This is a genomic window from Clostridium sp. (assembly GCF_050717535.1).
In the GTDB taxonomy this organism is placed as follows: domain Bacteria; phylum Bacillota; class Clostridia; order Clostridiales; family Clostridiaceae; genus Clostridium_AD.
On sequence record NZ_JBOITM010000068.1, the window covers coordinates 1 to 115,343 of the forward strand.

Annotated in this window: 122 protein-coding genes, 2 pseudogenes and 3 riboswitches (1 of these 127 running past the window's edge); of the genes and pseudogenes, 17 read left to right on the forward strand and 107 right to left on the reverse strand. The window is 31.6% G+C overall.

What is annotated here, in order from left to right:
* Positions 1–265 precede the first annotated feature (265 nt).
* The 3 genes from ACREVU_RS10495 to ACREVU_RS10505 all read right to left on the reverse strand — a co-directional run bounded on the left by ACREVU_RS10495 (position 266) and on the right by ACREVU_RS10505 (position 4,089).
* Positions 266–1,429 carry an SNIPE associated domain-containing protein gene (locus ACREVU_RS10495; protein WP_431551551.1) on the reverse strand — a complete coding sequence of 388 codons (1,164 nt, stop codon included), beginning with the start codon at positions 1,427–1,429 and terminating at the stop codon, positions 266–268.
* 81 nt (positions 1,430–1,510) lie between these two features.
* The gene (locus ACREVU_RS10500; RefSeq protein WP_431551552.1) at positions 1,511–2,539 is read right to left on the reverse strand and encodes a threonine aldolase family protein; all 1,029 of its coding nucleotides are present in this window, start codon (positions 2,537–2,539) and stop codon (positions 1,511–1,513) included.
* Positions 2,540–2,886: 347 nt separating this feature from the next.
* Entirely contained in the window at positions 2,887–4,089 is a 1,203-nt protein-coding gene (locus tag ACREVU_RS10505) for a dicarboxylate/amino acid:cation symporter (RefSeq protein WP_431551553.1), read from the reverse strand.
* A 297-nt stretch (positions 4,090–4,386) separates the two neighbouring features.
* On the opposite strand from ACREVU_RS10505, the gene ACREVU_RS10510 reads away from it, so the two are divergent.
* Positions 4,387–4,818 carry a DUF1413 domain-containing protein gene (locus ACREVU_RS10510; RefSeq protein WP_431551554.1) on the forward strand — a complete coding sequence of 144 codons (432 nt, stop codon included), beginning with the start codon at positions 4,387–4,389 and terminating at the stop codon, positions 4,816–4,818.
* Positions 4,819–4,875: 57 nt separating this feature from the next.
* Here ACREVU_RS10510 and ACREVU_RS10515 read toward each other — a convergent pair whose 3' ends face one another.
* The 6 genes from ACREVU_RS10515 to ACREVU_RS10540 all read right to left on the reverse strand — a co-directional run bounded on the left by ACREVU_RS10515 (position 4,876) and on the right by ACREVU_RS10540 (position 11,197).
* Positions 4,876–5,592: an ABC transporter ATP-binding protein gene (locus tag ACREVU_RS10515; RefSeq protein ID WP_431551694.1), complete on the reverse strand. Its 717-nt coding sequence runs from the start codon at positions 5,590–5,592 to the stop codon at positions 4,876–4,878.
* Positions 5,585–6,382, reverse strand: a complete 798-nt coding sequence (locus ACREVU_RS10520) for an ABC transporter ATP-binding protein (protein ID WP_431551555.1) — start codon at positions 6,380–6,382, stop codon at positions 5,585–5,587. Before ACREVU_RS10520 ends, ACREVU_RS10515 begins: the two co-directional genes overlap by 8 nt.
* A complete protein-coding gene (locus ACREVU_RS10525; RefSeq protein ID WP_431551556.1) occupies positions 6,382–7,434 on the reverse strand; it encodes a branched-chain amino acid ABC transporter permease in 1,053 nt (350 codons plus the stop codon). The genes ACREVU_RS10520 and ACREVU_RS10525 overlap by 1 nt, the downstream gene beginning before the upstream one ends.
* 3 nt (positions 7,435–7,437) lie before the next feature.
* Positions 7,438–8,331: a branched-chain amino acid ABC transporter permease gene (locus ACREVU_RS10530; protein WP_431551557.1), complete on the reverse strand. Its 894-nt coding sequence runs from the start codon at positions 8,329–8,331 to the stop codon at positions 7,438–7,440.
* A 78-nt stretch (positions 8,332–8,409) separates the two neighbouring features.
* Positions 8,410–9,579 (reverse strand): ABC transporter substrate-binding protein, encoded by a 1,170-nt coding sequence (locus ACREVU_RS10535; protein WP_431551558.1) that lies wholly within the window; start codon positions 9,577–9,579, stop codon positions 8,410–8,412.
* Between the two features lie 601 nt (positions 9,580–10,180).
* Positions 10,181–11,197, reverse strand: a complete 1,017-nt coding sequence (locus tag ACREVU_RS10540) for an SDR family oxidoreductase (RefSeq protein ID WP_431551559.1) — start codon at positions 11,195–11,197, stop codon at positions 10,181–10,183.
* A gap of 426 nt (positions 11,198–11,623) precedes the next feature.
* On the opposite strand from ACREVU_RS10540, the gene ACREVU_RS10545 reads away from it, so the two are divergent.
* Positions 11,624–12,340, forward strand: a complete 717-nt coding sequence (locus ACREVU_RS10545) for an SGNH/GDSL hydrolase family protein (protein WP_431551560.1) — start codon at positions 11,624–11,626, stop codon at positions 12,338–12,340.
* 90 nt (positions 12,341–12,430) lie between these two features.
* On the opposite strand, the gene ACREVU_RS10550 is transcribed toward ACREVU_RS10545, so the two are convergent.
* The 39 genes from ACREVU_RS10550 to ACREVU_RS10740 form a co-directional block, all read right to left on the reverse strand.
* Positions 12,431–13,369: an ABC transporter permease gene (locus tag ACREVU_RS10550; RefSeq protein WP_431551561.1), complete on the reverse strand. Its 939-nt coding sequence runs from the start codon at positions 13,367–13,369 to the stop codon at positions 12,431–12,433.
* Complete coding sequence (locus ACREVU_RS10555; protein WP_431551562.1) at positions 13,366–14,424, reverse strand: ABC transporter permease; 1,059 nt, start codon at positions 14,422–14,424, stop codon at positions 13,366–13,368. Before ACREVU_RS10555 ends, ACREVU_RS10550 begins: the two co-directional genes overlap by 4 nt.
* 12 nt (positions 14,425–14,436) lie before the next feature.
* Positions 14,437–15,933 (reverse strand): ABC transporter ATP-binding protein, encoded by a 1,497-nt coding sequence (locus tag ACREVU_RS10560; protein ID WP_431551563.1) that lies wholly within the window; start codon positions 15,931–15,933, stop codon positions 14,437–14,439.
* A gap of 78 nt (positions 15,934–16,011) precedes the next feature.
* Positions 16,012–17,133: a BMP family ABC transporter substrate-binding protein gene (locus tag ACREVU_RS10565; protein WP_431551564.1), complete on the reverse strand. Its 1,122-nt coding sequence runs from the start codon at positions 17,131–17,133 to the stop codon at positions 16,012–16,014.
* 169 nt (positions 17,134–17,302) lie between these two features.
* Positions 17,303–17,404, reverse strand: a riboswitch (purine riboswitch).
* A 78-nt stretch (positions 17,405–17,482) separates the two neighbouring features.
* Positions 17,483–18,133, reverse strand: coding sequence for a precorrin-2 dehydrogenase/sirohydrochlorin ferrochelatase family protein (locus tag ACREVU_RS10570; RefSeq protein WP_431551565.1), 651 nt, complete (start codon positions 18,131–18,133; stop codon positions 17,483–17,485).
* A gap of 116 nt (positions 18,134–18,249) precedes the next feature.
* Positions 18,250–19,218, reverse strand: coding sequence for a porphobilinogen synthase (gene hemB, locus ACREVU_RS10575; RefSeq protein WP_431551566.1), 969 nt, complete (start codon positions 19,216–19,218; stop codon positions 18,250–18,252).
* Complete coding sequence (gene cobA, locus ACREVU_RS10580; RefSeq protein ID WP_431551567.1) at positions 19,211–20,686, reverse strand: uroporphyrinogen-III C-methyltransferase; 1,476 nt, start codon at positions 20,684–20,686, stop codon at positions 19,211–19,213. Before cobA ends, hemB begins: the two co-directional genes overlap by 8 nt.
* Positions 20,687–20,700: 14 nt before the next feature.
* Complete coding sequence (hemC, locus tag ACREVU_RS10585) at positions 20,701–21,573, reverse strand: hydroxymethylbilane synthase (protein WP_431551568.1); 873 nt, start codon at positions 21,571–21,573, stop codon at positions 20,701–20,703.
* A 50-nt stretch (positions 21,574–21,623) separates the two neighbouring features.
* Positions 21,624–22,349 carry a precorrin-6A reductase gene (cobK, locus tag ACREVU_RS10590; protein WP_431551569.1) on the reverse strand — a complete coding sequence of 242 codons (726 nt, stop codon included), beginning with the start codon at positions 22,347–22,349 and terminating at the stop codon, positions 21,624–21,626.
* Positions 22,346–23,065 (reverse strand): precorrin-3B C(17)-methyltransferase, encoded by a 720-nt coding sequence (cobJ, locus tag ACREVU_RS10595; RefSeq protein WP_431551570.1) that lies wholly within the window; start codon positions 23,063–23,065, stop codon positions 22,346–22,348. Before cobJ ends, cobK begins: the two co-directional genes overlap by 4 nt.
* Positions 23,065–24,030 carry a cobalt-precorrin 5A hydrolase gene (cbiG, locus tag ACREVU_RS10600; RefSeq protein WP_431551571.1) on the reverse strand — a complete coding sequence of 322 codons (966 nt, stop codon included), beginning with the start codon at positions 24,028–24,030 and terminating at the stop codon, positions 23,065–23,067. Before cbiG ends, cobJ begins: the two co-directional genes overlap by 1 nt.
* Positions 24,027–24,788, reverse strand: coding sequence for a precorrin-4 C(11)-methyltransferase (cobM, locus tag ACREVU_RS10605; protein WP_431551572.1), 762 nt, complete (start codon positions 24,786–24,788; stop codon positions 24,027–24,029). The genes cbiG and cobM overlap by 4 nt, the downstream gene beginning before the upstream one ends.
* Entirely contained in the window at positions 24,785–25,447 is a 663-nt protein-coding gene (gene cobI, locus ACREVU_RS10610; RefSeq protein WP_431551573.1) for a precorrin-2 C(20)-methyltransferase, read from the reverse strand. The genes cobM and cobI overlap by 4 nt, the downstream gene beginning before the upstream one ends.
* On the reverse strand, positions 25,444–25,995 hold the full coding sequence (gene cbiT / locus ACREVU_RS10615; protein ID WP_431551574.1) for a precorrin-6Y C5,15-methyltransferase (decarboxylating) subunit CbiT: 552 nt from the start codon (positions 25,993–25,995) through the stop codon (positions 25,444–25,446). Before cbiT ends, cobI begins: the two co-directional genes overlap by 4 nt.
* A complete protein-coding gene (cbiE, locus tag ACREVU_RS10620) occupies positions 25,982–26,578 on the reverse strand; it encodes a precorrin-6y C5,15-methyltransferase (decarboxylating) subunit CbiE (RefSeq protein WP_431551575.1) in 597 nt (198 codons plus the stop codon). Before cbiE ends, cbiT begins: the two co-directional genes overlap by 14 nt.
* Complete coding sequence (gene cbiD, locus ACREVU_RS10625; protein WP_431551576.1) at positions 26,575–27,657, reverse strand: cobalt-precorrin-5B (C(1))-methyltransferase CbiD; 1,083 nt, start codon at positions 27,655–27,657, stop codon at positions 26,575–26,577. The genes cbiE and cbiD overlap by 4 nt, the downstream gene beginning before the upstream one ends.
* On the reverse strand, positions 27,650–28,282 hold the full coding sequence (locus ACREVU_RS10630) for a precorrin-8X methylmutase (RefSeq protein WP_431551577.1): 633 nt from the start codon (positions 28,280–28,282) through the stop codon (positions 27,650–27,652). Before ACREVU_RS10630 ends, cbiD begins: the two co-directional genes overlap by 8 nt.
* Positions 28,273–28,641: a sirohydrochlorin chelatase gene (locus ACREVU_RS10635; RefSeq protein ID WP_431551578.1), complete on the reverse strand. Its 369-nt coding sequence runs from the start codon at positions 28,639–28,641 to the stop codon at positions 28,273–28,275. Before ACREVU_RS10635 ends, ACREVU_RS10630 begins: the two co-directional genes overlap by 10 nt.
* A gap of 93 nt (positions 28,642–28,734) precedes the next feature.
* Positions 28,735–29,058 carry an energy-coupling factor ABC transporter substrate-binding protein gene (locus ACREVU_RS10640; protein ID WP_431551579.1) on the reverse strand — a complete coding sequence of 108 codons (324 nt, stop codon included), beginning with the start codon at positions 29,056–29,058 and terminating at the stop codon, positions 28,735–28,737.
* Positions 29,058–29,810 (reverse strand): energy-coupling factor ABC transporter permease, encoded by a 753-nt coding sequence (locus tag ACREVU_RS10645; protein ID WP_431551580.1) that lies wholly within the window; start codon positions 29,808–29,810, stop codon positions 29,058–29,060. The genes ACREVU_RS10640 and ACREVU_RS10645 overlap by 1 nt, the downstream gene beginning before the upstream one ends.
* 64 nt (positions 29,811–29,874) lie before the next feature.
* Positions 29,875–30,702, reverse strand: coding sequence for an energy-coupling factor ABC transporter ATP-binding protein (locus ACREVU_RS10650; RefSeq protein ID WP_431551581.1), 828 nt, complete (start codon positions 30,700–30,702; stop codon positions 29,875–29,877).
* A gap of 12 nt (positions 30,703–30,714) precedes the next feature.
* Entirely contained in the window at positions 30,715–31,581 is an 867-nt protein-coding gene (gene cbiQ, locus ACREVU_RS10655; RefSeq protein WP_431551582.1) for a cobalt ECF transporter T component CbiQ, read from the reverse strand.
* A gap of 228 nt (positions 31,582–31,809) precedes the next feature.
* Positions 31,810–31,982: riboswitch (cobalamin riboswitch) on the reverse strand.
* Between the two features lie 85 nt (positions 31,983–32,067).
* On the reverse strand, positions 32,068–32,607 hold the full coding sequence (locus ACREVU_RS10660; protein ID WP_431551583.1) for a cob(I)yrinic acid a,c-diamide adenosyltransferase: 540 nt from the start codon (positions 32,605–32,607) through the stop codon (positions 32,068–32,070).
* A 57-nt stretch (positions 32,608–32,664) separates the two neighbouring features.
* Positions 32,665–33,444, reverse strand: coding sequence for a nitrilase-related carbon-nitrogen hydrolase (locus ACREVU_RS10665; RefSeq protein WP_431551584.1), 780 nt, complete (start codon positions 33,442–33,444; stop codon positions 32,665–32,667).
* A gap of 1 nt (position 33,445) precedes the next feature.
* A complete protein-coding gene (locus ACREVU_RS10670) occupies positions 33,446–34,408 on the reverse strand; it encodes an ABC transporter substrate-binding protein (protein ID WP_431551585.1) in 963 nt (320 codons plus the stop codon).
* Between the two features lie 16 nt (positions 34,409–34,424).
* Positions 34,425–35,162, reverse strand: a complete 738-nt coding sequence (locus ACREVU_RS10675; RefSeq protein ID WP_431551586.1) for an ABC transporter ATP-binding protein — start codon at positions 35,160–35,162, stop codon at positions 34,425–34,427.
* A 4-nt stretch (positions 35,163–35,166) separates the two neighbouring features.
* Positions 35,167–36,117: a FecCD family ABC transporter permease gene (locus ACREVU_RS10680; RefSeq protein WP_431551587.1), complete on the reverse strand. Its 951-nt coding sequence runs from the start codon at positions 36,115–36,117 to the stop codon at positions 35,167–35,169.
* 173 nt (positions 36,118–36,290) lie between these two features.
* Positions 36,291–36,470, reverse strand: a riboswitch (cobalamin riboswitch).
* A 140-nt stretch (positions 36,471–36,610) separates the two neighbouring features.
* Entirely contained in the window at positions 36,611–37,504 is an 894-nt protein-coding gene (locus ACREVU_RS10685) for a BadF/BadG/BcrA/BcrD ATPase family protein (protein ID WP_431551588.1), read from the reverse strand.
* A 43-nt stretch (positions 37,505–37,547) separates the two neighbouring features.
* Positions 37,548–38,714, reverse strand: coding sequence for an anhydro-N-acetylmuramic acid kinase AnmK (gene anmK / locus ACREVU_RS10690; RefSeq protein WP_431551589.1), 1,167 nt, complete (start codon positions 38,712–38,714; stop codon positions 37,548–37,550).
* Between the two features lie 18 nt (positions 38,715–38,732).
* Positions 38,733–40,307 carry a glycoside hydrolase family 3 protein gene (locus ACREVU_RS10695; protein ID WP_431551590.1) on the reverse strand — a complete coding sequence of 525 codons (1,575 nt, stop codon included), beginning with the start codon at positions 40,305–40,307 and terminating at the stop codon, positions 38,733–38,735.
* Positions 40,308–40,377: 70 nt separating this feature from the next.
* Positions 40,378–41,526 (reverse strand): exo-beta-N-acetylmuramidase NamZ family protein, encoded by a 1,149-nt coding sequence (locus ACREVU_RS10700; RefSeq protein ID WP_431551591.1) that lies wholly within the window; start codon positions 41,524–41,526, stop codon positions 40,378–40,380.
* Positions 41,527–41,540: 14 nt separating this feature from the next.
* Complete coding sequence (locus ACREVU_RS10705; RefSeq protein WP_431551592.1) at positions 41,541–42,248, reverse strand: PIG-L deacetylase family protein; 708 nt, start codon at positions 42,246–42,248, stop codon at positions 41,541–41,543.
* The gene (locus tag ACREVU_RS10710) at positions 42,232–43,212 is read right to left on the reverse strand and encodes a GNAT family N-acetyltransferase (protein WP_216161437.1); all 981 of its coding nucleotides are present in this window, start codon (positions 43,210–43,212) and stop codon (positions 42,232–42,234) included. The genes ACREVU_RS10705 and ACREVU_RS10710 overlap by 17 nt, the downstream gene beginning before the upstream one ends.
* 21 nt (positions 43,213–43,233) lie before the next feature.
* On the reverse strand, positions 43,234–43,698 hold the full coding sequence (locus tag ACREVU_RS10715; protein WP_216161432.1) for a GNAT family N-acetyltransferase: 465 nt from the start codon (positions 43,696–43,698) through the stop codon (positions 43,234–43,236).
* Between the two features lie 70 nt (positions 43,699–43,768).
* Positions 43,769–44,629: a carbohydrate ABC transporter permease gene (locus ACREVU_RS10720; RefSeq protein ID WP_216161429.1), complete on the reverse strand. Its 861-nt coding sequence runs from the start codon at positions 44,627–44,629 to the stop codon at positions 43,769–43,771.
* A gap of 23 nt (positions 44,630–44,652) precedes the next feature.
* On the reverse strand, positions 44,653–45,570 hold the full coding sequence (locus tag ACREVU_RS10725; RefSeq protein WP_216161426.1) for a carbohydrate ABC transporter permease: 918 nt from the start codon (positions 45,568–45,570) through the stop codon (positions 44,653–44,655).
* 119 nt (positions 45,571–45,689) lie between these two features.
* Positions 45,690–47,111: an ABC transporter substrate-binding protein gene (locus tag ACREVU_RS10730; protein ID WP_431551593.1), complete on the reverse strand. Its 1,422-nt coding sequence runs from the start codon at positions 47,109–47,111 to the stop codon at positions 45,690–45,692.
* A 94-nt stretch (positions 47,112–47,205) separates the two neighbouring features.
* Complete coding sequence (gene murQ / locus ACREVU_RS10735; protein WP_431551594.1) at positions 47,206–48,114, reverse strand: N-acetylmuramic acid 6-phosphate etherase; 909 nt, start codon at positions 48,112–48,114, stop codon at positions 47,206–47,208.
* Positions 48,115–48,245: 131 nt separating this feature from the next.
* Complete coding sequence (locus tag ACREVU_RS10740; RefSeq protein WP_216161415.1) at positions 48,246–49,109, reverse strand: MurR/RpiR family transcriptional regulator; 864 nt, start codon at positions 49,107–49,109, stop codon at positions 48,246–48,248.
* 326 nt (positions 49,110–49,435) lie between these two features.
* Here ACREVU_RS10740 and ACREVU_RS10745 point away from each other — a divergent pair, with 326 nt between their 5' ends.
* The 4 genes from ACREVU_RS10745 to ACREVU_RS10760 all read left to right on the forward strand — a co-directional run bounded on the left by ACREVU_RS10745 (position 49,436) and on the right by ACREVU_RS10760 (position 53,342).
* A complete protein-coding gene (locus tag ACREVU_RS10745) occupies positions 49,436–50,797 on the forward strand; it encodes an MATE family efflux transporter (protein WP_431551595.1) in 1,362 nt (453 codons plus the stop codon).
* Entirely contained in the window at positions 50,794–52,101 is a 1,308-nt protein-coding gene (locus ACREVU_RS10750) for a GNAT family N-acetyltransferase (RefSeq protein ID WP_431551596.1), read from the forward strand. Before ACREVU_RS10745 ends, ACREVU_RS10750 begins: the two co-directional genes overlap by 4 nt.
* A 45-nt stretch (positions 52,102–52,146) precedes the next feature.
* Positions 52,147–52,482, forward strand: coding sequence for a hypothetical protein (locus ACREVU_RS10755; RefSeq protein WP_431551597.1), 336 nt, complete (start codon positions 52,147–52,149; stop codon positions 52,480–52,482).
* 242 nt (positions 52,483–52,724) lie between these two features.
* Positions 52,725–53,342 carry a HutD family protein gene (locus ACREVU_RS10760; RefSeq protein WP_431551598.1) on the forward strand — a complete coding sequence of 206 codons (618 nt, stop codon included), beginning with the start codon at positions 52,725–52,727 and terminating at the stop codon, positions 53,340–53,342.
* 351 nt (positions 53,343–53,693) lie between these two features.
* On the opposite strand, the gene ACREVU_RS10765 is transcribed toward ACREVU_RS10760, so the two are convergent.
* The 20 genes and pseudogenes from ACREVU_RS10765 to ACREVU_RS10860 all read right to left on the reverse strand — a co-directional run bounded on the left by ACREVU_RS10765 (position 53,694) and on the right by ACREVU_RS10860 (position 65,374).
* The gene (locus tag ACREVU_RS10765; RefSeq protein ID WP_431551599.1) at positions 53,694–54,077 is read right to left on the reverse strand and encodes a hypothetical protein; all 384 of its coding nucleotides are present in this window, start codon (positions 54,075–54,077) and stop codon (positions 53,694–53,696) included.
* Between the two features lie 245 nt (positions 54,078–54,322).
* Entirely contained in the window at positions 54,323–55,315 is a 993-nt protein-coding gene (locus ACREVU_RS10770) for a sigma factor regulator N-terminal domain-containing protein (protein ID WP_431551600.1), read from the reverse strand.
* Entirely contained in the window at positions 55,312–55,809 is a 498-nt protein-coding gene (locus ACREVU_RS10775; RefSeq protein ID WP_431551601.1) for an RNA polymerase sigma factor, read from the reverse strand. The genes ACREVU_RS10770 and ACREVU_RS10775 overlap by 4 nt, the downstream gene beginning before the upstream one ends.
* A 203-nt stretch (positions 55,810–56,012) precedes the next feature.
* Entirely contained in the window at positions 56,013–56,810 is a 798-nt protein-coding gene (locus tag ACREVU_RS10780; RefSeq protein ID WP_431551602.1) for a GNAT family N-acetyltransferase, read from the reverse strand.
* A 71-nt stretch (positions 56,811–56,881) separates the two neighbouring features.
* Positions 56,882–57,430 carry a GNAT family N-acetyltransferase gene (locus ACREVU_RS10785; protein ID WP_431551603.1) on the reverse strand — a complete coding sequence of 183 codons (549 nt, stop codon included), beginning with the start codon at positions 57,428–57,430 and terminating at the stop codon, positions 56,882–56,884.
* A gap of 285 nt (positions 57,431–57,715) precedes the next feature.
* Entirely contained in the window at positions 57,716–58,003 is a 288-nt protein-coding gene (locus ACREVU_RS10790) for a GNAT family N-acetyltransferase (protein WP_431551604.1), read from the reverse strand.
* 32 nt (positions 58,004–58,035) lie between these two features.
* Positions 58,036–58,242, reverse strand: a complete 207-nt coding sequence (locus ACREVU_RS10795; protein ID WP_431551605.1) for a hypothetical protein — start codon at positions 58,240–58,242, stop codon at positions 58,036–58,038.
* Positions 58,243–58,593: 351 nt separating this feature from the next.
* The gene (locus tag ACREVU_RS10800; RefSeq protein ID WP_431551606.1) at positions 58,594–58,977 is read right to left on the reverse strand and encodes a DUF5412 family protein; all 384 of its coding nucleotides are present in this window, start codon (positions 58,975–58,977) and stop codon (positions 58,594–58,596) included.
* 296 nt (positions 58,978–59,273) lie between these two features.
* The gene (locus tag ACREVU_RS10805; RefSeq protein ID WP_431551607.1) at positions 59,274–59,465 is read right to left on the reverse strand and encodes a hypothetical protein; all 192 of its coding nucleotides are present in this window, start codon (positions 59,463–59,465) and stop codon (positions 59,274–59,276) included.
* Positions 59,425–59,736: pseudogene (locus ACREVU_RS10810) on the reverse strand (GNAT family N-acetyltransferase); the annotation flags it as partial. The gene ACREVU_RS10805 and the pseudogene ACREVU_RS10810, both read right to left, overlap by 41 nt.
* 168 nt (positions 59,737–59,904) lie before the next feature.
* Positions 59,905–60,156 carry a hypothetical protein gene (locus ACREVU_RS10815; RefSeq protein WP_431551608.1) on the reverse strand — a complete coding sequence of 84 codons (252 nt, stop codon included), beginning with the start codon at positions 60,154–60,156 and terminating at the stop codon, positions 59,905–59,907.
* A 103-nt stretch (positions 60,157–60,259) separates the two neighbouring features.
* On the reverse strand, positions 60,260–60,556 hold the full coding sequence (locus ACREVU_RS10820) for a hypothetical protein (RefSeq protein ID WP_431551609.1): 297 nt from the start codon (positions 60,554–60,556) through the stop codon (positions 60,260–60,262).
* 150 nt (positions 60,557–60,706) lie between these two features.
* The gene (locus ACREVU_RS10825) at positions 60,707–61,195 is read right to left on the reverse strand and encodes a cysteine hydrolase family protein (RefSeq protein ID WP_431551610.1); all 489 of its coding nucleotides are present in this window, start codon (positions 61,193–61,195) and stop codon (positions 60,707–60,709) included.
* A gap of 419 nt (positions 61,196–61,614) precedes the next feature.
* Positions 61,615–62,034 (reverse strand): bis(5'-nucleosyl)-tetraphosphatase, encoded by a 420-nt coding sequence (locus ACREVU_RS10830; RefSeq protein ID WP_431551611.1) that lies wholly within the window; start codon positions 62,032–62,034, stop codon positions 61,615–61,617.
* Between the two features lie 227 nt (positions 62,035–62,261).
* On the reverse strand, positions 62,262–62,459 hold the full coding sequence (locus ACREVU_RS10835; RefSeq protein ID WP_431551612.1) for a hypothetical protein: 198 nt from the start codon (positions 62,457–62,459) through the stop codon (positions 62,262–62,264).
* 107 nt (positions 62,460–62,566) lie between these two features.
* Positions 62,567–63,361, reverse strand: coding sequence for a class I SAM-dependent methyltransferase (locus ACREVU_RS10840; RefSeq protein WP_431551613.1), 795 nt, complete (start codon positions 63,359–63,361; stop codon positions 62,567–62,569).
* 41 nt (positions 63,362–63,402) lie between these two features.
* Positions 63,403–63,549 (reverse strand): GNAT family N-acetyltransferase, encoded by a 147-nt coding sequence (locus ACREVU_RS10845; RefSeq protein ID WP_431551614.1) that lies wholly within the window; start codon positions 63,547–63,549, stop codon positions 63,403–63,405.
* A gap of 10 nt (positions 63,550–63,559) precedes the next feature.
* Positions 63,560–63,952: a hypothetical protein gene (locus ACREVU_RS10850; protein WP_431551615.1), complete on the reverse strand. Its 393-nt coding sequence runs from the start codon at positions 63,950–63,952 to the stop codon at positions 63,560–63,562.
* A 149-nt stretch (positions 63,953–64,101) separates the two neighbouring features.
* A complete protein-coding gene (locus ACREVU_RS10855; RefSeq protein WP_431551616.1) occupies positions 64,102–64,572 on the reverse strand; it encodes an NUDIX hydrolase in 471 nt (156 codons plus the stop codon).
* A 613-nt stretch (positions 64,573–65,185) separates the two neighbouring features.
* A complete protein-coding gene (locus ACREVU_RS10860) occupies positions 65,186–65,374 on the reverse strand; it encodes a hypothetical protein (protein WP_431551617.1) in 189 nt (62 codons plus the stop codon).
* 648 nt (positions 65,375–66,022) lie between these two features.
* Here ACREVU_RS10860 and ACREVU_RS10865 point away from each other — a divergent pair.
* Positions 66,023–66,199, forward strand: coding sequence for a hypothetical protein (locus ACREVU_RS10865; protein ID WP_431551618.1), 177 nt, complete (start codon positions 66,023–66,025; stop codon positions 66,197–66,199).
* A gap of 89 nt (positions 66,200–66,288) precedes the next feature.
* Here ACREVU_RS10865 and ACREVU_RS10870 read toward each other — a convergent pair whose 3' ends face one another.
* The 7 genes and pseudogenes from ACREVU_RS10870 to ACREVU_RS10900 form a co-directional block, all read right to left on the reverse strand.
* Positions 66,289–66,831, reverse strand: a complete 543-nt coding sequence (locus tag ACREVU_RS10870) for a class I SAM-dependent methyltransferase (protein WP_431551619.1) — start codon at positions 66,829–66,831, stop codon at positions 66,289–66,291.
* A gap of 10 nt (positions 66,832–66,841) precedes the next feature.
* The gene (locus tag ACREVU_RS10875) at positions 66,842–67,156 is read right to left on the reverse strand and encodes a hypothetical protein (protein WP_431551620.1); all 315 of its coding nucleotides are present in this window, start codon (positions 67,154–67,156) and stop codon (positions 66,842–66,844) included.
* Between the two features lie 81 nt (positions 67,157–67,237).
* Positions 67,238–68,344 carry an alkaline phosphatase family protein gene (locus ACREVU_RS10880; protein ID WP_431551621.1) on the reverse strand — a complete coding sequence of 369 codons (1,107 nt, stop codon included), beginning with the start codon at positions 68,342–68,344 and terminating at the stop codon, positions 67,238–67,240.
* A 601-nt stretch (positions 68,345–68,945) separates the two neighbouring features.
* The gene (gad, locus tag ACREVU_RS10885; protein WP_431551622.1) at positions 68,946–70,325 is read right to left on the reverse strand and encodes a glutamate decarboxylase; all 1,380 of its coding nucleotides are present in this window, start codon (positions 70,323–70,325) and stop codon (positions 68,946–68,948) included.
* A gap of 38 nt (positions 70,326–70,363) precedes the next feature.
* A pseudogene (locus ACREVU_RS10890) lies at positions 70,364–70,465 on the reverse strand (hypothetical protein); the annotation flags it as partial.
* Between the two features lie 135 nt (positions 70,466–70,600).
* Complete coding sequence (locus ACREVU_RS10895) at positions 70,601–71,596, reverse strand: sigma-54 interaction domain-containing protein (RefSeq protein ID WP_431551623.1); 996 nt, start codon at positions 71,594–71,596, stop codon at positions 70,601–70,603.
* A 39-nt stretch (positions 71,597–71,635) separates the two neighbouring features.
* Entirely contained in the window at positions 71,636–73,252 is a 1,617-nt protein-coding gene (locus tag ACREVU_RS10900; RefSeq protein WP_431551624.1) for an N-acyl-D-amino-acid deacylase family protein, read from the reverse strand.
* A 407-nt stretch (positions 73,253–73,659) separates the two neighbouring features.
* Between ACREVU_RS10900 and ACREVU_RS10905 the strand changes: the two genes are divergently transcribed.
* Together ACREVU_RS10905 and ACREVU_RS10910 are read left to right on the forward strand one after the other, a co-directional pair.
* Positions 73,660–75,138: a YfcC family protein gene (locus ACREVU_RS10905; protein ID WP_431551625.1), complete on the forward strand. Its 1,479-nt coding sequence runs from the start codon at positions 73,660–73,662 to the stop codon at positions 75,136–75,138.
* Between the two features lie 23 nt (positions 75,139–75,161).
* Positions 75,162–76,115, forward strand: a complete 954-nt coding sequence (locus ACREVU_RS10910; protein WP_431551626.1) for a dipeptidase — start codon at positions 75,162–75,164, stop codon at positions 76,113–76,115.
* Positions 76,116–76,213: 98 nt separating this feature from the next.
* On the opposite strand, the gene ACREVU_RS10915 is transcribed toward ACREVU_RS10910, so the two are convergent.
* From ACREVU_RS10915 to ACREVU_RS10935, 5 genes are all read right to left on the reverse strand, one after another.
* The gene (locus tag ACREVU_RS10915) at positions 76,214–77,914 is read right to left on the reverse strand and encodes an ABC-ATPase domain-containing protein (protein ID WP_431551627.1); all 1,701 of its coding nucleotides are present in this window, start codon (positions 77,912–77,914) and stop codon (positions 76,214–76,216) included.
* Between the two features lie 107 nt (positions 77,915–78,021).
* Positions 78,022–79,665, reverse strand: coding sequence for a hypothetical protein (locus tag ACREVU_RS10920; protein WP_431551628.1), 1,644 nt, complete (start codon positions 79,663–79,665; stop codon positions 78,022–78,024).
* A 231-nt stretch (positions 79,666–79,896) separates the two neighbouring features.
* Positions 79,897–80,445 carry a ParB N-terminal domain-containing protein gene (locus ACREVU_RS10925; RefSeq protein ID WP_431551629.1) on the reverse strand — a complete coding sequence of 183 codons (549 nt, stop codon included), beginning with the start codon at positions 80,443–80,445 and terminating at the stop codon, positions 79,897–79,899.
* A 358-nt stretch (positions 80,446–80,803) separates the two neighbouring features.
* On the reverse strand, positions 80,804–81,676 hold the full coding sequence (locus tag ACREVU_RS10930; protein WP_431551630.1) for a chemotaxis protein CheX: 873 nt from the start codon (positions 81,674–81,676) through the stop codon (positions 80,804–80,806).
* Between the two features lie 17 nt (positions 81,677–81,693).
* Complete coding sequence (locus ACREVU_RS10935; RefSeq protein WP_431551631.1) at positions 81,694–82,062, reverse strand: response regulator; 369 nt, start codon at positions 82,060–82,062, stop codon at positions 81,694–81,696.
* Between the two features lie 226 nt (positions 82,063–82,288).
* Here ACREVU_RS10935 and ACREVU_RS10940 point away from each other — a divergent pair, with 226 nt between their 5' ends.
* On the forward strand, positions 82,289–82,798 hold the full coding sequence (locus tag ACREVU_RS10940; RefSeq protein WP_431551632.1) for a DUF2179 domain-containing protein: 510 nt from the start codon (positions 82,289–82,291) through the stop codon (positions 82,796–82,798).
* Positions 82,799–82,862: 64 nt separating this feature from the next.
* On the opposite strand, the gene ACREVU_RS10945 is transcribed toward ACREVU_RS10940, so the two are convergent.
* Positions 82,863–84,509, reverse strand: coding sequence for a tetratricopeptide repeat-containing diguanylate cyclase (locus ACREVU_RS10945; protein WP_431551633.1), 1,647 nt, complete (start codon positions 84,507–84,509; stop codon positions 82,863–82,865).
* 56 nt (positions 84,510–84,565) lie between these two features.
* Positions 84,566–85,198, reverse strand: coding sequence for a hypothetical protein (locus ACREVU_RS10950; protein WP_431551634.1), 633 nt, complete (start codon positions 85,196–85,198; stop codon positions 84,566–84,568).
* Positions 85,199–85,383: 185 nt separating this feature from the next.
* On the opposite strand from ACREVU_RS10950, the gene ACREVU_RS10955 reads away from it, so the two are divergent.
* Positions 85,384–86,502, forward strand: coding sequence for an NADH-dependent flavin oxidoreductase (locus tag ACREVU_RS10955; protein ID WP_431551635.1), 1,119 nt, complete (start codon positions 85,384–85,386; stop codon positions 86,500–86,502).
* Positions 86,503–86,627: 125 nt separating this feature from the next.
* Here ACREVU_RS10955 and ACREVU_RS10960 read toward each other — a convergent pair whose 3' ends face one another.
* From ACREVU_RS10960 to ACREVU_RS10985, 6 genes are all read right to left on the reverse strand, one after another.
* Positions 86,628–86,933 carry a LiaI-LiaF-like domain-containing protein gene (locus ACREVU_RS10960; protein WP_431551636.1) on the reverse strand — a complete coding sequence of 102 codons (306 nt, stop codon included), beginning with the start codon at positions 86,931–86,933 and terminating at the stop codon, positions 86,628–86,630.
* Entirely contained in the window at positions 86,926–87,450 is a 525-nt protein-coding gene (locus ACREVU_RS10965; RefSeq protein WP_431551637.1) for a hypothetical protein, read from the reverse strand. The genes ACREVU_RS10960 and ACREVU_RS10965 overlap by 8 nt, the downstream gene beginning before the upstream one ends.
* Positions 87,431–87,889: a hypothetical protein gene (locus ACREVU_RS10970; RefSeq protein ID WP_431551638.1), complete on the reverse strand. Its 459-nt coding sequence runs from the start codon at positions 87,887–87,889 to the stop codon at positions 87,431–87,433. Before ACREVU_RS10970 ends, ACREVU_RS10965 begins: the two co-directional genes overlap by 20 nt.
* Positions 87,886–88,398 carry an RNA polymerase sigma factor gene (locus ACREVU_RS10975; protein ID WP_431551639.1) on the reverse strand — a complete coding sequence of 171 codons (513 nt, stop codon included), beginning with the start codon at positions 88,396–88,398 and terminating at the stop codon, positions 87,886–87,888. Before ACREVU_RS10975 ends, ACREVU_RS10970 begins: the two co-directional genes overlap by 4 nt.
* Positions 88,399–88,572: 174 nt before the next feature.
* Positions 88,573–89,067: a DUF6106 family protein gene (locus tag ACREVU_RS10980; protein ID WP_431551640.1), complete on the reverse strand. Its 495-nt coding sequence runs from the start codon at positions 89,065–89,067 to the stop codon at positions 88,573–88,575.
* 166 nt (positions 89,068–89,233) lie between these two features.
* Positions 89,234–90,607: an MATE family efflux transporter gene (locus ACREVU_RS10985; RefSeq protein WP_431551641.1), complete on the reverse strand. Its 1,374-nt coding sequence runs from the start codon at positions 90,605–90,607 to the stop codon at positions 89,234–89,236.
* A 216-nt stretch (positions 90,608–90,823) separates the two neighbouring features.
* Here ACREVU_RS10985 and greA point away from each other — a divergent pair, with 216 nt between their 5' ends.
* Positions 90,824–91,288 carry a transcription elongation factor GreA gene (gene greA / locus ACREVU_RS10990; RefSeq protein ID WP_431551642.1) on the forward strand — a complete coding sequence of 155 codons (465 nt, stop codon included), beginning with the start codon at positions 90,824–90,826 and terminating at the stop codon, positions 91,286–91,288.
* A 64-nt stretch (positions 91,289–91,352) separates the two neighbouring features.
* Here greA and aspD read toward each other — a convergent pair whose 3' ends face one another.
* The 3 genes from aspD to speE all read right to left on the reverse strand — a co-directional run bounded on the left by aspD (position 91,353) and on the right by speE (position 94,362).
* Positions 91,353–92,987, reverse strand: a complete 1,635-nt coding sequence (aspD, locus tag ACREVU_RS10995; RefSeq protein ID WP_431551643.1) for an aspartate 4-decarboxylase — start codon at positions 92,985–92,987, stop codon at positions 91,353–91,355.
* Positions 92,988–93,154: 167 nt separating this feature from the next.
* Positions 93,155–93,352, reverse strand: coding sequence for a cold-shock protein (locus ACREVU_RS11000; protein WP_216161337.1), 198 nt, complete (start codon positions 93,350–93,352; stop codon positions 93,155–93,157).
* A 137-nt stretch (positions 93,353–93,489) separates the two neighbouring features.
* Positions 93,490–94,362, reverse strand: a complete 873-nt coding sequence (speE, locus tag ACREVU_RS11005; RefSeq protein ID WP_431551644.1) for a polyamine aminopropyltransferase — start codon at positions 94,360–94,362, stop codon at positions 93,490–93,492.
* A gap of 298 nt (positions 94,363–94,660) precedes the next feature.
* Here speE and ACREVU_RS11010 point away from each other — a divergent pair, with 298 nt between their 5' ends.
* Positions 94,661–95,113, forward strand: coding sequence for a hypothetical protein (locus ACREVU_RS11010; RefSeq protein WP_431551645.1), 453 nt, complete (start codon positions 94,661–94,663; stop codon positions 95,111–95,113).
* 42 nt (positions 95,114–95,155) lie between these two features.
* Positions 95,156–95,314, forward strand: a complete 159-nt coding sequence (locus ACREVU_RS11015) for a hypothetical protein (RefSeq protein WP_431551646.1) — start codon at positions 95,156–95,158, stop codon at positions 95,312–95,314.
* A gap of 55 nt (positions 95,315–95,369) precedes the next feature.
* Here ACREVU_RS11015 and ACREVU_RS11020 read toward each other — a convergent pair whose 3' ends face one another.
* Positions 95,370–95,810 (reverse strand): GatB/YqeY domain-containing protein, encoded by a 441-nt coding sequence (locus ACREVU_RS11020; RefSeq protein WP_431551647.1) that lies wholly within the window; start codon positions 95,808–95,810, stop codon positions 95,370–95,372.
* A gap of 153 nt (positions 95,811–95,963) precedes the next feature.
* Positions 95,964–96,392, reverse strand: a complete 429-nt coding sequence (locus ACREVU_RS11025; protein ID WP_431551648.1) for a hypothetical protein — start codon at positions 96,390–96,392, stop codon at positions 95,964–95,966.
* A 194-nt stretch (positions 96,393–96,586) separates the two neighbouring features.
* Here ACREVU_RS11025 and ACREVU_RS11030 point away from each other — a divergent pair, with 194 nt between their 5' ends.
* Both ACREVU_RS11030 and corA read left to right on the forward strand, forming a co-directional pair.
* Positions 96,587–96,805 (forward strand): MORN repeat-containing protein, encoded by a 219-nt coding sequence (locus tag ACREVU_RS11030; RefSeq protein WP_431551649.1) that lies wholly within the window; start codon positions 96,587–96,589, stop codon positions 96,803–96,805.
* A gap of 260 nt (positions 96,806–97,065) precedes the next feature.
* On the forward strand, positions 97,066–98,019 hold the full coding sequence (corA, locus tag ACREVU_RS11035) for a magnesium/cobalt transporter CorA (RefSeq protein ID WP_431551650.1): 954 nt from the start codon (positions 97,066–97,068) through the stop codon (positions 98,017–98,019).
* Between the two features lie 40 nt (positions 98,020–98,059).
* Here the strand turns inward: corA and ACREVU_RS11040 are convergent, their stop codons facing one another.
* From ACREVU_RS11040 to citD, 14 genes are all read right to left on the reverse strand, one after another.
* A complete protein-coding gene (locus ACREVU_RS11040) occupies positions 98,060–99,616 on the reverse strand; it encodes a methyl-accepting chemotaxis protein (RefSeq protein WP_431551651.1) in 1,557 nt (518 codons plus the stop codon).
* Between the two features lie 255 nt (positions 99,617–99,871).
* Positions 99,872–100,822: an AEC family transporter gene (locus ACREVU_RS11045; protein ID WP_431551652.1), complete on the reverse strand. Its 951-nt coding sequence runs from the start codon at positions 100,820–100,822 to the stop codon at positions 99,872–99,874.
* A gap of 18 nt (positions 100,823–100,840) precedes the next feature.
* A complete protein-coding gene (locus tag ACREVU_RS11050) occupies positions 100,841–101,623 on the reverse strand; it encodes a Na-translocating system protein MpsC family protein (RefSeq protein WP_431551653.1) in 783 nt (260 codons plus the stop codon).
* Positions 101,613–104,072 carry a PAS domain-containing sensor histidine kinase gene (locus tag ACREVU_RS11055; protein ID WP_431551654.1) on the reverse strand — a complete coding sequence of 820 codons (2,460 nt, stop codon included), beginning with the start codon at positions 104,070–104,072 and terminating at the stop codon, positions 101,613–101,615. Before ACREVU_RS11055 ends, ACREVU_RS11050 begins: the two co-directional genes overlap by 11 nt.
* A 251-nt stretch (positions 104,073–104,323) precedes the next feature.
* Positions 104,324–105,472 (reverse strand): sodium ion-translocating decarboxylase subunit beta, encoded by a 1,149-nt coding sequence (locus ACREVU_RS11060; RefSeq protein ID WP_431551655.1) that lies wholly within the window; start codon positions 105,470–105,472, stop codon positions 104,324–104,326.
* A 15-nt stretch (positions 105,473–105,487) separates the two neighbouring features.
* Positions 105,488–105,874 (reverse strand): biotin/lipoyl-containing protein, encoded by a 387-nt coding sequence (locus ACREVU_RS11065; protein ID WP_431551656.1) that lies wholly within the window; start codon positions 105,872–105,874, stop codon positions 105,488–105,490.
* A 35-nt stretch (positions 105,875–105,909) separates the two neighbouring features.
* Positions 105,910–106,230 (reverse strand): OadG family protein, encoded by a 321-nt coding sequence (locus ACREVU_RS11070; RefSeq protein ID WP_431551657.1) that lies wholly within the window; start codon positions 106,228–106,230, stop codon positions 105,910–105,912.
* Between the two features lie 12 nt (positions 106,231–106,242).
* Positions 106,243–107,619, reverse strand: a complete 1,377-nt coding sequence (locus tag ACREVU_RS11075) for an oxaloacetate decarboxylase subunit alpha (RefSeq protein WP_431551658.1) — start codon at positions 107,617–107,619, stop codon at positions 106,243–106,245.
* 72 nt (positions 107,620–107,691) lie between these two features.
* On the reverse strand, positions 107,692–109,197 hold the full coding sequence (locus tag ACREVU_RS11080) for a tripartite tricarboxylate transporter permease (RefSeq protein ID WP_431551659.1): 1,506 nt from the start codon (positions 109,195–109,197) through the stop codon (positions 107,692–107,694).
* Between the two features lie 14 nt (positions 109,198–109,211).
* Positions 109,212–109,733, reverse strand: a complete 522-nt coding sequence (locus ACREVU_RS11085) for a tripartite tricarboxylate transporter TctB family protein (RefSeq protein WP_431551660.1) — start codon at positions 109,731–109,733, stop codon at positions 109,212–109,214.
* A 74-nt stretch (positions 109,734–109,807) separates the two neighbouring features.
* A complete protein-coding gene (locus tag ACREVU_RS11090) occupies positions 109,808–110,824 on the reverse strand; it encodes a tripartite tricarboxylate transporter substrate-binding protein (protein WP_431551661.1) in 1,017 nt (338 codons plus the stop codon).
* Between the two features lie 378 nt (positions 110,825–111,202).
* On the reverse strand, positions 111,203–112,759 hold the full coding sequence (gene citF, locus ACREVU_RS11095; RefSeq protein WP_431551662.1) for a citrate lyase subunit alpha: 1,557 nt from the start codon (positions 112,757–112,759) through the stop codon (positions 111,203–111,205).
* A gap of 4 nt (positions 112,760–112,763) precedes the next feature.
* Positions 112,764–113,651, reverse strand: a complete 888-nt coding sequence (locus tag ACREVU_RS11100; RefSeq protein WP_431551663.1) for an HpcH/HpaI aldolase/citrate lyase family protein — start codon at positions 113,649–113,651, stop codon at positions 112,764–112,766.
* Complete coding sequence (citD, locus tag ACREVU_RS11105; RefSeq protein WP_431551664.1) at positions 113,651–113,914, reverse strand: citrate lyase acyl carrier protein; 264 nt, start codon at positions 113,912–113,914, stop codon at positions 113,651–113,653. The genes ACREVU_RS11100 and citD overlap by 1 nt, the downstream gene beginning before the upstream one ends.
* A gap of 414 nt (positions 113,915–114,328) precedes the next feature.
* Here citD and ACREVU_RS11110 point away from each other — a divergent pair, with 414 nt between their 5' ends.
* Positions 114,329–115,343, forward strand: the 5' portion of a protein-coding gene (locus ACREVU_RS11110) for a methyl-accepting chemotaxis protein (RefSeq protein ID WP_431551665.1). 698 nt of this gene lie beyond the right edge of the window; 1,015 of the gene's 1,713 nt are visible here — the first part of the coding sequence; it begins with the start codon at positions 114,329–114,331; its stop codon lies beyond the right edge, outside the window.

Consider the following 115,343-nt stretch of genomic DNA (forward strand, 5'->3'; position numbering starts at 1 on the left):
TTGCTATGCTCATTTTTATTAATTTACATTTTAAACAACAATAAATAAGCAATTCTAATGAACCTACGGTTTAAAACACTTTTTTTTAGGCTTTGTTAAATTAGCGATTAGTTTCCGAATTTACTCATTATAGCACTACAACCATCTAGTTTAAATAGAGGCTGAATTTACTTTAAAAGCCAATATATAATAGAAAAACAACCTTGTAATTTATTAAGTTACAAGGTTGTTTTTCTTTAAATAATAAATTATTCTGCGCATTCCACTATTCTAAAATTCGACTTTCTTCTTCTTCTTCTTGTTCCTTCAATTTGTATTCATAAGCAAGATAAAGTTCTTCTAATTTAGTGTTGAAATATTTAGGAATTATTTTAACTTGAGTTAGATTACCCAGCTTATTTAAATCTTCAAAAAACGATTTAATTCTGTTTTCTATTACTTCTATATTACTAAATTTCACCTTTTCAATAATAGAATCACACTCATCATTAAATATCCTCAGAACTAGTTTAATCATATCCTCAGTCATATCCTCCACCAGTTCATTGCCTTCTTTTATACTACCATTAACAATCCATTGCTTAAATTCTATAGCTTCTTTAGATTTAATCATGTCCTTTTGTTTCTCTCTTATATCCTGAAGCATTGTAGCACCTTTTACTGAATTCAATAAATTATATTGAGGCTTATAAATACCAAAATCTTGCATTGAAACCTCATCATCTATGTTTACTATTTGAGACTTTAAGTTTTCTATGCAATCTTTCAATTTATTATATTCTAAGTCAAGATTTTCAATGGATTTTGTTTTTGTTTGAATTATAATTTCATACTCATCCGATTTATCTTGAAATTCATCAGCATTCAGTCTAGTTTGATCCTCATATTCTTTGGTCTTGAGTTCAATAAAATCATCATATTCTATTTTTTTATCTTCAAGATCTTTTGCCTTTATTACTACTAAATTATCATACTCTTCAGTTTTGCTTTGAATTAATTCATCGTACTCTGCAGATTTATCTTCAAGATTTTTTCCTTTTAGTCCGATTAAATTATCATATTCACTACTTTTAATCTCAATTAATTCCTCAAATTCTCTTGATTTGTCATCAAGTTCTTTACCTTTTAGCCCTATTAAATTATCATATTCATTTGATTTCTCTTCAAATTCTCTAGTTTGATACTCAGCTTGCTCCTTATATTCTATGTTAAGTTCTTCTATTGCTTTCCGTTTTGTTTCAATTAGATTATCGTATCCTTCTAGCTCCACTTCAAGATCTTTAGTTTTAGCTAAAATTTGGCTAAGGGCCATCTGAGATGGAGTTAGTTTTATATGTTTTAATCTTTTATTTTCCTCAACTAACCTTTCAAAATCAAGTTTATATTGCTTCGCGTTTAAAACATCCTTAATAGATGTAAGTATTGCCATTGAAACCACTCCTCATAAATTTAATAGCTTACATTATACCATAAAATTTCAGATCATAAATATGGTAATGCCATCCAAAAACTAATTGCTAAACAATCTAAGATCATTGATAAATGATTCAACCGCCTCTTGCTTTGTAGCCCAGGATGTTACTAAACGAATAGAAGAATTATCCTCATCAATTTTTTGCCATATATAAAAAGCATACTTTTCTTGTAGCTTTTTAATTGTTTCATTAGGCAATATTGGGAATATTTGATTTGTTGGTGACAGGATCAAAAATTTGTATCCACATGCACTAATACCTTTAGTTAACTGCTGTGCCATATCGTTAGCATGTTTTGCCAATTCTAGAAATAGATTATCTTTGAAAAGCTCCAAAAACTGTATACCAATTAACCTTCCCTTTGCAAGTAATCCACCCTTCTGCTTAATAAGAAATCTGAAATCTTCCTTAAGCGAATCTTTACGAATAACAAGAGCTTCTCCTAATAATGCACCATTTTTAGTTCCACCAATATAAAAAGCATCAGTTAATTTTGTCAAGTCTGAAAGCTCAATATCATTATCTTTTGAGCATAGTGCAGATCCAAGTCTGGCACCATCCATATATAAAATAAGGTTATTTTTCTTGCAACATTCACTTAAATCTTCCAATTCTTGTTTTTTATAGACTGAGCCTATTTCTGTAGGATTTGAAATATAAACCATCTTAGGCTTTACCATATGCTCATCAGTATGCTCTTCTAATGCCATTTTTATATGAATAGGCTTAAGCTTCCCATCATCTACTTTAATTGAAATAATTTTATGACCAGTGGCTTCAATAGCTCCAGTTTCATGAACTAATACATGACCTGTATTTGCAGAAATAACCGCTTCATGTGGTCTTAAAAAGGCAGAAATGACGGTAAGATTTGTTTGAGTTCCACCACAAAACAAATGAATATCAACATCATTACAGTTTAATTTATCCTTCAACAATGCAATTGCAGCTAGACAATACGAATCTTCTCCATACCCATCTGTCTGCTCCATATTTGATTTCATTAATGCTTTTAATATATTAGGATGAGCTCCCTCGCTATAATCATTTTTAAAACTATACATTAGCTTTATGCTCCTTTCGTTATGTTAGCATTTATACTTCTCAAATTTTCTATAATAATCTTTTTCTATGTAGCTTACAATGTTATTATACAACTTTTAAACAATGAACAACATAAAAAGTACTATTCTCTTAACTGAACAGTACTTTTCATTCTATTACTTTATATAATTATAGCAATCGGCTATTATTTTTTATTCATTAATCCTGCAAATTTTTTAATATTCTCTTCATGTATACTTAAAACATCCGTATTAATATTAACTCTAACGGGCAAGATAGTTTTCGCATTTTTTATTTTTTTCATATTCATAATTTAAAATAATATATTAGGTTTTAAAAAGTACGTTTAAGCAACATTTTTTTTGTCCTTTGTAGTTTCATGTTGTTGTTCAAAAAGTTTATGTCCAGAAATCTTATTTATTAACACTGCAATTGCTCCATCACCAGTTATGTTACAAGCAGTACCAAAGCTATCTTGAGCTAGGTATAGAGCTATCATTAGGGATGTTAATTGCTCATTAAATCCAAGCATGCCTTGAAGTAGTCCAAGTGCTGCCATTACAGCTCCACCAGGAACACCCGGTGCAGCAACCATTGTAACTCCTAAGGCCAAAATAAATCCAAAGAAAGTTCCGAAACTATAATTCATTCCATTTAACATCATTATTGCAATGGAACAACTTACTATACTTATAGTACTGCCTGAAAGATGTATAGTTGCACAAAGTGGAACCACAAAGTCAGCCACTCCTTCACTCACTCCATTTTTTTTAGTTTGAGCAAGTGTAACTGGAATAGTTGCTGCAGAGGATTGAGTTCCTATAGCTGTTAAATATGCAGGAATCATTGTTTTAATTAATTTGAATGGATTAACACCAGCTATTGTTCCAGCAATTAAATACTGAAGAACAATTACTGTAAAGTGAAGTATAAGTACTAATACAAATACTTTTGAGAATACTTTTAATATAGAAGCAACTTGTCCAGCATAAGTCATATTAGCAAAAGTTCCCATAATATATATAGGAAGTAATGGAATTACTATACCAGTAATCAGTTTAGTAATAATATCTTGAAATTCTTTCATAACACCCTTTATTACAGTAGATTTTATCACAGCAATTCCTATACCTAATGTAAATGCAAGAACTAATGCTGTCATTACATCCATTATTGGCGGTATTTTAACATTAATAAATGCTTTAGCGAGCTCTCCTTTACCAAAACCTGCTCCTAGTGATCCAGGTTCTAAAAATATTGGAAGAATAGTATCATTAGCAAAAAATGCTAGTGTTCCGGCAAGTACACTAGATGCATATGCTATTCCAGCTGTTATAGCTAGAATCTTACCAGCTCCAGCACCAAGATCCCCTATACCAGGCGCCACAAATCCTATAATTATAAGTGGTATAGCAAATCCTAAAAATTGCCCGAATAATCCATTAAATGTTGCAAAAAGCCTTATCCCTGTTTCAGGAAGTATACTTCCTAAAATGATACCTAAGATAATAGCTATAATAAGTCTAGGAAGTAACCCTATTTTTTTCATTTTTATTCCTCCTTGTAAAATCTAGTTATAAGCTTTAATAAGAAACCATATATAAATATATCCAATAATTTCTTTACTTATCTTTTTTACCTGTGAAGACGTTTTCTATTACCCAAAAATAATATTCTTAAATGTTGCGTAACCTATAGTAACATTATATAACCCTTTGATGGTTTTATCAATGTTAATAAACACAACCAGTACTCATTAAGCTGATTCACCTTAATAATTCTCCATATATTTCATGGTTGCACTGGCTTTTAGAATAAACTATAATGTGAACAGAGGTGGTTCAAAATGCAGGAATTAAATGTACGTATACGTTTAGCAGAAAGTGAGCTAAAATTACTAGAACATCTTACAAAGATAAAGGGTTATTCGGGCATAAGTCAATTTTTAGCTGAAATTATTAGAAATGAAATTAAAACTATTAGTGAGGATGAAAAAAATATGATATTACAAAATAATCTTACTGAGGATGATATACTAAATTTAATTAAAGCAAACATAAATCATATTAGTGGTAATTTTCAATTTGCAGACCTTTTAACAGAGTTTTGGAGTAATGTATCTTTATCACAACGCAAGAAGATTGGTAGACTTTTTAGACGTATGGTAGATAATAACGAATTCTTAGGTGTTAAATTTTTAGGACCTAATTCTTCCGGTATTGCTCTATACAAGAAAGATAGTAATATAAAAAAAGAGCACCCTCTATCATTGTCCTAGAATAGAGTTGCTCTTTTTAATATTAAAATCATAGGAATCACTTCAATACCATTATACTTACACCTTAACACTTTCCCCTAAATAAGCCTTCTTTACATCCTCATTACACAATAGGTCTTTTCCACTTCCCTTAATAGTAATTCGCCCCGTTTCAATTACATACCCTATATCTGCAATTTTTAGAGCAGCATTGGCATTTTGTTCAATTAGAAGAATAGTTACACCTTGCTTATTAATCTCTTTAATAATATTAAAAACGTCCTTAATAATTAATGGCGCTAGCCCCAAAGAAGGTTCATCCATCATTAGTAACTTTGGCCTTGACATTAATGCTCTTCCTATTGCAAGCATTTGTTGTTCTCCACCTGATAGTGTCCCTCCTTGTTGCCAAATTCTTTCCTTTAATCTAGGGAAAAGAGTATATACCCATTCCATATCTTCTTTAATTTCCTTTTCATCTTTTCTTGAAAATGCGCCTAATTTTAGGTTCTCAAGTACTGTAAGATCTCCAAAAATTCTTCTTCCCTCTGGAACCAACGTAATTCCATGTCTTACTATATTTTGAGGTTTAATCAACATCAAATCACTATCTAAATATTGAATCTTTCCACTTTTAGGTTTAACTAATCCTACTATAGAACGAAGCATAGTGCTTTTTCCAGCGCCATTGGCACCTACTAAAGTTACAATTTTACCTTCTTCAACTTCAATACTTGATCCTCTTAAAGCTTGAATCCCACCATAAGAAACTACTAGATCATCAATTTTAAGCATCATCTTCACTCACCCCCAAATATGCTTGTATAACCCTTTCGTTATTTTGGATATCATAAGGAGTTCCTTCTGCTATAGTCACACCATAGTCAAGGACGTAGATTCTATCAGATATTCCCATTACAACCTGCATGTGATGTTCTATCATAAATATAGTTAAGTTAAACTCATCTCTAATCTGTTTAATAAAACGTGTTAAATCTTCCGTTTCTTTTGGATTCATACCTGCTGCTGGTTCATCTAGAAGCAAAACTTCTGGGCTGGTCGCCATTGCTCTAGCAATTTCTAATCTTCTTTGCTTTCCATAAGGAAGAGAGTGTGCCTTATCATCCTTTTGATCTAATAAGCCTACTTTTTCAAGCAAGTTAAGAGACTTTTCCATCATTGTCTTTTCTTCTCTCTTGTATTTTGGGAGTCTACCAATTGCTTCCATAAAATTCGATTTGATATTTAAATGATTTGCAATTAGAACATTGTCAAGCACCGTTAAATCTTTAAATAATCTTATATTTTGAAAAGTTCTAGCAATTCCTGTTTTAGTAATTAAATCTGGCCTCATTCCAGTAATATCTCTATTATTAAAATTAATTTTCCCTTCAGTTGGCTTGTACACACCAGTAACCATATTAAAAACTGTAGTTTTTCCAGCACCATTGGGGCCAATTAATGCCACAATTTCTCCTTTATTTAAAGTAAGGTTAAAATCTTTTACTGCAGTTACTCCTCCAAATTGCATCTTTACATCTTCTATTTTTAATACCGTGTTTAATCCTTCTTTTACTTCTGACATTATTTATCGCCTCCTTTTTCAGATGGCTTTCTGCTAAATATACCAATTATTTTGTCAAAGCTAAACTCTTTGGTACCCATAAGCCCATGCCTAAAAAAGATGACTACCAGCATCAAGAGTGCTGAAAATACTACCATTCTAAGACCAGGGATTCCTTGAATTGTTATAAATCCAAAATTCATGGACTCATCGAGAAATCTTAATGCCTCTCCTGCAATTGTTACAATGAAAGCAGCAATAATTGATCCTGTGATACTGCCCATACCACCAAGTACGATAATAAGAAGTATATTAAAGGTTAAGATGAACCTAAACATAAGTGGGTCTATTGTACCTAACAAATTTCCTAAAAGTCCACCACCTATGCCTGCAAAAAATGCACCAATTGTAAATGCCAATACCTTATGTTTAAACAAATTTATTCCCATACTTTCTGCTGCTATCTCATCTTCTCTTATTGCTTTTAGTGCTCTTCCATAGGAACTATTTATGAGAGAAGCGATGATTATAACCGTAACAGCAGCCGTTCCAAAAGTCCACCATATGTTTGTGGTGTTTGGAATTCCTTTGAGTCCTAAGGCTCCATTTGTTAATGTTTGTGTATTGGTAAACACAACCCTTATAATTTCTGAAAACCCTAAGGTTGCAATGGCCAAATAATCTCCTTTTAATCTAAGCACTGGTGTTGCAATCATGTATCCCACAAAAGCTGAAACAAATCCTGCAATAATCAATGCTGGGAAAAATGGCAGTGTTAAATTTGCTAGTGGTTTAATTATAGGTGCTAAGAAAAAATTTTGAGCCTTCATGTTTGCTGACATTGTGAGCAGTGCCGTAGTATATGCTCCCACTGCCATAAAACCAGCATGTCCTAGTGAAAAGAGTCCTGTAAAACCATTTACCAAATTCATACTTAGTGCAAGTATTACATAAATAGCACATAAATTTAATATTCTCGTATTATAAGCATCCAAATTTTTGTCTATAAAAAATAATACTACTATTAAAATCAGCATAGAAATTATAGTTAAAATAATATTTCTCTTTTTCATATTCTACACCTTCTCCGATATTTTTTCGCCCATAATACCTGTTGGCTTAAGTAGTAATATAACAATAAGCATTATAAAAGCAAAGGCATCTCTATATCCTGATAGATTTTGAAAAAATGCAACAAGCATAATTTCACCTATGCCTAGAATAAAGCCTCCAATAACAGCACCTTTAATGTTTCCTATTCCTCCAATAACTGCCGCTATAAAGCATTTTAATCCCGGCATAACACCCATAAGTGGAAGAAGAGATGGAAACTTAAGTGCCCACAATAATGCTCCCACCGATGCAAGCATAGATCCAATTCCAAAAGTAAATGAAATCGTTTTATTTACATCTATCCCCATAAGTCCAGCTGTTTCATAATCTTTTGAAACAGCTCTCATAGCCATTCCACTCTTTGTATGATTAATCAAATATAATAGTAAATATAATAAAACAAATGTAACTACAGGGATAACAAAAGTCAATCTTTGTACAGATACGTTTCCAATTTGAACCATTTTATCAAAAATATCTGGTGTTGGAAATGCTTTTGGTATTCCTCCAAACAAAACAATAGCTACATTTTCTAAAAGAAAAGAGGCTCCAATTGCAGAAATCATAATTGAAATTTTAGGTGCTCCTCTAAGAGGTCTGTATGCCGCTTTTTCAATTAACATCCCCAGTGCACCCGTCAAAATTATTGCTATTATAAAAGAAAAATACCAAGGTAACATAAAGGTAGTTACTCCATAAAAAGCAAAGTATGTTGCCATCATAAAAATATCACCATGGGCAAAATTGATAAGCCTTAATATTCCATAAACCATTGTATATCCAATTGCAATCAGTGCATACAAACTACCAAGAGAAATCCCGTTAGTTAGATGTTGCAAGAATGTATCTAAAGTCATATGTCCTCCCCCTTGTACTATTATTAAGAACAATACGCTTCACACCATTTTGATGGAAGCGTATTGTTTTCCGTGCTACTATTTAACAGGCTCTATAACTTCTTTAAATGTGAATTTTCCATCTTTAATTTCTTTAATTACAGCACTTTTTACTGCGTTTCTATTTTCATCAAAATTAATAACTCCAGCTGCTCCTTGGAAGTCTTTAGTTTTGGCAAGTTCATCTCTTAGTTTAACCGAATCTGCTGATCCAACTCTTTTAATTGCATCTAAAAGTATGATATATGCATCATACCCAAGAGCCGTTACTGCTGCAGGTTCTTTTCCGTTATAATCTTTTCTATACTCAGCTAGAAATTTTTCTGATTCTTTTGTAATTGGCTTTTCAGTAGCAAAAAAGGTTGAGAATGTGGCTCCTTCTACTGCTTCTTTTCCTGTTGTTATAAATGCTGGTGTTTCCCAAGTATCTCCTCCGATAAATGGTGTGGTTATTCCTAATTGTCTTGCCTGTCTTATTACTAAGGCAGATTCAGTAAAGTTACCAGGTGCAAAAATAGCATCGGGGTTTTTAGCTTTTAAGTTTGTAAGCTGCGCAGTGAAATCTTGATCTCCAGTATTGTAATTTGTTACTGCAACAATACAATCAGGATCTCCTGTTAATTTTTTAAAGGAATCTGTAAAATATTTTGCAAGTCCAATTGCATAATCATTAGATACTTCTTGAACAATAGCTACCTTTTTAGCTTTCAATGTGTTGAAAGCATAATTCGCCATAACAGTTCCTTGGAAAGGATCTATAAAACATACTCTAAAGTAATATTCATTGCCTAATGTCACAAGTGGATTTGTACAAGATGTTCCCATTGTAGGAATTTTCGCTTTTTTAACAACATCTCCTGCTGCCATGGAAAGGGAACTTCCCCAACTTCCAATTATCGCAGTAACATTTTCTTTATCAACCAATCTTGATGCTGCACTTGCTGCTTCCACTTTATCTGACTTATTATCTACGAGTACAAGTTCGACTTTCTTTCCTAACACTTCTGGATAAAGTTTGTTTGCCAGCTTTATGCCTTCAATTTCTAGTGCCCCGCCAGCTGCATTTGCTCCAGTCATAGGCTCAAAAACTCCTATTTTAATTACATCACTACTAGCTGTTCCAGTTTCTGGTGCTTTTTTTCCGCAACCACTTAACCCCATTGTAGATATCATGAGAGTCGCAAGCAAAATTGATACTTTCTTTTTCATTATTTTCCCCCCTACTTTTTATTTAAAAACAAAAATTATAAATACATAGAAAATAAATTAAAAGCTTGAATTTATTTTCCCTACTATTTTTTTATTATACTATATTTTTTTATCTACTACAATATTTTTATGAAATTTGTATTTATATTTTAGTCATATTTCAGAATATTATAACTGATAACATTTTCAATTTTACAAATCGCATTGCCTTAAGTAGCTATTTATAGCATTTAATGTTGAACTATGTAAATTGATATTTCTATAATTTTTGATTCTTATATATAATTTTATTGCAGTTTTAATGATTTTTGTCTAAATATAGGAGGTTTTATATCGACAATTTCATCATTACTTAAATACATATAATATTCTGATTAAAAATTCAACTTATGATACATATAATTTGTTGCTTAGCAGTATAAACTAAATACTAAAAACTATTTCAATTTATACTCTATTGCTCCTTATAATAAAATAAACAACTGCATATAAATAAATATATGAAAAATAGAACCAGCAGACCAATATATCCACTAACTCTATTTTTATATAATAATATAGATTTTCATTTATAATATAGTTCTATTCTACGATTAAAGTTTTACATATTTTTATAATATTTTAAAGCTTCCATCTCTGCATCAATTATTTTATCGCAAAAAATATCAAACTCCTCATCAACTATTTGTAATTCAGGATGAGATAATATATATTTAATAGATTGTTTGACCCCTTGATCAAATCTAACTGTAGCAACAAAACCAGGAACTAGTCTTTTTATTTTACTATTATCAAAAACTACACTATTAGCCTTATCGCCTATTAATCCCCCCTCATAATCAGCTTGACATTTCACTAAGAAATCCGTAGCAATATGTATCTTTTTAACTTCAATATTGAGTGCTTCTCCAATACAATCATATATGTTATTCCAAGTTATAGCTTCATCTGAGGTTATATGAATAGCTTCTCCTATTGCTGCATGATTCCCCATTATTCCCAAAAACGCCTTTGCAAAATCCGAATTATGAGTTACTGTCCAAAGGGAAGTGCCATCACCTTGAATTATAACTGGTTTTCCTTTTATTATTCTATCAATAACCTGCCATGGACCATTTTTACCTTGCACCGCTAGTGGTAGACTGCTCTCACCATAGGTATGACTTGGTCGAATTATGGTTACGGGAAAATTGTTTTTCCTATATTCCTCCATTAATCTTTCTTCACAAGCTATTTTATCACGAGAATACTGCCAATAAGGATTAGAAAGTGGTGTACTTTCAGTAATTTTATAATATGACAAAGGCTTCTGATAAGCAGAAGCCGAACTAATACAAATAAACTGTCTTGTTTTCCCACTAAAAAGTCTAATGTCCCTTTGAATCTGTGAGGGTTTAAACGCAATAAAATCAGTAACCACATCAAATTTCATATCTTTAATAAGTTGAGTAACCAAAAGTTCATCATTAATATCAGCAGTTAAAACTTTTGCCCCCTCTGGAACATTGCTAACATTATTTCCCCGATTTAATAAATAAAGTTCCCACCCCTTTTCAACTGCAAGTTTAGATATTGCAGTGCTAATAGTTCCCGTTCCACCAATAAATAAAGCTTTCATTAAATCCCTCCATTCTGAAATTATCTATTTTTGAGGCTAATATTTCTTAGGCTCTATCATAATATACCATAATTACTATGAATTACAAAAATATTTTTCAAACTTAAAATGTATTAATACAATGCCCAGATGGTATCAATAAAATTATTATGGGAATTATATATGTTTGAGGTATAAATTATAGTTGCAATAATAAAAAATAAGATTCAATCTCCATATTTTATGTTTAAACTCCTAAGATTAAGAATATTCATAATGCCAATGCTTATGTGAGATTTCAAATAATAAAAATAGATTTATTTAATACATAGTTTTGATAACTATGTATTGTATTGTTTATATTTGTGTGATATATTGTTAATATAGATTAAATGAATTATACATGAAAATTTGTGATATTAATAATTAATTCTATGGAGGTATATTATGATAATAAAAGATAGTTACATTCTTATAGCATTTGGTGACTCTATTACAAAGGGAATTATTTACGATGAAGAAAGATCTAAATACGCACCTTTAAAAGAAAACTTTACAACAATTATAGGAAATAAAATAAAAGGTCAAGTATATAATGCAGGCAAATTTGGAAGCACCATCATGAGGGGTGTTAGCAAGATGTATAATGATGTGATAAAAAAATCACCTGATATAGTTTTAATAGAGTTTGGTGGTAATGACTGCGATTATAACTGGGAAGACATCGCTAAAAATCCTGACGATGAGTATAAACCAAATACTGATATTTCTACTTATCGTGAAACACTGTGTGCAATGATTGACACATTTAAAAATAATCACATATTACCAGTGCTTATGACACTACCACCACTAGATCCACTAAAATATTTCAATTGGATAACTAAAGAAGATTCTTTTGCAGAAAAAAATATCTTACATTGGCTTGGTACAAAAGATGCTCTTTTCAACTGGCATAGCTCATATAATAAAATCATTACAGAAGTAGCTAATGAAACTGGTACTTTGCTTATAGATGTAAGGTCGGAGTTTACAAAACATAGCGATTACAGCCAGTTTTTATGTAAAGACGGAATACATCCAAATATGGGTGGACAATCATTAATAGCAACTGTTATATTAAGATATATAAATGAAAACTTTAATTTTTTATTACAATCATAATTAATTTAAGGCTATGTTACCATTATCTTAATGGTAACATAGCCTTATTTGCATATAAGTAATTTAATGAAACTTAAAGTTATGGTTTCATCATCTATCTTCCCTATAATATGGTGTTCCCAAATTTTTAGGTGGAGCATTCCTTTTAGATTTTTTCATAGACACAATTACAAGAATAGCTATGGTAACTAAATATGGAAGCATATCTACTAGATATTGAGAAATAATGTGAATCCCAGCTCCCTGAAGCCTAAAGCCTATTATATCAAGTCCCCCAAATAAAAATGCTCCAAATATTGCTTTATAGGGATTCCATGCAGAAAATATAACAAGTGCTATGGCAATCCATCCTCTACCTGCCACAACATTTTCTTGCCAGTTAGGGATATATACAAGCGAAAGGTAAGCCCCTCCAAGTCCACACAATGCTCCTCCAATTAGAATATGAACATACTTATATAATGTAATATTTATACTTGCTGCATCTGCTGAGCCTGGGTTTTCTCCTATTGCTCTTAGATTTAGCCCTTTGCTTGTATTGTATAGATATACACCAATAACCACTGCTAATATATACCCAAGATACACAAAGGCATCATGTTTAAAAAATATTGGTCCAATAACAGGAATATCACTTATTACAGGAATAAAGTAAGGTTTAAAAAAGTTTTTCACTGCTGCAGGGGCAGTTTGCCCAACTAACTGCTTGCCTATTAAGGTTGAAAACCCACTTCCAAAGGTAGCCAAGGCCAGGCCTGTAACTACTTGATTTGCTCTTAAAGATATTGTTAAAAAAGCAAATATTAAGCCACCAAATGCTCCAGCAACCATCGCTCCTAGGAGTGCCGCAAAAACATTTTCAGTGCTTAGTCCTACCAAAAAACCTATTACAGCACCCATGAGCATCATACCTTCCACTCCGAGATTAAGGTTGCCAGCTTTCTCTATTAATATTTCGCCAAGAGTTGCAAAAAGAAGAGGAGTTCCTGCAACTATTGCTGCAGCTAAAAACGTTGTCATTCCATTCATTCTGCGCCACCTCCTTTGCTAGAAATTTTAAACCTAATAAAAAACTCACTACCAAGTACAAAAAACAAAATAACAGATTGTAATAAAAGTGCCGTAGCACCCGGTATTCCATAGGAGGTTTGAATGAAGGACCCTCCTTGCTGAAGAGCCGCAAATAATATTGAAATGACCAGAATAACTGGTGCATTTAAATACCCAAGCCATGCAACTATTATAGCTGTATATCCTACTCCTCCAGATACACTTTCGCCAAGTGTATTGCTTATACCTGAAGCTTGAATCATCCCAACAAGTCCACATAAGCCCCCACTTAAAAGTATAGAAATAATTATAGTTTTCTTTATATCAACCCCAGAATAAAGTGCTGTTTTTTCGCTTTCTCCTAGTACCGAAATTTCATAACCCCTTTTAGTATAATTCATGAAAATATATATGAATACAACTAAAATCAGTGCAAATATCCATCCAATGTGCACTTTGAAAAGCTCTGGAAGTATAGCATTATCAGTAAAGCTCGCTATTTTTGCAAATCCCTTTGCATTAGGGTCCTTTAATGGCCCATGCTGAAGGAATACTATCCATTTAATAGCAACATAATTCATCATCAGAGTGACTATGGTTTCATTTGTACCCCACTTTGCTTTAAAAACAGCAGGGATTAGTGCCCACAAGCTTCCACCGATTATACCCGCAATCATCATTATTATTAATAGTGCAGGTCTTGGCATTTGTGGAAATTTAAGTGCAAATAGGGAAGCTGCAAAGGCTCCCATAAGGATTTGACCTTCAGCACCAATATTCCAAAAATGCATTTTAAAAGCTACTGCAACCCCTAATGCAGCTATACAAAGAGGAATCGCTAGTTTAATAGTTTCTCTAATAGAATAAGAGGACCCAAAAGCTCCATTTAGCATTGATGTATAAATATCTAAAGGGTTCTTTTTCATCAGTATAAAAACTATGCTAAATACCAAAAGTGCAAGTATTACTGAAGAAATTCTAATGGTTGTACTTTTTCCTTTGCTTATTTCAGCTCTTTTTATAAACCTTAGCATCCACTACACCTCCTATGCTTCCTGCAGCTTATTTTTATGACCGGTCATAAGTAAACCGATTTCTTCTTTTGTAGCATTGACTCCTTGCAAAATTCCGGTGATTTCACCACTACAAATCACCATTACCCTATCGCAAAGTTGAATTAAAACATCTAAATCCTCTCCAATAAAAAGTACTCCTACCCCCTTGGCCTTCTGCTGATTTATTAGGTTATATATAGTATAACAAGTATTTATATCTAGTCCTCTTACTGGATAAGCCATTATAAGAAGTTTAGGATCTGCAGCAAGTTCCCTTCCTAATAGTATCTTTTGAATATTTCCTCCTGATAAATTTTTAATAGGATAATAAATTCCTGGAGTTTTTATTTCAAGTGTTTCAATAATTTCTAATGCTCTATTTATAGCAGGTTTTTTATCTATAAAAAGTCCCTGTTGACATTGATATTCCTTTAGCATTAAGTTATCTACCATGTCCATAGAACCAACTAGGCCCATACCAAGCCTATCTTCAGGAATAAAACTCATACTAATACCTTTTTTTATTATATCTCTCGTGTTCTTTCCTACAATATTTTCTCCCTTGAAATTTATTTCTCCTTCTTTTACTGGTTGCATTCCTATTAGTGATTCACATAATTCTTTTTGACCACTGTTTACTATACCTGCCATTCCAAGGATTTCTCCTGCGCCTATACTAAATGATATTTTTTTTAATCTTTCTATTCCCTCTTCATCACATACTCTAAGATTTTTAACATCTAAAATATTTTCTGTGCCTTCGTATTTTAATTTTTTAATAGATAAATCTACAGGATGTCCCACCATTAGCTCAGCCAATTTTTTAGGATCGGTATCTTTTCTATTCAGGGTAATAATGGTTTCACCCTTTCTTAGAACAGTTATCTTATCTGAAATCTCCATAACCTCGTCCATTTTATGGCTTATGAATATTATGGCACAGCCCTGCTCCTTCATCTTATTGATTATTTTAAATAGCTTTTTCGTTTCCAGAGGGGTGAACACTGTAGTGGGCTCATCCAACACAAGTATTTCTGCGCCTCTATACATGACCTTGAGTATTTCTAGTATTTGTTTTTCTCCCACTGTCATATCATATACTCTTTTATTTACATCAACCTCAAGACCATACTTATCAGATAGTTCTGTTATGTCTTTTATTACTTTGTTCTTATTTATAAAAAAGCCAGTCTTTTGACCAATCATTATATTTTCCAAACTAGTCATTACTTCTACCAGTTTAAAGTGCTGATGAATCATTCCAATTTTTGACTTAATAGCATCTTTTGGTGCAGAAAACTTTACTTCTTTTCCACTAACAAAAATAGAACCTCTGTCAGGAATATAAATTCCTGACAGAATGTTCATTAGTGTACTTTTTCCTGCTCCATTTTCTCCTAGCAATGCATGGATTTCGCCGCTATTTATTTCTAAATTAATATTATGATTGGCAACTACTCTACCAAAAACTTTGGTTATTCCCTTCATTGATATGTGTGTGTGTGGAACAGTACTCATAATATCACCCTTTTCTAATTTACTTTAGCTTCTATTTTACATTACCTTCTACTTTACATTACCTTCTACTCCCTTAACAAACCAATCAAAGAGAAGCATATCTTTATCTGACATAACTTCGCCTTCTTTAATTTTTAAAACACCAGTATTATCATATATAGGTCCAACAAACACTTTGTTTTTACCCGAAATTATATCAGCTTTAGCACTATCTACTGCAGCTTGTGCATCAGGTGGTGCATTTTTAGTTAAAGGAGCTAAGTATATTATACTTTTAGCATTATCTGCATCCATTGCTCCCCAATAACTTTCTGATTTCCAAGTCCCAGCAATAATTTTACTTACTTGATCTACATAATATGGTCCCCAATTCCAAATTGGAGCTGTCATGTAAGCGTTTGGTGCAGCCTTACTCATATCTGAGTTATAACCTATAGACCAAACTCCCTTTTCCTCTGCAGCTATTTGTGGTCCGGTTGTATCCTGATGCTGTGCAATAACATCTACCCCTGCGTCTAAAAGTGCCTTTGCTGCTTCTTTTTCTTTTGCAGGATCATACCAAGTATTAGTCCATATAGTTTTCACAACTGCTTCTTTGTTAACCGATTGTACTCCAAGTGCAAATGCATTTATACCTCTAACACATTCAGGAATGTTCATAGCTGCAACATACCCGATTTTATTTGTTTTAGTTTTCATACCTGCCACAATACCTGAAAGATATCTAACCTGATAGTCTCTTCCAAAGTAATTTGACATATTAGTTTCTTGCATGTAACCTGAACAATGCATGTATTTTATTTCAGGATGTTTCTTTGCAGATTTGTCCATTCCCTCCATGAATCCAAAACTTGTTCCTACAATTACTGTGGCACCATTGTTAATCATTTCTTCGCAAGTCTTATCAACCTCTGCAGCATCTTCTTTTACACTTTCCTTAAATACTGTTTCTACCTTTCCTGCAAGTTCCTTTTCAAGATATAGCCTTCCTTGATCATGAGCAAAAGTATACCCACCATCACCAATAGGTCCTACATAAATAAAACCTACCTTTACTTTTTTACTAGTATCAGGGGTAACTGTATTTCCTTCATCTTTTTTTGAACAACCTGTTAGAATTCCTCCTAGCACTAGTATTAGTGTAAGCATTAAACCAATAACTTTTTTCATAAAACGCTCCCCTATTCTTATAAATTTTATATTAAGACATAACATCTTTAATATACCCAACTGCAACAAAAAATATAAACTTTCCAAATTGAAATTTCAAAATGGAAAGTTTATATAAAAACCTATTAAAATATAGGGTTACACTTAAAAAGTAATCCTATAACTTTATAACTTATATATAATCACCCATAGTCAGGCTATTTATGGTAGCCCGAGAGAAATATTTAGACCATATTACTAAACATATATAGGTTTACAGGAACATATATTATTTTTTAAATATTGCAAATATTTTGTATATAAGAGTATATTACAGTAAAAGTCATAAAATGTATATAGTTTTTGATATTTATTTTGTCCTTAATGTTTTCATTATAAGACTAATTTCTTCTCTAACTCCTTCTTCACCTACTTCCTTAAGCCTTTTAATATAGTATTCAACGTCTATAGATGCCATTATCTCTTTTCTGTTAGAACTTGACTCTATATTTAAAAGTAGACTTTTTCTAAAATCTCCTAGTATATTTGTAATTGTACTGTAACTATCATCAAATTGAAGTTCTAATTTTTTTCTTAGTAATTTGCTATAAAATGGACATTTACCATTAGTTGATACGGTTATTGTTAAATCTCCCCTTTTAACTTTTGCAGGTACTATAAATTTACTGCATTCTAGATCATCTACAACATTAACAAGAATGTCTTTTTGCGCGCAATCTTTAGCTACCTGAAGATTAACCCCTTTATCATTAGTTGCTGCAATAACTATAAAAGCATCTTTTATATATTTCTTTTTGTAATCATCCTCAATGTATATAATGCGTTTATCCGAGGTTTCAATCAAGTGCTTTATTTCTTCATTAATTTTTGTGGAAATTAATGTTATTTTACCACCATATTCCATAAGATCTCTAATTTTCCTAAATGCAACATTTCCTCCACCAACAACTAGACATTTATCATTTTTAATATTAATCATCATTGGATAGTATTTAGTCATAGCATTCTCCTCCTAGAGACATCTTCTTTATAATATTTTTAATGCCCACTAGTCAGCATTTTATATAGACTAGTGAGCATATTGACTATTTTTTTATAAACACCACAAATTTATTATTAAACTTCTTTAAGCCACTTGCATGCATCTATTGCATAATAAGTAATTATAATATGCGCACCTGCCCTCTTTATTGATGTTAACATTTCCATTGCAACACTTTTCTCATTTATAAGTCCCTTTTCGGCTGCAGCCTTTACCATTGCAAATTCACCACTTACACTATATGCTGCTATTGGTACATCAAATCTATCCCTTGCCCATCTTATTACATCTAGATATGAAATTGCTGGTTTAACCATAACAATATCAGCACCCTCTTTTATATCATCCTCAATCTCACACATTGCCTCTCTTGCATTTGCTGGGTCCATTTGATAAGTCTTTCTATCGCCAGATTTTGGTGCTGAATGAGCTGCTTCTCTAAATGGGCCATAAAATGCTGATGAGTATTTAGCACTATAAGACATAATTGATACATTTTTAAAATTATTTTCATCTAATACGGCTCTAATAGCTGAAACCCTACCATCCATCATATCAGAAGGTGCAACCATATCCGCTCCAGCTTTTGCATGAGATATAGCAATTTTGCCTAAATAATCAAGTGTTTCATCATTATCAATTACATCATCCTTTATTATTCCGCAATGTCCATGACTTGTAAATTGGCACATACATATATCTGTAATTACTAATATATCCTTATTTAACTCTTTTATTTTTCTAACAGCCCTTTGAACTATTCCATCATCTATCCATGCAGAAGTTCCAATTTCATCCTTTTCATCTGGAAGACCAAATAAAAGAATGCCTCTAATTCCAGCTTTTTCTACCTCATCTATAATTTCATAAAGTCTATCCACTGAATAATGGTAATTTCCTGGCATTGATGAAATTTCTTCTTTTATATTTTCGCCCTCTACTGCAAATATTGGGAATATAAAGTCCTTTGGTGTTAATATTGTCTCTCTTACTAAATCTCTAATTGCGGTATTTGCTCTTAATCTTCTTCTTCTGCTAATCATGTTTTTCTCCTTTTAATTGCAATAAATTTTTAATTATTCCATTACAAGAATATTCATCGCATACACTATATTTAATATTATTTTTACTAAGTTCTTTCCCAGTTATAGGACCAATAGCTAAACATTCTTTTTCTTTAATTCTATTTATTCCTAGCATTGATATCATATTTTTAACCGTTGATGGACTTGTAAAAATAACAATATCAACATTATCAAATACACCATCATTTTGAAGTGTGCCCTGTCCTATTTCATAAATTGGAACCTCATCCACAGAGCAATTAAGTTTTCTAAGTTCCTCTCCCAGATATTTCCTAGCAATCTTCGAACCTGGAATTAGTATCTTATCACCAGGTTTCACATGCATTTCCAGTTCTGCTAGAAGAGATTCTGAAACAAATTGCTCTGCAATAATCAGTGGACTTATTCCCATATTCTTTATTGCCTGGGCTGTTGCAGGGCCTATTGCACAAAATTCTCCACCTATTTTCCTAATATCAAATTCATTGTCCCTTAAATATTTGAAAAATAAATTAACTGCATTTACACTAGTAAAGACCAAATAATTATATGAAGGAATTTTTTTAATATAATCTAATAAACACTTTGAGGTATCTACTATTACAATTGAATTTATAGTGGTTACCTGTGCACCTAAATCAAGTAACTTTTCATTTATTTCATTACACTGTTCTTTTGAACGCGTTATACAAATATTCTTTCCAAATAGTGGCTTTCTTTCATACCAATTAAGGTTATCTCCTAGTTCCACGACTCTTCCAACCACAATAATGCAAGGTGATTTTAATCCTGATACCAATACCTTACTGTATATATTACTAAGGGTTCCCACAATTTTTTTCTGTTTTGAGGTTGAACCACTCATAATAACAGCGCAAGGACATTCTGAATCCTTGTTATTATCAATAAGTGATTTTGTTATAACCTCTATATTTTTAAGTCCCATTAGAAATATCAATGTACCACTTAATGTAGCTACACTTTTCCAATTAATGTCTAGTTTCTCTGCACTTTGACCAGTAAACACATGAAAACTCTGTGATATACCTCTATGAGTTACTGGAATTCCAGCATAGTTTAAAACAGCTATGGCTGAGGTGATTCCTGGAATTACTTCAAAATCTATTTTCTCTTTTTCAAGTCTTAGAGCCTCTTCTCCACCTCTTCCAAATACATAAGGATCTCCTCCCTTTATTCTGCAAACGGTGTTTCCCGACAATGCTAGGGTTACAAGCATATCATTTATTTCTTCCTGTGTTTTATAATGACAACCTGGCTCCTTACCACAGTAATATATTTTACAATCTTCATTTAAATACTTTAAAAGACTATTATTTGCAAGTCTATCATACAAGACTGCATCACATTTTTCAAGAATTCTCTTACCCTTAAGGGTTAAAAGCTCCTCATCGCCAGGGCCTGCACCAATCAAATATACCTTTGACATAAAAAACACCTTCTTTAATCATTTATTATTTTCTCACCAAGTAATGTTCCAAGCCTTATGTAATCATACATGCTTCCTAATATGTCTTTTTTTATAAATCTTCCATTTAACTCAAATACACCAACGATGTACATGTCGTTATTTTGAATCCTAGCATATGCCCCAATTGGAGCATGACAACCTCCATTTAGCCTTCTCATAAAGCTTCTCTCTGCATCCACGCATATCCTGGTTTCGTGGTGCTCTATGCTTTTTAATATATCAGTATACTTACTTGTCTTTAATGCTTCAATGCCAAGGGCACCTTGACCAATTGCAGGTACAAACTCATCTACATCAAGATACTCCGTTATAATACACTCCATTCCACACCTTTTTAACCCAGCTGCTGCCAGTATAATTCCATCCAAGTTCTCTGTTTCAATTTTTTCCACCCTGGTTTGAACATTACCCCTTATGGGTACCATCACCGCATCCGGTCTTAAATTCATAATCTGCGTGGAACGTCTCTTACTACTTGTCCCAATTCTGGCACCCCTCGGTAAGTTCTCTATAGTTGTACCATTCATAGATACATATACATCTCTGACATCCTCTCGAATTGGAATTGATACTATTTCAAACCCCTCAGGCATAGCGTAAGGTACGTCCTTCATGCTATGAACCGCTGCTTCCGCACGTCCCTCTAGCATTGCAATTTCAATCTCCTTTGTAAAAACACCCTTGCCACCTATCTTATCAAGGCTTACATCAAGTATTCTATCTCCCTTTGTATTCATTAATAGTATCTCGCAATTTAGGTTGTGTTTTTCCCGTATCATTCTCATAACGATATCCGTTTGAATTTGTGCTAGCTTACTTTTTCTAGAAGCTATTATTATTCCCAAATCATGACCCTCCATCTCGAAACATATGTTTAAATGTTATATTAGTTAAATCATAAAATCATTGTAAGTAATTTAACCATATCATTTATCCCATTCTCAAATTCTCGTCCAATTACTATAGGTGTAGCATTAGATTTAATACAAGCTTCAATTTTCTCTGGTGTTCCACCCACACTTCCACTATCCTTCATAACAACATAGTTTACATCATATTCTTTTATTATATTGATGTTAAGTTCTGTTGAAAACGGGCCTAACATTCCAATAATATCCTTCATTTTAATATTGTTATCTACACATTCCTGAATACTAAATATTGTAGGAAGGACTCTATATATAAATCTATTATTATCTTTTACCTTCTCGAAATCTTTTATATTCTTAATTCCCGTTGTAAATAAAACAGAACCCTTAACACCTTTTAAATAATCAGTACATTCTGAAATGGACTTAACTAAAACAACATTTTCAAATTCCGTTTTCGGTCTTACAAATCTTATATATTTTATTTTAGTCTGCATGCAAGCAAGCCTTGCATTTTTACTTACCTCAATTGCGTAAGGGTGGGACATATCAATTACAGTTTTGATATTTCGTATTTTAATAAACTTTAACATTTCATCATAATTCATCCTAAAAACCACAACATTCTCATCTTCATCATCTATTACCTCACTGCCACTATAAGTTGCAACAGAAATAACATACTTAAGCTTCCCTTTTATTTTAGATAATAAAGTATTACTTTCCGTGGTTCCCCCAATAATCCATATCAAAGATTATACCCCCTAGGAGTTATAATTTTCCCATCTTTTATATAAGTTTTGCTATTACCAATAAGTACAACTGTCATCATATCTATAAATTCAAAATCCACAGTGTCAAGAGTTAATATTTTCCTGTCATTACCTTCTCTACCTGCATTTTTAACAAGTCCCACCGGAACTTCTCCACCCCTATGCGCTCTTATTATTTCAATTGCTCTCTTTATCTGGATTTTTCTTCCTCTGCTCTTTGGGTTATATATTGCTATCACGAAATCAGCACCTGCTGCCGCCTCGAGTCTTTTTTCAATAACCTCCCAAGGTGTAAGCAAATCACTTAGGCTTATTGTGCAAAAATCATGCATAATAGGGGCTCCTAGTTCTGCTGCAGCGCAAAAAGCAGCACTAACTCCAGGAATTACCTCAACATCTATATCGCCAGCTAGTTCAAGTATCAAACCCGCCATACCATAAAGACCGGGATCTCCAGTACTTATAATGCAAGTATCAACCCCATTTTCAACCTCTTGTATTGCCAATTTACATCTTTCTATTTCACCCTTCATACCTGTTGACATAATTCTCTTACCTGCTATTATATCTTTCACAAGTTCTATATAAAATTTGTATCCAACTATAACCTCACATTTTTCTATTGCATTTGCTGCCTTATATGTAAGATTATCTAGGCCACCAGGACCAATACCAACTACGTAAAGCTTAGCCATTATACTCCTCCTTTAGAAATAGCAATTGTTATCCCATTTATTGCAGTTCGACGGACTATTAATTCTCCACCAGAGATATATGCACAAGGTTCAGACACTGATGATACTCCAATTGTGCTTTCAACAAATGCACTTTTATTAAATTTGTCCTGAACCTTCACAATATCTGACCTTGAAATTATCACCAGTTCACAATCTAAAATTTTACAGGCATCTATTATTCCTATTTCATCTTGTTTTACGTCAACTGTTGCAATTGCTCTTATACACTTTATAGACAAATCATTATTCTTAAAAACTTCCTTAAGTCCGTTAATTATCTCATCCATGCTTTTACCTCGTCTACAACCTAATCCAACTACAATATTTTTAGGCCTTAAAATACAACTAGGTTTATCATAATTAATACTCAGTTTTGATGAAATAAATATCGCTGCTGATTCATGTTTTTCTACAATATTTTCATATCCTATTTTAGCTTCAATTTCAGATTCGATTTTTATATCTTCTCCTTCTATCATCATAGAAGTTATTTTTTTTGCATCGCCTAAACTCTCAATAAAAAGATTATTTCTTTTTGCAAAGATATCAACGGCTTCTATGCCTCTACCATCCGAGGCTGTTGTAATTATTGCTTGATTTTTAAGAAAGCCTGCTATATTCTCTGCAAGCTCATTTGCCCCTCCAATATGCCCAGACAAAAGGCTTATTGAGTATCTACCCAGGTCATCCACCACAACTATTGCAGGATCAACACGCTTGTTTTTTATAAAGGGTGCTGATATTCTAATTGCAATTCCTGTAGAAGAGATAAAAACAATTCCCTCATAATTACTAAAAATATTATTTAGATTGCTTTTATAATTCACCTTTGAAAACATATGTACCTCATAATTTGAGCAGCATTTTATTCTCGCGGCGATAGCTTCTCCACTACTTGTAAACGCAAGGCAGGCAATTTTCATTTTACTCCCTTACGAAAGCCATGGGTAAACTGTGGGTGGTATAATAATGAGCGTTCATATTCTCCTTCAATAAAATCTCCTACTAAAATTTGTGAAAAATTACCTATACCCGCGACTTTTACTTTTTCAGCAATATTATTAAGTCTTCCCATAATAATTTTTTGTTCTGGCCAAGTAGCTTTATAAACAACCGCAACAGGAACATCATCTCTGCCATAACCCTTTGTAAGTTTCACAACTACATTTTCAATATCTTGAACTGATAGGAAAATAGCCATAGAACATTTATGAGCTGCAAGTTTTTCTAAATCTTCCTCAGGTGGTACTGGAGTTCTTCCTTCCATCCTAGTAATTATTACAGTTTGGCTTACATTTGGAAGGGTAAATTCCTTCTTAATGGCTGCAGCACTTGCTGTAAAGGAACTTACTCCAGGTATAACACTGTACTCCATTTGATGTTTATTAAGTTCATCCATTTGCTCTCTTATTGCTCCATAAATTGATGGATCTCCAGTATGAAGTCTTACAATTATTTTATCTGGACTTTGGTTTTGCTCATTTACCATTACTGAAATAACTTCTTCAAGGGTCATTGAAGCACTATTGTATTTTTTAAAATCACTTTTGCAAAATTTTAAATGTTCATCCCATACAAGGGAGCCTGCATATATAACTACATCTGCAGCTTCTAAAATTCTTCGTCCCTTTACTGTTATTAGATCAACATCACCGGGTCCTGCACCTATAAAATAAATCATTTGCTTTTCCTCCTTGCGTATATCAAAGACATATAATCATTGTCGCTAAGTATTTCTGATTTTTCATATATTACCTTTTCATTTTCCTGCGTGCATCGTTTAACACAAACATATTCAAAACCATGTTTCGTTAGTTTGTCCATTATATCTAATTTGTTTTTTATTATCTTAAGCACACAAACAGTATCGACTCTCTTTAAAATTTCCTCGTCTAGCATTCCATCTGCTAGGTAAAAACTTTCATCTCTTAATGTCAGTGGCAATGAAAGTCTTGCTGCTACAGCATTAAATGAGGTTATTCCTGGGATAGTTTCTACATCTAATTCTATTTTTTTAAGCTGACACATCAAATATAAATAAGTACTGTAGGTCATTGGATCACCAAGGGTTAGGAATACTCCCACCTCATCATCACCTAAAATTTCATTTATTTTAATTGCCGCATTTATATATCTTTCTTCATTATCCTCACCCATAGGGAACTCAAGTTCTATAACCTTCTTGTCCACTATATAATCGCTAACTATTTTTGCTGCAAGACTATGTCCCTTGCTACTTGGAACAAATACATAATCACAACTTCGGATTAACTTATAACCCTTTAGTGTAATGAGTTCACAGTCTCCTGGTCCCACTCCTATACCATAAATCTTTCTCATATTTTTCTCCCCTTAACTATATATACAGGATTTTGGCCCTTCATAAGTCCGAGCCTATCCATAACTGCACATTGAATAAGCCTAACCTCAATATCTTCATATCCTAATTCTTTTAATAAGTTTTTAAATTGGATCATGTTATCAGGAATAATAAAGTTCCCAGCAATAATTCCACATTTACCTTGCTTTTTACTCAGGGCAGTAACAATTTCATTAAGTTTTCCACCGCTTCCACCAATAAAACATTTATTAAAAGCTTCTATATCATCAAATGCCTCTGGTGCATTTCCACCAACGATATTTACAGATGCATTAAACTTTTCAGAGTTTTTAAAAATAAGCTCTAGTCCTTCTGGCTCTCTCTCAACAGCAAATACCTTTGCCCCAAGAAGCGCCGCCTGGATAGATATTGAGCCACTTCCAGCACCAACATCTAAAAATACATCATCAGCTGATATATCAAGCATTGCAATGGTGAGAACTCTAACTTCAAATTTAGTCATTGGGATTTTTCCACGTATAAAATCCTCATCCCTAAGCCATTTCATTTTCAATCACCACCACTGAAATGTTTCCTACTATTTCTATTTCATCGCCAATTTTATTACACAAAATAACTTCATCATCATAAGACAGGTTATACCCCGTGTACATTTTCCCAACTACCCCCAGAGTACATAACTGCTTTGATATAAAATTAGGGTTGTTTTTGCTATCAGTAAGTATTACTGATAGTTTGCTTTTAATAACCGTTTGGAGACTTTCATCCCTTCCATGAAGACTTATAAGTAATGCATCCTGCCAACTCTTTTTTAGTTTTGTCATCATATACTGGAAAGAAGAAATTCCAGGTATTACTTCGCCTACTACAACACCCTTCTTTATTAAGTAATCTATAATGCCAAAATAGCAAGGATCTCCTGATGCAAGTACTACTGTAGTCACTTTATCATCTAGGTTTTCTATTATCTCTTGTACTTTATTTACTTCAATAACATCATTTACTATAATTTTTGCAGTGCTAGCTATTCTTCCAAATGCAATAACTTTATCCGCAGATTTTATTGTATTTATTGCTTCCATTGTAAGATAATTTATATTTCCCGGTCCCATTCCAACAATTTTAATCATAATTTTCCTCCAAGTATTCCATAATCCATTGAATAGATAATTACATGAATATTACTTTCAATATCATCATCCTTAAGATATCTTTTGATTCTCGAAGTGCAGCCAGCTATCATTTCATTTATAACAACAGGATAATTGTTATCTATTATAAGCTTAAGCGCTTCCTCCGAGGTTTTACATTCATTAACACAATTTATTAACTCAATGGGGGCACTGTTTAATGCAAGATAATAAACAAAGGCTTCAATTCTGACATCACAAATTTTACTATGGGTATTAAATGCTCCTATAGATAACTTGCATAATTTTCCAATATGGCCTACCAAGGTTATCTTATTGAAACCCTTTTTCTTGGAATAAAGTAGCATATCTCCTATAAAATTTGATATTTTTATTTTAGCTCCATTAAGATTTAAGTCCTCCACAACCTTTTCACCATAATTACCAAGGAATAGTACTATTTCCCTTTGTCCTTTGTCATAAGCATCATCAATTTCTATATAAATACTTTTTTTAAGCGCCTCATCAGACATTGGTTCAACTATTCCCTTTGTTCCAACTATGGAAATGCCACCGATTATTCCAAGATTAGAGTTAAATGTTTTCTTAGAAATTTCCTTTCCTTCGGGTGCATATATTAAAACATTAAACCCACAATTTGATACTTTTAATAATTCATCTGTAATCATTTTTCTTGGAACAGGATTTATTGCCGCCGTTCCACTTTTTCCCCAAAAGCCGCTTCTTGTTATTACGCCTATACCCTCTCCGCCATCAATAATAATCTTAGAATCTTCTCTTTTGCTCACTTTTGCATATATTTTCATTTTGTCTGTAGAATCAGGATCATCTCCTGCATCCTTAACAATGCAGCAAGAGACCTGATCTTCTTCTATATGAATATCTAAAATCTCTAAATTAAGAATTATTCCAGCTGGTGTATCTATAGTTATGTTTTCTATTGTTTTTCTACTGAGTAGCATTTTCGCTGCAGCTTTTGCTGCTCCAGCTGCACAACTACCGGTTGTATAACCACATCTAAGCCTTTTTCCATATTTCACTATATAGTTATCATTCATCTCGGTTGCCATCAAGGGCCATATAGAGCAATGCATTTACTATAGAGGCAGCTACATTACTTCCACCCTTTGTACCTACAGTTGTTATTGATGGTATATCAAATTTTCTAATATATTCCTTAGATTCTGCAGCTCCAACAAAACCAACAGGGACTCCAATAATAAGTTTTGGTGACACCTTATTTTTATCTATTAGCTCACCAATTCTATATAACGCGGTAGGAGCATTTCCTATTACAAAAATATCAACCGCTTCACTTGCAGCATAATCCATAGATGCCATAGATCTTGTTATTCCATTAAGCTTTGCATTTTTAAATATTTCTGCATCTCCAATAAAACATTCTACGGTGCAGTTTAACTTTTCAATTGCTCTTTTGTTTATTCCAGAAAGCACCATAGTTGTATCGGTTACAATTCTACACCCACTCTTTATTGCCTTGATGCCTTCATCTATTGCTCCTGATTTTATGATAACAATATTTTTGTAATCAAAATCTCCAGTAGTATGTATTGTTCTTTCAACAACTTTAAGCTCCATGGGAGTAAGTCCATGTTCCCCTAGTTCTGCTTCAATTATCTCCATGCTTTTATTTTCTATTTCCATTGGTTTTTTTAAATACATGTTAATTCTCCTTCCGCATTTTCCTTCAGGATATCAGCAATTATATTATTGTACCCAATTGGTTTTGCCATTGATATTTTAAGGTCTCCATATTTAGATTTAACTTCTTTCAAAATTTCAGGAATATCTTCCTTAATATGAATTCCGCAAAAAAGGAAATATGGAACAACTACTATATCGCGAGTCCCATTTTTATACATAAGATCGATTGTATCAGGTATATTGGGTTCACATAATTCCATAAAACAACCATCTACATTACCATCTACTTTTGACTTGAAATTTTCTAGCATGCTATTAAAAACTTCAAAAGCCTCTTTTGACCTGCTTCCATGTCCAACAACTAATATACTTTTCATTTTTTACTCCTCTCAAATGAATTTACAATTTTTTAAATTACAATAAACTTTTTATCTTAAATGTAGAAAAATATTACAAAACGCTAAAAAATATTATTCAGTTTTATTCTCGTTATTTTCTTTTTTTGTTCTCTCTACAAATCTTCCTAGAAAAAAGAATAGAATACCTACTCCAATACCTGTCTGTAGACAAAAGAGCAAACTTTCAATTTCGCCTGGTAATTCTCCACCAATCCAAGTTTCCATAACAGGTGTAGCCCAAGGCTTGTAATCGGTACCTGTAATCTCAGAAACAACTTTGCTCCCTGCATCATCAGAACCACCGAATTCAGCACCCTTTAATGTAAACAATGGTATAAGAGCAATCAATGCAGCAATAATTAATAAAATAATAACCTTTTTTTTAGTCTTTTTCATTAATTTTCACCTCCAGTTAGAAATCCAATATCTGTCAATTCGGATTTTGCATATGTTTCAAGACCCATAATGATTACAACAGTCAAAATACCTTCGATAATTGCCAGTGGAAGTTGTGTTGGTGCAAATACTGCAAGAAATTTTACTGCAGATGCTACAATACCACCACTTGCAGACGGATATGCAAGCGCAAGTTCAAAACTTGTTACACAATAGGTTAATAAGTCACCGATTGATGCTGCCAAAAAAATACCTACGTATTTATTAACTTTCAACTTCTGACATAATTTATAGATTGCATAAGAAACCAAGGGACCCGCAATAGCCATAGAAAATGTATTCGCCCCAAGAGTTGTAAGTCCCCCATGAGCAAGAAGGGTTGCTTGGAAAATCAACACAATGATTCCAAGTATGCTCACTGCACTTGGTCCGAATAAGATTGCACCAAGCCCAGTACCAGTCATATGTGAGCAACTTCCTGTTACTGACGGAATTTTTAAAGATGATAGCACGAAAATGAATGCACCTGCCATAGCAAGAATAGTGATAGATTTACGATTATTAGTCAATGTTTTCTTTATTGATAAGTAACCTGCTACTAAGAATGGAACGCATATAACACCCCATATTATACAAAATTTTAGTGGAAGATATCCTTCCATGATGTGCATTGCGTTTGCTACTGGTGTTATTCCAAAAATCAATGCAAAAGCTATCGCAATAGAGACAATTCTTCTTTCCTTAAGATTCATTTTTTTTTCTCCTTTATTATTTCTAATTTATATTAATCTAAGCTAAAACGCTTAGAAAAACTAACTATTTTACAAACATTTCTTTGAATTCTTTCATGCTTTTAGGATAGACCTTAGTATCATCCAGCATATGTTTTTCTACAAGCAATTCATAAACCTTCAGCATGGTTGGTTGTTCCAGGTTTGACTGTTTTAAAACTTCAGTGTTTTGGAAAATTTCTATTGGTGTTCCATCTGCAATAATTTTTCCCTGGCAGAATACAAGGATTCTCTTAGCCCATCTGTATGCAAAATCTACATCGTGGGTGGAAATAAGCATTGTCTTACCCTCCAAAGCAAGCTTGTCCAAAACTTCTTCTAGCATAAGTGCATTTAAAGGGTCCAGTGATGCAGTTGGTTCATCAAAAATAATGATTTCAGATTTCATAGCGATTATTCCCGCAATGGTGACACACTTTTTTTCACCCCCACTCAAATAGTGTGGCGGACGATCTTTGAAATCTGAGATGTTCATGTAAGCAAGCGCTTCATCCACCCGCTTTAGTACTTCCTCTTTTGGAAGCTTTAAATTCATGGGCCCAAATCCAACTTCTGCCCTAACTGTAGATGCAATTATTTGATCATCTGCATCCTGAAATACGATTCCGATATTTTTTCGAAGCCCTTTTAGATTTTTTTTGTTAACGGCAGTACCTCGGTAAAAAATTTCCCCCTGTTCTGGTATAAATACACCATTTATGTTTAAGAAAAATGTGGATTTTCCTGATCCATTGGAACCAATGACAGCAATTTTCTCACCTTCATAGATATCTACACTTACGCCGTCTAGTGCCGCCTTTCCATTACCGTAGATGTAGTGTAGATCTTTTACATTTAATATTGGCTTTTCCATAGTATCCCCTTTCTATCTTGTAAAGTACCAGAGTAGAATCAAAATAATTATAAATACTAATGCAAAAGCAATCTGTGTTATTTCTACCTTTTTATTTTCTTCCAAAAATATAAGATCTCCATCATAGCATCTGGATTCCATGGCATCATAATAAGTATTTGCCTTTTTTAGCGAAATAACCAACATATTGCTTGCAATACTTCCAAATGTGTAACAGGAAGTTTTAAAATCACAGTAGCCCTGACGTGATTCTGCTGAGTTTTTCATTTTAGCATAAACATCCATTAAAATGAAAATGTAACGATAAATGAGGTTCATCAGTTCTACAATAAGCTTTGGAACATGTGCGGCTCGAAGCACATGAATAATCTCGGAAGATGGAGTCGACAGTGTCATCATCTGCAAGGAACTGATAGCTGCAAAAACCTTTAGAATTAAAAATACCACTTCCTTAAGTTTTGTCTGAGAAGTAAAGACATAGCAGAATCCCAGATATAGCTTATACTGACCCATGGGCTGCTTTGAAAAATCAATGGCAATGGTAACTGTGCCAAGTAGGATAAAGACCATTGGAATGGCCAGTATTGACAAATATTCATTTACTGGAAGCTCTCCTTTTACAATGGTCAAGTAGGCCATTACAATAATGACCACAACAGATACATAGGGGTTTTCAAGTGAAATACAAAGTATCAGTATTAAAACAGAAAAAGATACCTTAAAAGCAGCATTCCAGTGTCTGATTTTGGAAGTATATGCATAAAAATCTATTGAAAACCCTTCTCCATGGTTATGTCCGATTCTATGGTGATGGTGACGCGTTCCATCACAATTAGTTTGCCCATCTGCATGTTCCCATTTGAAAAAAACGAAAGCCATCAGAACCGCGGCACATAAAATAATAATTTTCCCCACGTCACACCTCCTTTGAATGTTCACCTAATGTAAAGATTCCAAAAGGCTTTAGTACCAAAAAACAAAAATACCCAACCTACAAAAGGTCGAGCAAAAGATTTTATAAAAAATAAAATGCCTTCACATCCCATGTGAAGGCAATATAATGCAAAATGAGCATATATAATTGCCATCCCGTCCCTCCGTAGGATAAAGCTGTATATCATCTAGGCAGGTCTCCTGGCTTTCGGGTCACTCTCCTCCAACCTTCCCAGCATAAGCCAGTGGTATAGATTCGTATCCGTGTACAGTAGCGGGGGCTGCAGTGGAATTAGACCACTTTCCCTATTAAACCTTTAAAAGGTACCATAAACAATTTATTATTAAGTTATTATCATTATTATAAAGTATATTTTTGTTAATTGCAATACCAACTTTCAAAATGTCTCACTGTCTTAAAGTGTATTATAACTAGAATTCTATACCCTCTCTAGAGGTCACTCCCTCATTAAAATAATGCTTTATGTCCTTCATCTCGGTTACAAGATTTGCTTTATCTATTAAAGCTTTAGGCACATCTCTTCCTGTTAAAATCAATTCTATATTACTAGGTTTATTATCTATTAATTCTAGTAATTGTTCTTCACTTATTAATCCATTATTTAATGCTCCCATTACCTCATCCATGATAAGTATATCACATTTTTCTTCTCTAAGCGCCTGCATGCAAAATTCATATGCCTTTTGTATTTCTTCTTTCAATTCAATTTTTTCTTCAGCATTTAAGGTCCAAAAGAAACCTCTTTTCTTTTCAAACCTAAATATATTAAAAAAAGGAGCCAATTTTTTAGCACTTTCGATTTCTCCGGTTTTACTTCCTTTTAAAAACTGTACCATAAATACATTGTATCCATTACCTGCTGCTCTAACAGCTAGTCCTACAGCTGCCGTGGTTTTGCCCTTACCATTTCCTGTATAAATTTGTACATATCCATTTTTTAATTTTCCCATTTATTCATTTCTCCTTTATATATCTAGTGTACAAGATACTTCACTAAATCTATTTTATCACATATGTTTTAAATAAACACTTGGTCTTCTATAACTTAAAAAATCTAACTTATGATTAAAGTCCTTTTGAAACGAAATAGCATAGCTCTCAACAGTATCCGTGTCTATTGAAGATTTTACACTGTTCCCATACCCATTAATAATTTGTAATCCACCATAGAGATTAGTACAAATAAAACACAAGTTATATTCATAGGATCTTGTTAATATATATTTCGACCAATTTTTCAGCCTCTTTGGAGGCGCATAAGGTGTATTAAAAGGTGCTATAATAATTTCTGCGCCCATAGATTTTTGAATCAAACTCATTTCTTGAATGTGGGTGTCAATACAAATTTGAATACCAAAAGTATATTCCTTATAATGAAACACATCTATTGTATCACCTGGGTTAAATATCTTTCGCTCATTATGACCCAAATGAACTTTTCGGTAAATATAATCCTCCTGACTAGGAAAAACAACTCTTTGAACAATATAAAACTTATTATCTTCCTTTAAAATATGCCCAAAAGAAATGGCAAGATCATATTTCTTTGAAAGCATTCGAATGCTTTCAATGACTTTTTCTACTTCAGACTCCTTTTCATTTTCAAATCCATTTTTCTTAAGATTATACAAGTCCAAATTATTATTTAGAAACAACTCCCCAAAACATATCAAGTCCATATATGCATTTTTTCTTACAACTTCTTCTATTATCCTATACCGATAATTAATACCTTCCTCTAAAGGAACGTAAGATACTGCCCCAACAATAATTTCACCCCTAAACATTTTACTCCTTCTCCATAATTTTACTTTGAAGTTCTTTTAACCCCACTAAGTATCTCATAGTTGCACTAGAAATTAATTTTTCATCGATAATAATTATATTATTATCTTTTATTGCTTTAATTTCAGAATAGCCTGGCCTTTTTTTTATTTCATCAATGGATACTAATTTATTCATAGCACCCTTTTGTGCAATATAAAATTCGATTGCATTTGATTTTGATAAAAGTGATTCTTCACCATACTCAACAATAGTTGAAGAACCATCAACTTTAACATCTTTAGCGATGTTTTCTAATCCAACAATTGTTAATGCCCTTCCAGCAAAGGAATTGGGTGTTACAGTTTTAAATTTTTCGCTTGCACTTTCAAAATATGCAACTTTTTTGTTATCAATTTTCTCCGCATTTTTTTGAACCTCTGCTACTCCCACATTAAATTGCGCTATTAATGCTTTTGCCTCCGTTTCTTTACCCACTAGCATACCCAGCCTTGTTATATAACTTGAAAACTGATCAAATTCACTACAGTAGAGATTTACAACTATAATGCCTGCATCTTGAATTGCTTTAATATAGTCAGGATGTTGCTGTGCTATCACACTGCGAATCAAAACAACATCTGGTTTTGCAGCAATCACAAGTTCTGGATCATCATTCACACTATATTGAGTCTTTGAAAGCACTGCTTTTGGATAAGTATCACTAGTTCCAACACCAATAATTTCACTATCGAGTCCTAGTGAGTATAAATTCTCAGTATGAACAGAATAAAGAGAAATTATTTTTTTAGCTGGTTTAGTGAGCATAATTTTATTGCCGCTATCATCTACAAATTTTATTTCTGAATTTGTCACTGCGGCTTTATTGGATTTATTAGTATCCGTAGCATTACCAGTTCCTTTATTTACTGCACACCCTGTTAAAAATAAAAATGTTACTATCATTAAAGCCAAAATCCTTTTCATAATTGCCTCCATTTATTTATTCTGAAATTAATATATGATTAATAAAGTCCCCTTGAACTTTAAAAACCTCTTTTAAAGTAGTTCTATTTAGAACTTCTTCACTCTTACCAAAAGCATAAACTCCCTTTTTATCTAAAATCAACAATTCATCACAAAATTTTCTAGCAAAAAAAAGGTCGTGAATCACAATGATAACAAGTTTCCCTTTGTTAACTTCCTTCCTTAATTGCTCAAAAAATTTTATTTTATAGAAGATATCAGCATTTGAAAGCCCTTCGTCTACTAAAATCACATCACTCTCTTGAGCTAGAATTTTTGCAAACACTGCGCGCTGAACTTCTCCGCCGCTTAAAGTTGTAAGAGGCTTATCTGCAAAGTCATCCAAATCATTTTCTATTATTTTTTCACAAACTATTTGTTCCATTTCAATATTGGTTTCTCTATCATGACAATAGCGCCCCATGCCTACTAGCTCCCTAACTGTATATGGAAATTTAATAGATGTATTTTGCCGCATATATGAAAGTTTCCTGGCCATTTCCTTGTTGGAATACTTATAAACAGGCTGTCCACTAAGATAAATTTCCCCTGAATCCATTTTTAAATCTCTTGCAATTACATTTAATAGAGTAGATTTTCCAGTACCATTTGGTCCAACAATTCCATAGAGCACTCCGGGACTAAATTGGGCATTAATATCTTTTAGGATTCTACGTTTACCATAACTCAAATTTATGTCCTTAAGCTTTAACAAAAAATCACCTCTTTTTCGCAATGAAAATATAGATAAAAAATGGTCCACCTACCATTGTAGTAAGTACTCCTACAGGAATTTCATGTTGTAGCATTGTTCGAGTTAAGGTGTCTGCAAGCAATAAAAACAGCGCACCCACAAGAGCGCTCATCGGCAATACTTTGCGATTATCTGCTCCGATAAAAATACGACACAAATGAGGAACTATAAGTCCAACGAATCCTATAATGCCACATAGAGAAACAGAAAACGCAGTCAAAGTCACAGCTATTAGCATCAATAAACGATATAAAAAATCATATGAAATTCCAACAGAATTTGCTTCACGTCTACCTAGGGTAATAATGTTAAGCTGTCCCATAAAGCCATATGCAATTACAAAACATATTAACGTTACTATTCCCAAAACAATTACACTATTAATTGGCTTAGATGATAAATTCCCCATGAGCCAATACACCATACTGGCTACATCTTCATCTGCCAAACTTTTTAGGAGAGTTAATCCTGCTGAAAAAATACTACCTACAATAATCCCTGCTATAATAACATTTGTTGATTCCAAGTCTCCTTTTACCTTTGATAACCATAAGACGATACCAATGACAAGAAAACTAAATAATATTGCAAAAATTTGTATGGGCATATTTATCCCCAGGGTAAGATTCACATATATTGCAAGGCAAGCTCCAAAAGCACCACCAGATGCAATACCTAAAGTGTAAGCATCTGCAAGAGGATTTTGTAATAATCCTTGTAAAATAACACCACTTGTTGCTAGTGCACTACCTACAAATATTGCCACTAAAACACGTGGTAATCGGATATTATAAAAAATAGTGTGGGCCGTCTTTGGGTCTAAATTTATCAAATTAACTTTACCAGCTCCAACCGCAAATATAGCAAGTCCAATAACACATATCAAAAGCATTATATTAATCACTTTATATTTCATAAATCAATTTTTTCACCTAACTTTCTAATTTGAATGATAAATTTATGCATAAGAAAACAAAAAAAATAAAAAACCACACCTAAAGGATGTGGAATAATGCAATTAACTTTTTCACCTATTGGATAACCCAATATTATTGTCAAATTACGTATTTTCATCCTCCCTCCGAAGACTAAAATTTCACGCATTAGGCAGGTTTACTGGCTTTAGCATCATCTTACTCTCCAACCTTCTCAGTTTCCCAATGGTTTTCTGGATTTCATCCTCTAATACAGTAGCGGTGGGCTGCAGTGGGTTTTAACCACTTTCCCTTTTAACCCTTGTTTCAGGGCACCTAAAACTAATATTCAATTTTTATACTCACAATGTTTATTTTATCACCAAAGAAATATTAAAGCAATGTTTAATTATTCATTTTGCATTATATGTAGATTACATTATAAACAATTTATAACATTGACATTGTTTTAGAAAACTTGCTTTTGCTACTATTTTAAATTTCTCTTATTCCTTGGTAATATGCTCCTTTTGCTGATGATATATCTTCATCATAGAGCTTTATTTTAATAGCATTTCTAATAAATTCATTATTAAATTCGTCTTTTACAATCTGAATCTTAGTTATTATACTTCCTTTTATTGCAACTTTGATTGTGCCTTTAACCCCTAATAATTTAATTGCCCTAATAGTATTTTTAGATAAATCCACACCTGCATCTTTTAATATCTGAATACAAGTACTATCTCCATTTTGACACATTTTTAATATTACAGGAACTAAGGCTGCAATCTCGCCTTTATTTGAATTATAAACAAATTGTAATAGCTGTTTTCTATCATCACAATTTGTTGCCCTAAACATTTCTTTAGTTAACGTGCTATCTGGAAGTCCTAAATCATGCTCTAAGAAAACCTCTCTAATTGCCTCCATGGCTATAAAATATCCACTACCTTGGTCTCCAATTAAATGACCCCAGCCTCCAACCCTTACTTCCACGCCCTTATATTTTCCAATTGTAATAGAACCAGTACCGGCAATAGTCATTATGCCATCATTCCCTTTAAGCAAGGCGCTTAATGCTATTTCGCCATCATTAATAACTTTTATAGGGCAATTAAATCTCCCTTTTAGATACTGCTGGATTATTATCTTATTATCACCAGCCTCGCATCCAGCTAGTCCTAAACATAAGTATACACAATCATCTAATTTTAATTTTTTTATACATTCTAATATAGATAATTCTATATTTTTAAGGGCTATATCTTTATCTATAAGTATATTGCCAAGGCCAGCATAACCTCTTGCAATTTCACTACCATCTAAATCATAAGCTATAGATTCTGTCTTGGTTCCTCCGCCATCAACACCTATTATATATTGCATTTCGCACCTCGCTTTTTATAAATTTTTGTTGGATTATATGCCTTTATTTACGCTGCATCTCAAGTGATGATTTACCTATTGGAGTAATATTACCTAATATAACTTTTGCTTTTGCACCAGTGGCTGTTGGGATGTTAGAAAAGCTATTATTTAATGTCTCATTGCCAAGTATTGCAAAGGCAATTGCCTCCTTAGCATCAGACGAATATCCTAAGTCTTCTTGAGTTAAAACACTAATTTGAGGGAGTTCACCTTTAATAAGCTCCACTAAGTATGAATTATATGCCCCGCCTCCACTAATAATCATTTCATCTATATCTAATTTAGGAAAAATATATGTTTTATAACTATGGGCAATTGATTTAGCTGTAAAAACAGTTGCTGTAGCTATAATAGTTTCACTACTTAAATTTCTATATTTTCTTAAGATATCCTCTGTAAATTGCTTCCCAAATTCTTCACGTCCTGTAGTCTTAGGGGGAGATTTAATTAAGAATGGATGGCTCATTAAATCATTTAACATGCCTTTATCAACTTCGCCACTTCTAGCTATATCTCCATTAAAATCATACTTCACCTTGAATAATTTTTCGCAAATCTCATCTATTATCATATTTCCCGGACCAGTATCAAAAGCAATAACATCATTAATATCAGCATTTTTAGGTATTACCGTTACATTACCCACACCACCTATATTTTGAAGTAGTCTGTTTTTATCTGGACTTCTATATAATATAAATTCACTATAGGAAACTAATGGTGCCCCTTGCCCACCAGCAGCCATATCCATGACCCTAAAATTAGATATAACTGTAGTGTTTGTTTCATAAGCTATTACACTTGGTTCTCCTATTTGAAGAGTGGAGCTCATAAAAGTATGATGTGCTTTTGGTATATGAAAAATAGTTTGTCCATGACTTGCAATGAAATCTAATCTTTCCATAGGAAAATCATATTTTTTACATACCGCTTTAACTGCATCACTAAATAAATAACCAAGCTTAAAATTCAAACTACATATAAGTATTGAAGAGGAATCCTCTATACTACAGGCTACTTTTATTTCATCTTTAATGTCTTCAGGCATTTTCATATTTACATAGCCAATTAAATTAATTACAGTGCCTGTGTAATTGCCATTTATCTGGACCAAAGCAGCATCTATACCATCAAGTGAAGTCCCTGACATTAATCCAACTGCAAACAAATTGCCACCTCCGTTATTTTAATTTACTTTTACAGGTAATCTTCCACTAGTTCCTATTTCACCTTTTAATACCTTAACCAAACTGCTAATTGAAAGTTTAGTGTATTCGTAAGTACAAATGATTGTTGATACTTTATCTATATAACCCGAAATATCATAGGGGTTTCTTAGTGCAACTAAAACAATATCTTTTCCTGTAGCTATTAATCTATCTAATAATCTCTTTTGTGATTCATCTAAGTTCATATTGTAGCTTCCAAAAATTATAGTTTTTTTGTTTATTACCTTTGATATTATATAATCCTCATCTATTTCCTTTATATCATAATTAATATACTCAGCACCTATCTCATTTTCTAAAACACTACCTAAATTCGATTTTTCTATTTCTTCATCTGCAATAGATGTAGCCTGAGAAATTGGTGTTATTGAAATTAGGTCTTGATTCTTTAAAGGAAGTAATGATTTTACATCTTTTATCAATGTTATGCTTTTTTCACTTATAGCCATAGCTAATTTCGAATGTCTTTTAAGCTCTTCCTCATATATTTTGCAGTTCAATTTTCTCCAATTATATAAGTCGTACTTTTCTTTAAAATATAGAATCTTTTCAACTTTAGAATCTAAATCTTCATTAGATATAATCCCATCACCAATAGCTTTTTTAATAGCATTAAATGCCCGAATTTGAAGCTCTTTTGTATGAGATATGCACAATATATCGGCTCCTGCATTCAATGCTCTTATTACAGCATCCTCTATATCATAGTTTTCATTTATAGCTTTCATTTCCATGCAGTCTGTGATTACAAGGCCCTTAAAGTTTAGCTTTTCCTTTAATAACCCAGTTAAAATAGTCTTAGATAGTGTAGCTGGCAAATTGTTTTTTTCAAGAGCGGAGAATAGAATATGAGATGTCATGATTCCATCTATACCACTTTTTATAGCTTCAATAAATGGCACAAGTTCTACTTTTTTAAGCTGTGATAAATCACTTGATATTACTGGTATTCCTAAGTGAGAATCTACATTAGTATTACCATGACCAGGAAAATGTTTCCCACAACTCAATATTTTTTCGGATTGAAGTCCTTTAAATAAATACTTCCCATACTGAGCTACGCGTTCTGGAATATCTCCATAGGATCTGACACCAATAACTGGATTTTCAGAATTATTATTTACATCCAGTACAGGTGCAAAATTTATATTTACTCCCACATCATGTAGTTCCTCCCCTATGGCAGCCCCTAGTTCAAAAGCTTCCTCAAAGGGAATTCCAGCCGCAACAGCCATATTTCCTGGAAAACATGTTGCTTTATTAAAAAGTCTTGTAACCATACCACCTTCTTGATCAATACCTATAAACGCAGGAACGCTATTATGCTTCTCCATTAATTTTTGAATACTATTATTTAGTTCTGCAAGTTGCAATGAATCTTTAATATTCCTTTGAAATACAATGACATTTCCAACATGGCAATCACTAATTAACTCTTTAAAATCATCATTTAATTTTTGACTAGGAAAACCTACCAGGAGTAATTGACCTATTTTTTGATCTATGGTTAATTCACTCAACTTTGTACTCATATCTATCTCCTTTATATAATTCCCTACTATCTAATCTTCTTTTATATAATTTTCTTCAATATAATTTTCTTCAATATAATTCATACATTTTTTTTTCTTCTATGTACTCTTCTAAATTTACATCCATTTTCTCTAATAATTCATTTAAGCCGCCCATATTGTTCACAACTTTATCCGTTCCTGTTATCAAATTTATAAATGGCTGAGCTCCATTTGCCAAAGGTGGAATAAACACAAACTCACCACTGTGCATATTTTTTATCTCTAATAAAATATCTAATGCTAAAACAAAGGGATTAAATTCATCTCTTTGAGTTACATGAATTTGTATACCACTGCAAAGAATATTTGCATGTTTTGAAAAAGTAGGTGTAAAGTACACTTCTCTAAACATAACACCACTATATTTTTTAAAATTCATAATTGATACTAATTTTATATTATCAAGCCAAGGTGCCCCTATAATTTCAAAAGGCTTTGTTGTTCCCCTTCCTTCAGATAAATTAGTTCCTTCAAAAATGCAGGTTCCACTATAAATAAACGCAGTATCAATTGTAGGAATATTGGGTGATGGCTGAACCCATACTAAATCAGTGTCGTCATAATACAAGTCTCTATTCCATCCTGTGCAAGGCACAACTGTTAAATCTGCATTTATTTTAAACTTTGAGTTTATATATAGTGCAAACTCACCTATGGTTAATCCATAACGAGTAGGAATAGGGTATTTGCCAACAAATGATTCAAACCCATTTTCTAAAATATTACCCTGGACTATCTTACCACCCAATGGATTTATTCTATCAAGAACTACTATAGGTTTACTATTTTCATTACAAGCCTCCATTGCATAGGTAAGTGTATATAAGAAAGTATAAAACCTTGCTCCTACATCTTGTATATCAAATACCAGTAAATCAATTTTGCACAACATTTCCTTTGTTATCTTCTTTTTATCACCATATAGGCTATAAACTGGTATTCCCGTAGCAAGATCTAGGTAATCATCCACTTTTACTCCTGCTTGTATATCTCCACGGACTCCATGCTCAGGAGAAAATAGAGCTACTAAATTATACTTTTCATGTAGAATATCTATTGTTGATATTAGTTTTTTATTAACACCGGTGGGTCCTGTAATTAATCCCAACCTTTTCCCACTAAAAATTTCTGCATATTCTTCCAAATTATCTATTCCGTTATTCACCACTGTTTTCATTGAGTTCTCCCTCTTTAAAGATGATCTTTAATTAGTTTCATGGTTTCCTCTGGAACAGAAAAACATTCAGCATGGCCGGTGCCAGATTCAATTCCACGAACACGACTTAGATGAGTATAATATTCAAGATATGGGAAGGACTTGCTACCAGTAACAAACCAATGCGTAGCCACTGCCTTTTTCCATAACTCAAAGCCTGGGGTTATATCTACATATACATATGGTTTAAAGTCAACCGCATCCTCCCAGTTCTCTGCAAAATATAGCTTTGAAGCAAAAAATTTAGAACTTTTACGAAGAAAAAATTCATTACTGGCATAGAATCTGGCGTCAATGACTATTTTATTGGTAGTCATGTGGTCTTTGTGCATACTATTCTTAAAATGTGTAATAATCACATTAGGCTTGACCTCTCGAATAACATCACAAACCTCAAATCTAACCTTATCATTATCTGGAAGTTCTCCGTCAGGATAATCTAATACAATAGCCTTTCCACCTAGCATTTTAGCAAAGGTTTCTGCTTCTGTAACCTTTTGCCTACGGTAATCTGCCAGGTTCATATTTTCTGGAGCACCTTTTTCACCTGCCGTAAGTGCCAATGTAACTATGTTATCACCTTTTAACGCATGGGTTGCAAGTATTCCACCGGCTGTAAGTTCCATATCCCCTACATGTCCTCCGATAGCAAGAATAGTTATTTTTTCATAATTCATTTTCATTTGAAAGCTCCTTTCGCATTACTGCAAACTCTTTAACAGGAACAAATCCTGCACTTTTATATATTTTAATCGCTGGATTAGTAAGTCCTGTATACAGCGACATATATTCAACATTAATATTTTTAAGGGCTTCGCAGAGTTTAAAAAATAAAATGCTGCCTAGTCCATGCCCCTCATGCTCTGGCTGAACCCCTATCCCAGTAAAATATCCACGACCTGTTTCTTGTCTTATGACAGGGCCCGCAAACCCAACAACCTTTCTGCTTATAGCAGCAACTACAACAGGTGTTCCATTTTTTGTGCATTTATCAATTTCTTGTTGCCACAGTGGATTGTTAAATTCCTTCAACATTTCAGTTACTCCAAAATGTTTATCACCGTCAAACAAGTTGACCTCATAATTGAGGTTTAATAATTCCCTCTCCTTTTGAAAAGTATCTTCTGGCAGTTTGAAACTATCAAGATTAAGGTACATTGCACATTCACGGGTACGTTCTATGTAATTGGCCTCTAGCAAGAACTTGTAAAAATAACTCCCTACAGGAGCACCTGGAGCATTATTATGTTGATGTTTCTGGGTACTCGGAATATACCATGGAAGCATCATAGGGTTAAAGAAAAGTACTTCAGATTGCTTTTTTCCTTGCTTTTTAAAGGAAGTTTCTAATGCATTTGTTAGCCTTAAGAAATTGCTTATAGTCTGAATTTCCGCTGATAAAATAATACAAGTTATGTATCCTGAAGTCTCACCAAGGGGTAAATCATCCCCAGTGCAACCACAAGCAAAACCAACTACACCATTGTTATAAAGTATAAAAGTATTTTCTACCTTGAAATATGGACTACTTTTAAAAATGTTTTCAAAACTTTTATGGTTTAGTTCCACGTATCCATCTTTTACAGCTTCAGTATTCCACAGTTTTATTATGCCATCTGTATATTTATCATCAAAATTAACAATCATAATACATTTTCCCTTTCATTATTAAAGTAACCCCTCATAGATACCAGGTATGGATCCCTCTATTACTTCTGCTTGCACAGCTTTTTCATAAAATTCTAAAGGCCCCGCACCTCCAATTATTGCATACCCATACCCCATTTCTTTCATGGCTTCCAGGCATTTAATAAGAAGGGATTTTCCTATTCCTTGTCCCCTAAACTCATTATCCACACCAGTAGGTCCAAAAAAATCTCTGCAAGTTGCTTCATAGCAACCAAACCCAAGAATCTTTTTATCTTTAATAGCTATATAACAGGAAACAGGCTTGTTTGAAAATGCTACCTCACATTCACTAGCCCAATGTTCAGAAAACTTATCCTTAACCCATGAAATAACATGATGCTTCTCTGGTGGTAAAGCCCTTCTTATAGTAACCCCCTTATCAAAAAGTTCTTTTAAATTATTATCAGGTTTTAAATTGTATAATTTAACTAGCATATCTGGCATAGTTTTCCTCCTATTTTAAAATATATTTTTGAAATTAGTTTATTATCTTCTACCATAGAAAGTTGAGCTATTAGCCTTTAACTGCTCCTACTGTTACACCCTCTAAGAAATACTTCTGAAGGCAGAAGAAAAGTATAAACATTGGCAAAGCAGAAATCGTTGCTCCAGCCATCATCGGTGCAAAATAAGTGGTGTTTGCAAAACGGAAATTTTTTAGTCCAACTTGAATTGTCTGCATGTCCATTGTTTTTGTAACCAGGAATGGCCAAAAGAAAGAATTCCAGTTATCCATAAATGTAAGTATAGCCATTACAGCTAAAACAGTTTTTGAAAGTGGAAGTATAATTTTCACGAAGATTTGGAATTGATTGCAACCATCAATCTTTGCGCTTTCAATAATTTCTGTTGGTAGCGTTGTCATAAATTGTTTTGCTAGAAATATATTAAATACACCACATAACCCCGGTAAAATTAGGGCTGAATATGTATTTGACATTTTAAAAGTATTTACAACAAGAATATAAAGTGGTATCTGAGTAACTTGATATGGTACCATCATTGAACAAAGAAGCATAGAAAATACAAATTTACTTCCAGGAAATTTTATTTTAGCAAAGGCATATCCAGCCATACCCGCAAATATTACATTAGATACAGTTATTGTTGAGGCTACTACTAGAGAATTTATAAGCCATCTATAAGAGTATTTACTAAAATTGAAGAAAAACTTATAGGAATCAAGAGTTAACTTTTGTGGTAATAGAGAGTAACTCATAGCTCCAGCTTCAACGGGATCTGCAAAAGATGAAATAACCATAAAGTATATAGGAAAAAGTGTAATGCCTGCAAAAATAAATAGCATAACTATTGAAATTACTCTGCCAATTTTTGCACTTTTCTTATTTTTTGCGTAACCACTATATAAAGACATTTAGAAAGACCTCCTTTTTTTACTTAATATTCAATATCATCGCCTAAAAATTTAAACTGAAATACAGAAATTATTGCAATTATAACTGCTAATACCAATGATTGTGCTGCAGCTACACCAAAGTTAGAGTATTTGAATGCATTGTTAAATATTAATAGACCAACCATTGTAGTTGCATTATCTGGTCCACCTCCGGTCATCATATAGGCACTCATAAATACTTGGAAAGATCCAATTATACCTGTAACCAGTAAAAAAAGTATTGTTGGCTTTAAAAGAGGAACTATTATATATCTGATTTTCTCCAAAAACGTTGCTCCATCTAAGTCTGCAGCTTCAAAATAGCTGTCGGGTATACCAAGTAAGGCAGCAATAAAGATAATGATGCTAGTTCCATGACTTGAAAGCCAAGACATAAGAAGTAGTGAGAACATTGCCGTTTTGCTTGAACCAAGCCAATTTTGATTAGATATTCCTAAAAAACTTATTAATTTATTAAATAAACCCGCTGGAAGTGGGTCATAAATCCATAACCAAACCACGGATAATGCAACTCCTGAAGCCACTGCTGGTAAATAGTAGATTGCCTTAAACATAGTCTGCATCCATTTCCTAAGTGGAAATATTAAAAGTGCAATAGTAAAAGAAAAGACTAGTGCAACAGGAACAGCAAATACAGTATAAATCAGAGTATTAAATATTGCTTTAGCAAATAATTTATCATGTAACAGCCCTGCATAATTGTCTATTCCAACCCAGACTGAGCCTAAAGGCTTAAATTTCTGAAAGCTGATAATAAACGCACTAATTACTGGATATAGGGTAAACATGCTGAATGTTATAAGTGCTACTATAATAAAGACATATCCCCAAACATAATCTCCTTTTAGTTTGTTCTTTTTCCTATTTTCAATTACCACTGATTTATCTTTAACCTTCATAAAATCTCCTCCTGTAAGTCCTATTCTAGTACAATTAACAACCTAATGTGTTTATAGTACTATTTTTAAAAATATACCCCGCCCAGTCTTTAGTGAGCGGGATATATTATAAACTATACTTAGTCTTTAACAACACCACTTTCACCAAATGTCTCTATGGCAGCAGCCTTAACTGCATCATACATTTGCTGAGGAGTGATTTCATTCGCAAGTAGGGCTTGAAGTTTTGGAATTATAACTTCATCCTCAAGTTTAATTGACTTAGCACCAAGCTCTGATGTGATGTCTGGTCGCGCAATAACTGCTTGCTTGATTAGTGTCTCTACTGCAGCAGCATTATCTGCATTTCTGATTGTAGACATACTCTTTGCAGCTTCTCTTGAACTTTTTGTAATCTGTGCTACAAATAAATCATTATTAGTCTGTGCTGCAACTGAACCTGATGCTAGGAAATAAGCAGCTTTAACAACATTTGCAACATGCTCTGGGGTTGGATCTGTTTTACCACGGAAGGTTACATATCCATCTACGGCAGCTGCAGCTTGTTGCTTTTCGCCAAGGAAGGTTGGAACTGGGAGAACTATATAATCAACCTTTATGCTGTTTTTTACAGCACTGCTATCCTTATCAGTAATTTTCTTATTGTTTGCATTCGCGGAATTTTCAAACACTGCAAGTCCCTTCCCTGTAATCATAGTTTGTCCAGTAAGGAACATATTCCAACGTTTACCTGCATCTACTGAACTTAATTCTTTAGGCATTGAACCATCATCTATAAGAGTCCTTATACCCTTAAGAACTTCTAAGTAATTTTTACTTGTGTAAGCATATTTTAAATCCTTTGTAAATGGAGAAGGCATTCCTGCTTCTTTAACGAGTACTCCTAAATAATCCTTAGAGGCAACCCCTGATGCGGCAAATACAAAGCCATAACGAGAGGTAGCACTACCTTTCTTTACAACACCCTTTTTAATAGCTTCTCTGAACTGGTCAAAAGTCCACCCATTTTTTTGAACTGATTTCCAATCAATACCAGCTGTTTCCAAAAATTGTTTATTTCCACCTAAACAGTGAATTTCCATGTAAGCGGGAAAGCCATAAAGACCCTTACCATTTTTCATATATCCAAGAGGGCCAGCATCAAAATCACTAAGCATTTCAGGCTTGGCCTCTTTGCTGATATCCATAATCAGACCAGAATCCACATATTTGGATACTCCTTCTGAACCGATGAATGCTATATCTGGAGGACTACCTGCATTAACTTGAACATCTAATTTCTGAGTCATATCTTCCCAACTAGCTGGTTCAATTTTTAAAGTTAGATTTGGATACTTTGTGTTAAAATCTTTAGTCATTTGATCAAAATTCTTTTGGTAAGTAGGCGATACTGGTGGAAGCAATGCGGTAATCGTGTCCTTTGCCATTGTGTCTTTAGCTTTAGTATCACCCTCTGCTGCTTTTTTACCACAACCTACAAATGTTGAAGATATAATTGTCATTGTTAATAACATTCCAATAATACATGTGGTTCTTTTCATAATAATACCCCCTAATTTAATAATTTTATTTTTACCTTACATTATAAGAATATATATACATATATAAGTAAAATAAATTTCATTTTCATTGAGACTAGGCTGTTGCAGCCTTTATTGAGTCTTTAAGCTTTCCGTCATGCTTCTCTAAAATAGACTTAGCACCATTTACGTTTAACCCAGTTTTAATCATCATTATGGCAAGCTTTGCATTTCGGTTTGACAGTTCTAGATACTGCAATGCTGTTATATCATCAACTCCTGTTGCCAGACACACTATATGTCTTGCACGTTCATAAAGCTTTTTATTTGTTGCTTTTAAATCTACCATAAGGTTTCCATATACTTTTCCAAGTTTAACCATAGTACATGTAGTCAGCATATTAAGTACTAATTTTTGTGAAGTACCAGATTTCATACGGGTGGATCCTATTATAACCTCAGCCCCAACAATTGGAGCTATACAGACATCGCATATTTTTGAAAGTTTAGAATTATTGTTATTCACAAGTCCAATGGTAGCTGCACCTATTTCATTTGATTCTTTAATTGCGGCAAGGACAAAAGCTGCTCCACCACTTGCAGTTATTCCAACTACAACATCTTTACTAGTAATTTTACAATCATGTACAAGTTTTACTCCTGCCTCGCTGTCATCTTCACATCCTTCCGATGATGTTCTTAAAGCGGAATCACCCCCAGCAATATATGCTTGTACAAGTTGAGGGTCTGTTCCAAAAGTTGGAGGACACTCGGAGGCATCCAATACTCCTAGCCTTCCTGATGTTCCTGCACCAATGTAGAACATTCTTCCTCCACTTTTCAAGGAGTTATAGATAATATCAACCCCTAGTGAAATATTTGGAATTTGCTTTTTTACTGCTTCATGTATTATAGAATCTTGTTCATTGATAAGAATTAACATTTCTTCAGTATTACATTCATCGATGTTTTGAGTATCCTTATTTACTTCCTCCGTTGTTAATTCTGATAGATAATTATCCATCTTAAAACCTCCAACGAAATTATATTTATTTGTAAAATATAATTTCGGTATTTTATTTCATGCCTGGTGTAATAATATAAACCATTATATAAGTTGATACTTAAAATATAAGGGCCCTTAGTGCAAATCGTTTATTTTCGATGTTTAGCATTGAGAATATTATGAGTTTTGCTGAGATATTTCTTCACGTTACTATATTCTGCACTTGCAACACCCGCAAAAAGTATGTCTATTACATTAAGCATTGCGATTCTTGATCCCATAGCACCACTTCTCATAGTAATTTCTGGTGTTGAAATAAATAACACTACATCAGCTTTTTTAGCGAGCTCACTCTTATTGTAGCGGGTTATTGCTATAACCGGTGTACCAGAAGCCTTTGCAATATCCAATGCTTCCAAAATTTCAGTAGTACTTCCAGAATTAGATATAATCACTGCCACATCACTCTTATTAAGAAGTACACTAGCAGTTAATTGACTATGCCCATCCATATAAGCATGACACATTTTGTTAATACGCATAAATTTTTGCTGGGCATCCATACATACTAGCCCTGAAGCACCTACACCATAAAAATCAATCTTCTGTGTTTTTCTTAAAAGTTCTACCGCCCTCGCAATTTCATCACGATTAATAACACTTAAGGTATCTTGAATTGATTTGCAATTATTCATTGAAATATTATTAATAATCACCTGCAAATCATCACCAGGCATTATATCCGTATACTGTTCTGCTTGAGCCTCATCTGTTGCCCCCAGTGACCCTGAAATACTTACTATTAAATCCCTATAGCCACCATATCCCATGGTTTTGCAAAATCTTATAACAGAAGCATCACTTGTTTTACTTTTTGTAGCTAACATTTTAATAGAAAGACGAGGAACTTCAGAAGCATTTTCAAGGATATAATCAGCTATCATTTTTTCTACAGGGGTAATATTATCCTTCATCTCACGAAGTTTTAGTAATATATTGTCGTTAACAGGCATATCTACCCCTCCTAAGTAATCATTTGCACTTGATGTTTACTAATAATACATTATTTTAATGTTCTGTTAATTGAAAACCTTTACAAGTATCTTGTACATATTATAACTCATATGGAACAATATTTCAATAATAATTTTAAATAATGGAATAAAATTTTACTGGTCCTTGTTATTTCCTATATATAGAATGTATAAGATATATTGACAATTAATGAAATTATAAATATCATTAAATTAGATAATAACTATGCTTTATTTAAAGCATAATATTTTTGTACTGTTAGCTTAATATTAGGTATTAAATAATTATTCCAGGGGGGATGTCAATGGGTAGAAATTTATTAAACATAACCGATAAAAAATTCAGTGACGATATCAAAAGAATCTTTATGCTTTCATGGCCTATTATGATAGGAATGATACTTCAAAGTCTTTTAGGAACAGTTGATACATATTTTATTGCCAAACTGGGTACAAATGAAGCAGCAGCAGCTGCACTTTCTAATTCTGCATCAAGTGTAATTTTTGTTATATCCACTCTTGTAACCGCTGGAACTATAGCACTTGTTTCAAGAAGTTATGGAGAGGGAGATATGGATTTAGTTAGAAAGTTTAGTGGACAATCATTTACTCTCTCACTTATCTTGGGACTTATACTTAGCATAATATGTTTCTTAAATTCAGAAGCCATAATCAAACTTATTTTTAACCCAGAACCAACCGTAGCAGTTCTCACAGAAAAATATTTATCTATCATCTTTATTGGAACAATATTTGTATTTTTAAATTCAGTATTAAGGACAATATTACAAGCACTAGGAGATACAATAACTCCACTTATAATTTTTGGAATATCTAATGTGATAAATGCAATACTTGATCCGCTTTTTATGTTCACATTTCACTTTGGAATAAAAGGTGCAGCTATTGCAACCGTTATATCCATGATCTTTTCATGCATTGCAATTATCATTGTTATTAATAGGAAAATATATGGTTCTAGTCTAACTCAATTTATATTAAATATGAAGTTAAAACTAGAAGACAGTATGAGAATATTAAAAATAGGAGGTTTTGCATGTTTGCAGCAGCTTGCAAGACCTATTACTGGAATATTTATGTTCAGCCTCGTGTATGCAGTTGGAGGTAGAGAAGGTACTGCAGCCTTTGGAATAGGTGGACAACTATTTAACTATACCTTTATTTTCCTTGTTGGCCTTTCAACTGCCATTTCAATAATGGTTGGGCAAGGTCTTGGACGGGGTGATATAGATGGTTGTGATAAGATTATAAAAGAAGGATTAAAACTTGCAGCTTTTAATATGATTTTATTTTCAATACCCTATTTAATTTTTCCCGCTGGGATAATGAGGTTTTTTATTAATGATCCATTAGTAATAAAAACTGGAGCGGAATACCTAAGAATAGTATATATCGGTCTTATTTTCGTAGTATACCCAACAATTTATGGTGGTGTTTTTCAAGGGTCAGGAGATACGTTTCCTCCAATGATCTCATCTTTAGTTGCAAATGTAGTTTTAAAGCTACCTATTGCATATGTATTTGCAATAACATTTAATATGGGAACAAATGGTGTATGGGCTGCGGTAGCTTTATCTGTTGTAATTGAGGCAGTTATTATAATAGTATATTTTAAAACTAATAGATGGAAGGAGAAAATTATATGATAGTAAAAACTAAACCATCAGAGTTAATTATGGAGTACTTAAACAAAAATAAGATTATAAATTCAAATATAATAGGAATTATAGAAAATGAGCATGAAGCTGAAATATATGTAGATAATGAAGAAGTGTCTCGTGGAGTTCTTGTAAGATTTGAATATTTTAATTATATATATACGGAGGAGGATGAGTTTTTAGATGAAGTACTTGAAACACTATTTAAAGACAATTTCTATGGTTTTTCAGGTGTATACAGACCACTTGCACAGAAGATAAGAGAAAGATATTTAGTTGTCTGGGAAAGTAGATGTTCATTACACTACCTTCCAACAGAAAATTTAGATTTATGTCTTATAAAAAACCCTGTAAAGTCTATTTGTATAAAAGATGCAGAAATGGTTGATAAGTTTTACACTTATAGACATCCGGGAAGCCTTGATCAAATAAAAAAAGATATATCTAATAGACCTTCCTCGGCCATATATGCTAATGGAGATATTGCCTCCTGGGTACTTATTCATAATGATAATTCCATGGGGATAATGTTCACAAAGGAGGAGTATAGGAAAAAGAACTATGCTGTAGATACTTCATTAGATCTTGCATTAAAAATTATTGAGCTAGGGAAAATACCCTTTCTTCAAATAAATGAAGCAAATAATATGTCACCAGGTCTTGCTGCAAAATGTGGCTTTGTAAAATATGGTTATGCAGATTGGTTTGGTATAATCGAGGGAACACCCAAAAGTCTAATAGATACAAACAACCAAGACAGAAATAATCACCTTAAAGCCCTTGAAGGATTTAAATATTCAGATGACAAAGAGCTTAATTGTATGTACCTTCCACCCTACATTTTTAATAGTGAATATGAAAAAATAGAGGGATTTACTATTGAAAAAGTAATTGATGATAATATGATAACTAAATGGTGTGAAACCTTTGTATCATCCCTTGAAATGGAAGAAAATCAAAAGGATATTTTTAGGGATATAGTTTATAAAACTGTATCAAATACTGAAAATGGCTATACCCTTTATAGCGGCATTTTAAATGGCGAGATAGTTTCTACAACCGCATTCAGTAAATTGGATAATGATTGCTTAGGATTGTATTTTTGGAGTGTTAAGCCTTCAATGAGAAGAAGAGGAATTGCACGAGCTACAGTAATTGAAGCATTAAAAACTGTCACAAAAAGCGATGATATAGAGTTTATATTACTTCAAAGTACTGCTAATTATCAGGATATGTTTGAAAAAATGGGCTTTGTTCACAGTCATTATATGAATAACGATGGGGAGAACTAGACCATATTAACAGCGTAATTAGGATTTTAGAAAGGAGTATTTAAAATGAAACTAATTGAAAAGAAACTTATACCCTATTCAATTATTTTAGTAGTAGTGTTTTATTTTATTCCAATTTCTAGAAAAGTTGACACAAGAGTAGAACTTATGATTACTTTGCTTATTTTTTTAAATCCCCTTGCATGTTTGGGAACTGGAGCAATTTTTGGTCTAAAGCACGGCTTTGAACCATACTTTCTGCTGCTTATAACCTTGCTATTCATTCCCTCTGTTTTTATTTTTTATAACTCTTCCGCCATTCTTTATTTTGTACTATATTTGTTCTTTTCTGCCGCGGGACTTGGAATTGGTTGTGGCCTTCGTAAGTTTAGAAAAGCATAAAAATACATTATATTTTAATATAGCATTATTACATTAGGGTTTTTCAAGCTCAAGAGGGTGGTTTTTAAAAAGTTAAACATCTTTCCGTTAGTCTTTAGCATTTTACTTTTGTTAGTAGCATATCTAGTAACCGTAACCATAAATCAATTAATATTTTGAACTCACGTTAACGTAATTGATTATATATATTTTTTCCAATATAATGAACATAAAAGATATATGAGAAGAGGTGCAATTAATATATGAACTATAATATAGAATTACTAAGGCAAGAAAATTATAAGCCAACATTTTGGTCCGGAGGTATGGCTACAGAACTTACAACATATCCGATAAATTCTGATTATGCTAGTAAAAACTTTTTATGGAGGCTGGGAGTCGCTAAAATTGATATACCAGAATCTACTTTTAGTAGTCTACCAAAAGTTTCGCGTAAATTCATGGTTATAGAAGGAATAATAACTCTAGACCATGACAATAAGTACAAGAAACTACTTAACTCCTTTGAGCAAGACGACTTTATGGGCGATTGGAAAACTAAAAGTTATGGTAAAGCTTCTGTTTTTAATTTAATGACAAAAGAAAATTATAATGGTGAATTACTTCATCTTAATATTAGTCCACGCAAACAGCTTAAATTCGAATATAAAACTCCATTAAATAAAGATTTAGCAGCAATTTGTTTTTACACTGTAAATGGTGGGTTTAACTCTACTATTAATGATAAAGTTTTTAAAACTGTTAAGAATGATTTAATTTTAATTAACTGTGTAAATTCAAGCTATACTAATGAATTTATGCTTTTAAACAATACTTCAGAAATTACTAATATAATAGTAAGCATAATTTATCGAAATTAGCTTATCTAACTCTAAATTACTTTTTCATATAATCCTATCGTTTACTCTATTTTGTTAGTTTCGTCAACTATAGTATTAAAATTTTTGATGGGGTTTTTTATGTCTTAAATTATTCCATCGAACTCACATTTCTTATAGCTATAAAAAGACTTTCTTCAATATTAAGAAATACAGCCACCATCAATAACTAATGTTGATACAGTAACTAAACAAGATTCATTTGATAGAAGATCCATTAACGACATTGCCTCCGCCACTTATAAGCATTTGTTAAATCACATTATTTATACTTAAAAATACTCCCATTACATAATGTTATAAGACTGTAAGGTGCATTCCTAAGTATCGCTTTTATTTTAATTTACTATATCTATCCTTCCTTATACTCCATCCAATTAGAGCAGATAGTAAACTAAAAATAATAATAACAATAACCAATAATAAGATATGTTCACATCCATACATGATACTATTATTATCTTTCGAGAGAATAACCAAGATTGACATTCCATAACCGGCAGTATAAATAGCACCAGTTTTAATAATATACGTTAAAATGCCCTTTTTTTTCGTTCTTTTCCAAGCTTTAATGAAATTATTATCATCAGAATAAAATAACTTTGTTAATTTATTTGGTTTCATTTCATATTCAGTAATGAGAATCCGGAAAGTTGCACTCATAATTATAATTATTGTTGTAGAAATAATAAGAACCAATATTACCAACATCCTCATAATAATACCCCTTTTTAAAATTTTTGACTTATATTATTAACTTCTCACCTATCTTAATTTTACAATATTCAACCATTAGAATATTGTTGTTGTACATTACTACCATTTTAGCCTTGGTGGTGTGTTTAGTCCTAACCTATATATAGATTATAAGTCATAAATTTACACATTACTATATAAAAATAGTTCATTTGCCAATGCTGACGAAAACATTTTATTATGTGAAGCTTCTTTTATTTCCGTCTTTAATTAAGACTGCTTAACCGAATTTTATCAACATGAATAAATTTAATATTAGTATTTTTTAAATAGTTAAGAATTTGGTCTTTAGATCCCGAAACACAATAATTTTTTGTAGTAAGCACAGAAATTTTCTCTGCATCATTCAAACAATTTTGAAGAAACTCTTTAGAATTAGTAAACTCTATACTGCCACTACTAAGCCCCAAGTCTTTCCAAATATAATCAGTATTTAGTAATTCTTGAAGATTAGAAATATATATTTTTTTCAGTTCTTCTTCTGTCATACCTCTTCGGTCATCAGTATCCTTAAATAAACAACTTAAATTCATACTGATGCCACCTTGAAATTTTAAATTAGGCTGATTTACTTGTAGCCACTCCAGTGTTATTTTTTCCTTACGGATTTCCGATACAGGTCTTGGATTAATTTCTCCAACGGAAAGATATATCATAGCTGATTTAGGCAATTTTTCTAGTTCTTTCTTTGTGCTCGGTGATTGTCTTACTTCAAATTGCCCCAACATCTTAGTAACCATATTATTTGTATCCTCTTTTACCTTACAATTCCCCTTAAACATCTCAATTTTCACATTTTGCCTGCCTATCGAAATAGGTCCTGTATGATCTAGTATCTGCATATTAAACATATATCTAGAGAACCCAACCTTTTCTATCTGAAGACTAGCCACCTCATTATATGGATACATAACCTCAAAATATGCCCTGAGAGAAGAAAGCACCTTTGGGTCAGGTTCTTTATTAAGCTTTTCAGGATTTGTATAAGCCATATTCATTAATGGGCTGATCATGATAAATACTGCTGCAAGTACAGCAAGAATAGCAAGTGTTGTACGAAAAACTATTTTTCTTATCTTCTTATTAATAATTTTTTCAATATCAGATGCTAAGTCCCTACTTTCCGGCATCTCCTCAATTAAACCATGCAGCTCCTTATCCAACTCTTCTTCGGTCATATTCTCATTATCTTTCATCATTTTTCCTCCTTTAAACTTTCGATAAGTTTCTTTTTTGCTCTAGATCGAAGCTTCCTAACATATGCCTGAGTTATTCCATGTGTAGATGCCATTTCAGCATCCGTAAGCTCAAAATAAATACTTTCAATAAGAATATCTTTCTGCAGTCCAGACAATTTCTGAATTGAATTAAATAACCTACGTTTTTCTTCCTTTTTAAGAATATCTGATACAATTATATCTGGATTTGTCAGTATATTTTGTTCATCATAAACGGTATCGTTATTTAATACTTCTCTTTTTCGTTTTCTACAAACATTAAGAAATTCATGCTTCAAAACAATAATAAGCCATGTTTTTATACTTCCAGTGCTCTTATAGCTTAAAAAAGCCTTTACAAAGGTTTCCTGTAGGAGGTCTTCAGCATCCTGTGTGCTATGTGTCAATGATAATGCATATAGGTAAAGTGGTTTGAAATACAACTGATATATTTTCTTCCATTCATCTTGTTCCATCCTGGGCCCCCTTTCGTATAAATAACACTTAACTTATTACTTTGTGACACCTCATAAATCAAAATTCCCACAAACTAATAAGTCTGAGGGAACATCAAGGGATTGAACTGCCATTATAAACATTTGATTGCAAAGTTTTCTTCAGTGTGAATTAGGTCATAGCAAATATAATATTCCTTCTTATTATAAATAAATAGCTAAATCTATAACGTTTTATACTCCCAGTGTCTTATTTTACAATATTCCTTAAATCCGATACTATTGTATGCATTTTTGCCCATATCCGAGGCTTGTAAAACACTATACTTACAACCCAAGTTCTTAGCATCTCTTAATGCCGTTTTTGCAATCAAAGTTCCAAAACCTTTTCTCCTAAATTTATTCGCTGTACTGACTAAATAAATTCCTGCAATTGCATCTTTAATATAAAGCATTAAAGTAGCCACAATTTTATCTTTGTAATAGCATCCATAGAATCTAATATCATTTTCATTCAGAAACATTTTATATATATGCGAATTTCTTTTCTTTTTGAATGCTTCTTCAGTTATTAATATCCAATCTTCAAGTTCATTAGCACTTTTTATAGTTCTAATTTTACCTATGCTGTCATTGCTTCCAAATTTGAATGAAGCTAAGTCAATAGCCATCCCAGACTGTTGATAAAACATATCGAAATTGAGACTCTTTAAATAATCTTCCGAAATTATTGGTTGGTTATATGAATTTATTAATAAGTGCTTCGGAGCTATTTCAAGTTCTATATTTTTACGTAATAGCATGATTACTTCTTTAATATTAGCTAATGGAATATTCATATCAAAAACTTTATTATACCCTTCAAAATATGAATTCTTAGCCCATGAATAGTTATCCTGTTTTACAACTTCTCCACAAGATATATTTGCAGCTTTAATACATAAATTGATTAGGTTCTTTTCAATAATAAGTGCGAAATTGTTAGTTTTACACATAAATCTCCTTTCTATTTCTAATGACATATGCTTTCTTTAGTAATATTTGCAGCAGTTTATGACTAACTTTAAGCATGTTATATTTTAGTTGTTAATCTCTATTTATCTAATAATTTTCCCATTATTACTGTATTATAATAGTTTCCATCTTTATGAATACGGTCCTTTATTAATAATCCTTCTTCTACAAATCCATATCTCTTATATAACTGAATTGCTTTTGTATTTGTTTGTACCACAGTTAATGAAATTTTTTCGATTTTCACAGTAGCTGCCCACATAATAACTTTTTCTAGTAGCTTTTTACCAATTCCATAACCCCAGTAATCCTTTGATATACATAATCCAAACTCTGCTTTATGTCTAAATCTACTTAGTTTCATTCCTTCTAAGCGGGTAAATCCAACAATTTTACTTTCTACTTCTGCAACTAAAAATATAGTTTTTTCCGCTATTGCATCTTCATAAATAAGTTTTTCGAAATCTTTTGGTGTTAATAAATCTTCTCCAGATTCCCTATCAAGATTTTCTGTTTCTCCATCAATTTTAACTCTTAATTTAGATAATTCAATTGCATCATATTTCGTTGGACAACGAAGTGTCCATATTAGATTTTTGCCCTCTATTCTCTTGTTTTCAATAATCATATATTACCTCCAACAGAATTATTTAAATAAGTCCGTATCTTATTACTACGATGTCATATCCCCATTATCTTCTAAGTATATGTGCTTGCAACATTTTTCATATAGCTGGCTAGCTTTAATCTTATTCCAGCTGGAATACCCCTACTACTGGGCCATCTGACTACAGTCTGTACTAACATTTCAAGAAGAAGCCGCTTCTTGTTGCACTCCCATTAGCCTAATTAGAAGTTTGAATTTTTACAGTAACATCACTATGCCCAGTTTGTTCACTAACACAAATTAGATTTATAAATCTATCCAAAATCGTTCAACAACACAATTCTCATCTTTCATTACTACTTCATTTTCTTTTTTTCCACCTTGCGCTAATATAGTTTTCTGAGAAGCAAAATTATCATTATCACAAGTTAGCAAAACTCTACTAATATGTAATATGTCCTTACAATAACTCAATGCTTGTCTTAATTCTTCTTTTGCATATCCTTTGTTTCTTTCAGACTTTCTTACAGAATATCCTATATGTCCACCATATTGTAAAAGGTAATCATTTAAAAAATGCCTTATTTGTATCATTCCTACAATACAATTATCACTTTTCCTAATTGCTAATAATTGCGTTGCTGTAACTTTTTTCCATCTACTTCTTCTGTTTCATTCAATAATGATTTTTCAATATATTCTTGTGGTGAATTCATATTTCTTAAGAATCCTGTTCCATCCATTGATTCATTATTATAAATAAACTCATCTTTATATGAAAATATGTCATCACCATAGTCTATTGACACTTTCTTTAATACTAAATCTTTCATAAAATCACCTCTACAAATTATTATTTTCTTTATTAAATTGGAATTAAGAAAGATACCAACTGTAATTGAGATTGCATTTTAATTTTTTACTCTCCTTTTACTATTTTCTGTAATCCTTTCTGATGAATGGCTCTTCAATACTTTCAGAAATAAGTAATTTGTATTTCTGGGGCTGGCGGTATGCGTTGCCATGTACTTCACGACTTCTATACTCTCTGATTTCATCAATAGGAAAATCGGCTATATAAATTCCCTCTTGTACACCAGCTTCAATAGTAAGCGTATCTCTTGAACCAAAGCCAGAAGGTCTGTACGCAATCCCATCAGATTACGACATATGAAACCATGACATTAATTTTTATCCTTTCTCCAATCATATTTACCGTTTGGTAGATCTATTTTATGACCATTAATTATAACAATATCATCATCCTCCCAAGTAATATCTGATTTATCAATTTTATAATCCCAGTAAATATTCTTTACCTTATTATTTTTAGTGTTTATTATTAATTCACCTCTAACTGCATAAGCCACTGTTGCCCCACCATTGCAAAGATATGTTTTAATAGTATAAGTTCCATTTGATGATGTAGATTGGCATAAATAGTCCCCTGCTGGCAATCTCGTCATACTATAAAACAATGTATGTATAAGGCCAAAAATTCCTATTGCAATAATAATTAATATTGTTGCTACAACCAATATTATTTTCTTTATATTTATAACCGACACACTCCTCAATATTAAATTTTTTTATAAGCCACAATATGCTTGTATTTATATATTTGATATTTAAAAATTATTAAGAAATCATTGGGAAGTAACTTGTAAAAGGCTTCTTTTATTTTCTCTGTACATAATCCATATGCAGTTAATAATAATCTTTTTATAATAAACATCCTCCATTCTTATCATTTTAGTTTGTATCAACATACCTTGAATAACAAAAATCATTCTCATTAGTTAATCATATCAATTACACACTTTGCATTTTCTTCAGTAATATCAAACTGCGCATTTGTTCTAACTTAATGAGAATTAATTTCTTCATTCTTCAAATTTAAATCAAACTCGCACAAGATATCATATAAGCATTGAGAATATCCATCCTTTGGCATCATATTGTCATCAAACCATAATCTCCAGCCAGAAGACATAACAACTGCCATTTTCTTTGTCTTATTCTTTTCGTTTATAAACCAAAGATATTGGACCATCATCGAAACCTAAACTTCTATAGAATTCCTCATTTTTAATGCTTCCCCTTAACATGTATGTAACTTGTTTGCTACTATCTAATATCTTATTTATTAAAATTTTGCCAATACCGTTTCTTCTGTATCTCGAATCAACCACTACATTATTTATTTGTCCATTAAATACATAATCAGTTGTACACCGAGCAAATCCAATCATTATTTTTCCGTCCCATGCAGTAACTACAATTTGAGAATTTTGTACCATTGCTTTTAATCTATTAATATCATTAGTTTTATCATTCCATCCTACCTAATTAAAAAAAGTCTGTAATTTATCATAATCAACTATTTTATCTATAAAATACATAATCATAATATAACTCACTCCCTTCAATTGTTTTTTCAGCTTCTATTTAACTTTTATATAACAACCTTTATAATAAAATCTTAGAAATCTTCATCATATTTTTATACACAATTCACCTTCTGCTTCTCTACTAAACCTATCAATAAATGAATGTACAAAAGAAACTTTGTCATCAAAAGTTTCATGCGATACCTTATAATTAAGTAAATCTCTACATTTTTGAGCTTCAGAGTCAAATTCCTTGTTATAAAATTCAACTGAATTTTGCATTGGCTCGTCTTTATGAGCATAATACTGAAAATTCATCCAGATTTCTACAGCACCAAAATGGTCAAGTATATACAATTACATATAATATTTTCAATATAAATCTTAACTTCCTTTAATTATCTAATGTATATACCGCAATATTTTAGTAATTATCTTATATAGAAGAACAAGAGGTAAATCACTTACCTCTTGTTCTTCTATATTTAAGCACATAAAAAACTTCATCTTCTGTTTCTAGTCCATTAATCCTCTGCTTAAATCCAAAACTAGAATATAACCTAGCTGCTACTATACTTTTGGGATGGAAACTCAACCATATTTCATTAAAATCATTTTCATTTCTAATCTTATTTAATAACTCAGCAATGGAAACTACATTTGGGTGCGGTAAATATTGCTTTTGCTCATCTTTGATTTTTAAGTTAACACATTCTCTCCAATTATTTTCATCTATTTTCTTCAAAAATATGTTCATTGTGATCTACCTCACTTTTTATTTGTTTTTATTACCTTTTTTAACTTAATGGCTCATTAACATATGTATTCATACAAAAAATGAAACATTAAATGGTTCATCAGTCATTGCTCAGGTTGATTATTTATTCTGAATAACATCCCACAAAGTTTATTGCAAAAAATACTCAAGGGCTTCATAGCTTACAACAGATCTTAACGACTGAATACGTTTAATTTCATCATCATCAAACCCCGCTACACCATTTTGCAGCAAAAAAGTATTATAACCCCTCTCAATAGCACCATTATAAGTAAAGAGGACACAATGCTCTGCAGCAAATCCACTTATAACAATACAATCTACACCTTCACTCTTTAGAATTGTATCCAGCTCTGTTTTCCAAAAGGCATTGCTATAGGTTTTATGTACTAAAATATCATTGTCTGATATTACTAATTCTTCCACACTTTTAAAGCCCTCAGTCTCTGGTCCCCCTGCTTCTAAGTCCTGTATGATTACGACAGGCTGGTTTTTCACACGAAAATATTCACTAATTTCATTAATATATTCTACTGCTTTTTTAAAGGATGACTTACAAGACGTGGCTTCTTTACAATTTTTTTGCATATCTATTACTAAAAGCGCTACTTTTGACATAATATTTTCCTTTTATCACGATTGTCTAAAACTTCCTTATTAATACTCACATATTAAACTATAAAATTATCATTCATTTTATACCCTCTGTTATATCCTCACAATATTATATCAATGAAATTTAAATACACACAATGTAAAGAATGCTTATAATTATTTTTTCCAAACTCTAGCTGATTTAATAACTTTATTTTCATTTATAAAATCGACATATCTACAGCTATTAATTAACAGTTCTTTATAAAACATGGGTTTTAAGATACATCAGGCATTTCGGACAATAATAAATTAATTTCATTTTTTCAGCTATTAATTGTAAGAATAATGGGAAGCTGTAGAATATATAAAAAATGCAGAATTATTCCATTACTTTAGTAATTCTAACAGTTGTTTGTGTCGTCCGTTAAGAAGAATCCTAACTAACTAGCTAATTTATTGAGAAAATCTTTAACTTCTATTAAGATTTTTTTGCTATTTTCAAATGTTAATAAATCAAGCATATCCTTATAATTTAACCATCTAAATTCTTCAATCTCTTCCTGCTGGATATTTACAGACTGCTCTGATGTTATTCCGATGAAAAAAATCACTTCTTTTAATGTGCTTTCAGTCAATTGATATTCTATTTTTGTTCTAAATTCATCAAGCAATGTAATACTTAATCCCGTTTCTTCAAGAACTTCTCTTCTTGCGGTTTCTTTTTCATTTTCATCTTTTTCTTCCATGTGCCCTTTTGGAAAGCTCCAATGTCCATTTGCTTTGCTTTTTACCGCTAAAAATGAAAACTCTTCACCTAGTTTTCTATATATCACAGCTCCACATGATTTTTCCATATTCATTATTTTCCTCCTAGTTTAATTACAATTTCAGTTTGTAATCCTTATTTCGTCCTATTCTACTGGAACGTCATATACCCATTTTCCTATAACTTTCATTTTTTGAACTTCTAATTATAGACACAACGTGTACACCTTATCTAATTTCTTTAGGAATTCATAATATACAAAATTTGCTTATCTTAGCTTATAATTACGGGTGATGCAACTTTTGAATGTTACATAATAAGTTATATAGTTTTAACCATAATTAAACATGGATTTTTATCTCCCCATATTTCTTTTATCTCCTCTAAAGGACAGAATCCAACATTTTTATAAAACTCTCTCGTTTCTTCAATACCAAACCATTCTGGTAATTTTCTCAAAATAGAATTTGTAATATTTGATTTTTGTTCATTATCCAATAACTTATTAATCTGAATCACACCAATATCCCCCCAACTAATTCGCCTTATATTACTGAAGCATCACAAAATCTGAATATTGTGTTATAAATTTTCTGTAGATTAAGCTTATTTTTAGAGATTAATGGTTATTTAGTTGATATAAATAAACCACATTCCTTTTGAATGTTGATTGCACCGTATTTTTTTCTTATATCTTCAAAATAATCGAATAATCCATCAATATCTTTTTCTGAATAACTTGCTATAGATATAGTAGATCTTATCCAATCAACTAAATCTTGTGTTTCTGTAATTGATAATGAATCTTCAAAATCCATCCTTTTCACCTCTGAAAAATGACCACTTAGTATTTCATATCCATTTTGGAGATTAAAAGAAAATTTTTGTGTGAATGCTTTTGTATCTGGATTAAAGTGCTTTAGGGCATTATGTAAAAAAGGTCTCATTCCACCATTTCCATTAGTAGTTGAATAGAATTTTCCGCCAGTCTTAAGCACACGTTTCACTTCGGATAATGCTTTTGACAAGTCAGGAATATGGTATAGCATATGATTAGCAATAATAATGTCAAAGGTTTCATCTGGAAAAGTAATATTTTGTATATCAATTTGTTGAAATGAAACATTATTATAGTTAGAATAATTTGTTCTAACTATATCTACCATACCTTTAGAAAAATCTGATAGGGTCAAACTACAACATTTAGGTAGATTTTTAATTTGATTTTGCCACTGTCCACCATTACCACAACCAAGTTCTAATATGTGGCAGTTCTCAGAAAACTCGTATTTATCAAATAACCAAGGCACAAGTCCTTGTTTATTTGTGCTATGTTTTAAATGCAATTTAGTTCTTGCGGACAAATTTTTATCATCAGAATATTGCTGTTTTACATTTTCGGTTTTATCCATAGTAGACATTTTGGTTACCTCCCATAATACAAATAATTTTGCTTCTTTATTTACTTTAACAAATATGACATAGGTGTAAATCTAATACCATTAACAGTAATCTCTTCGTCTGTATTAAAAAAGCCAAGATGATGATAAAATTCTATTGCATAATTCACCTGCCTAATAAAATATATTACCACGCATAACAATGCCATTGTGCCAGGACTATATACCTAATTGATTATGCATGTTTTTACATCTGTCATACCATAAAATTTCATATTCATTTGGTTCAATTACTCTGTCTTTTAGATCTTCTATTGAATTAATTCCTTCTGTATTACACCAGTCAACGCAAATCTGATATGCATTCCAACTTAATTCATCCTCATCCCAGTACACTTTTATCGTTTTGACTCCTTTTATGTATGCCGCATATGCCCTCGTATGTCCATCAGTATATATAATTTTTCCGTTTAACTTTTTTATAGGTATAGCATCATAGCTTTCATAATCAGTTGGAGTAAACCATTTTAATATATTTTTCAACTTTTGCGAGTTTATATATAGTTGACTTGGTTGAATATCTTTTATATTCATCAAAATACCTTTTGACATTTGGTAACCCCCATAAATTTATTAGCTATGTATTTATTTTAGATGAAATGTTTTTTTATACATAAGTGTATTGAGTTCAGGATAGGTTAGATTCTTTGGTAATCCAAAAGAAGATAGTGGACTAAAGGATATTCTTAATGTCAATATTTTTATTCTTTTGAAACAATATGTTCAACACTATCCCTCAAATTAATTAGCTTATCTGCAAAAAAACTTGGATATGCAACATAATCTTTTAACTTATCAATTGGTAACCAATGCATATATTCACGTACACCTTGTGAATAGCTATTACTATCCAACTCTTTTGTACCTCTTGATTTCATTAGAAAATAAAATGAAATTTCATGGCATTTCATGCCGTCAAGTGTACCTGAGCCTTCAAAAAAATTTTCGTGAATAAATGCCAGTCTGTCAACTTCATATTCAATTCCCGTTTCTTCAAATACTTCTCGCTTAACTGCATCTTCTGCTTTTTCTCCCAAATGTACTCCACCACCTATAGAATAATAGTAAGGATCCACTTCGTTTTTGGCGAAAAGAACATGTCCATCTTCAATAATTATTGCTGCAGCCCGATATCGGAACCATCCATTTCCATTTTCAAATCCACAATCCATTACACACACTCCCATCTTATTTATTACATATTACAAGTTAGATATAATTCCTTGACTGAGATATCTATATTTAGACCCGTACGTTCAGAGTTTTGTCAGCCCACCATTGGATATTCTTACCATATATATTTTACAAACTCCCGACCTATATCATCCTCGACTACCTCTAGCCCTCATTTCCTCAGCTAATCTATTAAGGGCTGACCTCAGACGACTTCACCGAACTTAACTTACTTATAGCTTCGCTATTCTGGTATCAGAGAAAGCCCTCTAAGACGTTGCCCTATCATTTGACTTTTCAAGTTATCAATTTTCTCAAACTTACGGTTAATGGTTAATCATTTTAATTAGTAACGTGTCGCACACACCTTATAAACGTAATGTTTTCTTCATAACATTTACTATAATACCATTATTCAACAAATAAACTTAATTTCCTCTAAATTTTATTTCTTATTTCTAATCTTTCACCTAATTCAATCATCCTGTTTTGATTAGGCTGAGCATTAACATGCTTTTTATGGTACAGATTATTTTAAATATAATATGTGTTTTTACTTTTATGGTTAGTTCTATCATCTAGCACTAGATAAATAATTAATAATTTAATAAATCACATCATCTCTAAATGCATCATTTCTTGTGCAGTTTTATCTAAACAGATACATTTACTTATAAATCTTATTGCCTCACCAATAGGCAAACAATAGTTCATACCTGGAAATTTTTCTCCAAACTTCCAATGATAATAGTTTAAAGCTCTATAGTATGCTTCCATTTCATTATCTAATTGCTTATCCATTTTCTATCCTTTCTTACCTTAATTTTGTGTTTCGTTTGTTTTTTCTATAATATAATTTTTTATATAAACACACTTTAATTCATTACATAATTTGGAACGATGGTTCTTACTAATTTGTTATGCTTCATTTATAATTTAGTATTTTCTAGTTTAATTTTAAAGTTAATTATTAAACTTTTTATCCTTGCATTCACTGAGATTTACTATATCAGCTTGTGCATGATTTACAATACCGTTGCACACAAATGGCTTTAATTGTATCTTTCCAACAGTGTATAATAATTAAGCAGTTATTGCAAAACTTGTAGTAACATATTATAAAATCATGCCTCTATAATTACTCAAGTTGTTTTTTTTGAAAAATATTTTTCATTTAATCTCTCCTTATGGTAGTATTTTTATGTTTTAGTTATGTCCATTTATAATGTCAAATAGGTGTCAACTTGATGTATTTTTTATTAATTTTGGTATATTTATAATTGAATAAATAAATCAAGTTAGCCTCTTACAATATTTGTACGGAAAGCCCACTCCTTCAGGTGTGGGATGGATAGCAATTGCAGATACTCAACATAACCAGTATAAATAATAATATGTGTTAAAAACATGCAAAAACAATCTAGCGAGGGAAAGCGAGGTGAACATTCAGTGGCAAAAAAAGAATCTAAGCAAAGATTCGTTTTGAAACTAAACCTTAAAATTGAATATTTTGAAGAAGACATATTGGATAAAAGATTTGAAATAGGCAGAAAGATTTATAATTCAGTTTTAGCTAAAGCCTTAAATAGGTACAATGAGATGATTAAGAGTAGAAATATGAATTAATAGATTGTAACCAATAGTCGTATAAAAAAACATTATTTTTTTGCTAAATATAACTCTATCGTGTCATATATAGTTAAAACATTACCATTTTAAAGAATAGCATTTTCAATTTCACTGTATAATAATTGCTTTGTAGATGCTACCATATTTCTATGATCTGAATATGTATTTAATAGTGAAATATAACCTGAAGAGTTAAATACTCGTGTTTGGTGATATAACTTTACTTCTAAGTCTCTAAACCCATATGATTGAATAGTTTTTGATGTTTCATTGTATCTTGCCGTATCATTTTCTATGAATTTAGCATTTGAAGGTCTATATTTTTGGTATACACTTTGAATTTTTTGATGCAATAAATCATCTTTTCGGTTCACAAATGGTTTATTCCAAAACAATGCTAATGTTCCATTATTCTTTAATACCTTTAATGCCTTTGGATAACCTATATCTTCGGGAATCCAATGAAATGCTGTTGCAGAATAAAGAATATCAATACTACTATCATTACACTCAAACTCCTCAAATGAAGTATTGTATACACTAAAATTTTTATATTCTTCAAATTTTTCTTTTGAATATTCTGCAAGATTTTTTCCGATTTCAATGGCTGTTACATCACATCCTTTCATAAGATACCTGTCAAATAGTTAACTGTTCTTTACCTTGCAAAATAATATCAGCCAAAATTTCTGCATTTTTATAATAATAAGTAAAAGCTTCATCTCTTTCAATAGATTCATCAATTAATTCTTCTTCTATAAACTCAATACACTCATTTAGGCCTGAAAGTATAACATCCCATATAAACTGTTTGTAATCAGGTTTATATAACAATTTATCGTATACGCCTTTTAGGAAAATCTTTCGATATTCATCCGTCATATAAAAAGAAAATGGGAAAAACTTTTCTGAACCATGTGCTATTAAGCGTGCAACATCTAAAGAATATGGCATAATACCTGCAAAAGCCCAGAATATCTAAATTTTTTTATTAATTCTTTAGTTTGTTATGACGAACTTTATGAAAGATGTAAACTAATCGTGACTCTCAACAACAATAAATGGTATCATCATCTCCTGCTTGGTCATTCCTGCATGATTTGACAGGAACTGCTTGGATTTATGATTGTAGGCAATTCCTTGCTTTCCAATGGCAACTGCCAAAAAATCACCAATAAACTCCTCAAATTTTCTATGAGCTTGACCATCTCCAAATAATTTTTTTTCTAAGACTTCCTCTTTGGAAAATAATAAAAAGCCCTTGCCAAATGCTTTGTAAAATTCCTCTTTAAACTGCTTTCTATACTCCTCTTTTACATAAAAACACGTGGCTCTACTTTCAATAGAAATTGGTCTTACTAGCATCTTTAAAAGCTGAGGATGATCGCTAACAAAACTATAGTTCAAATTAATATGCCCATGGTCTGCGGTTACAATAACGATAGTATCTTTTAGCACCTGGCACATTTTTTCTATTCCATCATTTAGTTCTTTCACCCATGAAGCTACTTCACTACTATAGCAGCCATATTCATGCATAGCAGCATCAGGTTGTGGAGTGTATGTATAAATATATTTGTTTCCAGCAAGGCTGCAAAGTCTTTCTATCTCTTCAAACATTTCAATATGTGATGAAACTTTATTGGTGCCAAAGGGTGACACACTGTAAGCTTTAGCATTACCAGTTTCATTGATAATATCATATATGCTTTTATAAGGGATTATTTTTCCAGCCACATTATAATCAGCAGCTTTTTCATCACTATCTCTCAGTGTATTAATAAAAGCATTAACAATCTTATCTATTTCGCTAAAATATAAACTCCAGCCAAGCCATCCATGTTCCATAGGCGTCAATCCACTTTCAATAGAAGTTGTTGCTGCAGTTGTGGTGGGTGGAAAGACTGTAGATATTTCTGACACAAAATGCCTTCTCAAAAAACTCCCTTTATCAAGATGGTTTTCTAATGCATCCACACCTAGGCCATCTAACAACATGACCACAACATTCTTATAATTTTTCTTTAAATAATTATCAAATATTCTTAAGGTTTCATGATGATTTTCTGCTCCATAATATTTCAGTACTGAGCTAGCCAAATTCACAATAGAATTATTGTAGTCTGGATATTTTATGTCCATAAAGTGCCTCCAATAGTCTTCTTTAGATTTCACATATTGTTCTAACTGCTTCCCAATGTTTCATTTTAATGCCCCCTTAAATAATAAAAAAAATTCCTTTAAAGCTAAAAAAAGAAAAATTATGGCTATACATGCAAAACTATATTTAAAAATCAAGAGATGTGATTCTACAATAGCATTTATATAAGGGATTCTAATGATAATAGCAGAAAAGGAAATAGCTAAACCTAACAACATGTAAATTTTTTTATTTTTAACGTATTCAAGAATAAAAAAAATAGTAAAAATTACTGGAATAAATAACCTCACAATAGTTCACCCCCTCCACATGAGTTGTTGAGTAATTCGTGTTCGATGATATTTCCATCAGAAATTACATCTACGAAACAACAATAAATAAATTATACCATTTTATACAACAGTTAACTATTATTTAGAACATTTAAGTAGAAAATGTTAGTGATATCCCTTATATATAATCCATAATAACAGTGCAAGAGATTTTGTACTATTATATTTACTATAATTGCTATTAAAATAAGTCTGAAAAAATAATAAACTCCAAGCTCTTAGAATTATTCTAAGAACTTGGAGTTATTCCTTATTGATGGAAACTAACTTTATTTAAATGAACTAATAATGGGTTGTTCTTTAAATACTCCAATTCCTTTTTCAAATCACGAAGGAATAAAAATATCATGTCACGACTAACACCATGACGAATTAAAATACGTTGTACGGTTAAATTCTGGCGATTACTTGGTAGTGGATAGGATGCAATTTGCCAACCATGCATTCTTAACCGATCAGAAAGTTCATAAAGTGAAAACCCAGTTGCAGCTTCATCCTTTAGAGAGTAACAAACCGCTGGTATACCACCATGCCCATCATATAATATATCAAATAAATCTATTTTTCGAAGTTCTTCACCTAAATACTGCGCAGTGTCAGCACAAGCATTGTTAATTGCAGTATAGCCCTCATTTCCCAATTGCAAAAACTTGTAATACTGAGATATGATTTGACCCGCTGGTCGTGAAAAATTCAGTGCAAATGTTGGCATTTCTCCTCCTAAATAATCCACATTAAAGATTAAATCCTCAGGCAAGTCCTTTAAAGTCCTCCAAACAATCCAGCCAACACCAAGTGGTGCCATTCCAAATTTGTGACCTGAGGCATTAATAGATTTGACCCTAGGAATACAAAAGTCCCATTTAATATTTTTCTGTATAAATGGTGCAATGAATGCTCCGCTAGCAGCATCTACATGAATTGGAATATCATAACCTGTTTCTTTCTCAATTGCATCTAAGGCTTTAGCCAGCTCCTGCACCGGTTCATAGATACAGGTAAATGTGCTACCCAAAGTTGCCACTACTCCAATTGTGTTCTCATCGCAGTATTGCACTAGTTGATTCGGTTTCATACCGAGCTCACCCGGCATTAATGGGACTTCTCTTATTTCAACATCAAAATACCGTGCAAATTTATGCCAACATATTTGTACAGGTCCACATACAATATTAGGATTATTGGTAGATTTGCCCTCATCTTCGCGCCGTTTGCGCCATCTCCATTTAAGTGCTAAACCACCAAGCATGGCTGCTTCACTAGATCCAACTGTGGAACACCCAATGGTGTCTAGTTTTCCAGGTGAGTGCCAGAGATTTGCCAATATATTCACACATCTATGTTCAATTTCAGCAGTTTGTGGGTATTCATCCTTATCTATCATATTTTTATTAATTGACAAATCCATAAGACTACGAACTTCATCTTCAATGTATGTAGTACAAAAGGTTGCTAGGTTTTGACGAGCATTTCCATCCATAAATAGTTCATCATGGATTAGTTGCCGAATCACGCCCGGATCAGAAATTTTATCAGGTAACTCATCTTTCGGAAGCTGAGCATGAGCTATTGAATTAGTGTAAAGATTTTTACCATCATCATCTCTGTTTTTACTATTAAATATTGCCATATTTAATTCCACCTTTCTTGTCCATAATATTGTAATAATTATATTTTTAGATTTCTATATCTATTATAGGCCGCCATTATTTCTTGCTTCCTAATCATGGCTAAACTTCCACTGCCACCTTTTAAGCTATCTATAGATAATAACCCATTTTCTTATAATGATGCAATGTAATATTTATCTCGCCATTATCCTATACATATCATTAGTTTAACTATTTAATCTTTAATTAATACATCTTCACAAAAACATTTAGCTATTAGTTTGCATGTGTATGATTAAATATCATAATCTTTCATTTTATTATATAAAGTTTGTCTTTTAACTCCTAAAATTTCAGCAGCCTTAGTTTTATTCCCACCCACATTCTTTAGTGTATAAATAATTAATATTTTTTCATATTCTTTTAATGTTATTTCAGTTTTTCCCTTTAATTCATGAAAATCATTATCCCTACTTATTTCGATTGGCAAATGACTTTTCATTAACACTTTTTCATTTTTTTTTGCTATAACTACCGATCTTTCTATGGCATTTTTTAATTCTCTAACATTACCATTCCATGTATAATTTAATAATATATGCATTGTCTCCATATCAATTTCTTTAAGATTTTTATCGTATTCTTTTGAAAATTCGTCTAAAAATATTTTTGAAAGCATTGGAATATCTTCATATCTTTCTCGTAATGGCGGTATCTGAATTTTCACTACATTAATCCTATAATAAAGATCTTCTCTAAAATTCCCGTTTTCAAGTTCTTTAGATAAATCTTTATTAGTAGCCGCAATAATTCTAACATCCAAATCTATGAGATCAGATGCACCGATTCTTTCCAATTGCTTTTCTTGAAGTACTCTCAAAAACTTAACTTGCATATTTAAATGAAGCTCAGCAAGCTCATCTAAAAATATTGTTCCACCTTGGGCCTGTTCGAATTTACCTATTTTTTTACAGCTTGCACCCGTAAAAGAGCCTTTTTCATGTCCGAAAAGTTCACTTTCTATTAAATTTTCAGGAATGGCAGCACAATTAATAACCACAAATCTTTTATCTCTGCGATCACTTTTATTATGTATAAGCTTTGCTAGTACTTCTTTTCCCACCCCAGTCTCACCAACCAATAATACTGTGGCTTTGCATTTTGCAATTACATCAATGGTTGAAAATATTTCTTTCATTTTTTTACTATAAGATATAATACTATCATATTGATATTTTTTTTTATAAGTATATTTTATTGGGGCTTGTGAACATTGGTCTGGTTTTTTCATAGATTAAATCCCCTCTTTGCTCAATCAATTTATAGAATACTATTTTCTTAATATTATTTCACCAGGTAGTTCTCCCGTATGCCGCTGATCATTTACTACTATTATTCCATTCACAATTACGGCTTTTATTCCGATAGGATACTGATGTGGGTTTTTCAGAGTAGCCCTATCAAGTATAGTATCCTTATTAAACAAGGTAATGTCAGCTTTAAAGCCTACACCTAAAAATCCTCTATCCTTTATATTCATCTTTATTGCAGGTAATAAAGTCATCTTACTTATGGCATCCTCTAAGGCCATTATTTGTTTCTCTCTTACATATCTGCCCAATATTCGTGGATAAGTCCCGTAATATCTTGGATGTACTTTTACATCTTTATAATCTCCATAAGGCGATACGGCTAGTCCATCGGTACAAAATATTGACATCGATTGTTTCATTACATCAATTAAATCTGTTTCTATCATTGCAGAAAAAATTATTTTTATTACACCATCTTCTTCTATAAGCAATTTAATAACTGCTTCCGGTGGTTTTAAATTTAATATATCTGAAATTTTTTCTATATTCATTCCCTCGTATATTTTATTTTCTGGTCTTTTCATAGACACAATTCTAATCCTATCCCATGATGAACCAATCATAGGATTTCCCCAACTACTATTTACATCAAGCATATCGTTTATAACATTTTCCTTGATATCTTCCTGTTTTAGAAAATTTGCAATTCTTTTAGGGCTAAATTGTCTAATCCATGCAGGAAGTACATCACTTAACACACTTTCATAGAAGGTATAAGGATATACATCATAGTCAACATCTATACCCCTCTGTTTTGCTTTGTTTATGATACTTATTGCTTCCTTTACCTTGCCCCAGTTTTGTGGGTGAGCCGCCTTCAAATGTGATATTTGAAGTTTAACACCTGATTTTTCGCTTATTTCTAATACTTCATTTATAGATTGAATTAAATGAAGACCCTCTTCCCTCATATGTATAGAGCAGATTCCATTGTATTTATTTACTACCTTAGCCATATTAACCAGTTCTTCCATTGTTGCAAGTGAATCAGGACTATTATCTAACCCTAAAGACAATCCATGTATTCCGTTGGATAATTCCTTTTCAAGAATAAACTCCATTTTTTCCATTTCCATGTCTGAAGGTTTTCTTTTTTCAAAACCCATAACTGAAACTCTAATCGATCCATACCCTACAAGAGAGGCTATATTTACTGATATCTTTTTTTTATTTAATATGTTAATAAAATCGCCTTGAGTTTTCCAATTTAAATAATTTGATTCATCTTTGTTCTGATCATATGAACAGATATATTGTTTTAAATCATCAAGATGATTTTCGGAAATTGGCCCCAATGTTCGACCGCCCTGCCCTACAATTTCTGTCGTTATTCCTTGCATTATTTTACTTTCAGATCTCGGATTGGAAAAAAGAGAAAAATCAGAATGTGAATCTATGTCTATAAATCCAGGACTAACAATATATCCCTGTGCATCAATTACATTGTTGCATGGTTCTTCTATATCATCACATATTTTTTTTATGTATCCATCTTTGATCGCTATATCAGCAACATATGAACTTTTACCCGAACCATCTATTACCTCACCTTTTTTAATAATCAAATCATACATTTCTTTTTTCCTCCTATATAATTAATATATAATATTCTGTTTTACTTTGATTTCTTATATTTTAACATATGCATATTTAGGTTTCAATTTAGTACAATTTTTATAATTACATAAGTGTAAAAAAATTTTACACTTTCTAACTAATATTAATATTATAACCGTCCATTTATTTTACAGATTCAATTATTTTTTTGCGTTTTATTTATATTTATAAATTTTATATGTCTTTATGCCTTACATTTTCCATAAATAAAGGGTTTTATAGAAATAATTAGTATATAATTTAAGATATTACCTTTTGGCATATTAATTGCTATGTATATTAGTGAAAAATATATTATGAAACCCTTTGCAAAGGAAAGAACTTTAAAAAAAGATCAAAAGGAAAAATAGAAGGAGGACTTACAATGAAAAAATTTAAAATGCCATCTGCATTTACAATATCCTTTTATATTATTATTGCAGTAGCTATATTAACGTGGATTATTCCATCTGGTGCTTACAATTATATTGATCCTAATGCATCTAAACTCCAGCCGATTGGTGGAACATATCATAGTGTGGCTGCAAACTTTCAAGGATTATGGGAAGTTATTAACGCACCCATAAAGGGTTTTAAAGATGCCGTGTCCATTGAATTATTTGTTCTTGTAATCGGAGGATTTTTAGCCGTAATTACTAAAACAGGTGCAATTGATGCCGGTGTATCGAATGCTCTTGTTAAATTTAAAGGTAAAGAACATAAAATCATTCCAATTTTAATGATTTTGTTTGCAGTTGGTGGAACGACATTTGGTATGTGTGAAGAATCACTTCCTTTTTACCCTATGTTAATCCCAATATTTATTGCAGCAGGTTATGATGTGATAGTTCCAGTTTCTATAATTATGTTAGGAGCAGGAATTGGTTGCCTTGGGTCAACCGTAAATCCATTTTCTATAGGTATTGCATCAGGTTTTGCGGAAATTTCAATTGCAGATGGTCTGTTATTGAGAATAGTAATTTTAGTTGTTACTCTGTTTATATCTATTATTTTCGTAATGAGGTATGCTGAAAAAGTAAAAAAAGATCCGTCAAAATCCATTGCTTATGATATGAAAGAAGACAATGAAAAATTCTTTTTATCTGGAAAGACAGATGAAAAAATTGAATTAACACCAAAAAGAAAAAAAGTACTAGTTGTATTCTCCCTAGCATTTATAACCATGATTGTTGGAGTTATTCCATGGGGAAGTAAATTTGGCATTAAAATATTTGAAAATTTCAACAAATTTATAACAGGTATACCCATAATAGGGAGAATTATTGGTAGACCCGTTGTCCTCGGTGACTGGGGATTTGGTGAAATGGCACTAGTTTTTTTAGTATTTTCAGTAATAGCTGCAATGATATATAAATTTAGCGAAGAAGAATTTATTAAAACATTTGTTGATGGGGCAAGAAGCTTATTAGGTGTTGCATTAATTATAGGTGTATGCCGAGGAATTACAGTAGTTATGAATGATGGAAATATGACTGCTACAGTGCTTCATGTTGGAGAGGAAGGGTTGAAAAATTTAAGTCCTGTAATCTTTACTAATCTAGCATTCTTATTTTATATACCATTATCATTTTTAGTACCCTCAACCACAGGGCTTGCAACACTTTCTATGCCAATTATGGCACCTCTCGCGCAATTTGCTCATGTAAATACACATATTGTTATAACCGCATTTGCTACTGCAAGCGGAATTGTAAATTTAATAACACCTACAAGTGCTGTGGTAATGAGCATTGTACTATTATCTAGAATAAGTTATGTTAAACTAATGAAATTCATTTGGAAACTTGTATTGTTAATATCTGTAGTATGTATGGTAATAATGAGTATAGCGTCTATATTATAATAGAATAGAAAGGATGGGACATAATGGATTACATTAAAATACACGAAAATGGAATTGTTGTGGATGCTCACAGTGATATTCCCTTAGATCTTTTATATACTAGAAAAAACGGAGAGCATAGTAGTAATTTAACTAATAAACATCTACCAATTTTACAAGCTGGTGGAATTAACGTGGTTTTTATGGAGATTTATGCTAAATTGCATCCTGAAGGTTCGTTAAAGCAAGCTATGTTAGAAGTTGGAGACTTATATGAAGAAATAAAAGAAAATGAAAAACTGAAATTAATACGTACAAAAAACGATTTCAAGAAAATAGCAACAGATGGTACTCTAAACATAGTACTTTCTATGGAAGGGTTAGAACCGCTTGGAAGTGATTTAACATTGTTAAATGTATTTTATGAACTTGGAATTAGAAGTGCATCTCTTACTTGGAATAATCGCAATTATTTTGCTTCTGGAGTAAGTGAAATAGGCGGGCTTAGTAACTTAGGCAAAAAAGCAATAAAAATGATGGAGGAGCTTGGAATAATAGTAGATGTTTCTCATCTTAATGAAGAAGGTTTTTGGGATATTATAAATATTGCTACTAAACCTATTATAGCATCTCATTCTAATGCAAAGTCTTTATACAATTGTGATAGAAATCTTTCTGATGAACAAATAAGAGCCATTGTAAAAACTGGTGGTGTTATTGGAATAGTATGTTATTTTACTGAAGAGGAAGAAAAAATGTCTCTTGAAAGCTATATGAAACACTTAGAATACATGATAAAAATTGCAGGAGAAGATCATGTTGGGCTTGGTTTAGACTTCAATGGCTATCTTGGGGATATATATGTTCCAGGTATCGAAGATGCAAGTAAAATTCCTTCAATTACTAATGAACTTTGTAAAAGAGGATATAGTGAATCGACTATTTATAAAATTCTTGGTGGAAATTTTTTGAGGGTCTTGAATTCAGTATTAAAATAATTTTTGAAAAAAATTAAACTAATATAATTAAATGTAAAAATCACAGCAAGTAAAACTTTCTGTGATTTTTATAAAATCAAAATATTATGTATACTTTTTTATATTTTTAGGTTTCTGTATCTATTATAAGCTGCCATTATCTCTTGCTTTCTTGGCATGGATAAACTACCGCTTCCACCTTTTAATTTTTCCAATGATAGCAACCCATTCTTGTCTATTTCACAAATTATATTATCCACCATAGTCTCAAAACCTAGATTTTCATTCATAATATTTAATTCTGCCCATTTCATAATTGAGCCAATAGTATTTAATTGTTCATTATCAACTATTTGCTCCACACCTCTTAAATTTATCTCCTCTTTATTTATATTTATTGTGTCTATCCCTATAGTTTTTATTTTAATTCCTTTTTCCCCAAGAGCAATAGTTCCAGCTTTAACTACTCTATTAAATGCAATCTCTATTTTTAAGTTTCTATCAGCAATTCTTTTTATAATATGACCAAGACTTAACTTTTTAGCTTTTTCTGTCACATCCACAGCCACATAATTATCCATTTGTATTACAGTATCTGCTATATCAAAAAAATCTCCACAGCTTCCTACTACTATTATTGTTGAAATACTCTTTTGCTCATATAGTGGCTTTACTATTTCTATAAAGGGTGTGATTGGCTCTTTTTCTGAGCAAACTAATTTTTGCATTAAATCGTCTTTCATCATAAAGTTAGTAGCGGATGTATCTTCATCTATTAAAAATGCTTTAGCTCCACTTTCTATTCCCTCAATGATACTGGCCGCCTGTGACGTGCTTCCACTTGCGTTTTCTGTAGAAAACTCAACAGTATCCTTTCCGCCCGGTAAATTGCTTATGAATAGTGATATATCTGTTTTAGTTACACACCTACTATCTTCCGCTCTTACTTTCAAAGCAGATTCATCTGTTATAACAAACTCCCTACCATCGCCTTCAATATGATTATAAACTCCAAGCTCTAGCGCTTTTAATAATGTAGATTTACCATGATATCCTCCACCCACTATAAGTGTTATACCTTTTTTAATTCCCATACCACAAATTGCGCCGCGGCTCTCAGTATTAAACTCCACTTCTAATTCCTTTGGTGAAACAAATACCTTGCCCTGTCTTAATACTTTTGAAGATATACCACTTTCTCTAGGCAATATTGACCCATTGGCTACAAATGCAACTAGTCCTCTACTCGATAATTCATTTCTTATGTATTCCTGATCTTCCACAAGCTTTACTCTGCTCATTAATTTCTGACTATTAATATTTTTATATAGTAAAGTTTTCTCTATAATGCTAGGTATGACCTTGTATAAAATTTTCTCAAGCTCTTTTGATAAAACACTTCTTCCCCTCGCTGGAAACCCCACATAAAATCTTGCTTCTATTTTATCTTCATCTATAATTATTGAAGTTCTATTCAATATTTCCTGTGGACATTTACTTATAGCTATGAGTCCACTTTTCCCAGATCCAAAGCCTCTTTCAGCGCATTTATTTATATTAGAATAAAATTTTCTTGTTAAGTAATCTGCTACAGCAATATTTTTGTTTCTATTATCAAACAATTCCTTTGGAAATTTTGCAATGTTTTGATTTACTATTACTCTAATCCTTGATGGTGATGCAAACGGATCACCTTGGACATGATCTATGCTAAGTGTATAAGTTTCAAAATCATATTGCCCCTCTAAATCCTTATAAATCCTATAACTTTTTCCTTCAATTCTGTCTAAATCGGTCTTTAATGTTTGTGAATTCTTCATGTAAAACTCCTCTTGTATTTTTTAAAATAAGTATTAATTACTAACATATAAAAATGCCAGTTAAGACTCACCTTAACCGGCTATTATTATATATCAACTTTCATGTTTTATTGACTTTCTGATGTCTTGTTGTAGTCCTTGTAATTTGGTGAGTCTTCACCAACTAATTTATCTAATTTCCAATTGTATCCCTTAGCATCATCATAAACCAGGAAATATACTGCCACAAAAGAAACTGTTTTATCTGCTTTGTCCTTCTTATCTTTTTTTGCATCTTTGGAAGTAATACTTCCATAAACATATTTTATATTTTCAAAACCTTTCTTAGAAAACGTATCCTTAGTCTTATAGGTATTCAATTCTTCAGGTGTTATTTTATGATTATTAGACCACCAAAAAAGTAAATTGCTTCCTTCAATTTCCCCGTTAGCTATAGTGGATTTTATCACTGAATCAGGCACATTATTTATTTTGCCACTATCAATGGTAGTTTTTGATCCATCTAATAAGGATATCTGTCTTAAAGATATTGAAAAAGTATAATAAGTTGATAATCCTAAGTTTAGTTCTCCCGCTGCATTTTCTCTCTTAGCGGTAACATTTAATGTTCCCTTTTGCGCATCATACTCTTTACCGGATACAACAATACTCTTGGTAAAGCTATCCTTTACGGTAAACCCTTTGCCTCCAAAAAAACCTGAATAAGATAATGTTTCTTCATAGCCTCGTTTTTTTATTGGTTCAATAACTTTTTCATCAGAAAAAGTTGGTGATAATATTAATTTGAAATTTTCAGTGCTATTTTCTAGGATACTTACAATGTTCCAGATTTCATTTTCAAATACAAGCTTACACTTTATTTTTCCATTTGCAGCAAGAAGTCCACTATCTATGGATGCTTGAACTAGGATTTCTTCTTTTCTATTTCCTAAATCTGGTGTTCTTGAACTAATAACAAGCTTTTTAACATCTTGTCCACCTAAGGTTACTGGTGTATCTGCAATATTTATATTCAATTTCTTTAATCCAGCCAAGAACTTCTTTTCATCCATGCCCACCACGGGTTTTATTGCAGTGACCCCTTCAAGTCCAATTTGGTCACTAACCTTCCATTGATTATTACCTTCGGATGTATATACTATTGATACCAATGTAATTGCTTCAATAGAACCGTTATTCAATGTTAATGATACTTTTATATCATCCTTCTTCTTATCTGTATGCCTACTGCTACTGATGATAGTGAAGCCTTTCATATTATCTTTACTTATTTTTATGCTTGTCCCTTTGGGAAGAGTTATTACTTTTCCTATTAAGTCGCCTTTTATTCTAACTTCATCTACTGGCTTAACAATGAGTAATGAATATGCAAACACTCCTCCTGCAATCACAACTAACAGTGCTATTATAGGTATAAGCACTTTCAGATTCAGAACTGGTTTTTTAAAAGACGCAAAAAATTTTTCGCTGCTTCCTTTAATATTCATAAAGGGTTTTTTTAGAGAACTAAAAAACTTGCCTTTATTAAACTTTTTTATATCTTCTTCTGTTATTGCAGGCATGGGTAGAGTATCCTGCTTTTTTTCCACTGTGCCAGCATCAACTATATTTTCCCTTTCTTCATTATTAATTTTATCGGAAATCTGTTCAGCTTCCAAATCAATTGTGTCTTGAATTTTCCATCCGCAATAGGGGCAAAATTTTAATCCATCGATATTTGTAAATTCATTTTTACAGCTGTTGCAAATCATTTGTTCCCTCCAAACATTTATAAAAAACTATAAAATAAATAATATTTTGTATTCAATATATTATAGCCTTTTTACTTATTATATTCAAACATATTTACGTTGCTAATTGTAAGGACAAACAAAAATGCTAAACAGCAATTTCAAAATGCAATCACTACAATTTTAAATTATAAGAAATAACTAAAAAAAGGGAGAGCACATCGCCGGCTTCTCCTTTTATATTTTTAAATACTAATTTTCTTCATATGATACTGGCACATTATTTATTCCAAGTTCTTGTGCTGCCGCATATTGATCATATCCTGATACTATTATAAGGCTTCCTTTTTTAACAACTATAGGTGTGCTAAATTTATTGTTATTTTTCATATAATTTATAGCTTTGTTTTTTGAACGTTTTATTGACAAATCTTCATTTTCATTTACTAGCTTTGAGATATCCATTATTTCATCAGTTCCAGTTGGCATTTCACAATTTAGATCTATTTGTCCATTATCATCCTTTAACAAATGGAATAATTTAATTGATGCTGCTTCCACTGAAATAAAAGGTGTTCCTTTGCTATTTACACATGCTTTTAATTCACCTTTGATCACAAAGTAATTTACATCCTTCATACCTACTACTGCATCTCTCCAATAATCTTTTTTTACAATTACCCTATAAATTGACTCCATATTATCATAAGTACCTATTTTAAATAGTAAATTGATATCACCATTGCCTAACTTAGTTGTTTTTACAGGTAACCCTTTAATTATAATTTCACTTTTGTTCATAATTGAATTCTCCTTTATATGTGCATATTTTTTGGCTTAGTTTAATATATTAAATAGTTTTTTTGAAAAATTCCATGCATCTCAAATTCTAAAAATAAAACACCTAGAAAGCATATATTGCCTTCTAGGTGTTTTTAACTTTTATAATTTAACTTCTTATTAGTTGTCATAGAAATAGATTTAACTAGTCTTATGTTAGTTGATATTAGATATTTTTCACATGTGGAAATTTCATAATTATAAGCTAACACAGACTTCACCCCATTCGTAAATTTTAAAACATTTATTTATAAAATATTCTTGTTCATAAGTTCATTATAACATTTTGCGCAGAAAATAACAATTCAAAGTATCTATTCTATAAATAAGATATAATAAGTTCCATTTTACCAAAGGGTAATTCTATTGGAAGCATATATGTAGAAGAAATTGTCTTTTCAAAAGACACTGACTGAGGATCCATATCTAATTCAATTCCTATATTAGACATTGCTACAAGATACAATCCATTGTTTAAATTTAAAAATTCACCTACTGAATCTTTAGCCAGTTCATCCACACTTGTTAATTCTTCCTCAGCATATCGAGAAGCAATTTTCACAAACACTTCCTCTTCTGCGTTAATATAAGTTTGTAAATTAATTGAGTTTTTTATTCTTTGGCTTACTACCCATTTTGTTTTGCATTCTTCAATTTTCACTATTTTATTTGTATAAACATCTGAATCAATAAAACGAATTATATTTCGCATAAATAGTGCAATATAGTGTTTTATTTCATCTCCATATTTATCCCCTTCTAAGTTTACATAAATATTTATTATTTCGTCTACATCATCTCTTTGTAGCGCATCAAATTGGTGTTCAGAGATATTATACTTTTTCTTATACTCATAAAGCGCTCCTTCAAACATTTCAAGAGACATATAGTTTTTATCTATTAGTGCTTGTGCCAGTAAGAGATGGCCAAAACTTTGAGAACTTAGTAATTCCTCTACTTGCTCCACTTTCATATAGCCTCGATCTACAGCTATCTCTCCAAATCGCTTATCAACCTTTGCTTGCATTTGATGTACCTCGCTGGACTGTTGCGCATTCATATATCCCGCATTTATAGCTAAAACTCCTAGCTTTAATCTAACTGAATGTTGGTATTCCAGTGCTTCCTTTAATTGCAACACAGTTAGGTATTTTTCATTTAATAAATATTGACCGAAATATTGGCTAAACATAGCTTCACGCTCCTTGTCTATTTTAAATTAAGAAGAATCTTATTAATTTGTTCAACTTCCCAAGGCTTTTGGACAAATTCAAAAGCTCCTACTTTTATTGCCTCTTTTATGTGTTCCTTTGTTCCAGCTGAAGAAGCCATTACTACTTTTGCATTTTTATCAAATTCTAATATCTCTTTAACTGCCTGGATTCCATTTTTAATAGGCATAATGATATCCATAAATACCAAAGCTGGATTACTCTCTTTGTATATGTCTATTGCTTCTTGCCCATTAGTAGCTTCTAAAATATCATTACAACCACAACTTTTTAATACCTCTTTTAGCTTTTTCCTAATTAACATAGAATCATCACATACTAATATTTTAATAGAATTTTCAATCATCAAATTTCCTCCTCATATAATTCTATAATGCAATTTTTTTGCTTCTATACATAATTTCGGCATATTTTAGAAAACTCCTTTTTTTACTTTTTATCAATATAAGAAAATTAAAAATATATATTCATTTTTATAGATATATCATGCTAAAACACTTTAAATATACCATATTATATACTATACTAAAGTGGGTGCAAACTACGAATATTTTCATGGGGGAATGATGCATATGTTTATTTATTTTCTAATTTATTTTGCTAAAATAATTGAGGTTTCTCTTGCAACTGTTAGGACCGTACTAATAACTAGAGGCGAAAAATTTTTTGGTTCTATTATTGGCTTTTTCGAAGTAATTATATGGTTATATTTAATAACTACAGTGCTTATTGGAATAAATCAAGAACCATTTAAAATGGTGGCCTATGCATTAGGATTTGCTTGTGGAAATTATATCGGTTGCATTTTAGAAGATAAGCTAGCATTGGGATTAATCACCTTAAATGTAATAGTATCCGCTAAAGACGGTCCCACATTAGCTAGAACCTTGAGAGCAGAAAATATTGGTGTTACTATTATGGATGCTGAAGGGCTAAAAGAATCTAAAAAAATGCTTGTATTACACGTTAAAAGAAAAAGAAAATCTATAGTTTTAAAATTAATAAATAATTCAAATATTAATGCAGTAATTTCCCTAATGGATACCAAAACTATATATGGGGGTTATGGTATTAGAAAATAAACAAGGGGGATGTAAAAAAATAAATTTTACATCCCCCTTGTTCCATTCTCTTTATGTACAAATTTTAAAACATATTTTCATTTCTTAAAAAAGCTTTGTTCCGACGTTCATTTTTGGCTTTATAAAGTTCTTCATCTGCAATTAAATACATGTCCTGATAGCTATTAAAGGTCGAGCTATTTCCGTATACGCCCCCTATACTAATAGTTACCGTATAGCACTCATCATTCCAAATATACTTAATACCAAGTTTTTCTATCGAACTACGAAGCCTCTCTTCGAGGACTAATACATCCTTATATTCAGTGTCTTTAATAAAGCATACGAATTCTTCTCCGCCAAATCTTCCAACTATTCCATATTTGCTTCCCAAAACGCTTGTTAAACATGTTGCGATTTTTTTAAGGCAGGTATCACCTTCCGGATGTCCATAGCAATCATTATAACGTTTAAAATAATCAATATCTATCATTAAAAGTGCTAATTTTATTGGTTTTATTTTACTTTCCGCCCACACCTTTGAGATGTAAATCTTTACACCTCTCCTGTTAGGTATATTAGTAAGTTCATCGGAAATTGCCTCTACACTTAAATTTCTATTTGCTTTTTCCATTTTATCAAGCAGTTTGTTTTGATTTCCAATATCCTTCTCCAATTGCTTATTTAATTTTGTGATTTTTTCAGCTTCCTCTCCACTAAATAATTTACTAAGCTCAATTTTTATTATCTCAAGCTTTTGTGAAATCGCTGTGGTTTGGATTTCCTCTTCCATCATATGAAACCTTTTATAAAATTTAAGGGATAGTCTAAAATCTTCCTTTCTTTCATAAAATTCAGTTATAATCTTATATATCTGACTCAATTCTTTTCTAGCATTTATTTTTTTTCCATAATTAATTGCTTTATGCATATAGACTAAGAAGAGTTTTTCGTTTTCAAATATTTCAAGTTCTGCAAGATTTATTAGTACATCTATTATAAAAAATTTATTTTCTATCCTCTCTAATTGAGCAAGCGACCTATTATAGCATTCTCTTGCTTTATCATATTCCTTCTGGATAAAATAAATTTTTCCTATGCTATTTTCTACTTCTGATAGGGCAGTAATATCATTATGTTCAATTAGAATGTCATAACTTTTTTTATAACATTCAAAGCTATAAGAATAATCTTTTTTTCTAAAATAAATCCCACCCATATTTTCTAATATAACTGCTGTGTTAGTAACATAATTATATTTCTCACATAAATTTAAAGCACTGTTATATGAAATTAATGCCTCATCAAGATTTCCCACCTCTTTATAAACTTCACCAATATTGTTCAATATTCTACTCTTTATAAGATTGTCTTCCGTTTTTTCTAATAAATGCAATGCTTTTAGAAAATTTTCAAGCGCTGGCTCATACATAGCATTATAAAAATATACAACTCCTATAAGGTTTAAAGTTGCCGCTAAGTCTAAGGGTTTATCATAAATTTCAAATATCTTAAAGGCATCAAATGCATAATTAAAACAGTCATTGAGTTTTGTCATTGATCTACAAGCAAGTGCCATGGAAAATAATGCATAAGCCTCTTCCAGCCTCAACTTATTGGCCTTTGCTATATCATAGGCTTCTTTACTCATATCAAAAGCAAGATTGGGTTGCTTAAAGGAAATCAATTTTGCCTCTTTAATTTTATTCATAACTACTTGTATAGTATCCATTATAGAAATCCCCCCTAGAATACATAATTGTTCACCCTTTTGTGGTAGCCTTTTATTTAATTATTACCTAAAATCCATTTAGCAGTTAAAATAGCCTTGTCCTTTTGCTTTGTATTAACCGGAATACATAAAATCATACCATCACTTTTTACTCCAAACTCAGTAAGTATTTTACTATCTTGAAGGTCAATTCCATAAACTCCTTTATCAGATGCTCTTTCTAATTCTTCAGCCTTTAAATGTGATAAATTGATACCTTGTACATTATCAAGCTTTAAACACATACCCTGCTTTTGAAATGCCACATAATCACTTTTGCTCATTATTAACAAATCTATTAAATTTGCACTTAATTCCGCTTGGAATTTTTGCATATATTGTGTTGCTGACTGTGTTTTACCATCAGTTAACCTGTCTACTGGCATAATTTCTATCCGAGCACTTTGTTTCTCAGTTCCATTTTTTATAACTATAGGTGTAAGAGTTTTTTCGAATTTTTCAATTTTATCTACGTCAAAGTTACTTCCAATTATAGTCAAATTAAACTCGTAATTAATCTTTGTAATTTGACCATGAATAAAACCGATAATACTAAGCAAAACAATTATAGTCACTATTATATGTATCTTATAATAATCCCAAATATATTGAATTTTTTTCTTTCTAGTCAGCCCTTTAATATCCACCATTATGTCCGCCCCTTTTAATTGTATATATATATATTTAGTTTACCATAAAAATATGAAATAATAAATATTGTATATTCGAAATAATTGTTTAATAATAATCTTTATTGTTTACAATGGTATAAAAATATAGTATTATATAAATAAAGGAAAATATAATAAGATTTACTTGAAAGGGAGAGATTAAATTGAAAATAGAAAAACTACTTAAGTCTAGAACCTTAGGTTCATCAATAAATGTAAAAAACCCTATAGTTATGGCACCTATGACTACTTTTTCAGGAAACAACGACGGAACAATATCTGAGGCAGAATTACTTTATTATAAAGCAAGATCCAAGGGTGTAGGTATGGTTATTACTGCAACAACCTATGTAAGTGAATCAGGCAAAGGTTTTCCAGGCCAATTTGCCGCCTACGATAATAAATTTTTACCAAGTCTAAAAAAATTAGCCCAGACCATAAAAGGAGAAGGCGCATTGGCTATCCTACAAATGTTCCACGGTGGCAGAATGGCAATTCCTGCTGAAATACCAGGTGGACAAACTATTAGTGCCAGCGCAGTAGCACCAGAAAGACCAGGTGCAATGACACCTAGAGAAATGACAGAAATAGAAATTCAAGATACAATTAAAGCCTTTGGTAAAACGGCAAAACTAGCAATAGCTGCAGGTTTTGATGGTGTAGAGATTCATGGTGCTAACACCTATTTATTACAACAATTTGTTTCTCCTCACTCAAATCGAAGAAGTGATTTTTGGGGAGGAAATGTAGAAAAAAGAATGAATTTTCCATTGGCTGTTATAGCTGAAGTAAAAAAAGTGGTAAAAGAAGAAGTTGGAGATTCCTTTATAATTGGCTATAGATTTTCACCAGAAGAAACAGAGAACCCAGGAATAACTTTAAGTGATACCCTTTTATTTATAGATGTATTAGCAGATCAAGGACTAAGTTATTTGCATGCCTCCATAATGGATTTTTGGCAAAGTTCAATGCGTGATACAACTACCACAAGCCCTATAATTTGCAAGATGCTTGACCAAATCCATGGTAGAGTTCCTTTCATTGGTGTTGGGTCTATCCATACACCCGGCGATGCTATAAAGGTACTTGATAGTGGCGCAGAATTTGTAGCCCTTGGCAGGGAGATAATAATGGAACCTGATTGGGTTGAAAAAGTTCAAAATGGAAAAATTTCAGAAATACGTACTACATTAAGCAAAACCAGTAGAGCCTCTTTAGACATACCAGAACCACTTTGGAATGCAATAATAAATACACCGGGTTGGTTCCCACTAACAGAATAGTTCTGTTATAGCTATAAAATTTATAATAAACTTTATAGCTATAACAAAAATGCCAGATATGTTATTAAAACATATCTGGCATTTTTTTTTTGAGACTTTTGCATAAAACTACTAAACCTCACAACCTAAAATATTGTTCTAAACTGTGAAATATGAGTAATTACAAACTCCATACCTCCCATACCCATTGCAAAGAATGATACCATTATTACAAGGATTATTGCGCCGAAATCATATTTCATTATCTCTTCTTTGTTTATGATATAGGCTACAATAATTTCAATGCCTAGTATAATTAAAACCAGTGGCCACATAGATGCTATTAATGAATAATTAATACTTGGATTTATTAATCGTAATAAAAACATTATACCAAATATAACTAAAACTATTCCCGTTGTAAATGTCCCTACTCTTCGTCCCTTAATCATTCATATCACACTCTCTTTTTTTACCTACAATAAGCTTTGCACCCACAACAATTATTACAACACCTATGATTATCTGAGGAGCCATTCTTGTTATATTATGAATTGCGTTATATGCTTCATCAGAAATATATCCAGTTAAGCTATTTATAGTGTTAATCCATATTAAGTAAATACCAAGGATTACTAGTGTTATTCCTGAAATCAATCTATGTTTTTTTAATATACCCCAATCTATTTTTCCTAATTCATCAAGTGAAAACAAATAATTATCCTCCAGTAATAAAAATTCTTCATCCGTGGAATAACGTTTATTCATACAATCAAAGAATGAATAAAACCAGATTAATGGTAAAACAAAGAGCAGTGGTCCTATAGAAAGCCAACTAGAAAGAAATATTAAAAAGAAGAATGCTGCCATAAACGATAGACCCATCTTCATAAAACCCATATACATATGACCCGCTCCAGGTAACATTGAAAAACAAAAGGTTAAAAATTTACTTTTTTCCTTTATCATTATTAAAAACCTCCAAATTAATTATTTTTTGTGAGAAATCATTAAGACTTTCATTAATTGTGTTAATAGTACTTATACTCATTGGGTTAACTCTTAATGTGTTGGTTTCTGTATTAGCTAGAAAATTTAACCCATTGGAAAAAACAATAATTAATGCTACACTCGCTGCCATTACTACCCTAAGAGAATAAAAGACAAATTGAGTATTGTTTTCTTTTTTCTTTTTTACCTTGCAGAATATTTCCTGCTCAAATCCTAGTGGCGCCTCTACAAGCTCATTATCATTGAAACTATTAGCTAGTGCATCCGCACAACCTTCACAATTGCAAATATGTTCCGTTAATAAAATTAATTCATTGTTATTTAGTGAACCCTCTTTAAGCGCATTTATTGACGTTTTGGTTAAGTGACCATATTCTTTAAATAATGTAGTACTCACACTAACTCCTCCTTCCACAAAACTTTCAACAGTTTTTTGGATCTATACAAATGAGTTTGTAATGTTTTCAAACTTTGACCTGTATCTTTTGCCATATCAGAAAGCTTAATATCTTTACAAAAATAGTTTATGGCCACCGCCCTATAAGGCTCTTTTAGTTTGTCACATAAACCATATATCTTTTCCCTACTATGTTTTTTTAAAAGTGTATCCTCAGGTAAGTCTCCCGTGTCCATTATCCCATCAAAATCTTCATTTGATAGGCTATGAATTGCTCTTGCAGGACTTTTAAGAAAATCTTTGCATTTATTTGCAGCAATTTTAGTAAGCCATGCTTTAAAATTCACACCGTCAAATTTATCAAAACTAGTATACGCAGATAAAAATGTCTGTTGTGCCAAATCTTCTGCATCAAAATAATTTTTTGTAAAAGATAGACAAATAGTAATGATTAAACGTTCATATTGTTTTATATAGTTTGCAAACTGATCCTTTTGGATAACCATCACCCCCTTTGTCCTTACACTTAATATAACGATTCTAACTATAAAAACACTTCATCCTTATAAAAATTTATGTTTCACGAGGTAATTATTCCTCATATGTAGCATTACAATAGATGATATTAGAATGATTTAATAAAGCCTCTGCACTACTTTATAAAGTAATGCAAAGGCTTTTAATTATATCTTTTTTACTACTCTTGGATTAAGTTTATAGCACTTTTCCAAAAAAATTTCGTCTGGTACAAACATTAATTGCATTTTGTTGTTTCCTTCCATGATCATTGCAACAAATACTTTTTCCTTTGAAGTATTTGGATAGCACTTTACTATAGAATTAGGTTTATTAGAATAATCTTTTACAAAATCACTACCCTCTGGTGCTAGTAAACCCACCTCTCTAATATTGAAAGTAACTATTTTAATTCTTTTTTTCAATTCGATTATTTTATCTATTTTGATTTCGCCTTGTACAAATTGATACTCATACTCTATAAATAGTTTTTTCTTGAAAAAAAAACTCCCTACAGCCAAACACAATAGCACTATAGCAAAAATAAAATTTATGCTAAAAGCTAATAACCCCATTATTGCAAATATAAATGTTGTTGCATTTATTGTTTTATAAGCAGCTGTTTTATATGTTGTTACTAGTTGTTCATAAACATTATCCATAGTATTACCCCCTCGTCTTTGTACATTATACCATATTTTGAAACTTTCATTTTACAAATAGCCATAAATAGCCATTAAAATTTCATCTACTATTTAGCCTTTTGTCTGGAATGAACTATAATGAATTTTCAACTTGAAGACTTGCAAGGCTCTTTTACAATTGATCTTAACTTTGTTTACTAATAATACTTTTTTCTTTAAGTCCTTTTATGCTTTTGTAAAGAAAAAATGCAGTAAGTGCCGTCGCAATAATATCTGCACAGGGTTGTGAAAGCCATAAGCCATCCAACTCAAAAAATAATGGAAGAATAAGAATAAGTGGGATTAATACTATTACTTGTCTTAATATACTTAAAATCATTGAAATTTTCGCCTCATTTATTGCTTGAAAATAGCTTGCTCCTAAAATTTGAAACCCCAAAATAGGTAAAAAAATCAAATCAATTCTAAGTCCACGGGCGCCCAAATTTATTAGTGCAGGATTATTACCTACAAACACAGCAATAAGCGGTTTCGCAAATAGTTGCACAACAATAAATCCAATTGTAACAATGCAAGTACCAAAAGTTATAGCGAGCTTTAGAACTTTTAAAACTCTAGAGTACAATTTAGCCCCATAATTATATCCTATTATAGGCTGAATTCCTTGACTTATACCAAATATAGGCATAAAAACAAGCATTGATATGCTATTTAATATTCCCATAGCAGCTATTGCAAGATCCCCCCCATAAGTGTAAAGCCCTTTATTATATAAAATAATTACAAAGCTTGAAGCAATTTGCATAGAGAAAGGTGCCATGCCAATAGCGAAAATTTCCTTAATAATGTGTTTATTTAGCTTTAAATTTACCTTTTTTATCTTAAGAATACTTCCACTATTCTTAAAAGCAAAGTATTTTAATACCCAAAACGTATTAAAAGCTTGAGAAATTATAGTTGCTATTGCAGCACCTTCAATTCCTAAATTAAAACCAAATATTAATATTGGATCTAATATAATATTAATAATTGCGCCAAATACCATTGTAAGCATTGCCATTTTGGGATTACCCTCAGCTCTAATAATATTGTTGATACCAAAGCCTATATTTTGAAAAACGGATCCCATAAGTATAATTTGTATATATGCTTTTGCATAGGGTATACTACTTTCACTTGCTCCGAATAATATTAAAAGTTTGTTTAAAAACAAAATTCCAAGTATTCCAATTACTAATGATATTATTGTTATAAGTATTAGTGCATTCCCTAAAATATCATCTGCGGTCTTTTGGTCTTTTTCTCCTAGTTTTATTGATATAACTGCGCTAGCTCCTATACCTACAAGCATTCCAAAAGCCATTATAATAACTGATATAGGAAAAGTGATAGCAAGTCCTGAAAGAGCATAGGATCCTACTCCATTTATGTGACCTATGTAAATTCGATCTACAATGTTGTATAATGCGCTTACTATCATACCTGTTATAGCAGGTATAGAAAACTTTAAAAGTAGTTTTCCAATACTTTCTGTTCCTAATTCTTTTGTTTGATTCATATAAAAATTTCCTCCATGTCAAAAATTAAATCATCTATTTTATAGTATATCATAAATTTTTATATATTTAGTTCACCTATAAAACTAAAATCACTAAAAATATGATATAATAATTCTTTATTGAGTTGACTATCTTAAACTAAATTTAATATATCTAGTTTATTTAAATGTAGATAGCATCATCATATACATAAAAATTGTTAGGAGTGACAAATTATGAAAAGTACAATATTAACACCTAGCGGAGTTGAAAAATTAGAGGAAGAATTAGAACTACGCACAGGAGAAAAAAGGAAAGAAATAACAGCAGCAATCAAAGAAGCAAAGGGTCATGGTGATTTAAGTGAAAATGCAGAATACGATGCAGCTAAAGATGACGAAGCTACTAATAATGATAGAATAATTAAGATTCAAGAGTTGCTTCGTAGCGCTACAGTAGTAGACGACTATAGCAATGATGATCATTTAGGTCTTGGTGGCCAGGCTGATATTAAATTCCTTGATACCGATGACATTGAGAAGGTATGCCTAGTATCTACAGTAGAGACCGACCCAGATATAATGAATATAAGTATTGAATCTCCCCTAGGAATGGCAATATATAAAAAGTCCCTTGGAGAAACATGCACTGTTTTGGCTCCAGAGGGTAGTTATGAAGTAATTATTGAAAAAATTTACTAATAGTATAAAACTTAGCAAAAAGAACAAGCGAGAGTAATCTCTGCTTGTTTTTTTCAATTTAACTTTATTTAACTTTAGACTCATTCCATTCTTTTGCATAATCTTCTAATACTTTATAAAGAATTTTTCCAATTTTAGAATAAGATTCATCGCTTAGATTGGCAAGTGATATTCTGATAGCCCATTCTGGCCCGTGGAATCCACTACTACCTAATAACACTATGGAAGATTGCTCCGCTAGACGTATGAGAATGTCTACTGGTTTATAATTTTGTCGTAAATATTGCGCAAATTCGTCATTATAATTTTTGCCTGCCCACTCCAGTAAATCAAATTGAGTATAGTAAGAAGCATCCAAGGGTTGTAACTGCAAATCTAATCCCAATCCTTCGAACAAAAGTCTTTTACGGTTACGACAAATATCCTTTGTTAACTGTTTATATCTATTTTCTTCATCTGTTATAGCAAATAACGAAAAAAATGCCATTTGAACTTGTTGTGGTGTAGATAACCCTGCGGTATGATTAAGTGCTACCTGACGGCTATCTGCTACTATTCTATTGATAAATGGAATACTATCAGGATTAGTAGAAATTCCACCGTATCTTCTTCTTGCTCTTTCCTTTTTATCCTCATCTTGCTCTCTTAATAATTTATCAAATACATTGTCTTCATAGAGTGAAATAGTTCCAAGACGCCACCCTGTTACACCAAAATATTTTGAATAAGAATATACTCCAATTGTATTATAGGGTAAATCTGTCATTAATGAACGAAAATCGTCTACAAAAGTACCATAAACATCATCCGAAATAATCATTAAATCAGGATTGTTATTTTTGACAATATTTTTTAATTGTTTAACAGTTTCTGATTTTATAGCAACAGAACCTGGATTACTTGGATTAACTATAAATAATGCCTTTATATTTGAATCACTTATTTTATCAATTTCACTGGAAGAGTATTGCCATGTATGTCTACCATCCTCAGTTGTTTCGTCAGCCAAGACCTCAACAACTTCAAAATTATAACGTGGTAAATGAGGTATCTCAAGATAAGGTGTAAAAATCGGTGCCATAAGTGCAATCTTATCTCCCTTTAACAATATATTGTTTGCAATTAATGTATCAAAAATATAGCACATTGCTGCCGTTGCACCTTCAACCGCAAATGTCTTAAACTTTCCTGGAAATATGCCATTGTAACATAACTCCTGAATAAGATAATCATTGACTACAATTTCAACATGTTCTAACATTCTATCTGGTTTTGGATAATTATCACCAATAATTCCATCTACTAATTCATAAATCCAGTCATCCGAATTAAATTCCTTTACTGTTATGCCATAATTAATCATTTTAATAAGGAGCTCAATTCCTGGGGAATCTTTATATTTTTTTGTAAAGTCTACAAAATGCTCTGTAATTCCTTCTTTTTTTGGCATTCCAGCTAAATCGCCTTGACTCCAAGCCCTACGACTTTCCCCCACCGCGAATTGACCAAAGGTGAAAAAGGCTTCTCTTGGAGATGCTGCAATCCAGTTGGGATTTCCTCTGCCTGCATCCAAAAGTGCCTGTGTACTATTTTTCTTTGATTCCTCAGCAAGATTGATTAATTTATCCTTAAGTTCAAAAGGACTTATTTCACCATAAACTTCTTCTATTTCTTTACGTTGAAGACTTAATTTATCCAATTTTAATACCCCCTAGTCTATAATAAACTACTGTTTAATCTTATTTATTATGCCTAAATAATATCTTTTTAAACCGGTTTAGATATATATATAGTATATAAAGAAAGAAACTAGTAGAAAATACAAAAGCCACCTTATAAGGTGACTTTTGTAGTATAAATATTAATTTATATTGCTGAAACTTCAATTGCTTGAAGTCCCTTAGGTCCTTCTTCTGTTTCAAACTGAACTTTTTGACCTTCGTCAAAACTCTTTCTTGCATCTTGAATTGCAGATACGTGAACAAAAATATCTTTTTCACCTTCTACTTCAATAAATCCAAATCCTTTTTCTGCGTTAAACCATTTTACTGTTCCGATTTTCATTATTATCCTCCAAATACAAAACACCATTTTGTAAGATGCATTAATTTTGCATCAACAATGTTCCATTAACAATATACCATAACTTTCAAAAAATATCAATTCTATATGTCTATGTTTTTATTGCAGATTCTTAACTACTATTTTAAATCACTTATAAAATTAGGAAGATCAAAGCATGATTTTGCAATCTTATTTGTTAAATAACGAGTTTCAGCAGGCAATCTATTTACATCCATATCACTAGGGTCATAAACATCTGAAGCCATTGTAAAACTCCATAATCCACCTGGATATGTTGGAACAAAAGCTATATAGGTTTTTACAATTTTAAAATTATTCTTTAATATTCTTCTTGTATTCTCAATTATATTACGATGTATCATTGGAGATTCACTTTGACAAACCATTACTCCATCAGTTTTTAATGTGTTTTTCACATTTTTATAAAATTCTTCTCCAAACAAATCCTTAGCAGGACCCTCAGGATCTGGTGAATCCACCATAATTATATCATATTTAATATCAGTGGTTTTTACATATTCAACACCATCTCCGAATTTAAAATTGACTCTATCGTCAAAATCAGAGCCGCCACTTATTTCCGGTAGATATTTTATACATTCTTTTGTAACTACTTCGTCTAGTTCCACCATATCAATTGTTTCAAGGTCCTTGTATTTTGATAGTTCTCTTACCGCTCCACAGTCTCCTCCACCAATTACCAACACATCTTTTGGATTTTTATGAGTAAGTACTGGAATATGAGTAATCATTTCATTATATATAAAACCGTCTGCAGAAGTAGTCTGCATTACCCCATCAAGCACAAGACAAGGTCCAAATGCCGCAGAATCAATAAGTGCTACCTCTTGGTATGGAGATTTAGAGTAAGAAAAACATTTATTAACTTTATAAGTGATTTTTAAATTTTTCTTTTCAACTTCAACTTCCTCAAACCACAGTTCATTATCTATTTCTTTAAAGTACTTTGGCAGTTCATTCATTTTCATAATAATTCCTCCATTATAATAAATATACCTATCCGTTATATCTCAAAAAGATAGCACTCCAAGTATATCATAAATACTTGAAAATTCAATAAATCCAAAACTATTTTCTGATAACCCATTTGTAACATCTAAAATACGTATTATTAACTAATTCTGACCAAAATCATAACATATACTTTACAATGGTCTGCTAGAATAATTGAGACAGATACATTTCAGATAAATATTTTATACATAAGTGACTTTGACAGTTTTAGTTTTATTAATCTAATAATTTATTAGAAAGGTGAGGATTAAAATGAAAAAAGAACAATTGCTATATAACATAATTTTTCCAGAAGATCAGGACCCGAGTTATATTAATTATGGCTATTTCATAGGGAGGAACAGAACAAGCATATATAAATTAAAAGCTAGCCTTAATGAAAGTCAACTAAACGCAACAATAATTAGCGATGGTAATAATGAAAGTGCTTTTTTTGCTAAGGTTTTTCAAAATGAAGTAGAAAGATTCCTAAAAATAGTAGATGAATTTAATTTTCAACAAATCAATATAAATAGTCACTATCTCAGTGAAATAAAGTACATGTTTGGAGAAGAAGTAATTTATAACAGAAAAAAAGCATACAAGGCACCCCAGTATCACTATTCACAAAAATACACTAATGGAATAAAAGATTGGAAAATACCATACATAATAACATCAGATACAATAAAGGAACATAAACCAACCTTAAAGAAAGCAATCTAATTTATATAAATTTCTAAAACTCAAATTAACAGGAGGCGGAATATGCTGATTACATGTTTACCAGAAGAAATCTTGCTGGAGGTACTAGAACGAACATGTAAATATACAATAGATAATGAAGTTTTTGAAGAAGCAAAAAAAATATATGATAAAAAGATTTTAGAAAGATCTAAAGCGAAAAAAAAAGAAAGCAAATCATAGCTTTCTTTTTTTTTGCTTTTAACTTTCCAAGTTCCCCACTAAACCCTTCTGCGTCTTAAGCCAATAATTCCTTCACAAGAGGATTTATCTTTCTGCTATCATACTTTCCTTTTAATTTAGGAATAACAGCCTTCATAGTCTTTCCCATATCACTATTTCCCTTAAATGCATTTTCTGCAATAACTTCACTGATAATTGCCTTTGCTTCCTCGTCAGTAAATTGTTTTGGCATATAACCTAAGAACATTTCGATAGCAATTTCTGTCTCAGCTATAATTTCTTCATTGCTCGCTTGCTTTGCATAACTAAGAGTTTCATTTAATTGTTTAATTGTTTTTTCAATAATACCAATTAACTCATCATCTGTAATTTCTTTTTTAGAATCCATTTCTTTGTTTTTAACATCAGCCATTAAAGTTCTTAGTGCAGTGAGTCTTACCTTATCCCTAGCCTTCATATATTTAATAATATCATCTTTTAATGTTTGTTTTAACATATGTATATACCTCCTAAATTTTTCAATACTTTTCAGCAAGTTATCTTGTTATCTTGCCAAAATTATACTGATATATACACATTATACACTTATTAAGATAATCTTGTATGCAGTCCCATATTGTGAATATCAAAATCGGTTGTTCTTTAATGCTTATAAAAAAATCAAATCTATGCCTTTCTCTTCCATAAACTTAATATACTCCTCTTTACAATTACAAGGTTTCACACAAGTGCAAAATTCATTACCTATAGTTTTCATCAAATCTTTTCTATTATCCTCATAATTTATTTTATCTTTTTTTAATCCTTCTAATAATATATAAATAATAAACATTGTAGCTGCAAGACCTAAAAATATAATCAAATCAAATGTTTTTATAGCAGTTTGTAGACTTTTATTTTCAAAAACAGCTGTTGCATAAGATATGTATCTATCGTTAAACAAGAGCATATAAACCCCAAGCAAGCAAGCTATTCCTGTAAGTAAGGGCAATGAAGCTTTCTTGTTATCTAACTTTTGTTTTAATTCGCATAACTTGTCACTTTTCTTTTTCGTTGAATAACTAAGTTTTAATTCCATCTAAACACACCCTCATATAATTATTTCATTACTCAATTAAATTATGATTTTATATTGTAATTTATTACTTTTAAAAAAATAACATACATTTTTAGTAAATTATGTTACAATGTATTAAGTGTTAATATAATTATAGTAGGTTAAAATAATGGATAAATATTTTTTAATAACTAGAAAAAGAAGGAGTCTTTATAATGGATGATGTGGTTACAAAATATTATTCTGACGGTAGTAGATATGTAGGTGAATTTAAAAATCAAAAACCCTATGGTGTTGGTACTTTTTATTTTAATAGTGGAGATAAATATATAGGTAAATTTAAATATAATGGTCCAAATGGAATGGGTACTGCCTATAATTCCGATGGATCCGTATATTATGAAGGTGAATGGAAAAATGGGAAACCTAAATAATATTCTAACTATTCAAAAAAATTTTTGAAGGCTAATACCTTCTTTTTTTTCTTTTAAATCTAATATTTTTCTCCACTACTACTTATGCGAGAATTCCTTCACATTGATAGTATTTTACAATCTACAGTATTTTACAATATTATAAAATAGGCTTTTTAAAATAAAAACAGTATGATAGAATTAGACAGAATACATTTTGTATTAATATCAATATATATATAGTTATTATTGTGTATATTTCAACAAAGGGAGAGATTTTATTGATAACTTATATTAATAGTGAAGTTCATGAATTTAAAGACATAGAAAAGGCTTTTGTGAATAAAACAACCAATGCTGACAAAGTGTTTTGGCTTAATATTAATAATCCAACTGATGATGATTTTGTTTTTTTAAAAGATAAATTTAATTTTCATCATCTTTCTATTGACGACTGTATTCGAAGGAGTAAGAGGAGTAAAATAAGTGACTATAAGCATTATCATTTTTTAAATATAGCCACTTCAGATAGCCATCCAAATAATACATTCTCTTACAACAACATATATATATTTCTTAGCTCAAATTATATTATAACAATACATTATGGTGAAAATAAATTATTAAATAAGATTGTTAATGACATAGCCAACGGCTTAGACATTGTTTCTAAAGGAAGTGATTTTGTTTTATATCATATTCTTGATGAAGCCATAGACCAATTATTTATTATAACAGACAAAGTTGAAGAAAGAATTAATAGTTTAGAGGAAGAAACCATGAACAACCCTGTTCAAAGTACCCTTAATAATATTATGAATGTAAAAAAAAGTGTTATTAAGCTACGGCGTGTTGTTTCTCCTTTGCGGGAAGTATTAAATACTCTTTTGAGACATGATGATATTATAACTGAGAAATATAGATTGTATTTCTCTGATATATATGACCATATACTACGAATATATGATTTAATTGAATCTGACCATGAAATGGTTACATCTTGTTTAGAACTTTATTCTTCACAATTATCTAATTCCATGAACAGTGTAATGAAGTTTTTAACTATAATCTCTACAATAATGATGCCCCTCACAATTATAACTGGAATTTATGGTATGAATTTTGTAAACATGCCCGAATTACGTGCTAAATATAGTTATTTCATAGTTATATTTATAATGATTTTTAGTTCACTATTCGAAATCTTATTTTTTAAAAAGAAAAAGTGGTTATAATATAAAAATAAACACCAAATGAATGGTGTTTATTTTGTTATCATATGAATCTGTCTATTAAAAACCCATATTGAATGATACCTTTTGTTTTAAGTCTAGGACATGTTATGTATTTCCAGAAGCTATCTGTCATTTCTGCTTTAATAAGGGGAGTTACAAAACTTTCTCTCCTTTTCTCAAGTACATCCTTATCTTCAGCACTAAATCCACATAGATTGAATCCAATATCACTTACACTTGATGAAATATAAATTGTTCCAAATTCATCAGTTATAGAAACTGAATCACAACCTAATTCATTTTTAAGATTATCTAGATCACTTTGCTTGAGCTCACTGTCAATATCGATTTTTTGAAGGTGGCTACCAATTTTTAACAAGGATTCTACATTAATTGTTCTCTCAGAAATTTTTTCTTGAAGATATGAGCTTTCTCCAAATGCTTCATTAGCTAAAGTATCCATACCTATAAGTGAATTGCTCACTTCATGTGAAGATGCACTTATTTGCTGGCTAACAGCTGAAGTCCTTTCTGTAATACGTGCAAGACCTTCTATAAACTCCTTTACTTGCTGGTTATTTTCACATAGAATTTTATTTGTTTTCTTAACTTCTTTAAATTCTTTTGAAACTGTATCAATAATTTCATATATAGCAGACAATGCTGAAATAGTATCCCTAGTAATATTAGTTCCTATTTCTGTTTTTGCCTGGACTTCATTCATCATTTTTCGTGATAAGATTATGTCATCTTGAATACCCTTTGTGACATAAATAATATTAGTTCCTGCCTCTTTAGCTTGATATGCAAGCTTTTTAACCTCATCTGCAACTACAGCAAACCCTCTACCGCTTTCACCTGCTCTAGCTGCTTCTATTGCGGCATTAAGCGCAAGTAAATTAGTTTGATCAGCAATTTCTAAAATTGAATCAACTATGTTATTTATTCCAGAAGATTTTTTTTCTAATCCATCAGAAATTTCCACAACATTGTCTACTGATGTTTTTATCTGGAGCATTTGATTATTCATTGAATTAGATGCTTTATTACAGTTTTCAACCTGTAAATTAGCCTTTTGACTGACTTGCAAGGCCTTATCAACTTCTTCACTTTGAACATTCACAGAAGAAACTATTTTATCAAGCAAATCAGATATTTCTATTACTTTTTCTTGTTGATCTCCCATGTCACTGGCTACATCACTTATGGCCAGTGTTATTTCTCCAGAGGCTTTCTTAAGCTCAGAAGATATTGTAACTAGTCTTTTCATAACTTTAATAACTTGGCAAGAAGAAACTAACATCGATCTATTTAGCTTCGACATAAATTCAACTAGGTCTTTTACTATAGACGGTGTTTTTTCTGTCAATATCAGCGGATCATTTTTCGCAGCTTTCACTAAATTCATTTCTGTATTTGTGTTGTATTCCTTTGAATCCGCAGAAAATCCTGAAAATATTACTATTCTATAAATAATGAAATCAGCTATTAACCATAAGAACAAAAATAAGCTTCCTAAGAGTGTATTTAGAAAAAACATACTAATAGTATCTACTGCAATAATACAGTTCAAAATAATTATTATTTTCTTTAGCATATTTGACTCTCCTTTGATGTTTTCTATAGAAACTCGATTATAAATCATTTCTATTTCTACATTATATTATTAAGTAAAGTAATTCGATGCAAAACGTACTTTTCCTTTAATACATTTTAATATCCAATTAGATATATTTGCAATCAATAAGATGCCACTTGCCACGTTAGTGGCAAGTGGCATCTTATTGTTATTACTATGTTAACACAAAAGGCATCTCAAATAACTGCAAGATAGAACTGATAGCTGAAATTGCTAAATGAAGCCACCGCTTTTTAAAATAAGAATAAAGCAGAAAATTGTAAAAGATGATAAAATCGTAGTGGTTGCAACCAACTGCCCTGCTAGCTCATCATTCGATTTCACATTCTGTGCCATAACAAAGCTTGATACCGCTATAGGTGATGCAAAAATGGAAAGCAAAACTCCTAGTTCAAACCCTCTGAACCCAATTAAAATCGCCGAAAAAATGATAATTGCGGGTATAATAATTAACTTAAATATAGAAACCCAAGCAATATATTTAATATTTTTTAGAGCATCACTAATCGCAAATTCCCCTCCTAAAATAATAAGTGCAAAAGGAGTTGCTATCTTTGAAATATCTGTAATGGTCTTTTCAAGAACACTTGGAATTTTGAGTCCTATAGTAGCCATTATTATTCCGATAACACAGGCAATAATTAGTGGGTTTTTAACTACATCTATAAGAGTCTTTTTTATTGACCATACCTCATTATTTCCTTTGTTTGCATATGTTGTTAGCACTACAACGGCTAAAAAGTTATATAATGGAACCACAAAAACAGCAAGCATAGAAGTTATTCCCATATCTGCTTGTCCAAATAAATTCATACAAATGGGCACTCCAAACAATATGTAGTTGCTCCTGAAAAGCGCCTGGATCAATACTCCTCTATTGGCATTTTGCTTCTCAATTCTTGGGATAATTAAGATTAATAAAATCACAGTTATAAGAATTGAAGATACTACAAAAACAATGAGTTTTAGGTTGAAACTGCTCTGTATATCACTTAAATAAATATTATTAAACAACAATAAAGGTAAAAAAAGCTTAAAAGTTAATTTATTTGCTGTTTTAAAAAAGCTCTCATCACATACCTTAAAATATTTTAATCCCCAACCCACACCCATCATTATTAGAAGCGGTAAAACTACATTAAGTGAAAAAACAAAATTTTGCATCTTTACTCCCTTTTGGAATTATTTTATTGTAATTAAAATCTTATCTACATTATTATTAGAATCTATTATCACTTCTTTTAAAGTCAAATCTGACATTATTGCTTCTCTAATAATACCTTCAACCTCCTGCTTCCTGTCCATATAAAAGGCTTGCCTATTGTAATTTACCATTGAGTAATTTTGACTATTCTCTAGTAATCTTTTCTCAAATAGAGTAAGTGTATCAAATGCTTTAATCTCTATTATATTCCCGCTAATAAATACCTTTATATCTTTAGGACCTTTCCCGGTATTTGTTTTAATGAACCTTGCAAGCAAATCTTTTATTTTATTTTCCATTTCTGTTTTTGATGTTTTACTAAGAATAGAATTATCATTTATAATTGTTTCATCCTGTCTTTGCTTAAATACTTTAACTGCTGCATTTAACATTGCTTCCATAAGTTCATCATTTTTTATAGGTTTTAAAACATAGTTATCTATTCCTACATTAACTACTGAAAGTATTGTTTCAACATCAGAAAAAGCTGTAGTAATAATTATTGCACAGTTTTTGTTTGTTTTTCTTATTTCTTTTGCCATTTCCATTCCATCCATTTCTGGCATCTTAAGATCAGTAATAACTATGTCTGGTTTAAATTCCTTGAACTTATTTAATCCATCTTGCCCATTTTCTGCTAAAAACAATTTACCAACTCTTCTTTTTAAAAATATTCCTAGTTGTTCTCTATGAAATTCTTCATCTTCCACATATAAGACTTTCAAATTAGCTAATAAATTTTCTTCTTGTTTAATAAACATCTTTATCAATCTCCTTTACCGGTATAGATATACTAAAACAAGCTCCCTCATCTGTATTATTAAATTTTATATTTCCATTAAAATTCTTTTTAATGATCATTTTTGACATATACAATCCAAGACCTGTGCCCTGTTTCTTCCGCTTTGTAGTAAAATATGGTTCAAATATTTCTTTTGCTATATGTTCATCTATTCCACCAGCATTATCTTTTATTTTTACCGTATTATAAAACCCATCGCTGCTTATTTCAACTCCAATTTTTTTATTTTTAATATTACATTCTGATAATGCATCAATTGCATTATTAATTATATTGAAAATCACTTGAGAATATTGATTTAAATATCCATATGCCTTAAGATTATCTGTATTTTCTATGCTAACTTCTATTTTATAAAATTTAAAATTATCTTCTATTAATTCCATAGTTGAGGAAATACTATCATATATAGAAAAATTTTCTTTGTCCATCTTCGGTTTAAAAAAGTATCTAAAATCATCTATAGTTTGAGACATTTTATCAATAAGTCTTCTTGATTTACCTATTAAATTACCTAAAACTTCTTCATCTACATCATTATATTTATGCATATCTTCTATATTTGTTATAATAAGCCCTAATATACTTAATGGTTGCCTCCATTGATGAGCGATATTTCCAATCATTTCTCCCATAGCAACAAATTTTGATTGATAAATCATTAGTGCTTCTTTTCTCTTATTCTCATCCATTTCATTTTTAAACATCTTTTCAAGTTTCATGTTTATTTTTTCTAACTTTATAATCATTTCCTGATTTCCATTTCCTACTATTGTAATATCATTCTTATTAATTGATTCGAAAAATTCTTTATATTCACCCTCAAGAGTAATCTGAGATGCTACCTGATTTATTATACTTCTAAACCTCTCTTCACTTCTAATTAAAGCCGCCTCTTCAATTTTTCTATTTGTGATATCCCTAGAAATCAATACTAATTTTTCTTCGTTTTGTAGCTTGAATAATCGTGTATTTATCTCCACGGGTATAGTTTTACCATTTTTTGTTTTAAGAACAGTTTCAAATAATATTGTTTCTTTATTATTTAATCTCTTTTTAATCTCTTGAATCCTCTCATTTCCAAGTCCTATATCTATGTCATAATACTCCATGTTACATATTTCTTGTTTAGAGTATCCAAGTATCGTACATCCCCTATCATTAATTTCAAGAAATTCTCCAAATACCCTATCATTCATATTTAAAATAAAAATACAATCGCTGCCACTACTAAATAAAACTTCATATTTTTCTCTATTTCTAATGAGTTCAACTTCAAGTAATTTTCTTTCTTCTATATCTCCTTTTAACTCTTCATTAAGATTCTCAACTTCTTTTACATATTTAGCCTCTACTTCAAGTCTACTTTCATTTTCCTTAAGTTTATAAATATATCGTATGGCAAATATAAAAATCAATATCACAGCTCCAGATAATAAAAGTATATTATACAAATTATTACTAATGATACTTACAACATCACTATAATCCAAGGTAACTGTTACTATCCAAAAATTATCCCCTATAAAAGCTGGGGAATACGCACTGATTTTTTTAATTCTACTATAGCTTTTGTCTCCTGGCCATATAGAATGATATATATTTACACCCTTTCCTCCTTTTTTTTGTTCCTCAACAATTTTGTCCAGTTCTGACCAATCATATCCTGGAAATTCACCTTGTCTTGCATCAATAACATTTTTGCCTACACCCTCATTGTTTGGGTGCATTAAAAGTATTCCATTTTTATCTTTTACAGAAACATATCCCTTATCTCCAACTTTTATAGGTTGGACAATTTTTTTATATAAGGTATTTATACTTATCTTACTTCTTATAATTCCTTCAAATTCATTGTTATAAAAAATGGGTTGTAATAAACATATAGTAGGTCCATTTTGTTTATCAAATTCTATTTTTCCTACAGAAGTTTTATTTTCTTTTATTACTTCGCTTACACCTGCGTATGTAGAAATATTTTTACCTACACCTTCTTTGTCATTAATCATTAAAGGCTTTTTTTCTAAAACTACACCTTGTTTATTTAATATTTCTACTGATTGAACACTTTCTTGCTGAGTTGTATAGTATATATCTAGAATATCTGTACTAAAATCAGCATTTGTACTTTTTATTAGTGCATCAACCTTTTCTTGAAATACATAATTTTGAGCTATAATTTCTATGTTTAATCTTTGTTCATTCATATAAGTCTCTAAGCTTCTTGCAGTCATTTCTGAAATTGTCAATAAATTCTCTTGCTGATTATAGATTATAGAATCTCTAAAATTTTTATAATTTGTCCATACTAAAATTAATATAAACCCTAATAAAATTAGAATAGAAAATATAATTACTGTATATTTACTTGATTTTTTTCTTTTGAATTTGACAAATTTATTTTTCATAAAAATAAATTCCCCCCTATAAGTGCATGTACTTAATTGATAATAATATCTTCGTTATTATATCATAAATATACATAAATTTATGGTTTAATCATATTTGTCTTAACTTTTAAATTGCTTATAAATTATTTTTAATATGGCTAAAAGGTTAGCAGTATATAACATGCTAACCTTTTGTATATTTGATTTAATTTAATTTTATCAAAAATATTAAAAAATTATGTTTACAGCAGAAAAAGAAGATATGGCTACTAACCAAACATAGCTAGCAATACTCCTGCAGCAACGGCTGAGCCTATAACTCCTGCTACATTAGGACCCATTGCATGCATAAGAAGATAGTTTGATGGATTCGCCTTTCTACCCTCTACCTGGGAAACTCTGGCTGCCATTGGAACGGCTGATACACCTGCTGAACCAATTAAAGGATTTACCTTTCCACCTGACATAACGCACATTAATTTTCCGAGAAGTAACCCTCCTACAGTGCTAAATGTAAAAGCAATAAGTCCCAAAACTATAATTTTTAAGGTTTCAGCTCTTAAGAATGTTTCTGCTGCTGCAGTAGCTCCTACAGTAGTCCCAAGGAAAATCGTAACTACATTAATCATACCATTCTGCGCAGTACTCGAAAGTCTTTCAACAACACCAGATTCTTTAAATAAGTTACCAAGCATTAGCATTCCTATAAGTGGTGCTACTGTAGGAAGCAACAGAACTGATACTATTGTTACAACTACCGGAAATACTATTTTTTCAAGCTTAGACACTTCTCTAAGTTGCTCCATTTTAATTTCTCTTTCCTTCTTAGTAGTAAGCAGTCTCATTATAGGTGGTTGTATAAGTGGTATAAGTGCCATATAAGAATAAGCTGCTATTGCAATTGCTGGTAGCAACTCTGGTGCAAGTCTTGTTGTCACATATATTGCTGTTGGGCCATCTGCTCCTCCAATAATAGCTATTGAAGCTGCAGCTTTAGATGCGAATCCTAATGCAGTTGCAATAACAAAGGCAATTGCAACACCAAATTGCGCTGCGGCTCCTAAAAATAAACTTGATGGCCTAGCAATAAGTGGACCAAAATCGGTCATAGCACCAATTCCTAAGAATATAAGTGAAGGATAAATACCTAACTTAACACCCATATATAAATAGTAAAGTAGTCCACCAGGCTCCGTAGAGTTTGCACGGGGCGGGCTCATAATTCCAGTAGAAGGTAAATTAGCCAGAAGAACTCCGAAGGCTATAGGTAAAAGTAAAAGTGGTTCAAATTTCTTTCCTATTGCCAAATATATAAGGACACAGGCCACACAGATCATTACTAATTGCTGCCATGTTATTGTTGCAAAACCAGATTCACTAAATATTTGACTTATTGTATCTGTAAACGAAATAGACATAAATATTCCTCCCTACTATTGAATCACTGCAAGTACATCATTTGTAGAAACTAATGCACCTTTTGTCACCAAAATCTTTGTAACTACTCCATCTTTAGTTGCTGTTATCTCATTTTCCATTTTCATTGCTTCAAGTATAAATAAAACATCGCCATCTTTAACCCTAGATCCTTGGGTTACTTTTATATCTAAAATTGCACCAGGCATTGGAGCTTTTAATGATTCTCCTGCTCCATTTGTACCTACCACAGGTTGTGTTATTGCAACAGGATTTTCTAATTTAGAACCACCTACTTGCTGAACTGTTCCAATAGCAATTTCATCAGTCCCTACTATTGTAGCTTTTCCTCTTTCAACCTCAACTTCGTAGCTATTATTATTAATCGTAACAATATATTTCATTTATGTTTTGCCTCCTATCGAAAATAATGTAATTATTAATTAATTAACTTAATGGATTTAAATTGAAGCTCACATAAAGATATTTCTAATTCATCGCTTAAAATTGCCATAATAATTGCAGTAGTTTTTTCATCCACACCTATGAGTTTTAATTCACCAGTTGATACTTCAATATTATTTTGAGATGAATCTATGTCACTCGCAACTTCTTCTTTGCTCTTTTGATTCTTTTTATTATTATCAATAAAACTAAAAACAAATGCCTGTGCCTTCAAAAGAAAACTTAATGCAACGAGGCAACTAAATACTACACTCATAAGAATTAGAGCTACTAACAAACTATTAGCTATTGACATATTAACCCTCCTTTACACCTTCATGATAGTATAACTAACCTTGACTTCCTTCATCTCATCTTTATTCTTAAAGAACTTCTCGGCAATTTGCGGAAAGAGAATATATGAAAGCACATCTTCATCCGTATTAGCTATATCCTTTATTTCATTTTTTACTTTTTCAAAAACAGGCACTAGTGTATCTGCAAACCTAGTTGTAATTGGCTTTTCATCCCCTAGAATCTTTTTTATAAGCACAGGATCAACTTCACCTGGTGCCAAACCATATTCACCTCTTACATAGGCCTTAACTTCTTTTGATATGCTTTTATATCTTTCACCTAATAATACATTAGTAGCAGCTTGAACCCCTACCATCTGACTCATTGGTGTTACCAGTGGTGGATAACCTAAATCTTTTCTAACTCTTGGTGTCTCTGCTAAAACCTCATCAAGTCTATCCAGTGAATTTTGTTGTTTAAGTTGTGAAATAAGATTAGACAGCATTCCGCCTGGAATTTGGTAAACAAGAGCATCAGTTTCCGTTCCAAGCACAAGTGGATCAAGTATCCCAGATTTTATAAATCCATCCTTAACTGGTTTAAAGAAGTCATTTATATCTTTTAATACATTTTCATTGAGTCCAGTTGCGTATTTTAATTGCTTTAATCCATAATTCATAGATTCCGTAGGTGGTTGAGAAGTTCCACCAGAGAATGAGGATATAGCTGTATCTATTCCATCACAGCCTGCTTCTATTGCTTTAAGGTAAGTCATTGGAGCAAGTCCTGTGGTTGAATGTGTATGAAGGAATATAGGAATGTTTACTACTCCTTTTAAAGCTTTTATAAGATCATAAGCTTCCCTTGGACCCATAATTCCAGCCATATCTTTAATACAAATCGAATTCGCACCCATTTTTTCTAGTTTCTTTCCGAGTTCTATATACTTCTCAAGATTATGTATAGGACTTGTAGTATAAGAAATGCATCCTTGTGCATGCCCACCACATTTTAGTGTTTCATCAATTGACACTTCAATATTTCTAAAATCGTTTAAGGCATCAAATATTCTTATAATATCTATTCCATTTTTTATAGATAATTGAATGAATTTTCTAACAACGTCATCTGGATAATGCTTGTATCCTAATAAATTTTGACCTCTTAAAAGCATTTGAAGTTTCGTATTTTTTAATTTAGATTTGATCTTTCTAAGTCTTTCCCATGGATCCTCATTTAAAAATCGAAGGCATGAATCAAAGGTTGCCCCACCCCAACACTCAATAGAATAGTATCCTGCATTATCCATCTTTTCTAGTATGCCTTCAAACTCATCATAATGCATTCTCGTTGCAACGAGAGATTGTTGCCCATCTCTGAGCACGGTTTCAGTAATATTTATTTTCATGTTTTATCACCTCTTTTTAACAATAAGCTAACTCATTACTAAAAACGAGTTAGCTTATTGTTAAATACTATGTTACTGTGCAATGGTTATCTTTTTCTTTCCATATTTTGATTTAATTATTGGATATACAATTGAAACTATTGTAACAAGTATTAAAACTATTGCTACTCCTGAACTGAAAAATATCTTAATGCTTCCATTAGATATTTTAATGGCTTGTCTATAGGATTGCTCCATGGTTCCACCAACTATACAACCCAGCACTAATGGTGCCGATGGTAAATCAACTTTACTCATCACATAACCTAAGATTCCGAACATGGTTAATAAATAAAAGTCAATTACACTGTTGCTTATAGCATAGCATCCTACGAAAGCAAGGCCAAGTACTAGAGGGTAAAGTATCTTTGCTGGAATAGATAAAACTCTTACAAGAACGCCTGCAAGCGGAATATTTATAACTGCTAATATAATGTTTCCTATAAACATACTTGCAATAAGACCCCATGCTATATCAGGATGCTGTGAAAATAAAAGCGGTCCTGGTTGAATGCCGAGCATTAATAATGCTCCCATCATAACTGCAGTTGTTCCTGAACCTGGAATACCAAGTGTAAGCATTGGTATTAATGCTCCAACTGACGCAGCATTATTTGCAGCTTCTGGTGCTGCTAAGCCTTCAATAGCACCTTGACCAAATTCTTCTGGATGTTTAGAGAAATTCCTTTCGTTGTTATATGCCATTAATGAGGCCATTGTTCCACCTGCACCTGGAAGTGCTCCAATGAAGAATCCAAGGGGTGTACTTCTTAATATAGGCCATTTACATCTTTTCCATTCTTCCTTTGTAATCCAAATTTTCTTGAATTTTGTTTGAGCTTTAATTGTTCCATCTTGAAGAGATTTAAAGCTTTTAAAAACTTCGCCTAAAGCATAAATACCAATTATAGCTACTAGAAAATCTATTCCTGTTTGTAGCTCTAATATCCCAAAAGTGAATCTTGGTACACCAGATTGTGCATCTATACCAACAGTTGTTATCATTAATCCAATAATTGTTGCAATAAATCCTTTTAACATATTCTTTTCAGACATCGATGCTGTCATAGCAAGTGCTGCTATCATCAGAAGGAAATATTCCGCTGGTCCAAATTTCAATGCAAAATCTGCAATAGGATTAGCAACGAAAACCATGAATACTGCTGAGATTGTCCCCCCGATAAATGATGCTATAGCCGAAATTGCAAGTGCAGATTCTGCTCTACCATGCATAGCCATAGGATAACCATCAAAAGTTGCAGCAAGTGCCGCTCCGTCCCCTGGGGTATTGATTAAAATTGAGCTTCTTGAACCGCCAAACATAGCTCCATAATAAACTCCACACATTGTAATTAAGGCAGCTGTTGGACCCATAGAAAAAGTTAGTGGAAGCAATACTGCAACCCCTGTTGCAGGTCCAAGTCCTGGAAGCATACCAACTATAGTACCTAGAACTCCACCTATAGTAACCATAAGTATATGATATGGTGTACTGGCTATCATAAAACCATTAATTAAATTTGTAAATACGTCACCCATTATTTAACCTCCTATTAAATATTTAAAAATGGTAATGGTGGAAGAATAATTCCTAAAAATGTTGAAAACAGAATATAAATAACGATACTAAAACATATACTCACTATTGTATTTTTCAACATTTCTTTTTTATTAGTCAAATACAACATAAATTCTATAAATATGAAAGTCGATATTACGAAGCCCAAAGTATTAAAAATTATTCCATAAACAATACATGCAACAGTGGTTATTGCAATAAGTTTTGAATTCGATTTTTCTTTTTCACTCATATTCTTCATTTCTTTTATTGACTGTTTTGTCTTTTCCAAGTCACTTCTAAAAAAAAGTAAAATTCCTAAAACCACCAAAATTCCACCCAATAAAAACGGAAAATATGAAGGAGAGAGTGGTTTTCCAATTGTTGATCTTGGTACATTATAAGATGCTATAAGGTATATTACTCCACCTAAAGCAACAACAATTCCAACTAAAGCATCAAAATCCATCTTAATCTTACTCTTACTTTCACTATTATCCTTACTCTTACTATCCAAAATAATATCCTCCTTCTAATTTTAAATTTGATAAGGAATTATAGTTCCTTATCAAATTTAAAGTTATATTTTTTTTATTTTAACATTCCAATTTCTTGTAATATTGCTTTATATTCAGTGTTAGTCTTTTCTAGGAACTTATTGAAATCCGCTGTATTTAAATAAGTCTCATCCCATCCATTTTGCTTACAAGCTGCATGCCATTCTGGAGTTTCTACCATCTTAGCTAAAGTATCCTGCCAATATTTAACGGCATAATCTGGCATCCCTGGTGCTCCAAATAATCCTCTCCAGTTTGTAAATGTTGCATTAATTCCTGATTCTTTACATGTTGGTATCTTTGCAACGGCGCCTGTTCCTATTCTCTTATCAGCTGACTGCGCTAATACTGTTATTTTTCCACTTTCTGCGAGTTGCGCAACGTCGGAAATCCCTGTTGTCAAAAGATCAATATGGTTTCCCATTAATTGAGCAGCAGCCCCACCATCTTGGAAACTTATAAAATCTATATCTTTTAAGTTTGTTACTCCTGCTGCTTTTGCCATTATTAAGAATTGAATATGATCCATACTTCCTGCTGCAGAGTTTCCTCCTATTTTAACACTTTTAGGATCTTTCTTTAGTGCATCCATTACTTCATTAATTGTTTTATATTTTGAACCAATATTTACAGCAAAAGCTGCATAATCTGAAATAAGTCCTGCAAGTGGTGTAGTATCTTTATAACTAAATTTTGTTGAACCACTTAAGTTAATAAGTAAAATTGGTGGTGAATATACAGATATTTGATTATCTGCTCCTTTTTTTGATTGCATGTATGATAGGTTTACTCCGCCACCGCCACCTGCTTTATTAGTTATTGGCATTGGTACTGATACAAGCTTTGTATCTCCTAATGTTTTCGCTACAGTTCGAATTGTTAAATCCCAACCACCACCTGCTCCACTTGGTGCTATAAATTCCATCGCTTTTGTAGGGTAGGTAGGTGCTTTTGCTTCTCCAGTAGTAGTTTTTGATCCACAACCTGATAAAACCGTTGTAAGTGCTAATGTTCCAACTAAAAGCATTTTTGTTAAATTGTTCTTCTTCACAGAAATTCCCCCTCTTATTTTTAATATAATTTAATTACCTGGTTTATATTTAAGTGAAGGGATTAAGTCTCTATTTTAAAACAATTATTTAGGCAAAACAAAAAGATCAGCAGAAAAAACCTCACAGTTTTTTATACTGACCTTATAAAGCTTAACTTAAATAGTTATCTTTAATCCCTGTCATCATAGATATTAAATTTTGTAAATATATTTTATTACGAAACCCTTTGCATCTTAAAATAACCTATAAATTTATATTTATCTTAAGCTTATTGATTTCATATGATATATCGCCATGTAAATGATACCATCTTATAATGTAAATGATACCATACTCATAAGGTTATGTCAATATACTCTTTTTTTTAGAAATAGCAGTTATTTTTGTTTTACTTTTCTTATAACATCCATTATAGTCCCATCTCTATATTCAACTATTCCTACAATTTCTTCATCAAATTCTGGTTTTTCTGGAATACCTGTAAAGCTCTCGGCTAAATTTTTCAATTCTTTTATAGTCATAATAGGAAGGTTGGATTTACTTAATTTTTCTATTATATCTGTTCTTCTTGGGTTTATTGCTATTCCTCTTTCTGTTACAACTACATCAACAGTTTCTCCTGGTGTCACAACTGTAGTAACTTCATCAACAACTATAGGAATTCTTTTTCTCATGAGTGGTGCCACTACAACTGTAAATTTTGCTCCAGCTGCTGTATCTGGGTGTCCACCTTGAGCTCCCATAATTATTCCCGTTGAACCTGTCATAACATTAACATTAAAATTAATATCTATTTCAGTAGCTGATAATATCATTACATCTAGTTGATGTGCAACGCATCCTTTATTATGTGGATTAGCATATGTGGATGCGGACATTTCTATATGATTATGATTTCTTTTAAGAGAACTTCCCGCTTCGCAGTCAAATGTCTGTGTATCAAATAGCGCCTTAAATAATCCTGATTCAAGCATATTTACCATATATGAACTTATCCCACCTGAAGCAAAGGAACCTACAATATTATTTTCTTCCATATATTCTTTTACAAATTTAACTACAGCTAATGCTGAACCACCGCTCCCAGCTTGAAATGAGAAACCATTTTTAATATATCCACAATCTATTATTGCCCTTGCTGCATTTTCCGCTATTGTAAGTTCCAGTGGATTTTTAGTAACTCTAGTTGCACCCGATGAGATTAGTGAAGGATTACCTATTTCATCCATTACAACAACATAATCCACTAATGTTTGAGATATACTTATAGGATATAGCGGATATTCTACTAAATTATCTGTTATTGCTACTACCTTATCTGCATACTCAGCATCAACCATAGCATATCCTATAGCTCCAAAGGCTGATTTTCCATCTACTCCATTCATATTTCCCATTTTATCACAAGCAGAAGCTCCTAAAAATGCTACATCAATTTTTACATCTCCAGCTTCTATAGCTCTTGCCCTTCCACCGTGTGTTCTAAATATTACAGGTTTTCCCAAAATATTTTTAGTAGATATTTCTTTAGCAAGTTTGCCTCTAAGACCACTAGTTTGAAGGCCTGTTATTACACCATTTTTTATATGTTCAATTAGTGGTTCATGAACTTTATTAAGGGAAGAAGCACAAATTGTAATGTTTTTTATACCCATTTTTGCTATCTGATCTACTACTGCATTTAATATGTAGTCTCCTTCTCTTAAATGATGATGAAAAGATATAGTCATTCCGTCTTTAAGACCAGTCTTTTCAATGGCCTCCCTAATATTGGTTAGTATTTTATTATAACCGGGTGTACTATATGCTTTACTTGGAGCATATTTTTTTCCTTCAGGTCTTGTTGCAAAAGGTCCCCTATAGGGTTTTAGCACTCCTACACCGTCTATGTATTTAGGTATTTTTCTGCCTACTGCATTTTCTATAAATTCCATTATTTTATTCCTCCTCCTTATATACTCCTGCACCTTTTGCGAGAGCTACTATTCTCTCAGCCTTTGCAACCACTGGGTAATCTACCATCTTACCATTAACAGTTATTACTCCTAAATTCATTTTTTCAGCTTCATTAGCCGCATGGATAATCTCTAAAGACTTTTCCACTTCATCTTTTGAAGGTGTAAAAATTCTATGTACCTCTTTAACTTGAGACGGATGTATACAAGACTTACCCGAGAATCCTAAATTTTTTGCTTCCTTTGTTTCTGCTATAAACCCCTCCATATCCGATACATCTGCCCATACGGTATCTATAGAATCTACTCCTGCTGCTGATGCTGCGATAACTACTCTTGTTCTTGCGTAAAACAATTCTCTTCCAGCTTTTGTTCTGTCTGTTCCAAGAGATCTTGTAAAATCCTCTGCACCTATCGATATTGCTACGATTCTATCACTAGATTTAGCTATTTCATATGCATTTTCTACTCCCTTTGGAGTTTCAATAGCACATTGAATTTTAACTGTCCCAATTTCTATGCCATTCTCTTTTTCAACTTCTTCTATAAGTCTTTCTAATTTTTGAACATCCTCACTACATTCGCACATAGGAAGTCTAATATTTTTAAGACCTGCTTTTACAAGTTCACGCACATCAGTTTCGCCAAATGGTGTATATAGTGCATTAATTCTAGCAAAAACTTCAATTTTTCCATAATCCACGACTTTTAATGCTTCGCATAATAAATCTCTTGCAGAATCCTTTTCAGCATAAACAACTGCATCCTCTAAATCAAATATTATACAATCAGGCTTATATATTTGAGCTGTAAAGAGCATTTTAGGATTACTTGCAGGACAAAACATCATAGTTCTTCTTAATTTCTTCATTATTTCACGCCCCCTATTGCTCTTTTAATAGCTGTTTTAACCCTAGCTCTTATTACAAAGTCTAAAGCTCCTTGATCTTTTAAAGTAACATATGCATTTGCAACATTCATTTCGCAAAGTACTTTCTTAACTGATTTTTCTATTTGTTTTCCAAATAGTTGTTTGACTTTGCTTTCTATATCAATTTTTATGCCCTCTGATGTGTCAATATCAACTTGTACTAAAACATCGTCAGATTTCTCTCTACCTGCTTGTCCTATCATAATTTACATCCTCCTCCAAAAAGTTATTATATAAAATAAGGTTTATACAACAAAACAAAAAAAAGGCCAACACAAAAACATAAATGTTTTTTGTGCTGACCTTCTAAAGCTAAACGCATTGGTTTTCTTTATTCACTGTCAACGAATATTTTATTATTTGTAAATCTTCCAAAAGCAGCCTATTCAAAAAATATCTGCTCAAAGCTATATGTAATCGTTTATCCCATTTTCAAATATATCTTATCATATTAATATATATTGGTCAAGCGCCATGCAATTTTTTAATTGTCCTTTTAATGTAAAATGTATAATAATATAGAAATATCTTGTCCAAAAATAAAACTTAGTGTATTATTATGATATTCTATATATTGGAACAAATTGAACTAATAATTTTTAGGGGAGTGAATATCAGTGAAATGGATTAATAACTTAAAAATAATTCAAAAATTATTATCAGCATTTATCTTAGTTGCATTGTTTATAGGTATTGTGGGGTTTATCGGACTGTTTAATATGAGTAATATTAATAAAAACCTTAAAAACATCTATAATATTGATATGAAACGTGTTACTAGCATTGGTGACATAAATGCAAATTTACTTCAGCTAAGATGCGATTTATTGTTAATCCTTGATCCTTCAAATAAAAAGGATATACAAACCAACAAAGACGATATTAAAGGTCTTATAATCATTAACGATGCGCTCATTTTAGATTATAAAACAACTATAACTACTGAGTTAGATAAGCAACAATTTTCCGAGTTTGAAAAATTAATGACAAGCTATCGATTTTCTAGTGATGATTTAATTAAAAAAGTTGATGAAGGAGATTATAACAGCGCGAAGAACCTTTTACCTGCTGTTTCTAAATTAAGAACTGATATGGAAACGGTTTTACAAAAAGAATCAAAACTTACTGCTGATACGGCAAAAGTCGATTATGAAAATAGTCAATTTTCATATAATAATGCATATTCTCAAATTATAGGAATAATTGCTATTGGATTATTTATTGCTATTATATTAGGTTTAATAATTTCACTTACAATTTCTAGGCAGATAAAAAAAGTTTTAATAGTAGCGGAGGCTCTTGGAGAAAATGATTTATCGAAAACCGTTGCTATGAATACTAATGATGAAATAGGTATTCTAGCAAAAGCTCTGAACAAAGCTATAACAAACTTAAAAGCCTTAATCGGAGAAATAGCAAACAGTTCTACTGATATTAGCGCTACTAGTGAAGAATTATCTGCTACAACAGAAGAAATATCTGCTAAAATGGAGATTGTTAATGAATCAGTGAAACAAGTATCCTTGGGTGCAGAGCATTTAAGTGTCACAACAGAAGAAGTAAATGCAACCACAGAAGGTATTGCAAATAATGTGGCTGAGGTTACGGAGAAAGCAAATAAAGGAAATATGA

Excerpts from the sequence above, each read along its gene's own strand:
- ACREVU_RS10960 (WP_431551636.1), bottom strand. The coding sequence starts at position 86,933 with ATGATTAAGGGACGAAGAGTAGGGACATTTACAACGGGAATAGTTTTA.
- ACREVU_RS10985 (WP_431551641.1), bottom strand. The coding sequence starts at position 90,607 with ATGAATCAAACAAAAGAATTAGGAACAGAAAGTATTGGAAAACTACTT.
- ACREVU_RS10500 (WP_431551552.1), bottom strand. The coding sequence starts at position 2,539 with ATGTATAGTTTTAAAAATGATTATAGCGAGGGAGCTCATCCTAATATA.
- ACREVU_RS10650 (WP_431551581.1), bottom strand. The coding sequence starts at position 30,702 with ATGGAAAAGCCAATATTAAATGTAAAAGATCTACACTACATCTACGGT.
- ACREVU_RS10980 (WP_431551640.1), bottom strand. The coding sequence starts at position 89,067 with ATGGATAATGTTTATGAACAACTAGTAACAACATATAAAACAGCTGCT.
- cbiG (WP_431551571.1), bottom strand. The coding sequence starts at position 24,030 with ATGAAAATTGCCTGCCTTGCGTTTACAAGTAGTGGAGAAGCTATCGCC.
- ACREVU_RS10720 (WP_216161429.1), bottom strand. The coding sequence starts at position 44,629 with ATGTCTTTATATAGTGGTTACGCAAAAAATAAGAAAAGTGCAAAAATT.
- ACREVU_RS10910 (WP_431551626.1), top strand. The coding sequence starts at position 75,162 with ATGGATTACATTAAAATACACGAAAATGGAATTGTTGTGGATGCTCAC.
- ACREVU_RS10520 (WP_431551555.1), bottom strand. The coding sequence starts at position 6,382 with ATGTCAGAAGTAAAAGAAGGATTAAACACGGTATTAAAAATAGAAGAT.
- cobA (WP_431551567.1), bottom strand. The coding sequence starts at position 20,686 with ATGTCAAAGGTATATTTGATTGGTGCAGGCCCTGGCGATGAGGAGCTT.
- gad (WP_431551622.1), bottom strand. The coding sequence starts at position 70,325 with ATGGCAATATTTAATAGTAAAAACAGAGATGATGATGGTAAAAATCTT.
- ACREVU_RS11060 (WP_431551655.1), bottom strand. The coding sequence starts at position 105,472 with ATGTCTATTTCGTTTACAGATACAATAAGTCAAATATTTAGTGAATCT.
- ACREVU_RS10495 (WP_431551551.1), bottom strand. The coding sequence starts at position 1,429 with ATGGCAATACTTACATCTATTAAGGATGTTTTAAACGCGAAGCAATAT.
- ACREVU_RS10715 (WP_216161432.1), bottom strand. The coding sequence starts at position 43,698 with ATGCCAGATATGCTAGTTAAATTATACAATTTAAAACCTGATAATAAT.
- ACREVU_RS10670 (WP_431551585.1), bottom strand. The coding sequence starts at position 34,408 with ATGAAAAGGATTTTGGCTTTAATGATAGTAACATTTTTATTTTTAACA.
- cbiE (WP_431551575.1), bottom strand. The coding sequence starts at position 26,578 with ATGATTAAAATTGTTGGAATGGGACCGGGAAATATAAATTATCTTACA.
- ACREVU_RS10555 (WP_431551562.1), bottom strand. The coding sequence starts at position 14,424 with ATGCTAAGGTTTATAAAAAGAGCTGAAATAAGCAAAGGAAAAAGTACA.
- ACREVU_RS10805 (WP_431551607.1), bottom strand. The coding sequence starts at position 59,465 with ATGATGGTCCAATATCTTTGGTTTATAAACGAAAAGAATAAGACAAAG.
- ACREVU_RS10695 (WP_431551590.1), bottom strand. The coding sequence starts at position 40,307 with ATGAGTACAAAGTTGAGTGAATTAACCATAGATCAAAAAATAGGTCAA.
- ACREVU_RS10900 (WP_431551624.1), bottom strand. The coding sequence starts at position 73,252 with ATGTATGATTTGATTATTAAAAAAGGTGAGGTAATAGATGGTTCGGGT.
- ACREVU_RS11015 (WP_431551646.1), top strand. The coding sequence starts at position 95,156 with ATGCTGATTACATGTTTACCAGAAGAAATCTTGCTGGAGGTACTAGAA.
- ACREVU_RS10950 (WP_431551634.1), bottom strand. The coding sequence starts at position 85,198 with ATGGTGGATATTAAAGGGCTGACTAGAAAGAAAAAAATTCAATATATT.
- ACREVU_RS10705 (WP_431551592.1), bottom strand. The coding sequence starts at position 42,248 with ATGAAAATGAATTATGAAAAAATAACTATTCTTGCTATCGGAGGACAT.
- cobJ (WP_431551570.1), bottom strand. The coding sequence starts at position 23,065 with ATGGCTAAGCTTTACGTAGTTGGTATTGGTCCTGGTGGCCTAGATAAT.
- ACREVU_RS10840 (WP_431551613.1), bottom strand. The coding sequence starts at position 63,361 with ATGTCTACTATGGATAAAACCGAAAATGTAAAACAGCAATATTCTGAT.
- ACREVU_RS11020 (WP_431551647.1), bottom strand. The coding sequence starts at position 95,810 with ATGTTAAAACAAACATTAAAAGATGATATTATTAAATATATGAAGGCT.
- ACREVU_RS11065 (WP_431551656.1), bottom strand. The coding sequence starts at position 105,874 with ATGAAATATATTGTTACGATTAATAATAATAGCTACGAAGTTGAGGTT.
- ACREVU_RS11050 (WP_431551653.1), bottom strand. The coding sequence starts at position 101,623 with ATGTTTATTAAACAAGAAGAAAATTTATTAGCTAATTTGAAAGTCTTA.
- ACREVU_RS10930 (WP_431551630.1), bottom strand. The coding sequence starts at position 81,676 with ATGTTTAGCCAATATTTCGGTCAATATTTATTAAATGAAAAATACCTA.
- ACREVU_RS10770 (WP_431551600.1), bottom strand. The coding sequence starts at position 55,315 with ATGATGAAAGATAATGAGAATATGACCGAAGAAGAGTTGGATAAGGAG.
- ACREVU_RS10680 (WP_431551587.1), bottom strand. The coding sequence starts at position 36,117 with ATGAAATATAAAGTGATTAATATAATGCTTTTGATATGTGTTATTGGA.
- ACREVU_RS10925 (WP_431551629.1), bottom strand. The coding sequence starts at position 80,445 with ATGAACAAAAGTGAAATTATAATTAAAGGGTTACCTGTAAAAACAACT.
- ACREVU_RS11070 (WP_431551657.1), bottom strand. The coding sequence starts at position 106,230 with ATGTCAATAGCTAATAGTTTGTTAGTAGCTCTAATTCTTATGAGTGTA.
- ACREVU_RS11045 (WP_431551652.1), bottom strand. The coding sequence starts at position 100,822 with ATGCAAAATTTTGTTTTTTCACTTAATGTAGTTTTACCGCTTCTAATA.
- greA (WP_431551642.1), top strand. The coding sequence starts at position 90,824 with ATGAAAAGTACAATATTAACACCTAGCGGAGTTGAAAAATTAGAGGAA.
- ACREVU_RS10560 (WP_431551563.1), bottom strand. The coding sequence starts at position 15,933 with ATGAAGGGAATAACCAAAGTTTTTGGTAGAGTAGTTGCCAATCATAAT.
- ACREVU_RS10525 (WP_431551556.1), bottom strand. The coding sequence starts at position 7,434 with ATGAAAAAGAGAAATATTATTTTAACTATAATTTCTATGCTGATTTTA.
- cbiD (WP_431551576.1), bottom strand. The coding sequence starts at position 27,657 with ATGAATGATAACTATATAGTGAAATATGGAAAAAGGCTTAGATGTGGT.
- ACREVU_RS10540 (WP_431551559.1), bottom strand. The coding sequence starts at position 11,197 with ATGAAAGCTTTATTTATTGGTGGAACGGGAACTATTAGCACTGCAATA.
- ACREVU_RS10765 (WP_431551599.1), bottom strand. The coding sequence starts at position 54,077 with ATGAGGATGTTGGTAATATTGGTTCTTATTATTTCTACAACAATAATT.
- citF (WP_431551662.1), bottom strand. The coding sequence starts at position 112,759 with ATGGAATTTATAGAAAATGCAGTAGGCAGAAAAATACCTAAATACATA.
- speE (WP_431551644.1), bottom strand. The coding sequence starts at position 94,362 with ATGAAAATGAATGAACTGCCAAAGTACTTTAAAGAAATAGATAATGAA.
- ACREVU_RS10905 (WP_431551625.1), top strand. The coding sequence starts at position 73,660 with ATGAAAAAATTTAAAATGCCATCTGCATTTACAATATCCTTTTATATT.
- ACREVU_RS10530 (WP_431551557.1), bottom strand. The coding sequence starts at position 8,331 with ATGACTTTAGATACATTCTTGCAACATCTAACTAACGGGATTTCTCTT.
- ACREVU_RS10750 (WP_431551596.1), top strand. The coding sequence starts at position 50,794 with ATGATAGTAAAAACTAAACCATCAGAGTTAATTATGGAGTACTTAAAC.
- cbiQ (WP_431551582.1), bottom strand. The coding sequence starts at position 31,581 with ATGGCTTTCGTTTTTTTCAAATGGGAACATGCAGATGGGCAAACTAAT.
- ACREVU_RS10760 (WP_431551598.1), top strand. The coding sequence starts at position 52,725 with ATGAACTATAATATAGAATTACTAAGGCAAGAAAATTATAAGCCAACA.
- ACREVU_RS10635 (WP_431551578.1), bottom strand. The coding sequence starts at position 28,641 with ATGAAAAGTATATTAGTTGTTGGACATGGAAGCAGGTCAAAAGAGGCT.
- ACREVU_RS10820 (WP_431551609.1), bottom strand. The coding sequence starts at position 60,556 with ATGAACATATTTTTGAAGAAAATAGATGAAAATAATTGGAGAGAATGT.
- ACREVU_RS10795 (WP_431551605.1), bottom strand. The coding sequence starts at position 58,242 with ATGAAAGATTTAGTATTAAAGAAAGTGTCAATAGACTATGGTGATGAC.
- ACREVU_RS10645 (WP_431551580.1), bottom strand. The coding sequence starts at position 29,810 with ATGAATCTTAAGGAAAGAAGAATTGTCTCTATTGCGATAGCTTTTGCA.
- ACREVU_RS11025 (WP_431551648.1), bottom strand. The coding sequence starts at position 96,392 with ATGGAATTAAAACTTAGTTATTCAACGAAAAAGAAAAGTGACAAGTTA.
- ACREVU_RS10630 (WP_431551577.1), bottom strand. The coding sequence starts at position 28,282 with ATGTATTTAAAAAAACCAATGGAAATAGAAAATAAAAGCATGGAGATA.
- ACREVU_RS10710 (WP_216161437.1), bottom strand. The coding sequence starts at position 43,212 with ATGATTGTTAATTTTGATGATAAATATACAGATGGCATAATAAAACTG.
- ACREVU_RS10725 (WP_216161426.1), bottom strand. The coding sequence starts at position 45,570 with ATGAAGGTTAAAGATAAATCAGTGGTAATTGAAAATAGGAAAAAGAAC.
- ACREVU_RS10775 (WP_431551601.1), bottom strand. The coding sequence starts at position 55,809 with ATGGAACAAGATGAATGGAAGAAAATATATCAGTTGTATTTCAAACCA.
- ACREVU_RS10550 (WP_431551561.1), bottom strand. The coding sequence starts at position 13,369 with ATGAATGGAATGACAACGTTTTTAGCTGCAGCAATAGTTGCAGGAACT.
- ACREVU_RS11100 (WP_431551663.1), bottom strand. The coding sequence starts at position 113,651 with ATGAAGAAATTAAGAAGAACTATGATGTTTTGTCCTGCAAGTAATCCT.
- ACREVU_RS11055 (WP_431551654.1), bottom strand. The coding sequence starts at position 104,072 with ATGAAAAATAAATTTGTCAAATTCAAAAGAAAAAAATCAAGTAAATAT.
- ACREVU_RS11000 (WP_216161337.1), bottom strand. The coding sequence starts at position 93,352 with ATGAAAATCGGAACAGTAAAATGGTTTAACGCAGAAAAAGGATTTGGA.
- ACREVU_RS11030 (WP_431551649.1), top strand. The coding sequence starts at position 96,587 with ATGGATGATGTGGTTACAAAATATTATTCTGACGGTAGTAGATATGTA.
- ACREVU_RS10740 (WP_216161415.1), bottom strand. The coding sequence starts at position 49,109 with ATGCCTGTTAACGACAATATATTACTAAAACTTCGTGAGATGAAGGAT.
- ACREVU_RS10870 (WP_431551619.1), bottom strand. The coding sequence starts at position 66,831 with ATGAAAGGATGTGATGTAACAGCCATTGAAATCGGAAAAAATCTTGCA.
- ACREVU_RS10570 (WP_431551565.1), bottom strand. The coding sequence starts at position 18,133 with ATGACTAAATACTATCCAATGATGATTAATATTAAAAATGATAAATGT.
- ACREVU_RS11040 (WP_431551651.1), bottom strand. The coding sequence starts at position 99,616 with ATGCTAAAGAAAATAATAATTATTTTGAACTGTATTATTGCAGTAGAT.
- ACREVU_RS10860 (WP_431551617.1), bottom strand. The coding sequence starts at position 65,374 with ATGGATAAGCAATTAGATAATGAAATGGAAGCATACTATAGAGCTTTA.
- ACREVU_RS10830 (WP_431551611.1), bottom strand. The coding sequence starts at position 62,034 with ATGAATATGGAAAAATCATGTGGAGCTGTGATATATAGAAAACTAGGT.
- ACREVU_RS10875 (WP_431551620.1), bottom strand. The coding sequence starts at position 67,156 with ATGCCATATTCTTTAGATGTTGCACGCTTAATAGCACATGGTTCAGAA.
- ACREVU_RS10640 (WP_431551579.1), bottom strand. The coding sequence starts at position 29,058 with ATGAAAAAGACTAAAAAAAAGGTTATTATTTTATTAATTATTGCTGCA.
- ACREVU_RS10825 (WP_431551610.1), bottom strand. The coding sequence starts at position 61,195 with ATGTCAAAAGTAGCGCTTTTAGTAATAGATATGCAAAAAAATTGTAAA.
- ACREVU_RS10565 (WP_431551564.1), bottom strand. The coding sequence starts at position 17,133 with ATGAAAAAAGTTATTGGTTTAATGCTTACACTAATACTAGTGCTAGGA.
- ACREVU_RS10855 (WP_431551616.1), bottom strand. The coding sequence starts at position 64,572 with ATGGATTGTGGATTTGAAAATGGAAATGGATGGTTCCGATATCGGGCT.
- ACREVU_RS10780 (WP_431551602.1), bottom strand. The coding sequence starts at position 56,810 with ATGTCATTAGAAATAGAAAGGAGATTTATGTGTAAAACTAACAATTTC.
- ACREVU_RS10845 (WP_431551614.1), bottom strand. The coding sequence starts at position 63,549 with ATGGCATTGTTATGCGTGGTAATATATTTTATTAGGCAGGTGAATTAT.
- ACREVU_RS10920 (WP_431551628.1), bottom strand. The coding sequence starts at position 79,665 with ATGATTTGCAACAGCTGTAAAAATGAATTTACAAATATCGATGGATTA.
- ACREVU_RS10880 (WP_431551621.1), bottom strand. The coding sequence starts at position 68,344 with ATGGACATAAAATATCCAGACTACAATAATTCTATTGTGAATTTGGCT.
- ACREVU_RS10545 (WP_431551560.1), top strand. The coding sequence starts at position 11,624 with ATGATAATAAAAGATAGTTACATTCTTATAGCATTTGGTGACTCTATT.
- cobM (WP_431551572.1), bottom strand. The coding sequence starts at position 24,788 with ATGATTTATTTTATAGGTGCAGGACCCGGTGATGTTGATCTAATAACA.
- cbiT (WP_431551574.1), bottom strand. The coding sequence starts at position 25,995 with ATGAAATGGCTTAGGGATGAGGATTTTATACGTGGAAAAATCCCAATG.
- ACREVU_RS10510 (WP_431551554.1), top strand. The coding sequence starts at position 4,387 with ATGCAGGAATTAAATGTACGTATACGTTTAGCAGAAAGTGAGCTAAAA.
- hemB (WP_431551566.1), bottom strand. The coding sequence starts at position 19,218 with ATGATTAGCAGAAGAAGAAGATTAAGAGCAAATACCGCAATTAGAGAT.
- ACREVU_RS10850 (WP_431551615.1), bottom strand. The coding sequence starts at position 63,952 with ATGTCAAAAGGTATTTTGATGAATATAAAAGATATTCAACCAAGTCAA.
- murQ (WP_431551594.1), bottom strand. The coding sequence starts at position 48,114 with ATGGATAATTATCTATCAGAATTAACAACGGAGGAAGTAAATAAGGAT.
- ACREVU_RS10505 (WP_431551553.1), bottom strand. The coding sequence starts at position 4,089 with ATGAAAAAAATAGGGTTACTTCCTAGACTTATTATAGCTATTATCTTA.
- ACREVU_RS10935 (WP_431551631.1), bottom strand. The coding sequence starts at position 82,062 with ATGATTGAAAATTCTATTAAAATATTAGTATGTGATGATTCTATGTTA.
- ACREVU_RS10915 (WP_431551627.1), bottom strand. The coding sequence starts at position 77,914 with ATGAAGAATTCACAAACATTAAAGACCGATTTAGACAGAATTGAAGGA.
- ACREVU_RS10665 (WP_431551584.1), bottom strand. The coding sequence starts at position 33,444 with ATGTTTAGGGGTGAAATTATTGTTGGGGCAGTATCTTACGTTCCTTTA.
- citD (WP_431551664.1), bottom strand. The coding sequence starts at position 113,914 with ATGATAGGACAAGCAGGTAGAGAGAAATCTGACGATGTTTTAGTACAA.
- ACREVU_RS10515 (WP_431551694.1), bottom strand. The coding sequence starts at position 5,592 with ATGCTTAAAATTGATGATCTAGTAGTTTCTTATGGTGGGATTCAAGCT.
- ACREVU_RS10755 (WP_431551597.1), top strand. The coding sequence starts at position 52,147 with ATGAAACTAATTGAAAAGAAACTTATACCCTATTCAATTATTTTAGTA.
- ACREVU_RS10700 (WP_431551591.1), bottom strand. The coding sequence starts at position 41,526 with ATGAAAACAGTGGTGAATAACGGAATAGATAATTTGGAAGAATATGCA.
- cobI (WP_431551573.1), bottom strand. The coding sequence starts at position 25,447 with ATGAGAAAGATTTATGGTATAGGAGTGGGACCAGGAGACTGTGAACTC.
- ACREVU_RS10535 (WP_431551558.1), bottom strand. The coding sequence starts at position 9,579 with ATGAAAAAGAAAGTATCAATTTTGCTTGCGACTCTCATGATATCTACA.
- ACREVU_RS10785 (WP_431551603.1), bottom strand. The coding sequence starts at position 57,430 with ATGATTATTGAAAACAAGAGAATAGAGGGCAAAAATCTAATATGGACA.
- ACREVU_RS11080 (WP_431551659.1), bottom strand. The coding sequence starts at position 109,197 with ATGGGTGACGTATTTACAAATTTAATTAATGGTTTTATGATAGCCAGT.
- ACREVU_RS10685 (WP_431551588.1), bottom strand. The coding sequence starts at position 37,504 with ATGCAATATATAATAGGTGTTGATGGCGGAGGAACCAAGACAGAATCT.
- ACREVU_RS11075 (WP_431551658.1), bottom strand. The coding sequence starts at position 107,619 with ATGAAAATAAATATTACTGAAACCGTGCTCAGAGATGGGCAACAATCT.
- ACREVU_RS11010 (WP_431551645.1), top strand. The coding sequence starts at position 94,661 with ATGAAAAAAGAACAATTGCTATATAACATAATTTTTCCAGAAGATCAG.
- ACREVU_RS10945 (WP_431551633.1), bottom strand. The coding sequence starts at position 84,509 with ATGGATACTATACAAGTAGTTATGAATAAAATTAAAGAGGCAAAATTG.
- ACREVU_RS10790 (WP_431551604.1), bottom strand. The coding sequence starts at position 58,003 with ATGATACAAATAAGGCATTTTTTAAATGATTACCTTTTACAATATGGT.
- ACREVU_RS10895 (WP_431551623.1), bottom strand. The coding sequence starts at position 71,596 with ATGAAAAAACCAGACCAATGTTCACAAGCCCCAATAAAATATACTTAT.
- ACREVU_RS10940 (WP_431551632.1), top strand. The coding sequence starts at position 82,289 with ATGTTTATTTATTTTCTAATTTATTTTGCTAAAATAATTGAGGTTTCT.
- ACREVU_RS10745 (WP_431551595.1), top strand. The coding sequence starts at position 49,436 with ATGGGTAGAAATTTATTAAACATAACCGATAAAAAATTCAGTGACGAT.
- ACREVU_RS10660 (WP_431551583.1), bottom strand. The coding sequence starts at position 32,607 with ATGGGAAAATTAAAAAATGGATATGTACAAATTTATACAGGAAATGGT.
- ACREVU_RS10730 (WP_431551593.1), bottom strand. The coding sequence starts at position 47,111 with ATGAAAAGAACCACATGTATTATTGGAATGTTATTAACAATGACAATT.
- ACREVU_RS10965 (WP_431551637.1), bottom strand. The coding sequence starts at position 87,450 with ATGATAAAGGAAAAAAGTAAATTTTTAACCTTTTGTTTTTCAATGTTA.